106 protein-coding genes and 4 tRNA genes (2 of these 110 only partly in view) are annotated in these 114,616 nt (G+C 64.7%); 60 read left to right on the forward strand and 50 right to left on the reverse strand.

Annotation, left to right across the window (positions count from 1 at the left end):
- Positions 1-282, reverse strand: the beginning of a protein-coding gene (locus tag ACM61V_RS12910) for a queuosine precursor transporter (protein WP_137788130.1). 468 nt of this gene lie to the left of the window's left edge; 282 of the gene's 750 nt are visible here — the first part of the coding sequence; it begins with the start codon at positions 280-282; the stop codon falls past the left edge of the window.
- A gap of 59 nt (positions 283-341) precedes the next feature.
- Between ACM61V_RS12910 and ACM61V_RS12915 the strand changes: the two genes are divergently transcribed.
- Positions 342-418 (forward strand) — tRNA-Arg (locus tag ACM61V_RS12915).
- Positions 419-718: 300 nt separating this feature from the next.
- Here ACM61V_RS12915 and ACM61V_RS12920 read toward each other — a convergent pair.
- Both ACM61V_RS12920 and ACM61V_RS12925 read right to left on the reverse strand, forming a co-directional pair.
- Positions 719-1,246, reverse strand: a complete 528-nt coding sequence (locus ACM61V_RS12920; RefSeq protein ID WP_137788131.1) for a Dps family protein — start codon at positions 1,244-1,246, stop codon at positions 719-721.
- A 451-nt stretch (positions 1,247-1,697) separates the two neighbouring features.
- Positions 1,698-2,600 (reverse strand): LysR family transcriptional regulator, encoded by a 903-nt coding sequence (locus ACM61V_RS12925; RefSeq protein WP_419714050.1) that lies wholly within the window; start codon positions 2,598-2,600, stop codon positions 1,698-1,700.
- A 100-nt stretch (positions 2,601-2,700) separates the two neighbouring features.
- On the opposite strand from ACM61V_RS12925, the gene ACM61V_RS12930 reads away from it, so the two are divergent.
- The 4 genes from ACM61V_RS12930 (at position 2,701) to ACM61V_RS12945 (ending at position 6,357) form a co-directional block, all read left to right on the forward strand.
- The gene (locus ACM61V_RS12930) at positions 2,701-3,474 is read left to right on the forward strand and encodes an SDR family NAD(P)-dependent oxidoreductase (RefSeq protein WP_137788133.1); all 774 of its coding nucleotides are present in this window, start codon (positions 2,701-2,703) and stop codon (positions 3,472-3,474) included.
- Between the two features lie 147 nt (positions 3,475-3,621).
- A complete protein-coding gene (locus tag ACM61V_RS12935; protein WP_419714051.1) occupies positions 3,622-4,812 on the forward strand; it encodes an MFS transporter in 1,191 nt (396 codons plus the stop codon).
- A 3-nt stretch (positions 4,813-4,815) separates the two neighbouring features.
- Positions 4,816-5,943 carry an FAD-dependent monooxygenase gene (locus tag ACM61V_RS12940; RefSeq protein WP_137788134.1) on the forward strand — a complete coding sequence of 376 codons (1,128 nt, stop codon included), beginning with the start codon at positions 4,816-4,818 and terminating at the stop codon, positions 5,941-5,943.
- Between the two features lie 282 nt (positions 5,944-6,225).
- Entirely contained in the window at positions 6,226-6,357 is a 132-nt protein-coding gene (locus ACM61V_RS12945) for a hypothetical protein (RefSeq protein WP_419714052.1), read from the forward strand.
- Between the two features lie 13 nt (positions 6,358-6,370).
- On the opposite strand, the gene ACM61V_RS12950 is transcribed toward ACM61V_RS12945, so the two are convergent.
- From ACM61V_RS12950 to ACM61V_RS12965, 4 genes are all read right to left on the reverse strand, one after another.
- Positions 6,371-6,736 (reverse strand): response regulator transcription factor, encoded by a 366-nt coding sequence (locus tag ACM61V_RS12950; RefSeq protein WP_171007670.1) that lies wholly within the window; start codon positions 6,734-6,736, stop codon positions 6,371-6,373.
- 92 nt (positions 6,737-6,828) lie between these two features.
- The gene (locus ACM61V_RS12955; RefSeq protein WP_137788136.1) at positions 6,829-7,473 is read right to left on the reverse strand and encodes a response regulator; all 645 of its coding nucleotides are present in this window, start codon (positions 7,471-7,473) and stop codon (positions 6,829-6,831) included.
- A complete protein-coding gene (locus ACM61V_RS12960) occupies positions 7,470-8,957 on the reverse strand; it encodes a sensor histidine kinase (protein ID WP_171007671.1) in 1,488 nt (495 codons plus the stop codon). Before ACM61V_RS12960 ends, ACM61V_RS12955 begins: the two co-directional genes overlap by 4 nt.
- A gap of 130 nt (positions 8,958-9,087) precedes the next feature.
- Entirely contained in the window at positions 9,088-9,717 is a 630-nt protein-coding gene (locus ACM61V_RS12965; RefSeq protein ID WP_171007672.1) for a sensor histidine kinase, read from the reverse strand.
- A 207-nt stretch (positions 9,718-9,924) separates the two neighbouring features.
- Here ACM61V_RS12965 and ACM61V_RS12970 point away from each other — a divergent pair, with 207 nt between their 5' ends.
- On the forward strand, positions 9,925-11,598 hold the full coding sequence (locus ACM61V_RS12970) for an FAD-dependent oxidoreductase (protein WP_419714053.1): 1,674 nt from the start codon (positions 9,925-9,927) through the stop codon (positions 11,596-11,598).
- Positions 11,595-11,897, forward strand: coding sequence for a UBP-type zinc finger domain-containing protein (locus ACM61V_RS12975; protein ID WP_137788140.1), 303 nt, complete (start codon positions 11,595-11,597; stop codon positions 11,895-11,897). Before ACM61V_RS12970 ends, ACM61V_RS12975 begins: the two co-directional genes overlap by 4 nt.
- On the opposite strand, the gene ACM61V_RS12980 is transcribed toward ACM61V_RS12975, so the two are convergent.
- The 3 genes from ACM61V_RS12980 to ACM61V_RS12990 form a co-directional block, all read right to left on the reverse strand.
- The gene (locus tag ACM61V_RS12980) at positions 11,891-12,250 is read right to left on the reverse strand and encodes a hypothetical protein (RefSeq protein WP_137788141.1); all 360 of its coding nucleotides are present in this window, start codon (positions 12,248-12,250) and stop codon (positions 11,891-11,893) included. The genes ACM61V_RS12975 and ACM61V_RS12980 overlap by 7 nt on opposite strands.
- Positions 12,251-12,357: 107 nt before the next feature.
- Complete coding sequence (locus tag ACM61V_RS12985) at positions 12,358-13,194, reverse strand: alpha/beta fold hydrolase (protein ID WP_137788142.1); 837 nt, start codon at positions 13,192-13,194, stop codon at positions 12,358-12,360.
- Positions 13,195-13,443: 249 nt separating this feature from the next.
- On the reverse strand, positions 13,444-14,490 hold the full coding sequence (locus ACM61V_RS12990; RefSeq protein ID WP_137788143.1) for a cupin domain-containing protein: 1,047 nt from the start codon (positions 14,488-14,490) through the stop codon (positions 13,444-13,446).
- Between the two features lie 217 nt (positions 14,491-14,707).
- Between ACM61V_RS12990 and ACM61V_RS12995 the strand changes: the two genes are divergently transcribed.
- Entirely contained in the window at positions 14,708-15,082 is a 375-nt protein-coding gene (locus ACM61V_RS12995; RefSeq protein WP_137788144.1) for a hypothetical protein, read from the forward strand.
- Positions 15,083-15,695: 613 nt separating this feature from the next.
- Here the strand turns inward: ACM61V_RS12995 and ACM61V_RS13000 are convergent.
- A tRNA-Ala gene (locus ACM61V_RS13000) sits at positions 15,696-15,771 on the reverse strand.
- Between the two features lie 78 nt (positions 15,772-15,849).
- The gene (locus ACM61V_RS13005) at positions 15,850-16,170 is read right to left on the reverse strand and encodes an FYDLN acid domain-containing protein (protein ID WP_137788145.1); all 321 of its coding nucleotides are present in this window, start codon (positions 16,168-16,170) and stop codon (positions 15,850-15,852) included.
- A gap of 100 nt (positions 16,171-16,270) precedes the next feature.
- On the opposite strand from ACM61V_RS13005, the gene aroA reads away from it, so the two are divergent.
- From aroA to ACM61V_RS13040, 7 genes are all read left to right on the forward strand, one after another.
- Positions 16,271-17,611 (forward strand): 3-phosphoshikimate 1-carboxyvinyltransferase, encoded by a 1,341-nt coding sequence (gene aroA, locus ACM61V_RS13010; protein ID WP_137788146.1) that lies wholly within the window; start codon positions 16,271-16,273, stop codon positions 17,609-17,611.
- A 40-nt stretch (positions 17,612-17,651) separates the two neighbouring features.
- Positions 17,652-18,293 (forward strand): (d)CMP kinase, encoded by a 642-nt coding sequence (gene cmk / locus ACM61V_RS13015; protein ID WP_137788147.1) that lies wholly within the window; start codon positions 17,652-17,654, stop codon positions 18,291-18,293.
- Between the two features lie 246 nt (positions 18,294-18,539).
- Positions 18,540-20,249, forward strand: coding sequence for a 30S ribosomal protein S1 (rpsA, locus tag ACM61V_RS13020; RefSeq protein ID WP_419714054.1), 1,710 nt, complete (start codon positions 18,540-18,542; stop codon positions 20,247-20,249).
- Positions 20,250-20,407: 158 nt separating this feature from the next.
- A complete protein-coding gene (locus tag ACM61V_RS13025) occupies positions 20,408-20,689 on the forward strand; it encodes an integration host factor subunit beta (RefSeq protein ID WP_137788149.1) in 282 nt (93 codons plus the stop codon).
- 38 nt (positions 20,690-20,727) lie between these two features.
- Positions 20,728-20,811: transfer RNA gene (locus ACM61V_RS13030), tRNA-Leu, on the forward strand.
- A gap of 59 nt (positions 20,812-20,870) precedes the next feature.
- A complete protein-coding gene (locus tag ACM61V_RS13035) occupies positions 20,871-22,253 on the forward strand; it encodes an ABC transporter substrate-binding protein (RefSeq protein WP_249341715.1) in 1,383 nt (460 codons plus the stop codon).
- 6 nt (positions 22,254-22,259) lie between these two features.
- Positions 22,260-22,682, forward strand: a complete 423-nt coding sequence (locus ACM61V_RS13040) for a DUF4112 domain-containing protein (RefSeq protein WP_137788150.1) — start codon at positions 22,260-22,262, stop codon at positions 22,680-22,682.
- Positions 22,683-22,690: 8 nt separating this feature from the next.
- Here ACM61V_RS13040 and ACM61V_RS13045 read toward each other — a convergent pair whose 3' ends face one another.
- Positions 22,691-23,887 carry an exo-beta-N-acetylmuramidase NamZ domain-containing protein gene (locus ACM61V_RS13045; RefSeq protein WP_137788151.1) on the reverse strand — a complete coding sequence of 399 codons (1,197 nt, stop codon included), beginning with the start codon at positions 23,885-23,887 and terminating at the stop codon, positions 22,691-22,693.
- A complete protein-coding gene (locus ACM61V_RS13050; protein ID WP_137788152.1) occupies positions 23,884-24,408 on the reverse strand; it encodes a hypothetical protein in 525 nt (174 codons plus the stop codon). Before ACM61V_RS13050 ends, ACM61V_RS13045 begins: the two co-directional genes overlap by 4 nt.
- 54 nt (positions 24,409-24,462) lie before the next feature.
- On the opposite strand from ACM61V_RS13050, the gene rimO reads away from it, so the two are divergent.
- Both rimO and ACM61V_RS13060 read left to right on the forward strand, forming a co-directional pair.
- The gene (gene rimO / locus ACM61V_RS13055) at positions 24,463-25,812 is read left to right on the forward strand and encodes a 30S ribosomal protein S12 methylthiotransferase RimO (protein ID WP_419714055.1); all 1,350 of its coding nucleotides are present in this window, start codon (positions 24,463-24,465) and stop codon (positions 25,810-25,812) included.
- 54 nt (positions 25,813-25,866) lie between these two features.
- Positions 25,867-25,943: transfer RNA gene (locus tag ACM61V_RS13060), tRNA-Met, on the forward strand.
- A gap of 2 nt (positions 25,944-25,945) precedes the next feature.
- Here ACM61V_RS13060 and ACM61V_RS13065 read toward each other — a convergent pair.
- Positions 25,946-26,197 carry a hypothetical protein gene (locus tag ACM61V_RS13065; protein WP_137788154.1) on the reverse strand — a complete coding sequence of 84 codons (252 nt, stop codon included), beginning with the start codon at positions 26,195-26,197 and terminating at the stop codon, positions 25,946-25,948.
- A gap of 115 nt (positions 26,198-26,312) precedes the next feature.
- Here ACM61V_RS13065 and ACM61V_RS13070 point away from each other — a divergent pair, with 115 nt between their 5' ends.
- Positions 26,313-27,575 (forward strand): APC family permease, encoded by a 1,263-nt coding sequence (locus tag ACM61V_RS13070; RefSeq protein ID WP_137788155.1) that lies wholly within the window; start codon positions 26,313-26,315, stop codon positions 27,573-27,575.
- Here the strand turns inward: ACM61V_RS13070 and ACM61V_RS13075 are convergent.
- On the reverse strand, positions 27,572-28,702 hold the full coding sequence (locus ACM61V_RS13075; protein WP_419714056.1) for a helix-turn-helix transcriptional regulator: 1,131 nt from the start codon (positions 28,700-28,702) through the stop codon (positions 27,572-27,574). The two genes, ACM61V_RS13070 and ACM61V_RS13075, sit on opposite strands and share 4 nt — an antisense overlap.
- Before the next feature lie 248 nt (positions 28,703-28,950).
- On the opposite strand from ACM61V_RS13075, the gene ACM61V_RS13080 reads away from it, so the two are divergent.
- From ACM61V_RS13080 to ACM61V_RS13090, 3 genes are read left to right on the forward strand one after another with little or no spacing between them, the layout of a single operon-like run.
- Complete coding sequence (locus tag ACM61V_RS13080; protein WP_419714057.1) at positions 28,951-34,359, forward strand: choice-of-anchor D domain-containing protein; 5,409 nt, start codon at positions 28,951-28,953, stop codon at positions 34,357-34,359.
- The gene (locus ACM61V_RS13085) at positions 34,359-34,703 is read left to right on the forward strand and encodes a hypothetical protein (RefSeq protein WP_137787564.1); all 345 of its coding nucleotides are present in this window, start codon (positions 34,359-34,361) and stop codon (positions 34,701-34,703) included. The genes ACM61V_RS13080 and ACM61V_RS13085 overlap by 1 nt, the downstream gene beginning before the upstream one ends.
- Entirely contained in the window at positions 34,700-34,987 is a 288-nt protein-coding gene (locus ACM61V_RS13090; RefSeq protein WP_137787565.1) for a hypothetical protein, read from the forward strand. The genes ACM61V_RS13085 and ACM61V_RS13090 overlap by 4 nt, the downstream gene beginning before the upstream one ends.
- Positions 34,988-35,177: 190 nt before the next feature.
- On the opposite strand, the gene ACM61V_RS13095 is transcribed toward ACM61V_RS13090, so the two are convergent.
- The 4 genes from ACM61V_RS13095 to ACM61V_RS13110 form a co-directional block, all read right to left on the reverse strand.
- Positions 35,178-37,136, reverse strand: coding sequence for a flavin-containing monooxygenase (locus tag ACM61V_RS13095; protein WP_419714058.1), 1,959 nt, complete (start codon positions 37,134-37,136; stop codon positions 35,178-35,180).
- Positions 37,137-37,303: 167 nt separating this feature from the next.
- On the reverse strand, positions 37,304-38,938 hold the full coding sequence (locus ACM61V_RS13100) for an AMP-binding protein (RefSeq protein ID WP_137787567.1): 1,635 nt from the start codon (positions 38,936-38,938) through the stop codon (positions 37,304-37,306).
- A 42-nt stretch (positions 38,939-38,980) separates the two neighbouring features.
- Entirely contained in the window at positions 38,981-39,628 is a 648-nt protein-coding gene (locus tag ACM61V_RS13105) for a TetR/AcrR family transcriptional regulator (protein WP_137787568.1), read from the reverse strand.
- A complete protein-coding gene (locus ACM61V_RS13110) occupies positions 39,625-40,779 on the reverse strand; it encodes an iron-containing alcohol dehydrogenase (protein WP_249341629.1) in 1,155 nt (384 codons plus the stop codon). The genes ACM61V_RS13105 and ACM61V_RS13110 overlap by 4 nt, the downstream gene beginning before the upstream one ends.
- Positions 40,780-41,142: 363 nt before the next feature.
- Here ACM61V_RS13110 and ACM61V_RS13115 point away from each other — a divergent pair, with 363 nt between their 5' ends.
- Positions 41,143-42,291: a CaiB/BaiF CoA transferase family protein gene (locus ACM61V_RS13115; protein WP_137787570.1), complete on the forward strand. Its 1,149-nt coding sequence runs from the start codon at positions 41,143-41,145 to the stop codon at positions 42,289-42,291.
- Positions 42,292-42,312: 21 nt separating this feature from the next.
- Here ACM61V_RS13115 and ACM61V_RS13120 read toward each other — a convergent pair whose 3' ends face one another.
- From ACM61V_RS13120 to dcd, 3 genes are all read right to left on the reverse strand, one after another.
- The gene (locus tag ACM61V_RS13120; RefSeq protein ID WP_137787571.1) at positions 42,313-43,212 is read right to left on the reverse strand and encodes an MBL fold metallo-hydrolase; all 900 of its coding nucleotides are present in this window, start codon (positions 43,210-43,212) and stop codon (positions 42,313-42,315) included.
- 30 nt (positions 43,213-43,242) lie between these two features.
- Positions 43,243-45,519: a TonB-dependent receptor gene (locus ACM61V_RS13125; RefSeq protein WP_137787572.1), complete on the reverse strand. Its 2,277-nt coding sequence runs from the start codon at positions 45,517-45,519 to the stop codon at positions 43,243-43,245.
- Between the two features lie 349 nt (positions 45,520-45,868).
- A complete protein-coding gene (gene dcd, locus ACM61V_RS13130) occupies positions 45,869-46,423 on the reverse strand; it encodes a dCTP deaminase (RefSeq protein WP_137787573.1) in 555 nt (184 codons plus the stop codon).
- A 117-nt stretch (positions 46,424-46,540) separates the two neighbouring features.
- Here dcd and ACM61V_RS13135 point away from each other — a divergent pair, with 117 nt between their 5' ends.
- Positions 46,541-47,296, forward strand: coding sequence for an SDR family NAD(P)-dependent oxidoreductase (locus ACM61V_RS13135; protein WP_137787574.1), 756 nt, complete (start codon positions 46,541-46,543; stop codon positions 47,294-47,296).
- A 39-nt stretch (positions 47,297-47,335) separates the two neighbouring features.
- On the opposite strand, the gene ACM61V_RS13140 is transcribed toward ACM61V_RS13135, so the two are convergent.
- The 3 genes from ACM61V_RS13140 to ACM61V_RS13150 all read right to left on the reverse strand — a co-directional run bounded on the left by ACM61V_RS13140 (position 47,336) and on the right by ACM61V_RS13150 (position 49,895).
- On the reverse strand, positions 47,336-47,767 hold the full coding sequence (locus ACM61V_RS13140) for an acyl-CoA thioesterase (RefSeq protein ID WP_419714059.1): 432 nt from the start codon (positions 47,765-47,767) through the stop codon (positions 47,336-47,338).
- Between the two features lie 113 nt (positions 47,768-47,880).
- A complete protein-coding gene (locus ACM61V_RS13145) occupies positions 47,881-48,663 on the reverse strand; it encodes an SDR family NAD(P)-dependent oxidoreductase (protein WP_137787576.1) in 783 nt (260 codons plus the stop codon).
- Positions 48,664-48,695: 32 nt separating this feature from the next.
- The gene (locus ACM61V_RS13150; RefSeq protein ID WP_137787577.1) at positions 48,696-49,895 is read right to left on the reverse strand and encodes an acetyl-CoA C-acetyltransferase; all 1,200 of its coding nucleotides are present in this window, start codon (positions 49,893-49,895) and stop codon (positions 48,696-48,698) included.
- 80 nt (positions 49,896-49,975) lie between these two features.
- On the opposite strand from ACM61V_RS13150, the gene ACM61V_RS13155 reads away from it, so the two are divergent.
- Entirely contained in the window at positions 49,976-50,641 is a 666-nt protein-coding gene (locus tag ACM61V_RS13155; RefSeq protein ID WP_137787578.1) for a nitroreductase, read from the forward strand.
- A 107-nt stretch (positions 50,642-50,748) separates the two neighbouring features.
- On the opposite strand, the gene ACM61V_RS13160 is transcribed toward ACM61V_RS13155, so the two are convergent.
- The 4 genes from ACM61V_RS13160 to ACM61V_RS13175 form a co-directional block, all read right to left on the reverse strand.
- Positions 50,749-52,125, reverse strand: coding sequence for a DEAD/DEAH box helicase (locus ACM61V_RS13160; RefSeq protein WP_137787579.1), 1,377 nt, complete (start codon positions 52,123-52,125; stop codon positions 50,749-50,751).
- A 243-nt stretch (positions 52,126-52,368) separates the two neighbouring features.
- Positions 52,369-53,238, reverse strand: coding sequence for an NAD(+) diphosphatase (gene nudC / locus ACM61V_RS13165; RefSeq protein ID WP_137787580.1), 870 nt, complete (start codon positions 53,236-53,238; stop codon positions 52,369-52,371).
- On the reverse strand, positions 53,235-54,584 hold the full coding sequence (locus ACM61V_RS13170; protein ID WP_137787581.1) for a serine hydrolase domain-containing protein: 1,350 nt from the start codon (positions 54,582-54,584) through the stop codon (positions 53,235-53,237). The genes nudC and ACM61V_RS13170 overlap by 4 nt, the downstream gene beginning before the upstream one ends.
- The gene (locus tag ACM61V_RS13175) at positions 54,584-55,606 is read right to left on the reverse strand and encodes an A/G-specific adenine glycosylase (RefSeq protein ID WP_419714060.1); all 1,023 of its coding nucleotides are present in this window, start codon (positions 55,604-55,606) and stop codon (positions 54,584-54,586) included. The genes ACM61V_RS13170 and ACM61V_RS13175 overlap by 1 nt, the downstream gene beginning before the upstream one ends.
- A 26-nt stretch (positions 55,607-55,632) precedes the next feature.
- Between ACM61V_RS13175 and ACM61V_RS13180 the strand changes: the two genes are divergently transcribed.
- From ACM61V_RS13180 to ACM61V_RS13195, 4 genes are read left to right on the forward strand one after another with little or no spacing between them, the layout of a single operon-like run.
- A complete protein-coding gene (locus ACM61V_RS13180) occupies positions 55,633-56,142 on the forward strand; it encodes a DUF721 domain-containing protein (RefSeq protein WP_249341630.1) in 510 nt (169 codons plus the stop codon).
- Positions 56,142-56,810, forward strand: coding sequence for a DsbA family protein (locus tag ACM61V_RS13185; protein ID WP_171007627.1), 669 nt, complete (start codon positions 56,142-56,144; stop codon positions 56,808-56,810). The genes ACM61V_RS13180 and ACM61V_RS13185 overlap by 1 nt, the downstream gene beginning before the upstream one ends.
- Positions 56,811-56,833: 23 nt before the next feature.
- On the forward strand, positions 56,834-57,568 hold the full coding sequence (locus ACM61V_RS13190; RefSeq protein ID WP_137787584.1) for a thioredoxin domain-containing protein: 735 nt from the start codon (positions 56,834-56,836) through the stop codon (positions 57,566-57,568).
- 33 nt (positions 57,569-57,601) lie between these two features.
- Positions 57,602-60,997: a chromosome segregation SMC family protein gene (locus ACM61V_RS13195; protein WP_419714061.1), complete on the forward strand. Its 3,396-nt coding sequence runs from the start codon at positions 57,602-57,604 to the stop codon at positions 60,995-60,997.
- On the opposite strand, the gene ACM61V_RS13200 is transcribed toward ACM61V_RS13195, so the two are convergent.
- Positions 60,980-61,759 carry a GGDEF domain-containing protein gene (locus tag ACM61V_RS13200; RefSeq protein ID WP_137787586.1) on the reverse strand — a complete coding sequence of 260 codons (780 nt, stop codon included), beginning with the start codon at positions 61,757-61,759 and terminating at the stop codon, positions 60,980-60,982. The genes ACM61V_RS13195 and ACM61V_RS13200 overlap by 18 nt on opposite strands.
- Before the next feature lie 252 nt (positions 61,760-62,011).
- Here ACM61V_RS13200 and ACM61V_RS13205 point away from each other — a divergent pair, with 252 nt between their 5' ends.
- Complete coding sequence (locus ACM61V_RS13205) at positions 62,012-62,650, forward strand: DedA family protein (RefSeq protein ID WP_137787587.1); 639 nt, start codon at positions 62,012-62,014, stop codon at positions 62,648-62,650.
- On the opposite strand, the gene ACM61V_RS13210 is transcribed toward ACM61V_RS13205, so the two are convergent.
- From ACM61V_RS13210 to ACM61V_RS13265, 12 genes are all read right to left on the reverse strand, one after another.
- The gene (locus ACM61V_RS13210) at positions 62,641-63,324 is read right to left on the reverse strand and encodes a DJ-1/PfpI family protein (RefSeq protein WP_137787588.1); all 684 of its coding nucleotides are present in this window, start codon (positions 63,322-63,324) and stop codon (positions 62,641-62,643) included. The genes ACM61V_RS13205 and ACM61V_RS13210 overlap by 10 nt on opposite strands.
- Before the next feature lie 140 nt (positions 63,325-63,464).
- Positions 63,465-63,983: a hypothetical protein gene (locus ACM61V_RS13215; protein ID WP_249341632.1), complete on the reverse strand. Its 519-nt coding sequence runs from the start codon at positions 63,981-63,983 to the stop codon at positions 63,465-63,467.
- 20 nt (positions 63,984-64,003) lie between these two features.
- Positions 64,004-64,537: a demethoxyubiquinone hydroxylase family protein gene (locus ACM61V_RS13220; protein WP_137787589.1), complete on the reverse strand. Its 534-nt coding sequence runs from the start codon at positions 64,535-64,537 to the stop codon at positions 64,004-64,006.
- Positions 64,534-65,001, reverse strand: coding sequence for a disulfide bond formation protein B (locus ACM61V_RS13225; RefSeq protein ID WP_137787685.1), 468 nt, complete (start codon positions 64,999-65,001; stop codon positions 64,534-64,536). Before ACM61V_RS13225 ends, ACM61V_RS13220 begins: the two co-directional genes overlap by 4 nt.
- An 11-nt stretch (positions 65,002-65,012) precedes the next feature.
- On the reverse strand, positions 65,013-66,380 hold the full coding sequence (locus ACM61V_RS13230) for a S41 family peptidase (RefSeq protein ID WP_137787590.1): 1,368 nt from the start codon (positions 66,378-66,380) through the stop codon (positions 65,013-65,015).
- Positions 66,381-66,486: 106 nt separating this feature from the next.
- Entirely contained in the window at positions 66,487-67,641 is a 1,155-nt protein-coding gene (locus ACM61V_RS13235) for a murein hydrolase activator EnvC family protein (protein ID WP_137787591.1), read from the reverse strand.
- A 4-nt stretch (positions 67,642-67,645) separates the two neighbouring features.
- Positions 67,646-68,068, reverse strand: coding sequence for a 23S rRNA (pseudouridine(1915)-N(3))-methyltransferase RlmH (locus ACM61V_RS13240; RefSeq protein ID WP_137787686.1), 423 nt, complete (start codon positions 68,066-68,068; stop codon positions 67,646-67,648).
- 1 nt (position 68,069) lies between these two features.
- Positions 68,070-68,456 carry a ribosome silencing factor gene (gene rsfS, locus ACM61V_RS13245; RefSeq protein ID WP_137787592.1) on the reverse strand — a complete coding sequence of 129 codons (387 nt, stop codon included), beginning with the start codon at positions 68,454-68,456 and terminating at the stop codon, positions 68,070-68,072.
- Between the two features lie 2 nt (positions 68,457-68,458).
- Positions 68,459-69,076, reverse strand: a complete 618-nt coding sequence (locus ACM61V_RS13250; RefSeq protein WP_171007631.1) for a nicotinate-nucleotide adenylyltransferase — start codon at positions 69,074-69,076, stop codon at positions 68,459-68,461.
- 31 nt (positions 69,077-69,107) lie between these two features.
- A complete protein-coding gene (gene aqpZ / locus ACM61V_RS13255) occupies positions 69,108-69,842 on the reverse strand; it encodes an aquaporin Z (protein ID WP_137787593.1) in 735 nt (244 codons plus the stop codon).
- Positions 69,843-69,948: 106 nt separating this feature from the next.
- Positions 69,949-71,211 (reverse strand): glutamate-5-semialdehyde dehydrogenase, encoded by a 1,263-nt coding sequence (locus ACM61V_RS13260; RefSeq protein WP_137787594.1) that lies wholly within the window; start codon positions 71,209-71,211, stop codon positions 69,949-69,951.
- A gap of 38 nt (positions 71,212-71,249) precedes the next feature.
- Positions 71,250-71,528, reverse strand: coding sequence for a hypothetical protein (locus ACM61V_RS13265; RefSeq protein ID WP_137787595.1), 279 nt, complete (start codon positions 71,526-71,528; stop codon positions 71,250-71,252).
- A gap of 139 nt (positions 71,529-71,667) precedes the next feature.
- Between ACM61V_RS13265 and msrB the strand changes: the two genes are divergently transcribed.
- From msrB to rnhA, 4 genes are all read left to right on the forward strand, one after another.
- On the forward strand, positions 71,668-72,162 hold the full coding sequence (gene msrB / locus ACM61V_RS13270; RefSeq protein ID WP_137787688.1) for a peptide-methionine (R)-S-oxide reductase MsrB: 495 nt from the start codon (positions 71,668-71,670) through the stop codon (positions 72,160-72,162).
- Between the two features lie 38 nt (positions 72,163-72,200).
- A complete protein-coding gene (gene ispH, locus ACM61V_RS13275; RefSeq protein ID WP_137787596.1) occupies positions 72,201-73,151 on the forward strand; it encodes a 4-hydroxy-3-methylbut-2-enyl diphosphate reductase in 951 nt (316 codons plus the stop codon).
- A gap of 90 nt (positions 73,152-73,241) precedes the next feature.
- The gene (thrB, locus tag ACM61V_RS13280; protein ID WP_137787597.1) at positions 73,242-74,201 is read left to right on the forward strand and encodes a homoserine kinase; all 960 of its coding nucleotides are present in this window, start codon (positions 73,242-73,244) and stop codon (positions 74,199-74,201) included.
- Positions 74,198-74,653: a ribonuclease HI gene (gene rnhA / locus ACM61V_RS13285; RefSeq protein WP_137787598.1), complete on the forward strand. Its 456-nt coding sequence runs from the start codon at positions 74,198-74,200 to the stop codon at positions 74,651-74,653. Before thrB ends, rnhA begins: the two co-directional genes overlap by 4 nt.
- 105 nt (positions 74,654-74,758) lie before the next feature.
- Here rnhA and ACM61V_RS13290 read toward each other — a convergent pair whose 3' ends face one another.
- Both ACM61V_RS13290 and ACM61V_RS13295 read right to left on the reverse strand, forming a co-directional pair.
- Complete coding sequence (locus ACM61V_RS13290; protein WP_137787599.1) at positions 74,759-75,844, reverse strand: NAD(P)/FAD-dependent oxidoreductase; 1,086 nt, start codon at positions 75,842-75,844, stop codon at positions 74,759-74,761.
- Positions 75,841-76,773 carry an alpha/beta fold hydrolase gene (locus tag ACM61V_RS13295; protein ID WP_137787600.1) on the reverse strand — a complete coding sequence of 311 codons (933 nt, stop codon included), beginning with the start codon at positions 76,771-76,773 and terminating at the stop codon, positions 75,841-75,843. The genes ACM61V_RS13290 and ACM61V_RS13295 overlap by 4 nt, the downstream gene beginning before the upstream one ends.
- Before the next feature lie 48 nt (positions 76,774-76,821).
- Between ACM61V_RS13295 and ACM61V_RS13300 the strand changes: the two genes are divergently transcribed.
- The 13 genes from ACM61V_RS13300 (at position 76,822) to lptG (ending at position 90,399) form a co-directional block, all read left to right on the forward strand.
- Positions 76,822-77,295, forward strand: a complete 474-nt coding sequence (locus ACM61V_RS13300) for an A24 family peptidase (RefSeq protein WP_137787601.1) — start codon at positions 76,822-76,824, stop codon at positions 77,293-77,295.
- Between the two features lie 52 nt (positions 77,296-77,347).
- Positions 77,348-78,367 carry a Flp pilus assembly protein CpaB gene (gene cpaB, locus ACM61V_RS13305; RefSeq protein WP_137787602.1) on the forward strand — a complete coding sequence of 340 codons (1,020 nt, stop codon included), beginning with the start codon at positions 77,348-77,350 and terminating at the stop codon, positions 78,365-78,367.
- A 1-nt stretch (position 78,368) separates the two neighbouring features.
- On the forward strand, positions 78,369-80,018 hold the full coding sequence (locus tag ACM61V_RS13310) for a type II and III secretion system protein family protein (RefSeq protein WP_137787603.1): 1,650 nt from the start codon (positions 78,369-78,371) through the stop codon (positions 80,016-80,018).
- Between the two features lie 23 nt (positions 80,019-80,041).
- Positions 80,042-80,677: a CpaD family pilus assembly protein gene (locus ACM61V_RS13315; RefSeq protein WP_137787604.1), complete on the forward strand. Its 636-nt coding sequence runs from the start codon at positions 80,042-80,044 to the stop codon at positions 80,675-80,677.
- Position 80,678: 1 nt separating this feature from the next.
- A complete protein-coding gene (locus ACM61V_RS13320; protein WP_137787605.1) occupies positions 80,679-81,971 on the forward strand; it encodes a pilus assembly protein CpaE in 1,293 nt (430 codons plus the stop codon).
- 54 nt (positions 81,972-82,025) lie between these two features.
- Positions 82,026-83,000, forward strand: a complete 975-nt coding sequence (locus ACM61V_RS13325; RefSeq protein WP_137787606.1) for a type II secretion system F family protein — start codon at positions 82,026-82,028, stop codon at positions 82,998-83,000.
- A gap of 4 nt (positions 83,001-83,004) precedes the next feature.
- Entirely contained in the window at positions 83,005-84,006 is a 1,002-nt protein-coding gene (locus ACM61V_RS13330) for a type II secretion system F family protein (protein ID WP_171007628.1), read from the forward strand.
- 90 nt (positions 84,007-84,096) lie between these two features.
- Entirely contained in the window at positions 84,097-84,417 is a 321-nt protein-coding gene (locus ACM61V_RS13335; RefSeq protein ID WP_419714062.1) for a hypothetical protein, read from the forward strand.
- An 83-nt stretch (positions 84,418-84,500) separates the two neighbouring features.
- A complete protein-coding gene (locus ACM61V_RS13340; protein ID WP_137787607.1) occupies positions 84,501-84,743 on the forward strand; it encodes an acyl carrier protein in 243 nt (80 codons plus the stop codon).
- 1 nt (position 84,744) lies between these two features.
- Positions 84,745-86,004, forward strand: coding sequence for a serine palmitoyltransferase (gene spt / locus ACM61V_RS13345; RefSeq protein WP_137787608.1), 1,260 nt, complete (start codon positions 84,745-84,747; stop codon positions 86,002-86,004).
- A 52-nt stretch (positions 86,005-86,056) separates the two neighbouring features.
- Positions 86,057-88,009 carry an ATP-binding protein gene (locus tag ACM61V_RS13350; RefSeq protein ID WP_349290327.1) on the forward strand — a complete coding sequence of 651 codons (1,953 nt, stop codon included), beginning with the start codon at positions 86,057-86,059 and terminating at the stop codon, positions 88,007-88,009.
- A gap of 102 nt (positions 88,010-88,111) precedes the next feature.
- Positions 88,112-89,311, forward strand: a complete 1,200-nt coding sequence (gene lptF, locus ACM61V_RS13355) for an LPS export ABC transporter permease LptF (RefSeq protein WP_171007629.1) — start codon at positions 88,112-88,114, stop codon at positions 89,309-89,311.
- The gene (lptG, locus tag ACM61V_RS13360) at positions 89,308-90,399 is read left to right on the forward strand and encodes an LPS export ABC transporter permease LptG (RefSeq protein ID WP_137787609.1); all 1,092 of its coding nucleotides are present in this window, start codon (positions 89,308-89,310) and stop codon (positions 90,397-90,399) included. The genes lptF and lptG overlap by 4 nt, the downstream gene beginning before the upstream one ends.
- Positions 90,400-90,407: 8 nt before the next feature.
- Here lptG and ACM61V_RS13365 read toward each other — a convergent pair whose 3' ends face one another.
- Positions 90,408-91,490: a fatty acid desaturase family protein gene (locus ACM61V_RS13365; protein WP_249341634.1), complete on the reverse strand. Its 1,083-nt coding sequence runs from the start codon at positions 91,488-91,490 to the stop codon at positions 90,408-90,410.
- A 120-nt stretch (positions 91,491-91,610) separates the two neighbouring features.
- Between ACM61V_RS13365 and ACM61V_RS13370 the strand changes: the two genes are divergently transcribed.
- On the forward strand, positions 91,611-92,765 hold the full coding sequence (locus ACM61V_RS13370; RefSeq protein WP_137787611.1) for an N-acetyltransferase: 1,155 nt from the start codon (positions 91,611-91,613) through the stop codon (positions 92,763-92,765).
- A 58-nt stretch (positions 92,766-92,823) separates the two neighbouring features.
- Here ACM61V_RS13370 and ACM61V_RS13375 read toward each other — a convergent pair whose 3' ends face one another.
- A complete protein-coding gene (locus tag ACM61V_RS13375) occupies positions 92,824-93,057 on the reverse strand; it encodes a hypothetical protein (RefSeq protein ID WP_137787612.1) in 234 nt (77 codons plus the stop codon).
- Between the two features lie 275 nt (positions 93,058-93,332).
- Here ACM61V_RS13375 and ACM61V_RS13380 point away from each other — a divergent pair, with 275 nt between their 5' ends.
- The 9 genes from ACM61V_RS13380 to ACM61V_RS13420 all read left to right on the forward strand — a co-directional run bounded on the left by ACM61V_RS13380 (position 93,333) and on the right by ACM61V_RS13420 (position 106,890).
- Positions 93,333-94,406 carry a PLP-dependent cysteine synthase family protein gene (locus ACM61V_RS13380; protein ID WP_137787613.1) on the forward strand — a complete coding sequence of 358 codons (1,074 nt, stop codon included), beginning with the start codon at positions 93,333-93,335 and terminating at the stop codon, positions 94,404-94,406.
- Positions 94,407-94,638: 232 nt separating this feature from the next.
- A complete protein-coding gene (locus ACM61V_RS13385; RefSeq protein ID WP_137787614.1) occupies positions 94,639-94,974 on the forward strand; it encodes a phosphoribosyl-ATP diphosphatase in 336 nt (111 codons plus the stop codon).
- A gap of 13 nt (positions 94,975-94,987) precedes the next feature.
- On the forward strand, positions 94,988-95,380 hold the full coding sequence (locus ACM61V_RS13390; protein ID WP_137787615.1) for a histidine triad nucleotide-binding protein: 393 nt from the start codon (positions 94,988-94,990) through the stop codon (positions 95,378-95,380).
- A 96-nt stretch (positions 95,381-95,476) separates the two neighbouring features.
- The gene (locus tag ACM61V_RS13395) at positions 95,477-97,045 is read left to right on the forward strand and encodes an amino acid permease (RefSeq protein ID WP_249341635.1); all 1,569 of its coding nucleotides are present in this window, start codon (positions 95,477-95,479) and stop codon (positions 97,043-97,045) included.
- A gap of 62 nt (positions 97,046-97,107) precedes the next feature.
- A complete protein-coding gene (gene ligA / locus ACM61V_RS13400) occupies positions 97,108-99,234 on the forward strand; it encodes an NAD-dependent DNA ligase LigA (RefSeq protein ID WP_137787616.1) in 2,127 nt (708 codons plus the stop codon).
- Between the two features lie 171 nt (positions 99,235-99,405).
- Positions 99,406-102,822, forward strand: coding sequence for a carboxypeptidase regulatory-like domain-containing protein (locus tag ACM61V_RS13405; RefSeq protein WP_419714063.1), 3,417 nt, complete (start codon positions 99,406-99,408; stop codon positions 102,820-102,822).
- Positions 102,823-103,021: 199 nt separating this feature from the next.
- Entirely contained in the window at positions 103,022-104,083 is a 1,062-nt protein-coding gene (locus ACM61V_RS13410; protein ID WP_137787618.1) for a sensor histidine kinase, read from the forward strand.
- Between the two features lie 84 nt (positions 104,084-104,167).
- A complete protein-coding gene (locus ACM61V_RS13415; RefSeq protein ID WP_137787619.1) occupies positions 104,168-104,971 on the forward strand; it encodes a LytR/AlgR family response regulator transcription factor in 804 nt (267 codons plus the stop codon).
- A gap of 62 nt (positions 104,972-105,033) precedes the next feature.
- Positions 105,034-106,890, forward strand: coding sequence for an ABC-F family ATP-binding cassette domain-containing protein (locus ACM61V_RS13420; protein WP_137787620.1), 1,857 nt, complete (start codon positions 105,034-105,036; stop codon positions 106,888-106,890).
- Positions 106,891-107,022: 132 nt separating this feature from the next.
- Here ACM61V_RS13420 and ACM61V_RS13425 read toward each other — a convergent pair whose 3' ends face one another.
- Both ACM61V_RS13425 and ACM61V_RS13430 read right to left on the reverse strand, forming a co-directional pair.
- Complete coding sequence (locus tag ACM61V_RS13425) at positions 107,023-107,286, reverse strand: DUF3297 family protein (RefSeq protein WP_137787621.1); 264 nt, start codon at positions 107,284-107,286, stop codon at positions 107,023-107,025.
- Between the two features lie 99 nt (positions 107,287-107,385).
- Complete coding sequence (locus ACM61V_RS13430; RefSeq protein WP_137787622.1) at positions 107,386-107,757, reverse strand: hypothetical protein; 372 nt, start codon at positions 107,755-107,757, stop codon at positions 107,386-107,388.
- Between the two features lie 132 nt (positions 107,758-107,889).
- On the opposite strand from ACM61V_RS13430, the gene ACM61V_RS13435 reads away from it, so the two are divergent.
- Together ACM61V_RS13435 and ACM61V_RS13440 are read left to right on the forward strand one after the other, a co-directional pair.
- Positions 107,890-108,291, forward strand: a complete 402-nt coding sequence (locus ACM61V_RS13435) for an EVE domain-containing protein (protein WP_137787623.1) — start codon at positions 107,890-107,892, stop codon at positions 108,289-108,291.
- A 182-nt stretch (positions 108,292-108,473) separates the two neighbouring features.
- Entirely contained in the window at positions 108,474-110,810 is a 2,337-nt protein-coding gene (locus ACM61V_RS13440) for a TonB-dependent receptor (protein ID WP_249341637.1), read from the forward strand.
- 127 nt (positions 110,811-110,937) lie between these two features.
- On the opposite strand, the gene typA is transcribed toward ACM61V_RS13440, so the two are convergent.
- Positions 110,938-112,761 carry a translational GTPase TypA gene (gene typA, locus ACM61V_RS13445; RefSeq protein WP_137787625.1) on the reverse strand — a complete coding sequence of 608 codons (1,824 nt, stop codon included), beginning with the start codon at positions 112,759-112,761 and terminating at the stop codon, positions 110,938-110,940.
- A gap of 110 nt (positions 112,762-112,871) precedes the next feature.
- Here typA and ACM61V_RS13450 point away from each other — a divergent pair, with 110 nt between their 5' ends.
- Together ACM61V_RS13450 and ACM61V_RS13455 are read left to right on the forward strand one after the other, a co-directional pair.
- The gene (locus tag ACM61V_RS13450) at positions 112,872-113,387 is read left to right on the forward strand and encodes a hypothetical protein (protein ID WP_212742213.1); all 516 of its coding nucleotides are present in this window, start codon (positions 112,872-112,874) and stop codon (positions 113,385-113,387) included.
- A 110-nt stretch (positions 113,388-113,497) separates the two neighbouring features.
- Positions 113,498-114,616, forward strand: partial view of a toxic anion resistance protein gene (locus ACM61V_RS13455; protein ID WP_137787626.1) — the 5' portion only. 90 nt of this gene lie beyond the right edge of the window; 1,119 of the gene's 1,209 nt are visible here — the first part of the coding sequence; the start codon lies at positions 113,498-113,500; its stop codon lies off the right edge, out of view.

A 114,616-nucleotide genomic window follows, 5' to 3' on the forward strand; every position in this document is an offset into this window, starting at 1 on the left:
GAAACCGGCCCAGATGCAACGCCGCGCGCGGGCATAGCCGTAAACCTCGGTCAGCACATCGCCCAGCACATAGCTCACGGGGAAGAACAGGATGCCCGCCCCGAAGGGCCACGGCCCGATCCATGGCAGATCGATCACTGCGCGCTTGCCCGCACCGATCACGTTCGACAGCAACAGGATGGTGACGAACGCCGCCATTACGAAATCGAAATAACGGAAATGGCCGCCAGCCACCGCCTGCGCATCCACCGCTTGCAGCGGTTCGCTCTCGTCCCCATTCATGCTGGCGATGATGCAGCCTGTTTCGCGGATCCGCAATCCGCGCTAGGCGATCGCGGTGCGCGCCCGTAGCTCAGTTGGATAGAGCACGAGCCTTCTAAGCTTGGGGCCGCAGGTTCGAATCCTGCCGGGCGCGCCATTTCTGTATCCTTTGCACGCTAGGTTGCGCCTACTTTGCAGAAGGTGTGTCGATCCGTTCCTGCTGGAATCGGGAATTATCCTGCGTATATCATGACTTGAGACCGGTCGGTCACGCATCGGTTGAATCTCCACTCGTTCGCCACACGCCGTCGCTGCGCGGCCAACCGTCACGAACCTCTGGGGCCGGTGGCAACGCCAATCGGCTGACCAGCCTCCATCCCCTTTATGCTCCGCACATAACACCAACCCCCGCCGAGCCAGGCCGACGGGGGTTCGTCATCGCGCGCTATGGCGCAATTCAGAGCACGCGCGTCGGGCGGCACGCCTCGTAGAGGAACCAGCTGCGGCGCTCGGTCTCGTCGATGTAGTTCTCGAGCAGGCTCGCGGTCGCGACATCGGAATATTCGTCGCACAGCTCATGGACGCGGCGCATCTCGGCAACCAGCTGCCTGTTGTCACCCTGCAGTTCCGCAAGCATGTCCTGCGGATCAACATACTCGGCGTTGTTGTCGAGGATGCGCTGACGGCCGGCGATGTCCGAGATCGAGCGGATCGTGTTGCCGCCGATCTTGCGGGCCCGCTCGGCAAGCACGTCGGTCATCGCGAAGATCTGGTCGCCCTGGTCGTCGAGCATCAGATGGTAGTCGCGAAAGTTCGGACCACTCATGTGCCAGTGGAAGTTCTTGGTCTTGAGATAGAGCGCGAACACGTCGGCCAGCAGGCCGGCGAGCCCCGCCGAGATGTCGCGGGTGGCGTCGCTTCCAAGGTCGGTCGGGGTCGCGAGGAAATGCTCGCCGATCTTCGCCGTCTTCTCCAGGACAGTCATGGTCCGTCTCCATTCTCGAATCCGCGGATCAGCCCGCCAGGTCGAGATAGACGGGCGGACCGTAGCCAAGGATCATACGGAGGTTTGGGGCATACTTGGGTTCAGGTCCGCCGCGCATCGGCGAACTCGGCCTGCGCACGTTCCTCCGAGGCCGCCGGCCACACACCCGTCGTCAGCTCCGACAAGGATGGGTCTGACTCCGCGCTCGATCGCGCGCTTGTGGATGCCGACGTCGAAGCGGGCCGAAAGCGAGCAGACGAAACAACCGCGCTTTCCGTTCCTGATGCCTCGGATGGTCGCCGGTGCGGCCTCGCTCGTCTCTCGGCTCTTAGTGTACGAACCACCTCATCGGATGAGCGCCTGCCGGTCAGCGCACCCTAGCGCACCGGATTCGATCATGCCGAGGACACGATCCAGCTACCCCAGCGACCTAAACTTGGCCGCTTCGATTCTACCCACCCAGCTTCCTGCGTAGTCGCGGGATCACGAAGTCCAGAAACGCCGAGACCCGGCGCGGCGGCCGGGCGCCGCCCGTGTGCAGCACACCGATCTCCTCCTCGTCATGCGGGACGGCATCCGAAAGCACCTCGACCAAGCGCCCCGCTCCCACGTCATCGCGGACATGGAAATCGGCGAGACGGGCGAGCCCCACGCCGGCGAAGCACATGGATCGGACGATCTCCCCCTCGTTCGCCAGCAGCGATCCGGCAACCTTGCGATCGACGATCCGCGATCCTTCGCGCATCGGCCAGACCGGCGCCGCGCGTCGGAAGTTGAAACCCAGGCAATTGTGCCGAAGCAGGTCGTTGGCCGACATGGGCTCGCCGTGACGGGCGATGTAGTCCGGGCTGGCGACGATCAGCCGGCGGGCCGCACCGAGACGCTGGCCGACCAGACTGGAATCGACGAGGCCCCCGACGCGGAACGCGACGTCGGTGCGGTCGAGATAGAGATCGACCACCTCGTCTGTGAACGACAGGTCGAGCGTGATCTCTGGATGCGCGTCCCAGAAGACCGGCAGGATCGGCAGCAGGACCAGACGACCAAAGGCGACCGAGGCGTTCACCCGGACCGTGCCGCGCGCGGTGCTTCCGCCTGCACCGATGTCCCGCTCGACCGCGTCGAGCTCTGCCAGCAGGTTCCGCCCGCGCTCGTGCAGCTCGGTCCCCTCCAGCGTGAGCGCAAGCCTGCGGGTGGAACGCTCGAACAGGCGGACGCCGAGGCGCGTCTCCATTCGGGAAACCAGCTTGCTGATCGTGGACGGCGTCTTTCTCAGCACGCGCGCCGCCTCGGAGAAGCTCCCGCTCTCCGCAACCCGCACGAACACCTGCAGCTCGGTCGTCCTCTGATCCATGCTATCTGTGAAAACACATCACAGATGATGTGGCAATCATGTGGATTATCATTGTCCGGCCGATGGGCCATCTTCTCGTGCCTGTAACCGGGGAACGGACGTGTATCTGCAGCTGAACGGGAAGAGTGCGCTCGTCACCGGCGCCACCGCAGGCATCGGGCTCGAGATCGCGCGGAAATTGTCCGTCGAGGGTGCGGCCGTCACGATCTGTGGCCGCAACCGCGAGAAGCTCGATGCGGCCGCGGCCGATATCGGAGCAAGCGCCGTGCTCGCCGATCCCGCGACGGCCAAGGGTGCGGCCGCACTCGTCGAAACGCTCCCCGAGGTCGACATCCTCGTCAACAACCTCGGCATCTACGAGTCCAAGCAGTTCGCCGACATCACCGACGACGACTGGATGCGCTTCTACGAGGTCAACGTGCTGTCCGGCGTTCGCCTCGCCCGAGCATATTTCCCCGGCATGATCGCGCGGAACTGGGGACGCATTATCTTCATCGCCAGCGATTCCGCCCTCGTCGTGCCGCCGGACATGATCCACTACGGCATGACCAAGACGGCGCAGCTCGCGATCGCCCGCGGCCTCGCCGCCGCGACCAAGGGCACGCGCGTGACGGTCAACTCGGTCCTGCCCGGCACGACGCGTTCTGAAGGCATCACCGACTTCCTCAAGAGCGTGTCGGAGGATCCCGACGCCCCGGCCGAGGCGATCGAGCGGGAGTTCTTCGCCAAGGAGCGCCCGACGTCGCTGCTGCAGCGGATGATCGAGCCCGAGGAAATCGCATCGCTCGTCACCTACGTTGCGAGCCCGCTGTCGTCCGCCACCAACGGGGCGTCGCTGCGCGTCGATGGCGGGGTCGTGCCGACCATCGGGTGACGCGCGGACCCCTTCAGTGCTGATGGCGCAGGCACAGGCCTTGCCACCAACCTCTGTATGATCCCAATTCTCTCCGGGAAGCGCCAGATGGCTTCACGGCGACAGCATCCTTCCGGGTCTGAGCGCTGCTCGACCAGGAGGGACGACATGACGACAGCAGCGAACGGAGCCGACGCCGCGCCGCGACCGTGGCGACGCTCCGCGCTCAACTTCTCGATGGCGGCCGCTGCCGGCGTCGCCGTCGCGAACATCTACTACAACCAGCCGATGCTGGGCGTCATGGAGCGCGACCTGCCCGGTTCCGTCACCAGCCTCGTGCCAACCGCGACGCAGCTTGGTTACGCGGCCGGTCTGTTCCTGCTCGTGCCGCTGGGCGATCTTATCGAACGCAAGAAGCTCATCCTGCTACAGTTCGCAGGCCTCGCAGTGGCGCTGGCGCTCGCCGCCATCGCGCCCGGCGCGATGCTGGTGATGCTCGCCTCCCTGCTCGTCGGCGTGCTCTCAACCGTCGCGCAGCAGATAGTGCCGTTCGCGGCGCACCTGTCCACGCCGGAGCGGCGCGGCGCCACCGTCGGCACCGTCATGGCCGGCCTGCTATGCGGCATCCTGCTCAGCCGGACGCTCGCGGGCTTCGTCGCCACCCACGCCGGATGGCGCGAGATGTTCTGGCTGGGCGTTCCCCTGGCGATCGGCGCGGGTGCACTGATGGCGGCCATGCTGCCGAAGAGCGTCCCCGACTCCGACCTGCACTACGGCCAGCTGCTCCACTCGCTGGGCGGGCTCTGGTCGGAATTCGGCGCGCTTCGCAAGGCGGCGGTGACCCAGGCCCTCCTGTTCGGCGGTTTCAGCGTCTTCTGGACGATCCTGGCCCTGCGCCTGCAGGAACCGCGCTTCGGCCTGGGCGCAGACGTTGCCGGCCTGTTCGGCATCGTCGGTGCGGTCGGCGTGCTCGCCGCCCCGGTGGCCGGTCGCATCGCCGACCGACGCGGACCCCATCTCGTCATCCTGCTCGGCGCGGTCCTGACACTTGCGTCATGGGCGATCTTCGGCGCCTTCGGCTCGATCGCCGGGCTCATCGTCGGGGTCATCCTCCTCGACTTCGGCGTCCAGAGCGCGCTCGTGTCCAACCAGCACCTCGTCTACGCGCTCCGGCCCGAGGCTCGCGCCCGTCTGAACACCATCTTCATGGGCGCGATGTTCCTTGGCGGCGCCGGAGGTTCGGCCGCAGCGACCCTCGCCTGGTCCAACGGCGGATGGACCTTGGTCTCGATCCTCGGGCTGGTCCTCTCCCTCGCCGCGGTGCTCATCCAGCTCGCCGGCTTCCAGCGGAAGGCCTGAATCATGCGCATCGCGATCGCCGGCGGCTCCATGGCCGGCCTCTTCACCGCCGTCCTGCTCCGCCAGTCAGGACACGAGGTCCGCATCTTCGAACGCTCCCGAGCCGGTCTTCAGGGTCGCGGCGCCGGTCTCGTGCCCCAGCAGGAGGTGTTCGATCTGCTCGATCTGCTCGGTCGCGACGAGGTCGCCCGCCTCGGCGTGGTCGCCCGGCAGCGGATCGTGCTCGACCTGGAGGGCGACGTCATTTCCCGCGAAGACCGGCCGCAGATGCAGGTCTCGTGGGATCACCTCTTTGTGGCGGTGCGCATGCAGATCTCCGACGACGCCTACCGACTCGGGAACGGCGCGGTAGCCGTCGGTCAGGACGAAGATGCCGCATGGCTCGATCTGGAGGATGGCTCACGCGCCAACGCCGACCTCGTCATCGGCGCCGACGGCATCGGCTCGGCCGTCCGCCGCTCGCTGATGCCGGACCATCCGGGCGCCAGCTACGCGGGATATGTCGCGTGGCGCGCACTGGTGCCCGAGCGGCTTCTTCCCGCATCGGCCGCGCGCGTTCTCTCCGACCGCTTCGCCTTCTACGACACGCCGGACGCCCATGTCCTCGGCTACACCGTCGCGGGTGAAGACGGTTCGCTTGTGAAAGGCGGCCGCCGATACAACGCCGTCTGGTATCGGACGATCGACTACCTCGAGGACGTGCTGCGCGACAGGACCGGTCAGGTCCACCCCTACTCGCTCGCACCGGGCTCGCTGTCGCCCGAGGCGATCCGGGGCATTCATGCCGACGCGCGCGCGCTGCTGCCCGCGCCCTTCGCCAGCGCGTTCCTCGCCGAGCCGCAACCGTTCGTGCAGGCGATCTTCGACATGACGGTTCCGCGGATGGCGGTGGGACGCGTGGCGATCATCGGCGACGCAGCGTTCGTGGCGCGGCCGCACACCGCCATGGGTGTGGCCAAGGCTGCCGGAGACGCAATGTCGCTCGTGAGAGCGATCGACGCCGGCTGGACGCAGGACGCCCGCGCCACCTTCGAACGTGAGCGCATCGCGGCTGGCGAGGCGATCGTCGCCTATGGGCGCAGGCTGGGGGCGGAAATAGCAGCGCGCCAGCGGCGGCGCGCAAATGCGTAACGCGACGGCGGCGCAGGCCGCCGGCCGCGATCGCCTTCCCACCGCTTCTTCGGGATAAGCGCGACCCAGCTCGACGATGACGAGCGTGTCATGCTGAGTGATCGCCTAGTGCCAGCCCATCCCGCAGGACGCGAACGATCGGGACCGGGACACCGCGTCCTTCGCCGATTTTCTGGCCGGCCGGGGCGCCGCCATCCCCGGTTCGTGGGGCTTTATCATCGCCTTCTCCACCATCCTGTTCGTCTGGATGCTGCTCAACAGCGACGTGCTGGCAGGAAGCGAGTGGCAGCGCGAGCCTGGACCGACGTTCGGGTTCAAGGACGCACCTACGTCACCTGCCAGTCCAAGCGTGACCGCAAGCCGTCGCTCTCCGGCATCAACCGGCGCGGAAGCAAGGACAGCCGGCTGCGCTAGCGTAAAGAGCCGCTCAGGCCACCGCCGCCTCGACCAGATCGAGGAAGCCGTCCGGGTCGATCGGCTTTGACACGAAGGCATGAGCGCCCTTCGACATCATCTGCTCGCGTTCCGAATCGTTCGGGAAAGCGGTGATTACAATGAACGGCCCGGACCATCCCAGCCGTATCAGCTCGAGCTGAAGCGCCTTGCCGTCCATACCCTCCATGTGGAGGTCGGATATGATGCAGCAGAACTCGTCGAGCACCCCGCGGTCGATCAGGTCGCCACCGTAGGAGAACCTCTCGCTCTCGAGCCCCGCCGATCGGAGCAGGCTCGCTATGCTGCCGCTCACGCCGGGATCGTCGTCGACGATCGCTACCAGTTGGGAATCAGACAAGACGGAACTCCAAACCCGGGCCGGATGGGCCCTCTGTCCACTGTAGATGAACCCTGATGGCCAGCGTAACCATCATACGGAAATATGGGGTCTTACCCGTAACGATGTATCGACTCGTCTCGGACGCCGAGGATCTCGGCCATCCGGACCAGATCGGCCAGCGACTGCGCCTCCATCTTCCTCATCACGTTGCCGCGGTGGATCTTCACCGTGATCTCGCTGAGTTCCAGCCGGGCAGCGACCTGCTTGTTCATGAGGCCGGTGACGACGAGGCCGAAGACGTCCTTCTCACGCGGCGTGAGGCGGTCGAAGGTCGCCTTCAGCGTGAGGGCGCCCACAGCCTCGGCGCGCTGCGCCCGGTCGACCTCAAGCGCGCGACCGACCGCCTCCAGCAGCTGGTCCTCGTGGAACGGCTTCGGCAGGAAATCGATCGCGCCGGCACGCATGCCGCGCACGGTCATGGGGATGTCGCCGTGCCCGGTGATCAGGATCACCGGCGTCGAGATGCCATGCGACGCGAGCCGCTCCTGGAAATCGAGACCGCTCTCGCCGGAGAGGCGGATGTCGAGGACAAGGCAGGAGGGCACTTGGGGTGCGCCCACCACCAGGAACTCGGCAGGCGCCTCGTAGAGCCGCACATCGTAGCCCTCCGCGCGAAGGAGGCTGCCGACGGAGCCACGCACCTCCTCGTCGTCGTCGATCACGCACACGCAGTCCGCCGCACCCAAACCCGTCACGCCGCGATCCTCTCTTCGCCCCCGGCGATCGGCAGCCGGAAGGTGAAGGACGCCCCACCCCGCTCGTTACCGCTCGCGGTCAGCCTGCCGCCGTGCGTCTCGATGATCGAGCGGCATATCGACAGGCCCATTCCCATGCCCTCCTGCTTGGTCGTGAAGAACGGCCGGAACAGGCTCTCAGGCTCGGCATCTCCGAAGCCGTTCCCGCAGTCGCTGACCTCGACGACCACTTGATCGTCCCGCACACTGCCATCGATGCAGAGCTCGCGGTCGGCCGACGGCGTTCCCGCCATCGCCTGCTGCGCGTTCATCATGAGGTTGAGCAGGACCTGCTGTAGCTGCACGCGATCGCCGAGAACGGCGGGCAGGTCTGCATCCAGGCTGACGTTCATCCGCACGCCGCTGGCGATCATGTCGCGCTGAACCAGTTCGGTCGTCTCCTGAACGAGCGGCGATATCCTCACGGCTTCTCGACGCGGATCTCCCTTGCGTGCCAGATCGCGAATCCGAGCGATAACATCCGCAGCGCGCTTTCCGTTGATCGAGATGTGGTCAAGACAGTCCGCGGTCTCCGGGGCCTCCTGCGCCTCGCGCCTCAGCCACCGCTGCCCGGACTTCGCATAGGTGATGATGGCCGACAGCGGCTGGTTGACCTCGTGCGCGATGGAGGCGGCAAGCTGGCCGAGCGTCGTCACGCGGGACATGTGCGTCAGCTCCGCCTGCGCCTCGGCGAGACGCTCCAGATCGCGGTTGCGTTGGGTCATGTCGAGCGCGGTGACCAGCACACGGCTCCAGCCGGCGTGGTCGGGGGGCAGCGTCACGCGCAGCACCACGTCGATCAGGTCGCCCGAGGTGGTGCGGAACTGCATCTCCTCCTCGATCGGGGCCTCGCCGCGCAGGAGCCGCTCGAAGATCCGGGCCTGCGCGGCCTGCGCGCTTATGGTGTAGTGTTCGATGATGTTCGCGCCGACCAGTTCGGACCGGTCGACGTAGCCGAATAGACGCGCCACCTCCTGGTTGGCACTCCTGATGATCGCGGCACCGCCCGCACGCCTGACCAGGTCGAGGCTCGGGGCTTCGCCTGACTTGAGGAGCCGGTAGGCGGGCGACCAGTCGCTCTCCCAGATCGGAAAGCCGGAGGCATCGAAGATCATTCGATAGCGCTCGTCCGAATTACGGCGCTCTTCCGCCGCGGTGATCTGCCGTGCGCTGAGGGCCGCCGTCGTCGCGATCGCGACGAGGCTGACGGCGAGGCGCATCGTCGGCGAACCGATCTCGTCCATCCCGTGGCTGATGACGTAGCCGATGACGGCCATCGTGCCGCAGAGCGCGCCAACCGCGAAGACGAGCGTCCGGCGATTCTGGCGCGCCGCGACCATCACGACCACGACGTAGAGGACCGCGACCGCCCCCTGCAGCGGGCTGAGGACATCGAGCGCGAAGATGCCGAGCGCGAGCAGCAGCGCCATGGCGAGCCTCGTCATCTCCGCCCAGCCACCGGATATCGCAGCCCTTCCCATACCAGCCTCCCGCGACCGCACCATCGGGCCGCTCGGAAACAAGCTGGCTCAGGTGCGAGCCGCTCGCAACCGCTATCGGATACGGAAATCTTCGTCACGGGCGGAACGTCATCCGGAAACGCGTGCCGGGCCGGGCATCCTCGATCGTCGCCGATCCCCGGAGCTTCGTGACCGTCGCATCGATCAGGCGGCTGCCAAGGCCTGGTATGGCTTTTCCGGCAAGGCGTCCCCGTCCGCGGTCTTCGACGATGAAGAGCAGCGACCCGTCCTGTTCCTGTGAAAGCGAGACGAAGATGCCACCCCGCTCATCCGCCGAATAGGCGTGCTCGCAGGCGTTCGTGACCAGCTCGGTGGCGAGAATACCGATCGAGGTAGCTACGCCGCTCGCCACCAGTACCGGATCGGCATTGACGAGCAACGTGCGGTGTTCGGGGCAGCTGTCGGCGAGCTGCTCCCCGAGATCGTCGAGATAGGCGCCGAGATCCACCTCTCCGCACCCACCCTTGTAGAGCTGCCGGTGGACACCGCCGACCGCCGCGATGCGCTGCTGGGTGCGCTGGAGGACGGCGAGCCCTTCGGGATCCGTGACGTTCCGCGCCTCGACCGAGATAAGGGCCGCGAGCAGCTGCAGGTGGTTGGCCACCCGGTGGTTCGCCTCGTCGGCGGCGCTTGGCGCCGCGAGCGGCGGAAGGACCGCGAACGGCGGCAGCATCTCTTGAGCCATCATCATGTCTTTCTCGCCCCATCCTGAATTCGATGAAACCATTTGCGGGAAGAGGTAGGGTGCGATCCATCATACGGAGGTTTGGGGCGCCGGGCCGCCCGCACCCGAAACCTCCGTATGGGTGGTCGCGGGCGGGGCGCGCTGGGATAAGCGCACCAGGACAAGTGCTCGCCGACGCTTCTGCGGCCCGCACGAGAGGAGGACGGCGTGAGCACGATCGAGACGCGCGAGAGCCAGATGTTTCCCGTGTTGACCCAGCCGCAGATCGACAGCGCGCGCCGGTTCGCCAGCGGGCCGGAACGCCGCTTCGCGCCGGGCGAGACGCTATACGACATCGGAAGCAGCGGCGCGCCCGCGTGGCTCGTGCTCGAAGGCGCGGTCGACGTCTCCCGACGCGACGGCCTCAGCCGCGACGCGAGGATCACAACGCACGGCCGCGGCCAGTTCTCCGGCGAGGTCAACCAGCTCGCCGGACGGCCATCGATCGCGGCCGGCCGAGCGGGGCCCGACGGCTGCACCGCTCTGCCCTTCGATGCCGCGCACCTGCGCGCGCTGATGATCGGGTCCGCCGATCTGGGCGAGATCGTCATGCGCGCGCTCATCCTTCGCCGCGTCAGCCTGATCGAGGAGGGTGGCGCCGGCACGATCATCATCGGCGTTCCGAACAGCCCCGACGTCCTGCGCCTGCAGAACTTCCTCAGCCGCAGCGGCCTGCCAAACCTCGTGCTAGACGTGCGCTCCAACGAGGATGGCCGTGATCTCGTCGAGCGCACCGGCGTGCTGCCCGAGGATCTGCCCCTCGTCGTCTGCCCGAGCGGGCCGCTGCTGCGCCGGCCGAGCGACGAGGATCTGGCCGCATGCCTCGGCATCGTGCCCGACATCGATCCCGACAAGGTGTTCGACGTAGCGGTCGTCGGCGCCGGCCCTGCCGGCCTCGCCACCGCGGTCTATGCGGCATCGGAGGGTCTCTCGGTTATCGTCGTCGACGCGCGGGCGATGGGTGGCCAGGCCGGCGCCTCCGCCCGCATCGAGAACTATCTCGGCTTCCCGACCGGCATCTCCGGGCAGGCGCTCGCCGGCCGCGCGTTCAACCAGGCGCTCAAGTTCGGCGCCGAGATCGCTATCCCCGTCGCGGTCGACCGGATGGAATGCGAGGGGCCGCATCCAGTGCTGTTCTGCGCCGGCAACCGGCGCATCCAATCGCGTTCCGTGGTGATCGCCTCCGGCGCCCGTTACCGCAGGCCCGACGTGCCTCATCTGAAGGATCTTGAGGGGGCGGGCATCTCGTACTGGGTCTCCGCGATCGAGGCGAAGCTGTGTGCCGGCGAGGAGGTGGTGCTGATCGGTGGCGGCAACTCGGCCGGCCAGGCCATCGTCTTCCTCGCCCCGCAGGTGAAGCGGCTGCACCTGATGGTCCGCCGGGACCTCAGGGAGACGATGTCGCAGTATCTGATAGACCGCATCGCATCGCTGCCGAACGTCGAGATCCATGTCGGCACGGAGATCGTCGGCGTCGAGGGTGACAGGAAAGATGGCCTGTCCGCCGCGACATTCGCGGACAGCGCGACCGGCGAGCGCCGACGCTACGCGATCCGGCACCTGTTCCTGTTCATCGGCGCAGACCCCAATGCCGACTGGGCGCGCGACTGCTTCGAGACCGACAGCCGGGGCTTCGTCGTGACGGGCGGCGGCGCACTCTCACTGGAAACCAGCCTCCCCGGGGTTTTCGCCATCGGCGACGTGCGGGCGGGATCGACCAAGCGCGTCGCAGCCGCCGTCGGCGAGGGAGCGGCGGCCGTCGCGCAGATCCACGCCAAGCTGGCCGAAAGCGCGACCTCGCCGACCGCCATCATCCCCACGCCGACGAAGGAGAATGCATGATGCCATGCTCGCACATGAGGACGATCCACGAGGTGACACCGAGCGCCCGCGGTTGCGAGGAATGTCTGAAGATCGGCAGCGAGTGGCTGCATCTGCGCCTGTGTCGCGAGTGCGGTCACGTCGGCTGCTGCGACCAGTCGCCGCACCGCCACGCACGTGCCCACTTCCACGAGACGGGGCATCCGATCATCGAGGGCTACGACCCGCCGGAAGGCTGGGGCTGGTGCTACGTGGACGACATCGAGGTCGATCTGCCCGACCAGACCGAGCAGATCGGACCGATCCCGCGCTACTATTGAGCGAGCCGCCCTTCAAAGTTCGCGTCCAGCGCCGGCCATATCCTGATGGCAAGCGTCGCGAGATGCTCCCCACGCTCCTGGATGTCAGCCTCCGCCCACTGGGTACGGCGGACGAACCACTTGTTGAGTAAAAGGCCGGTGTGCTCGGCGAACTTCGACGAGCGCCGCTCCAGAGGGAGCCCGTGATTGAAGCTGACGGCGCTCGTCCTTGATGGTCGCGCCACGCGCGGGATAGGTCTTGGCGGCGGACGCCGGGTAGCCCTCGCCAGGGTCACGGTCTGTGGCACGTAGACAACTTTGTTGCCCAGACTGCAAAGATGAAATCGAAGAGAAGCATGAAGCTGGTCGATCATGCGAAGGTTTGCGCCAAACCTTGGTGGCAGCGTCCGTGCCCTCATCCAGATCTCACACGAAAAGGAGGAGGCCACAGGCCCCCTCCCCGATCAGCGATGATCCTGGATCAGCTGCGCACGAACGCGAGCAAGTCCGGGTTGATCACATCGGCGTGCGTGGTCAGCATGCCGTGCGGATAGCCTTCGTAGATCTTGAGCGTGCTGTTTTTCAGCAGCTTGGCCTGAAGGACCGAGGCGTCCTTATAAGGGACGATCTGATCGTCATCGCCCTGCAGGACGAGCGTGGGCACGCTGATCGCCTTCAGATCCTCGGTCTGGTCGGTCTCGGAGAAGGCCTTGATCCCTTCGAGATGCGCCAGCGCGCTGCCGACCATACCCTGGCGCCACCAGTTGCGTATCACGCCCTCGGACACCTTTGCGCCGTCGCGGTTGAAACCGTAGAAGGGCCCGGAGGCGACATCGAGAAAGAACTGGGCGCGGTTCGCGGCGAGTGCCGCCCGGAAACCGTCGAACACCTCGATGGGCGTGCCGTTCGGGTTGCCTTCGGTCTTGACCATCAGCGGCGGGACGGCGCTGACCAGGACGGCCTTGGCGACACGACCCTGCGGCTCGCCATACTTGGCGACGTAGCGGGCCACCTCGCCGCCACCGGTAGAATGGCCGATGTGGACCGCGTTCTTCAGGTCCAGCGCCTCGGCGACCGCGTTGGCGTCGGAGGCGTAGTGATCCATGTCGTGGCCGGTCGAGATCTGCGAGGAGCGGCCATGGCCGCGGCGGTCACTGGCGACGACGCGGTAGCCGTTGGCCACGAAGAAGATCATCTGCGCGTCCCAGTCGTCCGAAGACAGCGGCCAGCCGTGGTGGAAGACGATCGGCTGGGCGTCCTTGGGGCCCCAGTCCTTGTAGAAGATCTCCGCACCGTCCGTTGTCGTGATGTAGCCCATGTCTTCCTCCATCCATGCCGGCGGCCTGGGATGGCCCGTCGAACGAGGATGGATATCGGCGCTTCGGGATGGATTCGGTATTATACGGAGGTTGGGGGCTTACTGACCCCCGCCGCGAGGTCGGTTCGGCACCTTGTTATGGTTTCGGCAAACCTGTGGCTGGGTGCCCCTATCCTCCGCATCAGCCCCGATCCAGATCCCGACTTCCCTTTCCAGCGCGCGATCGACCGCGCGATCGGCGAGGCGCGGTCAGGATTCCCTCACCGGATCGACGTCGTTCACCCGCTCCAAGATGAGCGGATCGAGCGGCGTCACCGGCAGCGGCGGCACGCTCTCCGGCGCGATGCCGAACACTGCCGCCAGCACGTCGGTGGAGACCGACGTCGTCGACGCCCGGTAGCCGATGTCTGCGGGCATCGCCTGGTCGAAGAACACCAGGAAATGGATGTCCTCGTCCGCGATCACCTCGATATGGTGTGGATACGACTTGGGGATGAAGTAGGTGTCGCCCGGCTCCAGCTGGTAGGTGTCGACGCTGCCGTCGGGGTCGAGGATCGACATGCGCGCCCGCCCCTTGTGCACATATCCCATCTCCGCTGTCCCCGGGTGCCAGTGCGGCTCGCGCATCCCGTTCTCGGGGATGTCGATGGCATACATCGCCAGGCTGCGCAGCGCCGGCCAGAACTGCGACCGGGCAACCCGCGCCGTCCCATAGGGATGGTCGATCAGCGGCGTCGCCGCCTCGACGCCGAACTTGTGCGGATCGGGCAGCGCCGCCGAGGGCGGCACGACCGCCGGCGCCACGCGCCGCACCAGCATGGGCGAGCCCGTCTCGCGGCGCAGCACGGAAAAGTCGCTCGCGGGCAGCGTGAAGGTGTTGCCGAGCACCGCGTCGGTCATCGCGCCGAACGCGCCGTGCAGGGAGAACTCCTCCGGCTTCTCGTGGCTGAAGACGATGATCAGCTCGGCCTCGCCGTCGCCGACGTTCTCGATCGTATGGAGCGATCCAGTGGTGACGTGGAACATCTCCCCCGCCCCGATGGTGAACGAGCCGAACACGTCGCCGGTGTCGAGCAGCGACACCAGCACCTCACCCGACACACAATAGGCCAGCTCGTCGGCGTTGGCGTGCCAGTGCGGTTCGCGGACGACACCCGGCGCAAGCACCAGCCGGCGCATCGACATCCCGCGCAGCAGCGGGAAGTTTCCGGCGTCGACGCCGCGCACGGAGCCGAGATCGCCTTCGTAGCTGATGTCGGAGCGGATCAGCGAGCGGACGTGGCGTGACGTGGACATCGGACATTCCCTTCCAATCGGACGGCGCGCCGGGTCGGCCCACCTGACTGGCCCTGAAGCTGACGCGACCGATCAAAGCGCGCCATTCACACGAAGATATGCCCAACCTTCGTTTGGGTTGGCCCGCCCGCCTTCGATCCATAGCTGTTGGTTCAGCCGACGAGGCGACCGGTGCGCGGTCGCGGATCGCCGGCATGGGGATGCCGGGAGACACGCAATGCGGACCATTACGATCATGATGGTGACGGCCACGGCCGCCGCGTCGCTACTGACCGGCTGCGCTGCCTCCGCGCCGCAGGCCCGGAACGAGTGCCCGGATCCGTGGGCAGTCGCGCCGCCCTCGGTCGCGGACGCCGCCTACATGGAGGGCCTGACCGACCGCCTGGCAGGCCCCGACCGCGAGAACACGATTGTGCAGGCCATCGGCGAGGTCCACCGCCGCGCGCCGCAGGCCGGCAACGACACGATCACCAACATCCTGATCGCCGCCGACTGCCCCAACGTCGCGCGCAAGCCCGACCACAGCGAGGCGGCGGAACGCGACAGGATCGCGGGCTTCCGCGCGCAGGTTGACCAGATACTCGCGCAGTAGCACTTGGGGCGGTCCGCCATCTTCTTCCGGCAGAAGGCGGGCGAGAAGCTCCATCCCGCAAGCCAGTTCCCCACGTCTCGCCCGTCAACCGCTGAAACTCCTTCGATTTTCAGCGAGACAGCCCGGTCGCCGACGAGCGCGGTCATCATCCGCCGCCTGCACGGACACGACCGCCGGCCGGCCCTAATGGATCAGGAGATGGCCCTGCGCGGGCTTTCGGCGGAGCGTTGCGATGCGCCGGCGTCATCCGTGACGCCGAACACACCTTTGACGACATCATGGCGGGCAGCGTCGCCAAGCTGAGCAAGTTCTCGGCAAGAAGGGCGGCAAGGCCGCGTCGAGGAAGCAGGTTTCGCCGAATCTCGCCGGCCACGTACAGACGCGCGATATCCGCTGCGCCGCCCGAGCATCTTACCGGCTTGGCTGCCTCCAAGGCGCGCGGAGGTCTTCTCGCCGTCCGGGATGGCGGATTTCATGGTGAAGTCGCCCGACGGCGGTTCAATCGACTAGATCGTGATGTCGGGTGCGCGATCCGACCTCACCGAGGTCGTCACTGACGGTCTCTAATCCTGCTGATCGTGCCGAGCCTCGGGTGCCCGCTATTGGCAGGGAATGGTGGAGCCGAGGGGGATCGAACCCCTGACCTTCGCAATGCCATTGCGACGCTCTCCCAGCTGAGCTACGGCCCCATTTCCGTCCGGGAAGCGCCCCCTAGCCGGGCGCTGCGGGCTTGGCAAGCGGCTGATTTAGCCGCCTGCCGAAATCCGTCAATTCTCGTCTTCGTCGCTTGACGTTTCCACGCCAAGATCATCGTCACCGCCAAGATCGACCTCGTCGTCGGCCGAGGGTTCTTCGTCCTCGCCCGTGTCGATATCGACGTCATCGTCATCGGCCAGATCGCTATCGACCGGGCCCTTTTCAGGCTTGGCCGCCTCGAACGGAAGCGGTTGCTTCGATTTCAGAATAGGCTCCGGTTCCCAGGCATAGCCACAGCTGATGCAGGTTACGGGTTCGTCCTTGGTGAGGTCATAGAAACGCGTCGCGCATTTCGGGCACGTACGCTTCGTGCCCCATTCCGGCTTGATCATGCCGTGCAAAACCTTTCGGATGGGTGTTTCAACAGGCCATTACCTGCGAAGTGGGGCGCGCCTTGCCATAGCACAACCCGGCTGGCAAGGCCGCGCGAACATGACCCATGCAGCTTCCCAGCCCATTACCATCCTTCGCGCCCCCGCCCTGCGCGGCAGGATCCGTGTTCCCGGCGACAAATCGATCAGTCACCGCGCGCTGATGCTTTCCGCACTGGCAGTGGGTGAAAGCCGGGTCGAGGGATTGCTGGAAGGCGAAGATGTGCTCGCCACCGCCGCCGCGATGCGCGCGATGGGCGCCGACATAGCGCGCGACGAAAACGGGATCTGGCGCATCCACGGCGTCGGCGTTGGCGGGTTGCTGCAACCGCAGACGGCGCTCGACATGGGCAATTCCGGCACCTCTACCCGGCTGCTGATGGGGCTGGTCGCCAGTCATCCCATCACCGTGACCTTCATCGGCGATGCATCGCTTTCAGCCCGGCCGATGAAGCGGGTGATCGATCCGCTATCCAGAATGGGCGCGGATTTCACCGCGTCTCCGGGAGACCGTCTGCCCCTGATGCTGCGGGGCCTCTCCCCCGCCGTTCCGATCAGCTACACTCTCCCGGTCGCATCCGCGCAGGTAAAATCCGCGATCCTTCTGGCAGGTTTGAACGCGCCGGGAATCACCCGCGTAATCGAGCCGGTGGCGACCCGCGATCACAGCGAACGAATGCTCGCCGGCTTCGGCGCTCTGCTGAATGTGGAGCACGCGCCCGAGGGACGCGTCATCTCGATCACGGGCGAAGCGGAGTTGAAGCCGCAATCGATCGTTGTGCCGGGAGATCCCTCCTCGGCCGCATTCTGGCTGGTCGCAGCGTCGATCGTGCCGGGAAGTGACATCGTCGTCGAGAATGTCGGCATGAACCCGACTCGCAGCGGCATCGTTACCGCGCTCCGCCTGATGGGAGCAGATATTACCGAGGTCGATGCGCGCATCGTCGGCGGGGAGCCGGTTGCGGACCTGCGAATCCGCCACGCGCCGCTGACGGGCATCGAGGTGCCCCCCGAACTCGCGCCGTCGATGATCGACGAATATCCCGCACTTTTCGTCGCTGCCGCCTTCGCCAGCGGTCGCACCATCGCGCGGGGTGCGGACGAGTTGCGGGTGAAGGAATCCGATCGCATCGAGACGATGAGGGTCGCGCTGGAGGCGAACGGTGTCTCGCTGGTCGAGCATGAGGACGGGCTTTCCATCGACGGCAGCGGCGGTGAGCCGATTGCGGGGGGCGCTCGCGTCGCCTCGAAACTGGATCACCGCATCGCAATGAGCATGGTCGTCGCTGGACTTCACGCGCGCTCACCAATGATGATCGATGATGCGGCTCCGGTCAGGACGAGTTTCCCGACCTTTTTCGAGCTGCTCGAATCGCTCGGGGGAAATGTGACGTGGAATTGATCGGCATGCGCGAGCAGCCTGCGCGACGAGGCGGTCGCCCATGATTATAGCGGTCGATGGGCCAGCGGCATCGGGCAAAGGGACCCTCGCGCGCGCACTGGCACGACATTACCATCTGCCGCATCTCGATACCGGGCTACTCTATCGCGCGGTGGCGCTCACCGTGCTCCAGCTCGAGCTCGATCCCGGGAAAGAGGCCGATGCCGTCGCCGCCTGTGGATTCGACGACCTGACGCTGGGCGATCCAGCGCTCCGCGATGACGATATCGGCAAGCTCGCCTCCGTTGTTTCGGCGCATCCGCTGGTGCGCGCCGCGCTGCTCCAGCGCCAGAAGAGATTCGCGCACCAAGAGGGCGGCGCCGTGCTGGACGGGCGCGATATCGGCACGGTGATCGCGCCGGATGCGGATGCGAAACTGTTCGTGAAAGCAACGCCGACGATCCGCGCGCGCCGCCGTCATGCCGAGCTTCAATCGCATGGCTCAGCTGTGACGTTCGATCAGGTGCTGGCCGATATCCGCGCCCGCGATCAGCGCGACAGCACCCGCAGCGCGGCGCCACTCGTCCCCGCACCGGACGCCAGCCTGCTCGACACCAGCTTCCTGTCGATCGAAGCGGCGATCCAGAAAGCGATCTGCCTTGTGGAAGAACAACGCGCTCGCAAAGCGGCCAGAATCGCCTGAGCCTGACGGCGCTTTCGCTTGTGGATAACTGCCTGTTGCGCTAAGGCCCGCGCCGTCCGGCGGACTGGGGTTCGCGGAGGCGCGGCGCGGAGGTGACCCTCTCGTGCCCTTTTCGCATTTGCGTTTAGGCCCTCCCCGAGCCCGGTTCGATGGATGCTGCATCGGCATGGGGCCGGTGTGGCAATGAAGGCCAAGACCAGCGGATTCAACCGCTTGGCCGGAAACGACCCAAGGAAAAAGATTTTTATGGCCTCAATGGCAACCCCAACCCGCGACGATTTCGCGGCGATGCTCGATGACATGTTCGGCGGCGCCGACAGCTTCGAGGGCCGCGTGGTGCATGGCACCGTCACCGGCATCGAAAACGACATGGCGATCATCGACGTCGGCCTCAAGAGCGAGGGCCGCGTGCCGCTGCGCGAATTCGCCGCCCCCGGTCAGAAGGCCGAGCTCAAGGTGGGCGACGAGGTCGAAGTCTATGTGGACCGCGTCGAGAATATGCACGGCGAAGCGATGCTGTCGCGCGATCGCGCGCGCCGCGAAGCCGCATGGGACACGCTGGAAACGGAATTTGCGAAGACCGCGCGGGTCGAGGGTGTGATTTTCGGCCGCGTCAAGGGCGGCTTCACAGTCGACCTGAACGGCGCCGTCGCGTTCCTGCCGGGGTCGCAGGTCGATATCCGCCCGGTGCGCGACGTGACGCCGCTGATGGACATTCCGCAGCCGTTCCAGATCCTGAAGATGGACCGCAAGCGCGGCAACATCGTCGTCTCGCGCCGCGCCGTGCTTGAAGAAACCCGCGCCGAGCAGCGTTCGGGCCTGATCCAGAGCCTCGCGGAAGGCCAGATCATCGAGGGCGTGGTGAAGAATATCACCGATTACGGCGCCTTCGTCGATCTGGGCGGCATCGACGGCCTGCTGCACGTCACCGACCTCAGCTACAAGCGGGTCGCGCATCCGAGCGAGATGATCAACATCGGCGATACCGTCCGTGTGCAGATCATCCGCATCAACAAGGACACGCAGCGTATCTCGCTGGGCATGAAGCAGCTTGAGAGCGATCCGTGGGATGGCGCGGGCGCGAAATATCCGGTCGGCGCGAAGCTTTCCGGTCGCGTCACGAACATCACCGAATATGGTGCGTTCGTTGAATTGGAAGCCGGCATCGAGGGCCTGGTCCACGTCAGCGAGATGTCCTGGACCAAGAAGAACGTCCATCCTGGCAAGATCGTCTCGACCAGCCAGGAAGTCGATGTCGTCGTCCTCGAGGTCGATGAGGACAAGCGCCGCATCAGCCTCGGCCTGAAGCAGGCGCAGGCCAATCCGTGGGAGGCATTCGCTGCCGCTCACCCGATCGGCTCGACCGTCGAGGGCGAAGTCAAGAACGCGACCGAATTCGGCCTGTTCGTCGGCCTCGACAACGATGTCGACGGCATGGTCCACATGTCCGACATCGCATGGGGCGTGCCTGGCGAGGACGCGCTGGCGCTGCATCGCAAGGGCGAGATGGTCACCGCGATCGTGCTTGACATCGATCCCGAGAAGGAACGCATCTCGCTTGGCATGAAGCAGCTCGAGCGTGGCGGGCCGGTCACCGGCGCGGCGACGGCGGGCGATCGTCTGCAGAAGAACGCGATTGTCACCGTCACCATCCTCGAAGTTCGCGACGCGGGCCTTGAGGTGCAGGCGGGCGACGATGGCGCGACCGGCTTCATCAAGCGCACCGATCTTGGCCGTGACCGCGACGAGCAGCGTCCTGAGCGCTTCCAGGTCGGCCAGAAGTTTGATGCGATGGTGATCGGGTTCGATCGTTCGAAGAAGCCGACCTTCTCGGTCAAGGCCATGCAGATCGCTGAAGAGAAGCAGGCCGTGGCGCAGTATGGCTCGTCCGATTCGGGCGCGTCGCTGGGCGACATCCTTGGCGAGGCCCTGAAGGCGCGCGAAACCAAGAACTGATATCGCAGAACCGGGCAGGAAAATTTCCTGCCCGGTTCTCGATACGGCACAAAATTTCACCCGATTGTCGTTTCGATCCTATTCCGATCGGCAGTTTTCGGTATTATTGCTCTCAGCCGAGCCCGCAATTCGCGGCGCATCGTGCAAGAGGTTGCAGAATGATCCGCTCCGAACTCGTCCAGCAGCTTGCCGAGACCAATCCCGAGCTTTCATTGCGTGACGTGGAGGCGATCGTTTCCACCTTTTTCGATGAAATCGTGCGCCGGCTGGCGGAAAACGGCCGGGTCGAGCTGCGCGGTTTCGGCGCCTTTTCCACCCGTGCCCGCGATGCACGCACCGGCCGTAACCCGCGCACTGGCGAGCTGGTGGAAGTGGATGCGAAACGCGTTCCTTATTTCAAGCCGGGCAAGGAAATGCGCGCCAGGCTCAACGTCGCTTGACGTTCGGCTCCAGGTAGCCTTCACGTCGCGTGCGATGCGCGGACGTGGCGGAATCGGTAGACGCTGGAGACTTAAAATCTTCTGCCAATGGCGTGCGGGTTCGAGTCCCGCCGTCCGCACCATCGCGTGCGCCTCATTGGCGCTGCTCGCCGGTTGCGACCGACGGCCGGATATCGGCCCCGTGGTCGCGAGTATCATCGGAAACGCGCCGGAATTACGCGACGCGAGCCGCGGCGAAAGCACCGCCAGCGACAGGGTTCTTGCCGACTCGATCGCGCAAGGGTTGGTCCGCTTCGATGCGGCGGGGCAAATCGAACCCGGCGTCGCCGAGCGGTGGATCGTCACAGACGAGGGCAAGACCTACATCTTCCGCCTGCGCAACACGCAATGGTCTGACGGTCGCACAGTCACCGCCCGGGAGGTGGTGGCGATCCTGAAACGTCAGATTGCGGCGGGATCGCGCAATCCCCTGAAGCCGTATCTCACCGCGATCGAATCGATCGTGGAGATGACGCCGCAGATCATCCAGATCGAACTTTCCTACCCTCGCCCGGATCTCTTGAAGATTTTCGCCCAGCCCGAACTTGCGCTCATGCGGCCACGCGCGCCAGCCGGGACCGGGCCGTTCCGTATCGCCCGGCAAAGCCGGTATTCGATGGTGCTCACGCCAGTGCGTGATCTCGATCGTTCGCCTGATCAGGAGCAGGAGCGTACACCGGAAGACAATGTACGATTGATCGGCGAATCGGCGGCGCGCGCGATCATCCGCTATGGCGCGCGCGAATCCGATCTGGTGACCGGCGGTACGATCCGCGATTGGCCGTTACTGCAATCCGCCGGCATCGCCCCAACCAATGTCCGCCTGGATAACGCCGCCGGATTGTTCGGGCTGTCGATCGCGCGCCGCGACGGGTTTCTGGCGACGACCGAGAACCGTGCGGCTCTCGCCGCCGCGATCGATCGTGGTGCGCTTGTCGCTGCCTTCTCGGCGGACTGGGCACCAACCGAACAATTGCTTCCCGATCAGCTCGATTCGGCAGCCGTTCCGGTGATGTCGGAATGGGTCGCGCAGGATCTGGAAAGCCGGCGCAAACAGGCGCTGGCCAGCGTCGCAGCATGGCGACGCGTCAATCCGGGGCCGCTGCGGCTGCGGATCGCGCTGCCCGACGGCCCGGGCGGCACGATCCTGTGGGGCCGGATCGGCTCGGACTTGCTGGCGATCGGCATCCAGCCCGAGCGTGTAGCGGCCGATGATGGTTCGGCCGATCTCCGCCTGATCGACGCGGTGGCACCTTATGACAGCGCCAGATGGTATCTGGCGCTTGCCTGCGCGCCCTGCGGTGATGCCGCACGCCAGGCCGTGGAAGCAGCCCGCGTCGCCCCCACACTCGCGGCGCGCGGCGAGGCGCTTGCGGCGGCAGACGCGGCGGTGGCCGCTGACATACCCTTCATCCCGATCGCCCGCCCGTTGCGCTGGTCGCTCGTGTCGTTGCGGCTGCGACAATGGCAGCCGAACCCGCGCGCATGGCACCCGTTGAACCATTTGCGCCCCGTCCCCAAGTGATGCGGCATGAACCCGCGCACCGTCCGCATCGACCCCACCCTTATCGAGCGCCTGCCGCTCACCCGTGACCCATCCCATGTCCGCCAGCGGCTGGAGGCGATGGAGAAGCTGCTCGAGGGGTTATTCGTCATACCGGGCATCAACCGGCGCGTTGGGCTCGACGCAATTCTGGGGCTGGTGCCGGTGGCGGGCGATCTCGTAGCCGCCGCGCTGGGCGCGTGGATTGTGTGGGAAGCGCGCAATCTCGGCATGAGCCGCTTCCAGCTCGCGCGGATGAGCGGTCGCGTCGGCTTCGACGCCTTGCTGGGAATGGTGCCGCTGGTTGGCGACGCGGCGGACTTTTTCTACCGATCGAACACGCGCAATCTAAAGCAGATCAGGCGCCATCTGGACAAGCACCATCCCTCGACGGCCACGATCGAGGGGTAAGTTCGCGGTCAATACAGCAGGAACTCTCGTCTGGCATCCGCCCACGATCGTTCATCGGGCAAAGTAAGCGCATCAAGATCATTGGCCACGGATCCGGCATCATCTACCCAGGCACGCAATGCAGGGCCGCCATTTATGACGTCGATCGCCAATTTGCCGAACTCATACTCGTACGGAAAGTTGCGCCACAGGTCATAGTCGGGCTGCAACCGCCGGATCGCCTTGAAGCCAAGGGCTTGCAGGCGCCACGGACGGAAGGCGGCATGATCGTATCCGGTGCCTTCGGCATGGATGAATACGCCAGCGCAAAGCTGACCGACATGCTTGTGGAAGGTCGGCTGGAACCAGAAATCGCGCAAGGTGCAGCCGGCGAGCCATCCCGGCGCCAGCGCCCGCATCTCCGCGATGACGGCTCGCGCATCGATATCGGGAGCGCCGAACAGCTCCAGCGGGCGCGTGGTTCCTCTGCCCTCGCTGAGCGTGGTGCCCTCCAGCATCACCGTGCCGGCATAGGCGCGCGCCATATTGACGTTGGCGGCATTGGGGCTGGGATTGATCCACACCCGATCGGTCGGCCAGCCATAACCCGGCGCCTCACCCGGCCGCCAACCGTCCATCTCGATCACGCGATAATCGACGTCGAGGCGAAAATGATCGATGAACCAGCGCCCCATCTCGCCGAGCGTCAGGCCGTGGCGCATCGGCATCGGCCCGGCGCCGACGAAGCTTTCCCAGCCGGAGCGCAGCATTAGCCCCTCGACCGGGCGCCCCGCGGGATTGGGGCGGTCAAGCACCCACACCGACTTGCCATGCTCGGCCGCCGCCTCGAGCACGTAGAGCAAGGTGGTGACGAAGGTGTAGATGCGGCATCCGACGTCCTGAAGATCGACCAGCATCACGTCGAAGGTGCTCATGGACTGCCCGCTGGGCCGCCGGACCTCGCCATAGAGGCTGAACACCGGCATCCCATATGTCGGATCGGTGAAGTCCGGCGACTCCATCATGTTATCCTGCAGATCGCCGCGCACGCCGTGCTGCGGCCCGAACACCGCACTCACTTCCACTCCTGCTGCGATCAACGCATCCAGGCTGTGCGTCAGATCGGCGGTGACGGAGGCGGGGTGCGCGAGCAAGGCAACGCGCTTCCCCTTCAACGGCGCGCGGAGGCTCGCGTCGGCGAGCAGTCGATCGATACCGAATTTCATGGCCGCTCAGGTGCCGGGAGCCGGGCAACAAAGCAATCGTCGTGGTGAAAATCGGGCGGCCCGGGCGGATGCGCGAGCGACCAGAAGGAGCGCCGCCCGCCCGCCTCCTCGATCACCGCGGTCAGCGCCATTCTCATCGGGACGGGAGGCAAGTCGGCAAGGTCGCATCTTACCGAAATCTCGGTTCCTGCGCGTTCGACATGCGGCTCGATCGCTCGCGCCAAATCGCCAGCGCCCGCGCGATACGCCGCGAACGCATAGGCCGCCCACCGGCCGGAGGGAGAAAAATTGAACTCGACATAGCCGGTCCCGCACTCGGGCCGGAGGAACAATTCGAAGCAGGTTGTCTTCCACAGATCGTCAGCGCGTTGCGGTATGGCGACATTGGGCCAGACGATCTGCCCTCCCCCCTCGACGCGATACATCAGCTCGAGTTCGTGACTTCCGGCGACGGCAACGCTCACGCCGCGCACCGCGAGCGGGGGGAAATCCGGGTGGGGGATCAGGGTGTGAATCGGCATATCCGCTGCACCCTATGAAAAGCGTGCGCGAGTCGCTATGTGGCGCCCTTTCCTATGGCTACCAAACTCCCCTCCCCGTCCCGCGTGGGCATGGTTTCGCTCGGCTGTCCGAAGAATCTTGTCGATAGCGAACGGATCCTGACCCAGCTTCGCGCGGACGGATATCAGATGTCGCCCGACTATGCCGGGTCGGACGTGGTGCTTGTCAACACCTGCGGCTTCCTCGATTCGGCCAAAGAGGAAAGCCTCGAGGCGATCGGCGAGGCGATCGCGGAAAACGGTCGCGTCATCGTCACCGGCTGCATGGGCAAGGAAGCGGAAATGATCCGCGCGCGTTTTCCGAACGTGCTCGCGATCACCGGGGCTCACGAATATGAGCAGGTGGTGGAGGCGGTGCATGAAGCTGCACCGGCGAGCATCTCGCCTTATGTCGATCTGATTCCGGACGCCGGGCTAAAGCTCACGCCGCGCCACTACAGCTATCTGAAGATTTCGGAAGGATGCAATCACCGCTGCTCCTTCTGCATCATCCCGTCGCTCCGCGGCGATCTCGTCAGCCGCCGGCCAGATGCGATCCTGCGCGAGGCGGAGAAGCTGGTCGCGGCCGGCACCAAGGAACTTCTGGTCATCAGCCAGGATACGTCGGCCTATGGCGTGGATCTTCGCCACAAAGCATGGCCGTGGAAAGGGGCGGAGGTTCGCTCGCACATGACCGATCTCGCCCGCGAGCTTGGCCGGATAGCACCGTGGGTACGCCTGCACTACGTCTATCCCTATCCGCACGTCGACCAGGTTATCCCGCTGATGGCCGACGGGCTGGTGCTCCCGTATCTCGACATACCTTTCCAGCACGCGAGCCGCGCGGTGCTGAAGGCGATGAAGCGGCCCGCCAACGAGGCCAAGGTGCTGGAACGGATCCGCTCATGGCGCGAGATCTGCCCCGATATCGCGATCCGCTCGACGTTCGTGGTCGGCTTCCCCGGCGAGACCGAGGACGATTTCCGTTACCTGCTCGACTGGCTGGACGAGGCGCAGCTCGATCGCGTCGGTGCGTTCCGCTTCGAGCCGGTCGAGGGCGCCGCTGCCAATACGCTCCCCGATCCTGTTCCCGAAACGGTGAAGGAAGAGCGCTACGCCCGGATAATGGAAAAGACCGCCGCCATTTCCGCCGCGAAGCTACAGGCCAAGATCGGCCGAACGATGGACGTCATCATCGACGCGGTGGGCGAAGACGGCGCGACCGGGCGCTCCTATGCCGACGCGCCGGATATCGATGGCGAAGTCCATCTGCGCGACGCCGGGCATCTCGCTATCGGCGATATCGTAAGCGTTGCGATCGAGGATGCGGACGAGCACGATCTGTTCGGCGCCCCGGCCGGAGCCGAGGGGCAACTGCACGCTTGACCGCTTTGGCGGCGCTGCTAATAGGCCCCCTCGCTTCGGCGACAAGCGCCCTGGGGCGGAGTAGCTCAGCTGGTTAGAGCAGCGGAATCATAATCCGCGTGTCGGGGGTTCAAGTCCCTCCTCCGCTACCAATTCACAGTTTCGCGCCCATGGTATCAGCATCCAGGCTGCTCGCGCGCGTGTGCCCAGCGCCATCGGTCATGAAACCAGCCCTGCGATCGGCGTTGCATGACAATCCACTGATGTCCCGAATTCTTACGGACTTGACGATCGACGAGGGTCTGACACAGGCCAGTTCTCGCATATAAGTGAGCGGCTGCTCCGCCAGCGATGCCTGAAACGGGTCTCGTACTTGAGTGATGCATTGATCGTCGCGATGGTTCATCCAGACCCATTATCAGCTAGGCCGCGTCTTGGACTTTCTTAAACGCCACTCCTCACCCGCCCAAAACGAGTCCGGAGGCACCGGGGCCAGATTCGCTCTTCGCCGCGTCCTGGGGATGCCCTTTGGGCTGGCGGTGGTGCTGGGTGGCAGTATCGGATCGGGCATCCTCCGCACGCCCGGTCCGGTAGCCGCCGCCCTGCCGAATCCGCGTCTGCTGATTCTATTATGGCTATTTGGCGGCGTACTGGCGTTCATCGAGGCACTGCCACTGATCGAACTGGCGACCGCGCTGCCGCGCACAGGCGGCGCGATCGTCTATGTCGAGCGAGCGTTTGGGCATATCGCGGGTACGCTGGCCGGCTGGTGCAGCTGGCTGCAATGCGTGATCTCGCTCGCGTTCATGGCGGTCGTGTTCGCAGAATTCGCTCAGCGGCTCGGCACCCATGCGCCCGTCGGGCTGATGGCGGTCGGATTGATCGTCACCATCACCGCGCTCAACCTCTCCGACACGCGCACCAGCGGGTGGGGGCAGATGATCGGAGCGGTGGTGAAGCTTTTAGGGCTGCTCGCGCTGATCGCGCTGCTGTTTGCCGTCCCGCCAGCGCCGCAGGTTTCGCATCCGCCCGGGTCTGCACTGTCCCTTGGCGGCGCGGTGATCGCGCTTCTGCTGGTCAACAACACCTATCAGGGCTGGAGCGCGCTCGTGCCTTTTGTGGAGGAGATGCGCGATCCGACGCGAACGATGGCACGCGCGATGTTTGTCGGGCTCGCGATCATTACCGTCATCTATGTCGGGATGAACGTCGCGCTGCTGCGCGCTTTGCCGTTCGCGACGCTGGCGCATTCGACGTTGCCCGCCGGCGACGCGATGGCGCGGGTGGTAGGGCCGCTTGCGGATCGGGTGATTACCGCACTCTCCCTGATTTCGGTGGTCGCAATCGCCAACCTCACCACGATGCTGCCAGCACGCATCCTGTTGGCCATGGCACGCGCGCGATCCGCTCCGGCCGTGTTCGGGCGGATCGGAAGCAATGGTTCGCCTTACGCCGCGACATTGGCGGTGGGATTAGTCGCGGGGGTTCTGGCATCGAGCGGTGCGTATATCGCGCTTAACGCAATGTACGCGCCGCTGGCGATCCTGACGACCATCGCTGTGATGCTGGCTGCATGGCGGCTGCGCCGTACGGAGCCGACACTGCCGCGGCCGGTGCGTATGCCCGGCCATCCTGTGCCAGTGGTCGTCGCGCTGACCGTGAATATCGCGATGCTGGTCGCGTTCGTCGCGACTTCGCCGTTGGAGGCGCTGGGTTCAGTCGGACTGGTCGCACTCGGTATGCCGTTGCTCCTTTTGAGCCAACGCAAACAATCCGGGGGCTAGGCGCCGCCGGGCCGGTGACCGAGCAGCAGGCGTACGAGATCGGCCTGGCGATGCGTGCCGGTCTTTGCGAAGATCGTGCCGAGTTGCGCGCGTACGGTGTGTATCGAGACGTCGATGCGCTCTGCCACCTCGCGGATGCTCAGGCCATCGGCGATGGCCATTGCCACGCGCGCCTCGGCAGCGGTGAGACGGAAGCGATTGCGCAGATCCAGCTCCCGGGTCGGTGCTGCCTTCTCGACGACGGGATCGAATGCCGACAGCAGAACGAACGGCTCGCTCGAATGCGCGGCCATGCTCCGCGGCCCCAATGGAATCGTGCGCAACCCGATCGATACGGCGCCCGGCACCGGGCTGAGGAATATCGGCGCTCCGCTGTCTTGCGCCAGCGCGGCGGCTTGCAGCAAGCTTTGCAATCGCGCGTTCTGCGCATCATCCGGTATCGCGAGCCGGTCGTTCACCAGGCGCAGGATTCCGCTGTCGAAAAGCCGCCGTTCCGCCGCCGCCGTCATCCGTCGCACACGGAGGTCTCGATCGAGGAAAATCAACGCCTGATCGGTCGAGGCCAGCAGAATATCGAGTTGATCGAGCGCTGCCTGATCGATCTTCAGGCGACGTGCCGTCCGCAGCGCCTGCATGATGTGCGTCTGATAGCGTCGCGCCCGGGCTACCTCGCTGGACTGGAAGGCTCCGCGGGCTTCCCGCCGCGCCAGGCTCAGATTGGACACGACCGTATCGTCAAGGCCCAGCCTGATCATCATGCTGTGCTCGGCGCGGATGGGCCGGAGAAATTCGTTGAAATATGGCGTGGCGCGCAACACGTCGCGATCAAGCCATTCGCCGTCGCGCAGGATGGTCGGTTTCCAATTGGCGATATAGGCGATCGGGTCTTCCACCATATGGAGCGGATTACGGGTCGACCATTGTTCGATATACTCGTCCCATACCGCCGTATCCTGACGTATCGGCAGGCCGATGCCGCCGTGGGAAACGATATCCAGCTTCGTCATGACGGCAGAATCGGCGCCGATCTCGTCATTCAGCCGTTCGATGACCTCCACCCACAGCGTCGGGTTGAACGGCGTATCATGAATTAGATCGATAAGGCTCGATGGGTCGTGCGTGGGCATGGCGGCGCACTCGTCGAATAATGTAGCCGACCATTTACAAGAGAATGTGGCACTTGCCCATTGTATCGCGAAACAAAATTCCAGCGTCCCGTTTTGGGGCGTCATGCCGAAAATCTCGCGCCTTAGTGCAAACGGCTGATGCGCGCCAACTCTCGCCGGGCTTAACCCCTTATTAACGTTTCGATCCCGCTCGGGCTGGCGCTTCCCGTCGCCTCCCGGGCAGATCGCTGATATCGAAGGGGAAAGCGATGAGTTCGTTCACCGTCCGGCGGCTTGCACTCGCCACCACCGCACTGGCGCTGACCGGCGCACCTTATGCGCCTGCCAACGCTGCCCTGTGCACCTGGAGCGGCGGCGCGGGTGACTGGAGCAATGCCGCGAAATGGAGCTGCGGCGGCGTGCCCGGGAGCGGCGATTCGATCCACATCGACGGCCAGGGCAATCTCACCTCGGCGGTCAGCGTCACCAACACGCAGTATATCGGCAACGTCACGATCGACAGCGGCGATTCGCTCACGATCGCAAACGCAACGCTCGGCCTCTACAACAGCGCGTTCGTCAACAACGGCGCGGTGGTGATCGGATCCGGGAGCACGCTGGTCGGCTTAAGCGGCAGCACCGTATTTTCGGGCAGCGGCGCGATCACGCTGAACGACGTCGGCTCCGGCGCCTATCTGTATACGTCAAATGGCACCCAGATGACCTTTGGTGTTGGGCAGACCATAAGCGGCGCGGGCTATATCGGCCGCGATCAGGGCGTGACGATCAATAATGGCATCATCAACGCCAATGCTGCCGGTGCCTATGCATTGAATCTGGATGCGCAGGGCGGCAGCGGCGGCATCGGCGCGGGCAACGGCGTCGGCGCCAACGGCAGCAGTTCCTTCCTCAACACCGGGCTGCTCGAGGCGACCAATGGCGGCACGCTGAACTTCATTTCCGGGCTTTACGAGAACCAGGGCGCCGGGTCGATTCTCGCCAGCGGCGCCGGCTCCACCGTCGTCCTCGGCAACGACGTGCGCATCCTTGGCGGCACGATCACCGGCAGCAACGGCGGCGCGATCAATGCGCTCAGTGGCACCCAATATCTCGACAGCGTGACGCTAGGCGGCGGTACGACCTTTACGATCGCCAACGATGTCGTTCGTTTCGATAATACGCTGACCAATGGCGGCACGATAGCGATTGGCGCTTCCGCGCAATTGGTCGGTGAAAGCCCCGTGCTGACGATCGCCGGAGGAAACGTCACACTCGCCGGGAACAATTCCTATTTATACAATACCAACGGCACGAAGATGACGTTGACGAGCGGCACGGTGGTGAGTGGCGCGGGCTATGTCGGCCAGGATCAGGGCGTGATCGTCAACAACGGCACGATCAATGCCAATCTCAACGGCCAGACGCTCAATCTCGATGCCCAAGGCGGCAGCGGCGGGATCGGGATAAACAACGGCGTCGGCACGAACGGCAACAGCGCGTTCCTGAATACCGGCGTATTGGAGGCAACGGGCGGCGCGACCCTGAATTTCATCTCCGGGCTTTACGAGAATCAGGGTAATGGCGCGCTCCTCGCCAATGGCACTGGGTCGTCGATCCTGCTTTCCAATGACGTTCGCATCCTGGGCGGCACGATCACCGGCAGCGGTGGGGGCGCGGTCAATGCGCTCAGTGGCACGCAATATCTGCAGGGTGTGACCCTCGGAAGCGGGACGCCGTTTGCGATCTCGTCCGACGTGGTGCGTATCAGTGCGACCGCCGCCAACGGCGGCCTTGTCAACAACGGTACGATCACGATCAGCAACGGTGGCATTCTGGTGGGCGAAAGCGCCACCACGGCGCTCGCCGGAACCGGATCGATCATCCTTGCCGCCAGCAATGCGGGCAGCGCCTATCTGTATAACTACAACGGCACGCAGATGACGATCGGCTCCGGCCAGTCGATCCGCGGCCTCGGCTATATCGGCCAGGATCAGGGCGTGATCGTCAACAACGGCACGATCACGGCCACCGCCGGCGCAGGCGGTCTGACGCTCGACGCGCAGGGCGGCAGCGGCGGGATCGGCACGGGCAATGGCGTCGGCACCAACACCAATAGCGCGTTCCTCAACAACAATCTGATCCAGGCGACCGGTGGCGGCACGCTCTATCTGAACAATGGCCTCTACGAAAACGCCGCCGGCGGCCAGATACTGGCGGTCGGCAATGGATCGCAGATCGTTCTCAACAACGACGTTCGCATCCTGGGCGGCACGATCACCGGCAGCGGTGGGGGCGCGGTCAATGCGCTCAGCGGCACGCAATATCTGCAGGGTGTGACCCTCGGAAGCGGGACGCCGTTTGCGATCTCGTCCGACGTGGTGCGTATCAGTGCGACCGCCGCCAACGGCGGCCTTGTCAACAACGGTACGATCACGATCAGCAACGGTGGCATTCTGGTGGGCGAAAGCGCCACCACGGCGCTCGCCGGAACAGGATCGATCATCCTTGCCGCCAGCAATGCGGGCAGCGCCTATCTGTATAACTACAACGGCACGCAGATGACGATCGGCTCCGGCCAGTCGATCCGCGGCCTCGGCTATATCGGCCAGGATCAGGGCGTGATCGTCAACAACGGCACGATCACGGCCACCGCCGGCGCAGGCGGTCTGACGCTCGACGCGCAGGGCGGCAGCGGCGGGATCGGCACGGGCAATGGCGTCGGCACCAACACCAATAGCGCGTTCCTCAACAACAATCTGATCCAGGCGACCGGTGGCGGCACGCTCTATCTGAACAATGGCCTCTACGAAAACGCCGCCGGCGGCCAGATACTGGCGGTCGGCAATGGATCGCAGATCGTTCTCAACAACGACGTCCGCATCCTGGGCGGCACGCTGGGCGGCGCGGTCAGCGCGACCAGCGGCAACCAGTATCTTCAGAATGTGACGCTTGCGAACGGCACTGACCTGGCGATCAGCGGGGATGTCGTGCGGATCGATAACACGCTGACAAATAACGGAACGATCACTGTTGGCGCGGGCGCAGTATTGTTCGGCGAAACCACCACCTCGACCATCTCCGGAAACGGCGCGATCGTACTGACCGACCCTTCCTCGGCCTTCTACGACGGCAACGGTACGCAGATGACGATCGGCGCAGGCCAGTTCGTACATGGAACCGGCAGCATCGGGCTTGATCAGGGCCTCATCACCAACGCAGGCAACATACTGGCGGACGGCGCGATCACGATCGACGCGCAGGGCGGCAGCAGCGGTCTTGGTGGCGGCGGCCTGGGCACCGGCGGCAATTCGGGCTTCTACAATGCAGCCGGCGGACAAGTGCAAGCCAACAACGGCGGCGCGACGCTGACGCTCGCAGGCGGTCTTTACGAACAGGCGGCGGGCGCGTCGTTCTCGGTCGGCACCGGCAGCAACTTCGTGATGGGTAACGACAGCAACCTGGCGAACCTGCAGGCGGGCGGCGTGCTCAACAAGGGACTGTATTTCGCCTTCGCCGGCGGCACGATGAGCCTGCGCTCCAACCAGACCGGCGCGATTACGACGATCGGCACCAATACGGCGGGCACCGACACCAGCGTCACGCTCTCCGGCGCGGGATCGGTAATCTCGGTCATGCCGAGCGGGGGCGGCACGGTCACCTCGCTCGATCAGTCGCTCAACACGATCGCGGCATCCGGGGCGCTCTCTCTCTCAGATGGTCGCGCGTTCACCGCATTCAACGGCGCGTTTTCAAATGCCGGGCTGCTGCAGCTGAATAGCGGCGCCAGTTTCACCGCGCCTGCCGGCCTCGCCAACAGCGGTACAATCTCAGGCAACGGCACGATTGGCACGCCGATCACGAACTCCGGTTCGGTGATTGCCGACGGCGGCACGCTCTTTTCGAAAGCGATCACCGGCGCGACTGGGACGATCCAGAGCAACGCTGGCGGAACGCTCGATCTCTCCGGCGCCGCAAGTCCGTCGAGCGCCGGCTTCCTGACGAACAACGGGGCGCTGGCGCTCGGCAACAAAAGCATCACCGTGACCAGCGATTACACCAACGCCAATTTCGGATCGGGCAACGCCTTCAACGCGCATGCGAACGTTACCGGCAGCGGGCTGATCCTCGCCGCGAGCGCTACGCAGGATCTGTCGGGGCCGGGTCTCAACGGCTCGTTGCTCAATGTCGGCAATGTGCGCCTCGGCGGTTCAAGCTCGACCACACTGACGATCACCAACAACGGCACGCTGACCACATTGCGCGGCGCGGTGGAAAGCCCGGTGTCCAATTCGGTGAGTATCTCCAGCAACAATTTCGTGGTTGGGCCGAATGGTGGCAGCACGACCGTAACCTTGTCCTACACCGGGACAGTCGCGGGGTCGTTGGCGGGCAATACAATCACGGTCGCCAGCAATTTCGACAATGTCGCGAACCAGACGCTGTCGATTGTCGGAGCGGCGTATAACCCGGCCGCAGCCTCCCTCCTGCCGACGACGATCGATCTGGGCGCAACCCGCGTCGGCGGCACACTCGCAGGCTCGGTTACGATCGCGAATACCGCGCCGGTGGGCGCGTACAGCGAAAAGCTGGCGGTCACAGGCGCTGTGGGAGCCGGCGGCGCGAGCGGCACAGCGCCGGTCGGTCTCCTCAATCCGGGCGCAAGCGCAACATCGGCCGTATCGCTCGGCACGGCGACGTCCGGTTCGTACAGCGGGACGGTGACCTACGGGCTGGCGACCGATGGCACCGGCACGAGCGGGTTGGCGCGGGCGGCTTTGGCGAGCCAGTCAGTAACGGTAAGCGGGCGGGTCTATCAGGCGGCCAATGCCCAGCTTTCAACCACAAGCGTGGATTTCGGCACAGTTCGGCAAGGATCGGCCGCGCCGACCGCGACGGTGGCGGTCACCAACACCGCCAACGGCGCACTGACAGATCACCTGAACACCTCGATCGGCTCGCTGCCGCAAGGCGTCACCGGAACGGCGCCCGGCGCTCTTGCGGGCGGAGCTTCGGGCAATGCCTCGTTCAGCCAGAGCACGGCCATTGCCGGCCAGTATAACGGGCAGGGCACGCTCAACTTCACCTCGACCAACGCCGAGTTGACGCCCCTGGCGCTGGCATCCCAGAACATCGCGTTCACGGGGACCGTAACCGAGCTTGCGGTCGCCCAGCTTGCGAAGGGAAGCGGCGCGGGCATTTTCGCCGGCGCCGGCCAAAGCTTCACGCTCGATCTCGGCTCGATCGCGGCAGGAGCGGGTTCGCTTACGACGGGCTTTGACATCTTCAACGCCAATTCCGGCAAGTCCTACTCCGAACTGCTCAACGGCATGTTCAATCTGTCGGGCGGCACCGGCTACAGCTTCAGCGGCGGCGTCTCGGGGTTAGCCGGCGGCAATACCGACGCGAACAACTGGCTTACGTTCAACTACAGCGGCCTCGCGGCGGGCAATTACAACGATACGCTGACGTTCCTTGGTTACAGCCATTATGCAGGGCTTGCTGACTACGCACTGACGCCCATCACCGTTAACATTCATGCGACCATCATGGGTGGCGGAGGCGGTATGCCCGGCGGGGTGCCCGAGCCGACGACGTGGACGATGCTCATCCTGGGCTTCGGCGCGGTGGCAAGCGCCCTTCGCCGGCGGCGGCGGGCTGATGCGCGGGTGTCGCTCTGATGCCCGGCCTTCAAGGGGAAAAAGCGGGCACGCCGCCCACGGCCCTTGACCGTATCACAACCCTGGGCGGGGTGGCTGTACTCCTGCTCGTGATCGCCACTGTCGCGTTCGCGTCGCATAATCGCGGCCTGCAAGATACGGTCAGCGCAGGTCAGGCAACGCTCGCCAAGGCGCAGACCGCAGCCAATCTCGACAATACGCTGATCCGCATGCTTACAAGCGCGGCGGTCGAGCATGACGATGCCGATATCAAGGCGCTGCTGGCCGCCAATGGCGTCACTTATCGCCAGACAGCCGCTGCGACGGCACCGGCCGATACAAAAACGACGGAGGACGCGAAGTGAATCTGTTCGATCGCCGCATCGCGTTGCTGCTAACCCAGCTGGCGTTCGCGGTTCTGCTCGTGAACGAGCTTGTCCAGCTCTCCTCCGCCAACGACAAGCTTTCCGCCATGATCGCGCAACAGGGCAACAACGATGCCGTCGTCGCGCGCATCAATACCCAGCTTGACGGGTTGGCACGCGGCACGCAGCAACTGGCGCAGCATGGCAATCCGCAGGCCGCGAAGATCGTCGCTCAACTCGCGCAGAATGGCGTGCGGATCGATGCGAAGGCCAATGGTCGCTGAGGCTGGCGGGGGTTAGATATCTCTTGGCGAAATGTTCGGGTCAGAAAGTGCCGCGCCCAGCATTTTCAACCTCCGGCCAGCCACCGACGCCTCACGCTGGCCGACCTTGAAGAGCCAGCGTAGGCGACGTGGCTGTCAGGCGGTCGCGATCAGCATCTGCGGATTGCAATAAAGCGCGGATCAGGCCGCATCATGCCGTCCGCTCGGCTTTTTCATCGACCTGCTCACGGCCAAGCTCGAGATCGTCGCGGCTCGCCGTGCGCGTCATTCGCCAGAAGCTGTCGTTGCGCCAAGGGGTGATCGCAATCACGCGGCCGCGTGAGTTACGGTACCAGTTCTCGGTGCTCGGATGCGTCCACACAAGTTTCTCGTGTGCCGCATCAAGGCGGGCAACGTAATCATTATAGACTTCCTCGCGAACCTCGACGGAACTGGCGCCCTCCGCGATCAGCATCTCGATGATGCGCATAGCATAATGCGCCTGGCTTTCGATGTTGCGGATCATGCTGCCACCATGACCGGAGCCGACGTTGGGCCCCAGCAGGATGAAGAAGTTCGGGAAGCCCGGGACGAGTGTGCCCAAATATGCTGACGCGTTGTCGCCTTCCCAGAACTCCCGCAGCACGCGGCCCTCCCGGCCGATGACGTCGTACGAGCCAAGCACGTTGGATGCCTGAAAGCCGGTCGCGAGGATGATGACATCCGCCTCGACCTCTTCGCCCGTTCCGGCTATCAGTTTGCCGTCGCGCACTTCGGCGAGCCGATCGGGTATCAACGTGACATGCGGCTTGCGCAAGGTGCGATACCAGCCGTTGTCGAGCAGCATGCGCTTCGCGAATGGCGGATAGTCGGGCAGGACCAGCGGCAGCAGATCCTGGCGATCGCCCAGTTCTTCCTTAACGTAGCGGGTGAAATATTCGCGGTGCCCGTCATTGATCTCGTTGACCGCGCGCTTCGGCTCCGGCCATTCGGGATCGCGGAACAGCGTGCCATGAACACGATCATTGAACGTCCACGACATGCGCTGCTCGACCCAGCCGCGATAAAGCGGAAACACCTGCATCAAATAGCGGACACCTTCGGGCACCGGCTTCCTGAACTGCGGGAACGGGGCGGCCCATTGCTTGGATCGCGCGAAAATCGTCATCGCAGCCACTTCGTCGGCGATTGCGGGAACGACCTGCATCGCGGAGGCACCATTGCCGATCACGGCGACGCGCTTGCCGGCCAGCTCGATATCTTCCGGCCAGTTACTGGTATGCACAACACGGCCGGCGAAGCTGTGGATGCCCGGTATCACCGGTATCTGCGGGATATTGAGCAGCCCTACAGCGCTGATGACGATATCGGCGAGTTGCTCGCTTTTACTGCCGTCAGCCTTCGCAACCGTCACCTTCCAGAGCTTTGAGTCGACGATCCACTCAGCGCGTTCGACCTTGGCGCCAAAGGTGACATTGTCGTACAGCCCCCTCTCGCGCGCTGTATCGAGGAGATATTTTTCGATCTCCGGTTGGCCGGGGAAGTACCGCGTCCAGTCGGTGGGCCGGGAAGCAAACGTATAGGTCAGGTTCGGCGTGTCGACCCCGCATCCCGGATAGCGATTTTCCCACCAGGTGCCGCCAAAGTCGCTGTTCTTCTCGTACAGGTGATAGGCGATGCCTAGGTTGCCCAGCTCCATCGCGGCACAGATCCCCGAAATGCCGCCGCCGATGATGATCGCCCTCAATGGCTTGCCGGGTTTCGCGGGTGGTGCGGCCGGAGGATCGAGCCCGAGCGACGAGGCGACGATGTCGCCATATTCCTCGGGCACCGGCTCGCTCATGGCGACGCTCAGCATCTCGGCGAGCTGCTTGTTGGTCGGGCGCGGCAAAGCTGCGGTGCGACCGTCGATCCACGCTATTACCGCATCATAAGCCGCAACACGGATCGCGCGCTGTAAATCATCGCCAAGGCCCCCTGAATCATTATCGTCGAGGCCCCTGCCACGTCGCGGCATGAATGGGCTTTCGATCCATCGCTTGTCACCAGTCAATTGAACAAGGCACATCAAAAGCGCGGGTATGTTCGCGCGGTCGATACCATCGCGCAGCTTAGCGCGATCAACCTGATCGAGCGCGATGCCGGATGTGGTGATTTTCTGCGCCGTCATTTGCCTCCTCGCGCAGCCACGCAGCCGCTTCTTTCGAATTTGACAGGGTTAATAAACGCATGGGCCAAATAAATTCGCCCGCCCTAAAAAATATCTACCCATCGGTATTTAAAGTCAACCCATCAGTTTTCATTGGCCTGAAGGTCTCACGAAAGGCTGATGAGCAACTAGCTTGCGAAAATCTCGCGTCTCACACGTAACCCCGCTTTTTCGCGATCCCAGGTATCCGAAGTGACGGCCTCAACCCGCAAATCGGTCTTGAGCACTTTGGCGGAAGGCGTTTTGGGCAGTTCGTCCATTATACGAATGTATCGGGGAACCATGAAATAAGGCATGTTCTTCATGAGGAACGCTGCCAGTTCCTCATGAACGATCGCCCGTCCGGGAACTGGTGCTACGACGATCATCACCTCATCCTCGGAAAACTCGCTCGGCACGGCGATCGCAGCGCATTCCCGCACATCGGGATGCGCGCACACCTCTACCTCTACCTCGAACGAGGAGATGTTCTCGCCCCGCCGACGTATTGCGTCTTTCACTCGGTCTACGAAGTAGTAATAGCCGTCATCGTCACGCCGGAAGGCGTCGCCGGTGTGGAACCAGCCGTTCGCCCAGGCTTTCGCGGTCGCTTCCGGATTGCGGTTATAGCCGCTGTTCATCGCCCAGGGACGGTCGGTTCGAACCAGCATCTCGCCGATCGCGCCGACCGGCACTTCGCAGTCCTGCGCGTCCACCAGCCGCACCTCGACGCCGGGCCGAACCTTTCCGCAGGTGCCGCGCTTTGCCGGGTTCGCCTCCGACACGATCGGGGAGGAAATCTCCGTCATGTTGAAGATGGTGTAGATATCGATGCCGAAGCGCTCGGTGAACGCGGCCGCATCGTCCGTCAGCGGCACCATGAAGGCGGCGCGGACGCTGTGATTGCGATCCTCCGGCGACGGCGGGCGCTTCATCAGGAACGTCGCCATCACGCCAAGCAGGAACACCACCGTCGCCTGCGTCCGCCGCGCTATATCCCAGAACTGATCGGTGGAAAAAGATTCGATCAGCGCAACCGACGCGCCGCGCGCCAGCATGACGAACGGCGGCCCCATGCCCCCGATGTGGAAGATCGGCGCGACGCACATGTAGCGATCGTTCTCCCCCACCATCGGCCAGCTTTCCGGCCCGGCATTGGTGAACATGTGCAGATAGGAGGACAGCACGCCCTTTGACGGGCCGGTCGTGCCGGAGGTGTAAATGATCGACTGGATATCCCAGGGCTCGATCGGGCGCTCAGGCGGATCGACCGCATCGCCGGCAAGATCATCGAACCGGGTTACGGGCATGCCAAGATCCGGCACATCGGCCTGCGTGACGACAACGAGCTGCGCGATTTCCGCGCGATCGACCTCCGCCAGCCGCGGCGCCAGATCGGGGTGGACGATCATCAGGCGCGCGCCCGAATTCCTGACGACATGGGCGAGCAGATTACCGCGATAGGCGGTGTTGAACGGCACGAACACCGCGCCAAGATAATTGATCGCATAGAAGGCCAGCAGGCCATCGCGCCCGCTGGGCAGCCAGACGGCGACGAAATCACCCTGCTTCACGCCGAGCCTCTGCAGCCCGGCAGCCTTCGCGATCACGCGACGGCGAAGTTCCGCGAAGCTCCATTCCTCGCCATCCTCGAAGATGACGTGCGTCTTGTCGGGCCGCTCGACGGCCCAGCGATCGACGAGATACCGCAGCACACAGGCATTGCGGTTCGGAATGCGCGGATCGGCGAAATCGCGCGCATCGCTTGCACTGACAATCGACATTTCATCTCCCTCCCCCGTTCAGGGAAGGCCGGACGCAAGGGTTCAGAATATTCCGATCAGCCGCAGACAGGCATGTACCGCCTGATCCACCACCTCTTCGCCCGAACGCTTGCTGCCTGGCCGAAAACAATAGGTTATCCAGCTCAACAGGCCACCGATCCAGATCGACATCGCCGGCGCATCCGCGACGGAGACATAGCCGTCTCGCACGCAATCCTCGATCATCCTGCCGACGCGCAGATCGAATTCATGCCGCTGGCGCAGGATGCGTTGCGCGTCGGTCCGCTCGAGGTTCATCATCTCGCGCTGGTACACGACGAGATATTCGTGCCGCGCGACGATGATCTGCGCAGCTTCGCGCAACGAGGCGACGAGCAGATCGAGCGAATTGAGATCGGTTTCCGCGATCCGATCCAGCGCCGCCAGCGATTCCTTCACCCCCACTTCGCAGATCGCGCTCAGGATGGCGCTCTTGCCCTTGAAATAGGTGTAGAGAAACGGCTTGGTCGCGCTCAGCCGGTCGGCCAGCATCTCCAGCGTTGCCGCCTCATATCCGCGCTCGCAGAACAAGGCGCTCGCCTCTTCGAGGATGCGGGCACGTTTGAAAGCCACGACACTCGGCTTGATCTCCCGGCCGGTGGGCGGGGAAGCAGGCTGGCGCTTGGCGGCGGCGGCGGTTGAGTTGCTCATGCGGCCCTTTTCAGTATCTCCAGGATATCCGCTGGCGATCGGACGGGTCTGGGATTGGTTCTCCCCCATATATCAAGCATGGTATATTCCGCTACCTTTTGGAACTGATCCGCCTCCACGCCGACTTCCTTCAGCGAACGCGGCATGCCGAGCCCGCGAATGAAAGCGTCAAGGCTTTCCGCGGCCGTCCCGTGCGTATTGCCCAGGCAGGCGTTGATGCGGCCCTGGCGGCTGTCGTCATATTCGGCGTTCCATTCGAGCACCGACGGCGACATCACGCACGAACAATAACCATGCGGCACATTGCACGTGCCGCCCAGGATATGGCCGATCGCGTGGCTTGCCCCCATCGGCACCCCGCCGATGATCGAGATCATCGATTGCCACGCACCCACCTGGCACTTGAGCCGCCCCTCCATGTCATGCGGATCAGCCTTCGAGCGTGACAGCCCCTCCACGAGCAGCCGGAGCGCGCTATCCGCGAGGCCGTTGGCAAAATCGTTCGATTTGTCGGATGCCATCGTCTCCACGGCGTGATCGACGGAGCGAACGCCGGTCGACAACCACAGCCATTCCGGGGTGTGGACCGTCAGCGCCGGATCGAGCACGACCATCACCGGCGCCATCATGCGATGCTCGTAACCCTGCTTGTGCATGGTCACTTCGTCGGTGGACCCCGACAGAGCGTTGAATTCGCCGCCGGACAATGTGGTCGGGACGCAGATCACCCGCACATCGGGACCGACCGTGATCGGATTGATGACCTGCCCGTCCTCCGTGACATAGGTGCGAAGCGGCTCGAAATCCTCGATCGTCCGCACATCATGCCTGAGCAGCAACGCGATGATCTTGCCCGCGTCCGTTACCGAGCCGCCGCCGATCGTGACGATCAGATCGGCGCCGGCTGCGCGCGCGGCGTCGGTTGCGGCCAGCACATCCGTGCGCGGGGCGTGCGACTGGATGCCGCTGTGCGTGCCGCCATGACGCGCGCCGAGCGCCGCCTCGATCTTGGTGATCTCGCCGGTGTTGGTGCGCAGCGTTTCCGACACGAGCAGAAAGACCCGGTGCGCGCCCAGCGACTCCGCCTGCTCCACGATCGCTTCATGCGCCGGGCGGCCCATCGTCACCCGCTCGGTCGTGGTAAAAGTCATCTGACTTGCCGTCACGCTGCCCATGACATCTCCTCCATCCCATCGCCACCTTTTCGCCGGTGCCGATCCGCACTGCCACAGCGCTGATCTACCGTCCAGTATAATTGGTAACTTTTGACACGCCGCCCCGGATGCCGGCTTGACCGCCATGCTACCCGTTGGTAGGCCTGGCTGGTGTTCTTGTATGTAGCGGGAAACGAACGGGAACCGGCGATCCGCGACATGACGGGACGAGGGAATGTAACGGCGGCGGCCCCGGGCCCGTGCCGGGGGAGCGGGGACAATGAGCCGTCAAGCAAACCGACTGCGCGCGATGGCGCCTGCCCGCCTGCTGTCTCACGCCTATTCCGCCGGGGCGCCCGCATGAGCGGTCCGCTGGCCGGGGTCCGTATCGTCGAGTTCGCCGGCCTCGGCCCCACGCCCTTCGCCTGCATGATGCTGGCCGACATGGGCGCCGAGGTCCTGCGGATCGACCGGCTGGGCGTCGACAATTTCGGTGGCGGCGACGAGCGCCACAATTATCTCAACCGCAGCCGGGCGTCGATCGCGCTCGATCTGAAGGATCCGGCCGATGTGGCGCTGGTCCGCTATCTGACCGAGCGCGCGGACGTGCTGATCGAAGGCTTTCGCCCCGGCGCGATGGAGCGGCTGGGCCTGGGGCCGGACCTGCTGATGAAGGCCAGCCCGCGGCTGATCTACGCGCGGATGACCGGCTGGGGGCAGACCGGGCCGCAGGCGCACAAGGCGGGGCACGACATCAACTATCTGTCAATGACCGGCGCGCTTTACCTGATGGGGCCGTTCGACGGGCCGCCCGTTCCGCCGATCAATCTCGTCGCCAATTTCGGCGGTGGCGGGATGCTGATGGTGACGGGCGTGCTCGCCGCCCTGGTCGAACGACAGACCAGCGGGCGCGGGCAGCTGGTGGACGCAGCCATGATCGACGGCGCATCGCAACTGATTACCCAGATCTATTCATGGGAGCGGATGGAGCGGTGGCGGCCCGGACGCGGCGACAACCTGCTCGATGGAAGCGCCTATTTCTACCGCTGTTACGAATGCAGCGACGGCGAGTTCATCGCGGTCGGCGCGCTGGAGCCGCAGTTCCACGCCAATTTCCTGACCGGCCTCGGGCTGGATCCGGCCGATTTCGGCGACCATCTCGATCCGTCGAACTGGGTGGAACGGGCGGATATCGTCGCCGCCATCGTGCGCCGCCGCAGCCGCGCCGAATGGCTCGATACCTATGCCGCGCTCGATGCCTGCGTCACGCCGGTGCTGAGCCCGGCGGAGGCGACACGCGACGCGGCCAATATCGCGCGGCACGTGCATGTCGCGGTCGAGGGCGCGATACAACCCGCCCCCGCCCCGCGCTTCAGCCGCACGCCATCAGCGATAGCGTCCGCGCCGCCGCTGCCCGGCGAGCGTGGCGGCGAGCGCTTGCGCGACTGGGGCTTCGACACGGCGCTGATCGACCGGCTGCTTGACCAGAACAAGCTTCGCACCGGCTGAGCGCGTGCGCCCGCTCGCGGTTTAGAATGCCGGGGAGAGGATCGGGCGGAAGCCGCCGTCGTCGCGCACGACGCGCACGACATGATCCCCGCCGAAATGCGCCGGAATCAGCAGCGCCCCGCTGTCGGCGGCTTCATTCAGCACGCGGCGACGGGTTTCGCGTGCCTGGGTCGGATCCTCGCAGAAGATGCTGTTCCAATCCGGCTCATAGATCTGCGCCGGATGATGAACGATATCGCCGCAAAACATCGCGCGCGCCTCGCCGGACGAAACGCGCATGACCATCGACCCGGGCGTGTGGCCGGGATGCGCGCCGAGCGTGATATGCGGCGCGATTTCGAAGCCGTCCCCCGCCCATTCGGCGCGACCGGCCTGCAGAATGGGACGGACGCTATCCTCGAACATGCCGGCATTGACGATCGTGCCGATCTCGCCCGGCCCGGAACCGGCGATCAGCGGATCCCAATAATCGCGATCGCCAACGGGAAGGATATAGCGCGCATTGCGGAACGTCGGCTCCCACCGGCCATCGACCAGCCGGGTGTTCCAGCCGACGTGATCGACATGGATATGCGAACAGACGACGACATCGATATCTTCCGGCTGGAACCCGGCGCGCGCGAGATTGCCGAGAAAATCGGTCTGTAGGCCGCCGAAGATCGGCAGGTTCGGCCGGTCCTTGTCGTTTCCGGCCCCGGTATCGAACAGGATGCGCTGGGAGCCCGTGTCGAGCACCCAGCTCTGCAGAAACGCGAACAGCTTGCCTTCGTCGGGGTTGTAGAAGCCGGGCGTGAATTCCGCTTCATGCGGATCCCAGCCTTCACGGAAGAACCCGGTAAAAAGCTCCCCTGGAGGCGAAAATGTCCCGCGCCATTCCTCGATCCGGTGCACGCGGATCCGGCCGATGTTGAAGCGGTCCATCCTGCCTCCAGGCTAAATCGTCACGCGCCTTCAGAAATTGAAGCCGATCGTGGCGCCATAGGTGCGCGGCGGCATCAGCGAGCCGACGCGCGGATATGCATAGGTGGCAGCCGCGACGATGTTGTTCGCGATCACGAACTTGTCAGTGAGGTTCTTCACCCACGCGCCCACCGTGAGGCGATCGTTCGGCGCGTGCCAGGTGATGCCCGCATTCGCCATCAGATAGGCGTCCTGCTCCGCATCGCGGTTGTTGAACTCACTGAAATAGACCTTCGTCTGCCATTTGGCGTCGCCGTTGATCGTGACCTTGCTTTCACCGAACGGAATATCCCAGGCGAAGCCGCCGCCGATGGTGAACTTCGGCGCATTCGGCAGGCTCTTGCCGCTCAGATCAACGAGGCCGGGATCGGTCGGGCACGGCGCATAGGAAATCCCCGGCCGCGCCGGAAAGGCCGCGCCGTAATATGCGTTACAGAATTTGGTGAACTTCGCGTTCAGATAGGAGGCGTTGGCATTGATCGTGAAGGTTGACGTGACCTTCCCTTCAAGCTCCAGCTCGCCACCATAGTTGCGCGCCGACGCGGCGTTGATCGTCTGCACGATGCTGTTCGCGTTGACGAAGCTGACCTGCAGATCCTTGTAATCGTAATAAAATATCGCGCCGCTGAAGAGGATGCGGTTGTCGAACAGCTTCTGTTTGAATCCGCCCTCGTAGCTCCACACGGTTTCGGGGTTGATCGCCGCATCGGCACTGCCGACGTTGATGACGCCGGACTTGAAGCCCTTGGTGATGCTTGCGTAAAGCATCGTCGTGCTGGTCGGGCGATATTCGAGCAACGCCTTGGGCGTTACCGAGGACCAGCCCTTCGCCTCGTCGGTCGGAATATTGATCCCGATCGCATCGAAGCGGAAATAACCGACACCCTTGCGATGCTCGTAATTGTAGCGCGCGCCGGCGGTGAACTTGAGCACCGGGCTCACGTCGACCGTGCCTTGCAGATAGGCGCCGACGGCATCGATCTTGACCGTGCCGTCCTGACGATAGGCGCCACCGTCGAACGTATCGGCGGGCAGGCCGAACAGCACGCCGAGGTTGGTGGTCGGCACGTCCACCGTGCCATCCAGCTTCTCGTGGAAATACATCGCGCCACCGAGCAGGGTGAAGCCGTTGCCCTGATAGTTGACGGTCACTTCCTGGCTGAAAGAGCGGCTTTTCTCGGTGTAGTTGTTCTGGCCGGCAAGATTGACCTGCGACGAATCGAGATCGTCACGCTGGAAGCGATCGAACGAGCGATAGGCCGTGATCGTCTTTACCGACGCATCGCCGAGATCGAAATCGAGCGTACCCGTTGCGCCATAGCCCTTGCGGCGATTGATCGCTTCCTGATCCGAATAGATGTTGCGAAGATTGGGCTTCTGCCCGAGCGCCTGATAATATTGGATGATCGTCTCGCCGCCGATCAGCGTGTGCGGCATTGCCGTTTCCGGCACGACCGACGGGCCGAAATAGTGAAAAGCGTAATTGTTGTCATTCTCACGGAAGTGATCGACGACCACCGTCGCCTTCACGTTATCGCTTATCTTGCCGATGATCGTACCACGAAGCGAATAGGCATCACGATCATCCACATCCTTTCCGGTGAAAAGGTTCTTCCCATAGCCATCGCGCTTTTCATATTTTCCCGCGATACGCACCAGCAGCCTGTCATCGCCGGTAAGGCTTCCGCCGACTGCGCCTTCGAGAATCTTCGCGTTGTAATTGCCGTAGGTGAAACGCGCATAGCCTTGCAGTTCCTCGCGCGGGCGCGCCGTCACCATGTTGATCGCGCCGGCAGTCGCGCCGCGACCATAGAGGATCGACTGCGGCCCGCGCAGCACCTCGATCTGTTCGAGATCGAAAAAGCCGCTCAGTTGCTGTGCGGGACGCGGCAACAATGCCCCGTTCTGCAGGAATGCGACGGCGCCCTCGCCGCCGATATCGAAATTGTTGAGGCCGACGCCGCGAATGAAGGTCCGGTTGACGCCGAACTGATCGCCGATCGACACGTTGGGCACGACGACCTGGAGATCGCCGATATTCTGGATGCCGCCCGGGCCGATATCGTCCGCGCGGATCGCGGTGACGGCGGCCGCGACGCGGCTGAGCGCGGTATTCTCGCGCGTCGCGGTGACGATGACGTCGGAGGGATCGGCGGTTTCGGTGGATGCCTGAACCGCGCCGGCCGCAGCCTGCGCGTGGGCGGCGGCGGGCGCGAGAAGCAATGCGGCGAGCGAAGCGTGGCAAAGCGTCTGGACACGGATTTTCATCGGCACTCCCCCTTTATACGTACAACCGCTTCTTACCGCGGCTCTCTCTTACATACCCGCTGGTATATCCGAGCCTTGTGTAATTCAAGCTCTATATCGCGATCGCGCGTCCATATCTGGAATCGCGGGCCGGTTTTCGACGTGGAGGCGACAGGCGGCGGGCCAGATCGCGGCCTGCAAATCGTTGCGCCGGAGAATCTCGGCAATGGCGGCCGAAACCGTCATGGCGTTGACGGAACAGAACTTTTAAATACCCGCAAGTAAATAAGCCGGCGCGATCGCGATCAATACGGTGTTCGGCTCACCCGTTCGCGCCCGCCCCGGTGCAGCGGGACGCATCTGCCGCGAGCTACAATCGCGGCAGCGTGACCCCGCGCTGACCCATATATTTGCCTGCGCGATCCGCGTAGCTGATCTCGCACGGCTCGTTCCCTTGCAGGAACAGGAACTGGCAGGCGCCCTCGTTGGCGTAGATCTTCGCCGGCAGCGGCGTTGTGTTAGAGAATTCGAGCGTCACATGCCCTTCCCAGCCCGGCTCCAGCGGGGTGACGTTCACGATGATACCGCAGCGCGCGTAGGTGGACTTTCCAAGACAGATCACCAGCACATCGCGTGGGACGCGGAAATATTCGACCGTCCGCGCCAGCGCGAAGCTGTTCGGAGGAATAATGCACACATCGGTCTTGCGATCGACGAAGCTGTTCGACGCGAAATCCTTGGGATCGACCAGGGCATTGTCGACGTTGGTGAAAATCTTGAACTCGTCAGCCACCCGCGCGTCATAACCGTAAGATGACAGGCCGTAGCTGATGCAGCCGTCGCGCCGCTGCGCCTCGACGAACGGCTCGATCATCGCATCGGCGAGTGCGCGCTCGCGAATCCAGCGGTCGGACAGGACGGACATCGCATGCTTCCCCTTCGCTCCCGCTTTCGCCGCCCGGCGCGCCGGTGGCAAGTGGGTTGACGGGTTGACGGCGCTCGCCGCGCCCCGCAACGCATCGGGCAAAACAGGAGATGGGACATGTCGTTCAGGCTTGACGGGCGGGTTGCGCTGATAACGGGCGCATCATCGGGCTTCGGGGCGCATTTCGCCCGGCTATACGCGAAGGCCGGCGCCAAAGTGGTGCTCGGGGCCCGCCGCGTCGATCGGATCGAGGCGCTGGCGGCGGAGATCGGCGCGGATGCGCTGGCGGTGACACTCGATGTCGGCGATGAAGCATCGACCATCGCGGCTTACGACGCCGCCGAAGCGCGCTTCGGCACCGTCGATACGATCGTGGCCAATGCCGGCATCAGCCACGCGGGCCGCGCCACCGATGTGACGGTCGAAGGATTACGGCAGCTGCTCGACGCGAACTTTCTGGGAGCCTATCTCACCGTGCGCGAGGGCGCAAAGCGGCTGATCGCGGCCGGATCACGGGAAAAAGGCAACGGCCGCGCGATCGTGATCGGCTCGATCACCGCGCATCTCACCGGGCAGGGCGACAGCGCTTATGCCGCGTCGAAAGCCGGGGTCGCGCATCTCGGCCGCAATCTGGCGCGCGAATGGGTGCGCCAGGGCATCAACGTGAACGTGATCCAGCCAGGCTATGTCCAGACCGAGATCGCCGGAGACTGGTTTCAGACCGACGGTGGCGCGCACCAGATCGCCAGTTTCCACCGCAAACGGATGATGACGATCGAGGCGCTCGATCCGATGATGCTTTATTTCGCGTCGGATGCTTCCGCGGCGGTGACGGGCGCGGTGATCGATGTCGATGACGGCCAATCGCTTTAGCAGAAGCCCGAAATACCGCGGTGAACGCGCGGACGGTTGCTACTTCGGGGACGCCCGCAATGCTTCCAGCCGTTCACGCACCGGTGCCGGGATCGGCTCGCCAACCGGCGTGGTCATGACGATCACGGTGTCGCAGGTGGCGATCGGCAGGCCGTTCTGGAACATCGCCGCGAGCATTTCCCAGCTCCGGTTGCCGATCTTGCCGATACCCGTGGCTATCTCGACAGCATCGGGGAAGCGGCCTTCGGCGAGGTAGTTTATCTCATTACGGGCGACGACCGCGCCGAATGCGGGCGACGCCTCGCGGCCGCCGAGCGACCGATTGATGAGAACCCGCGCGGTTTCAAACAATGCGGCGAAGGCCACGTTGTTGAGATGCCCGTTGGGATCGAGATCCTGATAGCGCGTCTGGACCGCCTCGCGGATCGGATAGGCATCAGGCGACAGGCGCCATGCGTCGGGGCGAGGCATTCAGGCTGGCTTTCGCAAGAAAAATAAGGCGCCGGCGCGGGAGAGCGCCGCTCCCGCGCCGGCAGATCACGTGCGGGGGGCAGCCAGATCACCGGCGCCCCTCGCGAAGCCGATCAACGCGGCGCCATGCGGATCGCGCCGTCGAGCCGCACGTCCTCGCCGTTGAAATAGCCGTTCTCGATCATCAGCGTGGCGAGAGCGGCATATTCCGCCGGATCGCCAAGCCGCTTCGGGAACGGCACGGAAGCGGCGAGCGCGTCCTTCACGTTCTGCGGCGCGGCGGCGAGCAGCGGGGTATTGAAAATGCCGGGCAGGATCGTGTTCACCCGGATCCCCTCACCCATCAGATCACGCGCGATCGGGAGCGTCATGCCGACAACGCCGCCCTTCGACGCGGAATAGGCCGCCTGCCCCATCTGACCGTCTTCCGCCGCGACCGACGCGGTGTTGACGATCGCGCCGCGCTCGCCATCTTCCTGCGGCTCCAGCGTCAACATCCCCGCGGCCGACTTGGCAATGCAGCGGAAGGTGCCGACAAGGTTGATCTGGATGATCCAGTTGAACGCATCGAGCGGGAAATGCTTGATCGAGCCATCTTCCTTGCTGCGGCTCGCCGTCTTGATCGCATTGCCGGTGCCGGCGCAATTGACCAGGATGCGCTCCTGACCGATCGCGGCACGCGCCTTGGCGAACCCTTCGTCCACCGACGCTTCGTCAGTGACGTTGACCTTGCAGAATACCCCGCCCAGTTCGGCGGCGAGCGCTTCGCCCTTTTCTTCCTGCAAATCGAACAGCGCTACCTTCACGCCCTTGGACGCAAGCAACCGCGCGGTAGCCGCGCCAAGGCCGGAGGCGCCGCCGGTGATGACGGCGGAAACAGTATTGTCGAGCTTCATTCTACCCTCTTCTCGTAGCAGTGCGTTGTGGCTCAGGCCGCGGCCTTCGCGCCCTCGTCCCAGTCGCAATTCTCGATGATCGTGACGTTGGCGACGCCGCCGCCCTCGCACATCGTCTGCAGGCCATAGCGGCCACCGCGACGGCGCAGTTCATGCACCAGCGTGGCCATCAGCTTCGTGCCGGACGCGCCAAGCGGGTGGCCGAGCGCGATCGCGCCGCCATTGACGTTGAGCTTGTCGGCGTTGGCGCCGGTGTGGTGCAGCCATGCCATCGGCACGCTCGCGAACGCTTCGTTGACCTCGTAAAGATCGATGTCGTCGATCGACAGGCCGGCCTTCTTCAACGCCTTGTCGGTGGCGAACAGCGGCTCTTCGAGCATCACGACCGGATCGCCGGCGGTAACGGTGAGGTTCACGATCTTGGCCAGCGGCTTGAGATTATACTTTTTCAGCGCCTCGCCACTGACGATGAGCACAGCGCTGGCACCATCGCAGATCTGGCTGGAAGACGCGGCAGTCAGGACGCCGGTTTCCGACAGCTTCTTGACGGAGGCCATGCCCTCTGCCGACGCATCGTAGCGGATACCCTCGTCGGATCCGTGCTGTTCCTTGCCCTCGGGCGTCTCAACCTCGAGCGGAACGATCTCGTCCTTGAATTTGCCCGCCTGCGTCGCTGCGACCGCCTTGCGATGGCTGCCGAGCGAGAATTCGTCGAGCGCCTCCCGGGTGAAGCCGTACTTCTTGGCGATCATCTCCGCGCCGGCAAACTGGTTGAAGACGATGCCGGGATATTTTTCTTCGAGGCCCGGTGACTTGTTCTTGCCCAGCCCGGCATCGTGAAACAGTTTGTAGGTGGAGCCCATCGGCACCCGCGTCATGCTCTCCACACCCGCGGCGATCACCACGTCCTGCGTGCCGGACATCACCGCCTGCGCAGCGAACTGCATCGCCTGCTGCGACGAACCGCACTGGCGATCGATCGTAACCGCCGGAACGCTCTGCGGCAGCTTCGAGGCGAGCACCGCATTGCGGCCGACCTGCCCGGCCTGCTCGCCGCCCTGGCTGACGCAGCCCATGATGACGTCCTCCACGGCCTCGCCGGGAATACCCGATCGCTCGACCACCGCGTCCAGCACCTTGGCCGCCAGATCCACCGGGTGCCAGCCGGCGAGCTTGCCACCGCGCCGTCCCCCCGCCGTCCGCACCGCTTCGACGATATACGCCTCAGGCATCTTCCGACTCTCCATAACAGATGTTATCCCGCTGCTGCATGTGGCGCGGATTGACGCGAACGGCAAGAGCGGAGAGGCGAATGAACGTTAGTGAAGCGGTGTTGGCGCGGCGATCAGTGCGCGGTTTCCTCGACAAGCCGGTCGATCCGGCGCTGCTGAAGGAACTGGCGCTGCGCTCCGCCAGAGCGGCGACCGGGGGCAATATACAGCCGTGGCACATCGATATCGTCCACGGCGAATCGATCGCACGCCTGAAGGAGATCATGCAGGGAAAGATCGAGCGACGCGAAACCGAGACGCCCGGTTACGATATCTATCCGCGCGAAATGCCGCCGCAAACGAAGGAGCGCACGTTCCAGATCGGCGAAATGCTGTATGGCCATCTCGGCATCCCGCGAGAGGACAAGAAGGCGCGCGCGATCTGGTTTGCCCGGAATTTCCAGTTTTTTGGAGCGCCCGCCGCCTATTTCGTGACGGTGGATCGCCGCATGGGGCCGCCGCAATGGGCGGATCTTGGCATGTATCTGCAAAACCTGATGCTGCTCGCGGTGGAAGCGGGGCTCGCAACATGCGCGCAGGAATGCTGGGCGGTCTATCCCCAGACAGTTGAGGGTTTTCTGGGGACGCCATCCGAACGCATGTTGTTCTGCGGAATGGCGATCGGATACGAGGATGCGGACGAACCTGCCAATCGTGCGCGCAGCCCGCGCGCACCGGCGGCCGAGTGGCTTACGGAGCTGGCGTAACGCTTCACGCGATACGGGTTACGATCGGCGACACGATAGCCGCCGCCGATCGTTACCAGGGGCCGACGTGTCGCCGTCGGCCCATCATTCAATCGCCTTTCAGGGATTCAGGCGCCAGCCGCCGCGCCGGGGCCACGACCCCGGCCACGGTTCCGACCGCCGCCGCCGCCGCCGCCGCCGCCACGACCGCCAGTGCCCCTGCGACTGGCGTTCGAATAATCACGCGTGGCGACCGGATGATGCGAGGCCTTGGGCCGGGCCGGGCCGCGTTGCGCGCGCGGGCGATCTTCGCGCGGAGCCGGATCGGGACCGGCAACGCGCACGCGCGCCGCCTTCAGCGCCTCCGCGCGCTTCAGGAAATCCGCCGGCAAGGCGCGCATGGGCACACGCTGACGCGTGACCTTTTCGATATCGCGCAGATAGGGCCGCTCGTCATCGGCGCAGAAGGAGATGGCGATGCCGCTCGCCCCGGCGCGCGCAGTGCGGCCGATGCGGTGGACATATTGCTCCGGCACATTGGGCAGCTCAAAATTGAAAACGTGGCTGACACCCGAAATGTCGATGCCGCGCGCGGCGATATCCGTCGCGACGAGGATCGGCACCTCGCCCGACTTGAACGCGACGAGCGCGCGCTCGCGCTGCGGCTGGCTCTTGTTGCCATGGATCGCATTGGCCGCGATGCCATTGCCCGCGAGCAGCCGCACGACGCGATCGGCGCCGTGCTTGGTGCGCGTGAAGACGAGCGCGCGGTCGATATTCTCCTCCGTCAGCAGGATGGTGAGCAGCGCCTGCTTTTCCTGCTGGTTGACGAGAGTGACGTACTGATCGACGCGCTCGGCCGTTGTCGCCGCCGGCACGACCGAAACCGTCTCCGGATCATGCAGGAACTGGCCCGCCAGTTCGCGGATCGACGACGGCATGGTGGCCGAAAAGAACAACGTCTGGCGGCGGCGCGGCACCATCCGCACGATCTTGCGCAGCGCGTGGATGAAGCCCAGGTCAAGCATCTGGTCCGCTTCATCCAGGACGAGGATTTCGAGCATCGAAAGGTTGCAATAACCCTGCTCGACCAGATCGATCAGCCGGCCCGGCGTGGCGACCAGAATGTCGACCCCGCGCATCAGGTCATGCTTGTTCTTGTTGATGCTGGTGCCGCCGAACACCGTCGCGACGGAAAGATTCGAGTTGCGCGCATAGCCGCGCGCATTGTCGGCGATCTGGCTGGCAAGCTCACGCGTCGGCGCGAGAACCAGCATTCGGCAATGCGTGGGCAGCACCTTCTTCGGAACCTCGGCGAGGCGCTGGATCGACGGCAGCACGAACGCCGCGGTCTTGCCGGTGCCGGTCTGCGCGATGCCCAGAAGGTCGCGGCCGGTGAGCACGATCGGGATCGCGTCGCGCTGGATCGGCGTGGGAGTCTCATAGCCCTTGGTATCGAGCGCGCGGACGAGCGCGTCGGTCAGGCCGAGTGCGGAAAAGCTCATGAAGTGAAATACCTGCAAATAGATGCCGGGCCGCGCACCGGCATGGCGCGCAGTCAGGCGGGGAAGATTGACACCCCGCGTGACTAGGGAAGCCCGAACGAAGACCGAGGCGGAGCCGGGGCTCAAAAAAGCCCGATCACGCTGCGTTTTAAACGCCTCGATCAGAGCGGCAAATGGGGGAAAGTGCGCCGAAAGTCAAGCCGCTCCCGGCGTCCGGCGTGCGGCCGTGCCCGCATGATCCGTTCAGCCGCGTGCCCATTCGGTCAGCAACGTATGCGCGATCGCATAGGACGGCGGCGCCAGGAACGGTGCCTCCTCACCCGCCAGCGACGCGCGGACCTGGTCACGTGTGAACCAGCCCGCGGTCTCCAGCTCGTTCGTATCGATCGTCAACGCATCATGCTCCGCGTGGCCGACACAGGCGATCATGAGTTGCGAGGGGAATGGCCACGGCTGGCTCGCGATGTAATGTACCGCGCCGACACGCACGCCGGCCTCCTCGGCAATCTCGCGGCGCACCGCCTCCTCGATCGATTCGCCCGGTTCCAGAAAGCCGGCAAGCGCGGAATAGCGCCCCGCCGGCCAGCCCGGCTGCCGGCCCAGCAGCGCCCGCCCGGCATGCTCGGCGATCATGATGACGACCGGATCGACGCGGGGGAAATGCTCACTCTTGCACGCATCGCACCGCCGACCCCAGCCGGCGCGAAACATCACGGTGGAGGCGCCGCAATTGGCGCAGAAACGGTGCCGCGCATGCCAGTCCAGCACCGAGCGCGCCGCCGCGAAGGTCGCCGCCTCCCCTTCCCGAAGCTGATCCAGCATCCCGAACAGCGCGGGCGAGCGGAAGCCCGGTGCTGGCCCTGCGGCCGGATCGAACGCGGCGAAGCGGGGGCGTCCGTCGTCCAGCCCGAGCAGGACGAATTCGGCGTCCTCGGAGGCTTCGGTGAGCATCCCCCAGCCGAGCCGGCCGTCGTCGCCGATCTCCGGCTCCCAAGCGTTGAGCTTTAGCAGCCGTGCCTGCCAGTTGCCGATCGCTGCCGCGAACGCAGCCTCGTCATGGCGCATATGATCGGCGCGATCCAGCAATCCGCCCGTGAAACCGGGCGCAATCACTGACGAAACCTCGCTACATCCTTGCTCAGCGCGCCGACCACATCCTGGCGCAGCGGCCATTTCTCGGACGGGAAATATTGCACCATCACCGTGCCCCGCACCTTCTTGGCAGGATCGACCCAGGCGATCGTACCGGCGGCACCGCCCCAGCCATACGTGCCTTTCGACGGCACACCGCCAGGCCCGTCCGCAAGATAAACCGAGCCGCCCGCGCCAAAGCCCATTTTGGCGGACATATTGCCGCCGGTGCCATCGCCAAGCCCGGCGAAATAGACGCCCTCCGGCATCAGGTTCGACATCGCAAGCGCCGCCGTCTCGGCCTTCATCACGCGCACGCCATCGAGGATGCCACCATCCTGAAGCATGTGGAGGAAGCGATCATAATCACGCGCCGACGAAACAAGCCCCGCGCCGCCATAAGGGAAGCTCGGCGGGCTGAGGTAAACCGATCCGGCGGCCGGATCGAGCGGCGTACGCTTGTCGCCCACGAACAGATAGTTGGTCGAAAGCCGCCCGACGTCGCTGGCCGGCACATTCCAGTAGGTGGAATTCATTCGCAGCGGATCGAGCAGCCTGGTCTGCACGAAGCGGTCGAACGACATGCCGCTCGCCTTCTCGATCACGGCGCCCATCACATCGAGGCCGATCGAATAGCTCCATTTCGTTCCCGGCTCCGCGATCAGCGGCGCCTGCGCCACACGCTCCGCGAACTCGGCAAGCGTCTTTGGACGAGCCTTGCGCGCCTGCACCTCGATCTGCGCGTTGACCTGGCCGGGAAGGATGCCGAGCCGCTCATATTCGCGCAGCAGCGGGCCCTTGGCGGAAATGTTGTAGCTCAGCCCGGCGGTATGCGTCAGCAGTTCGCGGATCGTGATCTGGCTCTTCGCGGGCACGCTGTCGAGCGACGTGTCCGGGCTGGTCAGCACGCGCATCTTGGCGAAACCGGGGAAATATTTCGCCACCGGATCGTCGAGCTTGAGCTTGCCCTCCTCCACCAGGATCATCGCCGCCATGCCCGTGATCGGCTTGGTCATCGAATAGATACGCCACAGACTGTCAGGCCCTGCCTGCGCTGCGACAGGCTCGTCGCTGATGCGCCCGGCCGACACAAACAGGGTTGGCCGGTCGCCAAAGCCGAACGCGCCGACGATGCCCGGCATCTTGTCATCAGCGACATAGCCGTCGAACAACGCCTGCATATTGGGCAGCAGGGAATTGGCGCGTGCCGCCACGGTCGGCACCGGCGACACGGCACCGGGTGCCGGTTGCGCCTGCCGAGCGAGGCTCGCCCCGGTCGCGATCATCGCCAGCGCGCCGCCGGCGCCGATCAGGTGGATCAGCCGCATCATTCTCCCCTTATCGCCCGTGCGGCCTTGGCAAAGACGCTCGGCAATCCCGCCGAATCGATCTGAGCTATCGGCCACCATTCTCCCGATTCCAGCGATGTGTGCGCGTCCGAACGCGCCTCCGCAAGAGACAGTTCGAGCATGAAATGCGTGAAAACGTGGGAGACGGTGACGTTGCGTAACCGCCATTCGGCCGATACCGGCGCGCCTTCCAGCCCGGGGCGAACTTCGTCCCACGGCCCGGTCGGCAGCGCGCGCATGCCTCCCAGCAGTCCGCGTCCCGGGCGGCGGACGAGCAACACCTCGTCACCTCTTTCAAGCCAGAATATAGTGCCATAGCGTTGCGGGCGCGGCTTCTTGGCGGCCTTCACCGGATAGTTTTCCTGCACGCCATTTTTCAGCCCGTCACAGGCGATCGCGAGCGGGCAGAGCATGCAGCGCGGATTGCGCGGGGCACAGATCGCCGACCCGAGGTCCATCATCGCCTGGGCGAAATCACCCGCCCGTTCGTCCGGCGTGATACTCTCGGCAGCGGCGCGGACCGCCGGTTTCCCGGCCGCCATGAACAACCGCGCCACCACACGTTCGACATTGGCGTCGATCACCACCGCGCGCCGCCCGAAGGCGATCGCGGCAATCGCGGCGGCGGTGTAATCGCCAAGCCCCGGCAACGCACGCAAGGCGGACTCGCGATCAGGCAGCCGCCCGTCGTGTTCGCGCGCCAGCACCCGCGCTGCCTTCACCAGATTTCGCGCGCGGGCATAATATCCCAGCCCCGCCCAGGCGGCCATCACATCCGCCTCGTCAGCGGCGGCCAGACTGGCGATATCCGGCCAGCGCGCCACCCATGCAGCGAAGCGCGGGCCTACGGTCGCCACCGTCGTCTGCTGCAGCATCACCTCGGAAAGCCAGACGCGATAAGGGTCCGCCCGTTCGCCCGGCGCGGCGCGCCACGGCAGATCGCGGCGATGCACGTCATACCAGGTAAGCAGTCGTTCGCTGATCGAGCGCTTGGCGTCCACGCCCCGGCTATGGCATGAGCACCGGAATGAGCAAGCGCCCGCGCACCCCCCAACCAGAACCGGCGCGCCAGAACCGATCAAGACAGGTCGCCGAACTGTTGCCCGCCGTGGGCGGCGCGGCGTTCCGCAAGTTCGGCTTCGTCCAGTCCGCCGTCGTCACGCGCTGGCCGGAGATCGTCGGTGAGAAGCTCGCGCGCGTCAGCAGCCCCGAATCGATCCGCTTCCCGCAGGGGAAGAAGCAGGATGGCGTGCTGACGCTCACGGTCCGCGGCGCCCATGCCGCGATGATGAGCCATATCACGCCGGAGATCATCGAGCGGGTGAACCGCTTCTTCGGCTACGCCGCCGTCGCGCGCGTGGCGATCCGCCAGGGGGATATCGCGCCGCGAGCGCTGCCCCGTCCGCCCGTCGCGCCGCGCCCCGTTCCTGCCGAACTTGGCCAGAGCCTGCGCACGATCGGCGATCCCGAACTCAAGGCGGTGCTGGAGGCGCTCGCCGCCGGCGTCGCGGCACCAAGGCTGCCCACGATCCGATGATGAGAAGACTGTTCCCGATACTGGCGCTCGCGCTCTCCGCCCCGATCGTCGCCGCGCCGCGAGCCTGGACCAGCGTTGCCGCCCCGGCCGCGCAAGGCAGCTACGTCATCGGCAATCCGGCGGCGAGGGTGAAGCTGATCGAATATGCCAGCTACACCTGCCCGCATTGCGCGCATTTCACGCGCGATTCCGCCGCGATACTCAAGGGGAAGATGATTGCGTCCGGCTCGCTTAGCCTGGAGATCCGCAGTTCGATCCATGATCGCTATGATCTCGTCGCGGCGATGCTGGCGCGCTGTTCCGGCACCACGGTTTTTCCACGGCTGCACGAGGCGCTGTTCGCGCGGCAGGATGACTGGCTCAAGAACGCGATGGAATTCGATTCCGCCAACGGCCAGCGACTGGGGCTTTACAGCCCGGCGGCGCAATATCGCGCGATGGCGCAGGGTGCTGGGCTGGATGCGATCGCGCGCGATGCCGGGATGACGCAGGCCGCGATCGACCAGTGCCTCGCCGATCCGGCCGTGGCGCAAGCCGCGATCGAGCGGGCCACTAAATACGGCGAGAAGATCCGCGGCACCCCCGCGTTCGAGCTGAACGGCAAGTTGATCGAAGGCACCGATTGGGCGAAGCTTGAGCCAATGCTTCGCGCCGCCGGCGCCAAGTGAGTATCTTTCGGAGTGAGTAATCCATGACGTTTCGTTTCGCCGTTTCCGTCGCCGCGATCGCGCTGCTCTCCGCCTGTGGCAGCACGGGTGGCGATTCCTCCACGCCGGCCGCGCCGGTTGCCGCCGTCGCCGCGCCGGCCGGCCAGGATTGGACGCAGGTCGTCTCCAAGACACCCGACGGCGGCTATGTGATGGGCAACCCGAATGCGGCGATCAAGCTGGTCGAATATGGCTCACGCACCTGCCCAACCTGTGGCGCGTTCGGCCAGACCGGGATGAAGCCGCTCGAGGAAAAATACGTGAAGACCGGCAAGGTATCGTATGAATTCCGCGATTTCCTCGTCCACGCGCCGGATCTTGGCGTCGCTGCGCTGGGCGAATGCGTGGGCGAGGCGCCGTTCTTCCCGATCCTCGAGCAGATGTATCTCGAACAGCCCGGTTTCCTGGAGAAGCTGGAGAAGATACCGGCCGATTTCCAGGCGAAGCTCCAGGCGATGACCCCGTCACAGCAGGCCACCGCCTGGGTTGACTACCTCGGCTATGTCGATTTCGTGAAGCAGCGCGGCGTGACCGAGCAACAGGCGCGCGCCTGCCTCGCCGACGGCAAGAAGCTGGAGGCGATCGCGAAGATCACCGAAACGGCGACGCAGCAGCACAATGTGACCGGCACGCCCACCTTCATCCTCAATGGCAAGACGCTCGAGGGATCGGTCACGTGGCCGCAGATCGAGTCCGCGCTCAAGAACGCCGGGGCCTGACGGCGGCGGCATCGGCGTCGGGGGGCGCGCACGATGCAGATAAAGCGGCTGAGGCTTACCGGCTTCAAGAGCTTCGTCGACCCGGCCGATCTGCGGATCGAGCCGGGCCTGACCGGCGTCGTCGGCCCGAACGGCTGCGGGAAATCCAACCTGCTCGAGGCGCTGCGCTGGACGATGGGCGAAAACTCACCCAAATCGATGCGCGGCGCCGGCATGGAGGACGTGATCTTCGCGGGCACCGCGACGCGGCCCGCGCGCGACTTCGCCGAAGTATCGATCCTCGCCGAGCTTGATGGCGAGGAGAAGGAAGTCGTCCGCCGGATCGAGCGCGGCGCCGGCTCCGCCTATCGCATCGATGGACGCGACGTGCGCGCGAAGGACGTGGCGCTGCTATTCGCCGACGCCGCCACCGGCGCGCATTCGCCGGCACTCGTGAGCCAGGGCCGGATCAGCGCGGTGATCGCCGCCAAACCGGCCGAGCGACGTGCGATGCTTGAGGAGGCGGCGGGGATCGCCGGCCTTCACGTGCGGCGCAAGGATGCCGAGCAGAAGCTGCGCGCGACCGAAGCGAACCTCCAGCGGCTGGATGAGGTGATCGCCGATCAGGAAGCGCGCGCCGCCGCGCTTCGGCGCCAGGCACGGCAGGCGGAACGCTATCGCGCGCTGTCGGAACAAATTCGCGTTGCCGAGGCGCGGCTGATCTTCAGCCGCTGGCGCGAAGCTGCCGCCGCTGCGGATGCGGCCAAGGCCGAGGCGGCCGCGGCCGAAACGCGCGTCGCGGAAGCGGGCGAGGCGCAGCAGGCCGCAGCCGCGTACCAGGTGCAGGCGACGGATATGCTGGCCGCGGCGCGCACCGCCTCCCTCGCCGCGCGCGACCGGATGACCGAGGCGGCGCACCGACTTGCGACGCTCAACACCGAAAAGGCCGGTATCGAACGCCGCCTCGCCGAGCTTGTGGAGGCGGCGCAGCGCATCCTCGCCGATCGTGAACGCGAAGGACAACTCGCGCACGATGCCGCCGATGCCCTCGCCCGGCTGGCCCGCGAAGGCAAGGCGCTGGATGCGGAGATCGCGGCGGTCGCGGCTGACCTTCCGCTGCTGGACCAGGCGCAGGCGGAGGCGGAACGTGCGGCGCGTGATGTTGAGGTGGCGCTGGCGCAGGCGCTGGCGCAACAGGCGAGCGAGGCCGCCGAGGCGCGCGTCGTCCATGCCGCCGTCGCCGCTGCACGAGCGCGGGCCGATCGCGCCGGACGCGAGGCGCGTGCGGCAGCCGATGCGCTTTCCGCATTGGCCGATACAGCGCCGCTTGAGGCCGGACGGATCGAGGCCGAACAGGCGCTCGCCGCCGCCGCCGCCGATACGACAAGCGCGCGGACCGCTCTGGCGAGCGCGGACGATGAGGAGAATGCAGCGCTCGCCGCGCGCGACGATGCCCAGGCTCGCCGCGCCACCGCCCGCGCGGAACTGGCCGCGCTCGAAAGCGAAGCCGCGACGCTTGTCCGCGCAACGCAGCGTTCCGGGCGCGACCGGTTGCTCGATCACGTCCGCGCGGCTCCCGGCTACGAGCGCGCGCTGGCCGCCGCGCTCGGCGATGACCTGGAGATCGGACTGGATATTGCGGCGGAGGCGCATTGGTCTGGCGCCGCTTCGCTGCCCAGCGATCCCGCGGCGGGCGAGAACACTCTGGCCACCCACATCACCGCGCCTCCGCAGCTTGCACGACGGCTCACGCAGATCATCGCGCTGACCGAAGATGACGGCCGCCCGCTGGCGGTGGGGCAGCGGCTGGTGACGATTGCTGGGCGGCTGCGTCGCTGGGATGGCTTCGTGGCGCGAAGCGGCGGGGCGGCGGCGGCAGAACGGCTGGAGCGCCTGAACCGGCTCGCGACCATCGAGGCAGCGTTGCCGGAAGCGCGTCTTGCAGTTGAGCGCGCCGATTCGGTGCTCGCCATGACCGACGCGCGGATCACCGCTGCGAGGGCAGCAGCGGGCGCGGCGCGTGCCACGCTCACGCGTGCCGACGCCGCCGCGCGCGATGCCCAGCAACGCATCGATCGCGCGACCACGCAGATCGAGCGGCTTGCCGGGCAGCGCACCGACCTTAGCGCCCGCGCCACGCAGACCGCTACCGAGCGGGATGCGGCGGCGGCCGAAGTCTCCCAGGCCGAACGCGCGATCGCCAGCCTGCCCGATACCAGCGTGACGGCGAGTAAGGTCGCGGCGCTCCAGCACGACGCGGAGGGGCGCCGCGCCGCGGTCGCCTATGCCCGCGCCGAACGCTCCGCCCGCGAGCGCGCCGGGGCCACCGCGCAGGAACGGCTTGCAGCATCGCAGATGGAAGCGAAAAGCTGGAAAAGCCGCGCCGGCGACGCTGCGCGCCGCATCGCGGATATGGCGAAGCGCGAAGACGAACTGGGGCGGGACCGCGAAATTCTCGCCCCACGGCCTGCCGCGCTGATGATCGAGATCGCCGACCTTACGGCCCGACACGACGCGGCCCGTAAATCCGCCGATGCGCTGGCTTTTTCCGAACGCGAGGCGGAAGCCGCGCTCCGCCGATGCGAGGAAGCCGCGCGCGTCACGGGCGAGGCGCTCGCAACCGCACGCGAAATGCGCGCCGGGGCGCTTGCACGTGCCGAAAATCAGGAACTGCGCAGAATCGAGTTGGGCCGCCTCGCAGGAGAGCGCTTCGAATGCCCGGCGCCGGTGCTTCCGGCCAAGGCAGGCTTCGACAGCGCGACGGTCCGCTCACCGCGGGAGGAATCGAGCGCGCATGAGAAACTGACGCTTGATCGCGAGCGGATCGGGCCGGTCAATCTCGTGGCCGAGCAGGAACTGGCCGACCTGGAGGCAGGCGCGATCGGCAATGCGACCGAGCGAGACGAGCTTGGTCAGGCGGTCAATCAGCTACGCGGCTCGATCGGCACGCTCAATCGCGAGGGGCGGCAGCGCCTGCTCGCCGCATTCGAGGCGGTGGACGGTCACTTTCGGCGGCTGTTCACCACATTGTTCAATGGCGGGCAGGCCCATCTGGAACTGATCGATTCGGATGATCCGCTGGAGGCGGGGCTGGAGATCATGGCGCAACCGCCGGGCAAGCGGCTGCAATCGCTGACGCTGCTTTCCGGTGGCGAGCAGGCATTGACGGCAGTTGCGCTCATCTTCGGATTGTTTCTCACCAATCCCGCGCCGATCTGCGTCCTCGACGAGGTGGACGCGCCGCTCGACGATGCGAATATCGAACGATTCTGTGATCTGCTCGATCGGATGACGCGCGAGACACGGACGCGATATCTGATCGTCACCCACAATGCCGTCACCATGAGCCGGATGCACCGCCTGTTCGGCGTTACGATGATCGAACGCGGCGTCAGCCGGCTGGTATCGGTCGATCTTCAGGCGGCGGAGACGCTACTCGCCGCAGAATGATCGCGGGCTCGGCGTTTCGATCACGGTTGCGATGATCTCGGGCTCGAGCGTCGCCGCAGTCAGGCTGATGCGGTTACGGCCTTCCTGCTTCGCGCCGTACATCGCGAAATCCGCCTGTCGCAGGCAATCGCGGACAGCCACGGCGCGCTTCGCCTCGGCAAGCCCGATGCTTACCGTCAGCAAGATGCCCTGTGCCGCGAATTCTGCCGCCTTTTCGATGTTGCGTCTTACGCGCTCGGCGATCTGCATCGCCTTTTCGGAACTTGCGCCGGGAAGATAGATGCCGAACTCCTCCCCACCGAGCCGCCCGATGATGTCGTCGGCCCGAAGCGATCCACGCAGAACGCTTGCGACGTGCTGGAGCGCCCGATCGCCCACTTCATGGCCGAACCGATCATTGATCGCCTTGAAGTGATCGATATCGAGCAACAACATCCACCCCTCGGCATGGGCATGGTGCGCCTCGGCGTGCTCAAGGAAGGCGAAGCGATTGAGCACAGCAGTGAGCTGATCGGATTCGGCAGCATATTTCAGCAGAACCTGCGCCTCGCGCAGCTCCTTGTTAATATGGCGCAGCCGCTCACTTTGCGTTGTCAGTCGGAGAACGACGAGGAAGGACACTCCGCCCGACGTTACAATCGCGACGAACCAATTCAGCAACGGAACATTGAGCCCCTGCCAAGCGCACAGGCCGACCAGCGGGACCATCGTCACCGCGAGCGATACAGCCGCCCAGAACAGCGCTTTACGAACAGCCCCCATGATCCCCGCTTTAACTGAGTTGGGTTTGACGCGCGCTAAAAACGATCCAATCCGGATTTGGTCGCACGCCCGCGGCGATTAAAATTCCCAAATTCGCCGGCGACGATCAGCGTGTCGCCAGCATGAGGCTTCAAATCCGATTTATAATATTGATAAATGGTGTTTTTTACTTAACGGAGGATTGTAACAGTTCGTGTCGGGCGGCGCGCGACAATTGACCGCCGTCTGCCCATCGCCCATGCGCGGATCATCATGATTGAAAAGCTGTTGGCCGCGCTCGCGACCTTTGCCGTCACCGTCATCTCCGCCAGCGGCTATTGGGGAATCGCCCTGCTGATGGCCATCGAGAGCGCGTGCATTCCGCTGCCGTCAGAAATCATCATGCCGTTCGCGGGATATCTCGTTTCGACCGGACGGTTCGATCTGTACCTTGCGGCGACCGCGGGGGCGATCGGCTGCAACCTTGGCTCGATCGTCGCTTACGAAATCGGCAAGCGCGGCGGCCGCCCGCTCGCCGAGCGCTGGGGGAAATATGTGCTGATCGGGCCGGGCGAGCTCGACATGGCGGACCGCTTCTTTCAACGCTGGGGGCCGATTGCGATCCTGATCGGCCGGATGCTGCCGATCATCCGCACCTTCATCGCCTTTCCCGCCGGGGTGGCGCGGATGAAGCTGATCCCGTTCCATATCTACACGTTCATCGGCTCCTGGCCGTTCTGCTTCCTGCTGGCGTGGGTCGGCATGAAACTCGGCACCGCATGGAACAGCGACCCGCGCCTGAAGGCATTTTTCCACCAGGCGGATCTGGCGATCGGGCTGGTGATCGTCGCGGTTGGCGGCCTCTATCTCTGGCACCGCCTGCGCGGCCTCAAGAAGCGCCATCAGGGATAATTGCGCAGCGCGGCCAGCCGACGAAGTTCATCATCGCGGCCGGGCGCCAGCTTCGCCACACGTCGCTGATAGGCATCGACCAGCGCAATATCGGCATGCTCCGGCGAACCCGAATCGAACGGCGGATCCGGATCATATTCCAGGCTGAGCTGCACCATGCGCGCGTGCGCCTCGCCCCGGATCAGCGCCATCAGCCGAAATGCAAAATCGATCCCTGCCGTGACGCCGCCGCCTGTCACGCGATTGCGATCGATCACGACGCGCTCGGAAACCGGCGTGGCGCCGAACAATGGCAGCATGTGGCGCTGCCCCCAGTGACACGTCGCGCGATATCCTTCGAGCAGCCCCGCCGCCCCGAGGATCAGCGATCCCGTGCACACGCTCGTTACCCATTCCGCGTTCAGCCCAAGCTGGCGCACCCAGTCGATCGTCCGGTCGTCAGCGATCGCGGCATTCGTGCCAAACCCGCCGGGCACGCACAGTATGTCGGCCTTGGGAACATCCGCGAAGGTCGCTGTCGGCAGTATCGCGAATCCAGCATCGGTTGAGACGGGATCGCGCGTCGCTGCGACCAGATCGAGCCGCGTCCCGTCTCCCATGCGCGATAACACCTGAGCGGGGCCGGTGAGATCGAGTTGCGTCACCTGGGGGAAAAGCAGGAAGGCAATGTGCATCGGGCGCTCCTTTCGTCCTGCGACGATCGCTCAGGCGCGCGGCAGGATGATCTGTCGCGCCGCCTGGTGATGATTCACCTGTGCGCCGGCCACGCGACATCGCGCAAGTCGTGGCACAATCCGCCGGGCCGCCAGAGCGCTCAGTTCGGAAGATCGGGATTCGCTTCCTTCGCACGCGCTTTCGATTCGGCCTTGGCCTGTCGCGCGCTTTGCACGAAGCATCCGGTCGCACCGCCGACGCCAACCGCCGAGCAGCTCCCGATCCCGGCCGCGCCGACATCGGCATTGCCTTTCTCGCGCACTGCCCAGGAGGCGTTTTCCGGCGTTACCTCGAAATTCCGCAATTCCTTCGGGATGCGGAACTGCTCCTCGGCCGACCGTCGGACGCAGACGACGACCTCCGCGCCCTCCTTGTTCGTCGGGCAACGCTCATTGCCATAGAGCGTCAGCACCCCATTTATCGGCGCGTTGCGCGATACTTCGCTGGACACGGTCTGGCGGCTGGCGTGGGGAGCACCGGGCATCGCCACCTCTTTAGACGGCGGCGGAATGATGAGCGGTGGCGGCGCTTCACGGCCGGTGCTGGCCGGCGGGGCCGCCGTCTGGGCGGAAAGCGCGGCGGGGAACAGCGCCAGCGCCACGGTAACAAATCTACGCACAAGCATCCTTCTCTCCCGCGTCAGATGCGTTTCGCTGTCGCAATCGCGACGCGGCAACCCAGCCGGATCACGGCGGACAACAACGGATAGGCCGGCGCATCCTCCGCGCCGCTGGCGAGCGCGGTCTGCTTATGCTCGACCTCCTCCGCCTGGAATTCGCGGATCGCAGCCGCCAGTTCCGGCTCGTCACCGCCGAGCGTCGCCAGTTGCTCGTCATAATGTTTGTCGATCTCGGTCTCCACCGCTGCGGTGCAGGCCATCGCGGCTTCGGGTCCGATCGCCGCCGTCACCGCGCCCAGCGCGAACCCGGCGACATTCCAGAACGGCTGAAACAACGTGGGCCGAACGCCGCGTTCCGCAATCAGCCGATCGAAATAGGCGCGGTGCCGCTCTTCCTGCATCGCCATGCCGCTGATTTTCCGCGCGGCGGCGGAGCGATGGCCCATGATCGCGAGTTGCCCGGCATAGATGCGCGTGGCGCCATATTCGCCCGCCTGATCGACACGGATCATCGACTTCACGAGCTCGCGCCGATCGCCCGGTTTCCAGCTCATCGCCGCCCCCGGATCAGTGCTGCGATCACCATCGCACCGCCAAGCGAGAAGATCGCGTTGAACCCCGCGAGCGAGATGCCGAACAGCCGCCATTGCGCCGCATCGCACCGCACCACCGGCGCAGCGAGGATGCGGCGGAGCATCTCATCAGTGCTGATCCCCACGCCGCTCACGCTGGTCGAGCAGGCGGTTACCCCCTGCCACCAGTGATATTCGACCCCCGCGTGAAAAACGCCGATCATCCCAGACACGGCTATCAGCGCCGCCGCGCCCACGACGAGCGTCAGCCTGATCGAGCGCCCCGGCACGACAAACGCCAGCGCCGCCGCGACGACCGCGGCGTAATGCGGCCACCGCTGCCAATGGCACATCTCGCACGGCTGGAGGCCGCCGATCAGTTGCGAGCCCCATGCGCCTGCGAGCAACGCCAGCGGCAGCAACAGGGCGATCGCCCGCGCACGCATCTGCGAACTGTTCACTTGGCGGGTACTTCCTTGATATCCTTCACGTCTTTCTTCAAAGCGGCCGTGACGGCGGCAACCTGCGCCGGGCCGCCGAGCCGCGCCACTGCCTTGAGCGCATACCAGAGCTGGAAGTCGCCGATGCCCTCTTTCTTGAGTTGATCGGGGGTCATCGAGAAGCGCGGATCCTCCTTCGTGTCCTCCTCCAGCACCTTGTTGTCCGACTTTACCTCGTTGATGAGATGACGGCGCAGATCGGCCTCGCGGAACACCGGGCGTGCCTTGTAATCGGGATCGGAGAGCTGCGGCACGGCGATATCCGGCTCGATCCCCCCCTCCTGCACCGAACGGCCCGAGGGCGTGAAATAACGCGCGGTGGTGAGGCGGAGGGCGGTGGTCGGGCCGAGTGGTAACAGCGTCTGCACCGATCCCTTGCCGAAGGTCCGCTCGCCCATCACCAGCGCGCGATGATGATCCTGGAGCGCGCCCGCGACGATCTCGCTGGCGCTCGCCGTGCCGGAATCGGTGAGGATGATGACAGGCAGGCCATGCGCGTCATCGCCGGGCTTTGCGAAGTAACGCTGGTTCTCGCGCGGGTCGCGGCCGCGCTGCGAGACGATCTCGCCATGATCCAGGAACGCATCGGAAACCTCGATCGCCTGCGTCAGCAATCCACCGCCGTTGGAGCGCAGATCGACGACATAACCGAGCGGGCGATGCCCCAGCGCCTTGTCGATCGCCATCAGCGCCGCACGCGTATCGGCGCCTGTCGTTTCGGAGAACGTGTTGATGTCGATATAGCCGACATCACCCTTGATCTGCCATTTGACCGGTCGCTGGACGATCACCTCGCGCGCCAGCGTGACATCGAACGGCTTGTCGCGGCCGGGGCGGACGATCGTGAGCGTGATCTTCGTTCCGGGCTTGCCACGCATCTGCGCCACCGCCTCGTCCAGCGTGCCGCCGTAAAGCAGCTTGCCATCGATATGGGTGATGTAGTCGTCCGGCTTGATCCCGGCCTTGCCCGCCGGCGTATCCTCCTGCGGCGCGATCACCTTCACCGCGCCGTCCTCCATCGTGACAGACAGGCCGAGGCCGCCGTAATTGCCCTCCGTCTGGATCTTGAGATTGTCGAAATCGCGCCCGTCCACGTATGAAGAATGCGGATCGAGCGAAGCGAGCATCCCGTCGATCGCGCCGCGGATCAGCTGCTCGTCGGTCACCTTGTCGACGTAATCCGCCTTCACCCGGTTATAGACGTCGAGGAACTTGTCCATCTGCCTGTACGTGTCGGTATCGACCGCCGCCATCGCGCCGGTCGCGACCGGAACGAGCGCGATCGTGGCAACAAGAGCAGTGGCCTGGAGCAGCTTGAACTTCATCTGGACGTCCTGACGAGAAAGGCCTCGCGATCCTAGCCCCATATCGTTCACCGAGCAAAGCGCCAGCACGTCTTAACGACGGCTGAGCGACACGGCGCGATTGCGATCAGCCGATCAGTGCGGTGATATCGACCGGCTGATCGCGCCGGCGCAGCTCCACCGTCACGCGCGGCTCCTCGCCCGTGCCTGCGCGGCCGATCGACTGGCCGGCGGCGATCGCCTGCCCCCGCTTCACCGCGATCGCGCCCAGCCCGGTGACGAGCGTGCTCCAGCCGGCGCCATGATCGATGATAACGGTGCCGCCGTAAGCGCGAAACGGCCGCGCATAGATAACATGGCCGGCTGCGGGCGCAGCGAGCGTCGCGCCCGGCGCCACTGCCAGCGTCAGCCCGCGTGCGCGCACGCCATTGTCCGAAATCTCGCCAAGCCCGGTCACCAGACGGCCGATGACCGGCAACCGATAGGGCGGCGGCGCGCCAGCGGGCGCCGGATCGGTCGCCGGCGGCCCCGGCAGACGCGCGAGTTCGGCGCGCGTCTTGTTCTCATCGCCGATCGCCGCCATCCGATCGACCAGATCGCGTGCTTCCTCCCCCATCGCGATCGCGCGATCGGATGCGGCGCGCGCGCCACGATCGAATTGGGCCGCCGCGCTGTCATGGCGGTCGCGCAGCGCGGCCAGCCGCCCACGTTCGGCTACCAGATTCGCCCTGCCTTCGCGCAATTCCCGCGCCGCCGCCGCCGCAGCCGCCTCGAGCCGGCGCGATTCGGCGAGCGAGGCGCGAAGATCGGCGGTGCGCGCATCGATCACCGGCAGCGTCGTTGCGAGCGCCGCGCGCAGATGCACCATGTCCGCAATCGATCCCGGCTGCGCGACCGCGACGATCGCCGGGCGTCCCGCCAACGAAGCAAGCCCGGCGAGCAGCCGCGCGACCGGCTCCTGCCGCTGAGCCAGTTCGTCGCGCTGCTGCTGCTGGAGGCGCGCAACGATCGCTACCCGCGCCTGCGCCGCGGAGAAATCAGCCTCTGCGCGGCGGATGCGGGCGACGACGGCCTGCTCCTCCATCCGATAGCGCGCCGAAGCGTCACGCTCCGCCCCGGCCCGCCGATCGAGATCGGCGGCGTTGCCAGCGGCGACATCCGCGGCGGCACGCGCCTGTTTCAGACGTGCACGAGCGGCGGCAAGCGAATCCACCTCCGCCGGTGCCGGACCGGCGAGCAGCATTGCCGCCAGCGCGATCAGCATTGCCCCCCTGCCCCTCATCGCCTCAACCTTCGCGGTGATAGGGGTGATTTGCAAGGATCGCGGTGGCGCGAAACAATTGTTCGGCCAGCATCGCGCGCGCCAGCATGTGCGGCCAGGTGGCGCGGCCGAACGAAAGGAGCAGATCGGCGTCCGCGCGCGCGGCTTCATCGAACCCGTCCGCGGCGCCGATCATGAAACGCGCCTCGCGCACACCATCATCGCGCCAGCGCCCGATCAGTGTCGCGAAGGCGAGCGACCCCATCACCTCGCCACGCTCGTCCAGCAACACGCGGCGCGTTTGCGGCGCCGCATCCGGTATGCGCCCGCCGCTGTCGGGCAGCTCGGTCACCTTCGTCGGCCACGCGATCCGCTTGAGATAGCGATCGACCAGCTCGGACTCGGGCGAGCGGCCGATCCGGCCGCGCGCGACGATATGCAGCAGCAGCTCAGGCGTTCCCGGGCGGCGGCGCATCCCCGAACGACCACATGCGCTCCAGATTGTAGAAGGTGCGCACCTCCGGGCGGAACAGGTGGACGATCACGTCGCCCGCGTCGATCAGCACCCAGTCAGCGGTCGGCAATCCCTCGATCCGGGGCGACTGGCCGGTCTTGCCCTTGATCTTCTCGGCGAGCTTCGACGCCATCGACGCGACCTGACGGGTCGAGCGACCGGACGCGATGACCATATGATCGGCGATGGAGGATTTCCCGGCGAGCGGGATGGAGACCATATCGACCGCCTGATCGTCATCAAGGCTGTCGAGCACGAGCTTATGGAGCACCGCAACACTGTCTGCGTCGGGCGATCGATAGGCGTTGGCGGATGCGGGCAAGTTTACTCCTGGGCAAAAGGTTTGGCGCGGGCGTCTGCGAATCGACGATGCCAGGACGGGTCGGCAGCACGAAGCTGCGTCGCGGAAGTCGGGTCGGGACGGAAACGCAACAGCACCAGGGCCGGTACACTCCACTCGCTCCAGTTCCTCGCCTGGCTCACGGGCCTCTGGAAGCGCCGTAGCCAGCCCATCGCGGGAGCCGCATGGGCAGGGCCATCATACCCCGGCCGCGCGATTACCGCAATCGGAACCGTGCGCGCGATCCGCCGCCAGTCGCGCCAGCGGTGGAACTGGGCGAGATTGTCGGCCCCCATAACCCAGATGAAGCGCCGTTGCGGATAGCGCCGCACCAGCGCCGCGAGCGTATCGACGGTGTAGCGAGTGCCCAGCCGAGCCTCGATATCGGTCGGCCTGACCGGCGCGTGGCGCGCCATTTTGCGGGCGGAGGCGAGGCGTGCCGCGAGCGGCGCCATCCCCTCCGCCGGCTTCAGCGGATTGCCTGGCGAAACCAGCCACCACATCTCGTCCAGCCCCAGCGCTCGGATCGCCGCGAGGCTGATGCCGCGATGACCCTTGTGTGCCGGGTTGAACGACCCGCCGAGAAGACCGGTGCGGATCAAACGCCGCACCGCAGCCGGTCAACCCGCATCCTCAGAGCGGCTCGCCGACGATCGGCGGCGCGGGCGGCGGATCACCGGCCAGCACGCGATAGCTCAGTCCCGCCAGCACCGCGCCGGCGATCGGCGCGACCCAGAACAGCCAGAGCTGCTGCAACGCCAGCCCGCCGACGAACAGGGCGGGGCCGGTGCTGCGCGCAGGATTGACCGACGTGTTCGTCACCGGAATGCTGATGAGGTGGATCAGCGTGAGCCCCAGGCCGATCGCGATCGGCGCGAAGCCGGATGGTGCGCGCGTATCCGTCGCGCCCATGATGATCGTGAGGAAGCCGAACGTCATCACCACTTCCATGATGAGGCCGGAGTGGAGGCCATAGCCGCCGGGCGATTGATCGCCATAGCCGTTCACCGCAAGCCCGTTGGGCGCCAGCGTATAGCCGGCCTTGCCGCTGGCGATGCACCACAGCAGCGCCGCCGCCACGATCGCGCCGACAAGCTGCGCGATGATATAGGGAAGGATATCACGCGCCGGAAAACGCTTGCCGACCCATAACCCGACCGTAACCGCGGGATTGAGGTGACAACCGGAGATATGCCCGATCGAATAAGCCATCGTCAGAACGGTAAGCCCGAACGCGAGTGATACGCCTGCCAGCCCGATGCCGACGGCAGGGAACGCGGCGGCGAGCACAGCGCTGCCGCAGCCCCCGAACACCAGCCAGAAGGTTCCGAATGTTTCGGCAACGCAACGCTTGTGTAGTGGCACCATATCCCGTCCCCTTCTGGCGATAGCAAGTCCCGCGTTCTTTTATGGCTCGTATCGCATGATAGTGCCGGAACGGCCCTGCTGACAAGCGCGCTATCTACGCCGGGGCTTATCCCCGCACCTGTCCGTTGCCAAAGCCGATCCATTTGTAGGTGGTAAGCCCCTCCAGCGCGACGGGACCGCGCGCGTGCAGTCGCCCGGTGGCGATGCCGATCTCCGCGCCCAAGCCGAACTCGCCACCATCCGCGAATTGCGTGGAAGCGTTCCACAGCACGATCGCCGAATCGACCTCATTCAGAAAGCGGCGGCCGACGCTTTCGTCGGTCGCGACTATCGCATCGGTGTGATGCGATCCGTGCCGGGCGATATGCGCGAGCGCGCCATCGAGCCCATCGACCACCGCGACCGAGGCGATCGCATCGAGATATTCGGTATCCCAATCCTCGTCGTGCGCCGCCACGACGCCCGGCGCGATCGCTACCGCGCGAGCATCGCCGCGCACCTCGCAGCCCGTCGCCACCAGCGCCGCAATCAGTGCCGCCGAGCCAGGGTAACTCGCATCGATCAGGAGCGTTTCCATCGCGCCGCACACCCCGGTGCGCCGCATCTTCGCGTCCAGCACGATCCGCTCGGCCATCGCGGGATCGGCCGAGGCATGGACGAATACGTGATTGATACCGTCAAGATGCGCGAGCACCGGCACGCGAGCTTCGGCCTGCACGCGCGCGACGAGGCTCTTCCCCCCGCGCGGCACGATCAGATCGATCAGCCCGTCCGCCGCCAGCATCGCGCCGACCAGCGCGCGATCGGTTGTCTCGATGCGCTGGACGGCACCGGTCGGCACGCCAGCCGCCGCAAGGCCCGCCAGGAAAGCACGGTGGATCGCCGCGTTACTCTCCACCGCTTCCGATCCGCCACGCAGCAGCACCGCATTCCCTGACATCACGCACAGCGCCGCCGCGTCCGCCGTCACGTTCGGACGGCTTTCGTAGATGATACCGATCACACCGATCGGCACGCGGATCCGGCGCAGCACGAGACCATTGGGACGCACCGTTTCGTCGATCGCCGCGCCGACCGGATCAGCCAGCGTGGCCACCGTCGCGACACCATCAGCCATCGCGGATATGCGCGCTTCATCCAGCCGCAACCGATCGAGCAACGCGGCCGTCAATCCGTTGGCAGCGCCACGTTCGATGTCGATCGCGTTTGCCGCGAGAATATCCGAGGCGGCATCCCGCAAGGCACCGGCAGCCGCACGAAGTCCGGCACGGCGAGCGTCCGTATCAAGCTGGGCGAGGATGGCCGACGCTGCACGCGCCTCGGTAGCCATCGTGGCGATCAACGTGGCGGGCGAAGAACTGTCCTGCATGGCAGGCACGCCTAACACGCGGAAACACCGCTGCCGAGTCAGTTCGGTTTTTCGCCGGCTTCCGCCTGCCCCACGCTATTGTTTCCCGAACAGTCCCCAGCACGCCCCACGGCGGGTGGCCGCGCCCTGCCCATCGTCCAGTTGCCCTGCATGCGAACCTGCGGGTTGGGTGCGCACCAGATTTCTCCGGTGTCGTTGATGGCGGTGACCCAGATGAGGTTATGCTCCTGCCCGTAATCGATGACTGCGATGGCAAAACCAGCGCCCTTATCGATCACATGCAGCGGGATCGGCGGATCGAGTTGCTGGAACGTCATGGCGCTGAAACCCTTCCGCGCGACACTCCGTTCCGGTCAATCGCCCTATCCTCGATCAAGCGCCGCGCGGCGGGGCGATGAAATCGTCCGCAACAAGCGTTATATCCTATCTGCCGGGAACAGTGGAGATGCCCCAATGATGACGCCCGATCGACGTGAGGCGATGTTCGGTCTGTTTGCCATTGGCGCCATGGGCTCGATCGTCGCGGCGTGTCGCGCGACGTCGGCCGATGCCGCGCCGGAACGGTTCGAGGTGAATCTCACCGACGCGCAGTGGAAAGCGCGCCTCTCCCCGGCCGCCTATCAGGTGCTTCGGCGGGAAGGCACCGAGCGACCCTTCACCAGTCCGCTCAATAACGAGCATCGCCCGGGCCAATTCCTGTGCGCCGGCTGCGCGCTGCCCGCTTTCGACGCGCGGACGAAATTTGACAGCGGCACGGGGTGGCCAAGCTTCTGGGCGCCGATCGCAAATGCGGTGCGGACGCGCAACGATACCACGCTTGGCATGAGCCGGACCGAAGTTCATTGCCGGCGCTGTGGCGGGCATCTCGGCCACGTGTTCGACGACGGTCCGAAACCGACCGGCAAGCGCTATTGCATGAACGGCGTCGCACTCACCTTCCGCCCCGCTTGAGGTTGCCGATCGGCGCTCGCCCCCGTAAAGGCCGCCGCATGTCCGAAAAGCCCGTGCTCGACCTGGTGATCGCTGCCCCGCGTGGTTTCTGCGCCGGGGTGGACCGCGCGATCCGCATCGTGGAACTGGCGATCGAGAAGCACGGCGCGCCGGTCTACGTCCGGCATGAGATCGTCCATAACAAGTTCGTCGTCGACAGCCTGAAGCAGCGCGGCGCGGTCTTCGTCGAGGAGCTGACCGAGGTGCCGGACGGCGCACCCGTGGTCTTTTCCGCGCATGGCGTGCCGAAATCGGTGCCCGCCAATGCCGAGGCGCGCGGCCTGGCATATCTGGACGCCACCTGCCCGCTGGTGAGCAAGGTGCATCGTCAGGCCGAGCGGCTGGTGGAGGCCGGGCGGCACATCGTCTTCGTGGGGCACGCCGGCCATCCCGAGGTAATCGGCACGTTCGGCCAGGTGCCCGAGGGGGCGATGACGCTGGTGGAGGACGTCAAGGACGCCGAGGCGCTGTCTCCCGCCGATCCCGATAACCTGGCGTTCCTTACCCAGACGACGCTCTCGGTGGACGATACGGCGGAGATCGTCAGCACGCTCCAGCGTCGTTTCCCGTCGATACAAGGGCCGCGCGGCGAGGATATCTGCTACGCCACCTCCAACCGGCAGGCCGCCGTGAAGGCGATCGCCGCAAAATGCGATGCGATGCTGGTGATCGGCGCGCCAAATTCGTCCAATTCGATGCGGCTCGTGGAAGTGGCGCAGCGCGAAGGTGTGCGCGCCGCGCTGATCCAGCGCGCCGCCGATCTCGACTGGGCGTTTCTGGATGGCATCCGGACGCTCGGGCTGACCGCCGGCGCCTCGGCACCCGAGCTTCTCGTGCGCGAACTGGTCGATCTTCTCGCCACCCGTTTCACCGTCAACGAAAGTGAGGTGGAAACGACGCAGGAATCGATCTCGTTCAAGCTGCCGCGCGGGCTGGAAACGGCGGCCTGAGGCTGGCATTGCCGCGCTGCAGGCGTTGCGAACGAGGGGGAAGAATGACGCGCGTTTTCCACAACGGTCAGCAACGGCGCGCGCGCTGATATGGCGGTGTACACCCAGGTATCCGCCGAAGCGCTGACCGAGTTCCTCAAGCGCTATGACGTAGGCGAACTGGTTTCGGCCAAGGGGATCGCCGAGGGCGTGGAAAATTCCAATTTCCTCGTCGAAACGACCCGCGACCGATTCATCCTGACACTCTACGAAAAGCGCGTCGCGGCACACGATCTGCCGTTCTTCATCGCACTGCTCGATCACCTCGACGCCAAGGGCCTGCCCGTGCCGCCCGCGATCAAGGATCGCGCGGGGGTCGAGATCCAGGAACTGGCGGGGCGCCCGGCTTGCCTGATCCGCTTCATGCCCGGTGTCTCGCTTTCTCATCCCACCCCCGCGCAGGCGCTCGCTGCTGGCAACGCAATGGGCGAGATGCACCGTGCGGTGGCGGACTTCCCGCAAACACGGGAGAATTCGATGGGGGTGGATAGCTGGCGGCCGCTCTTCGAGCGTTGCGGGCGAAGCCTGGATCAGATCGCGCCCGGCATGCACGACGATCTCGCCGCTGCGCTGGACAAGGTGGAAGCGAGATGGCCGCGCGACGGGTTCGATCGGATCGCGATTCACGCCGATCTGTTCCCCGATAACGTGCTGATGCTGGGCGATACCGTTACCAGCCTGATCGACTTCTATTTCGCCTGCACCGACATTCGTGCCTACGATCTTGCCGTGATGCACAGCGCCTGGTGCTTCGATGCGCACGGCCGGAATTACGACGACAAGGTGGGCGATGCGCTGATCGCGGGTTACGGGCGGCACTTTCCGCTGAGCGACGTGGAACGCGCGCAGTTTCCGACGCTCGCGTCGGGCGCATGTGTCCGCTTCGCACTGTCACGCGCGTGGGACTGGCTGAACACCCCGCCCGACGCGCTGGTGATGCGCAAGGATCCGCTCGCTTACATGCGCCGCCTGCACCATTATGATCCCGCGCTGGCGGCACGCGTCGGATGAACGAGATGCCGCAGGTCGAGGCGTTCACCGATGGCGCATGCAAGGGCAATCCCGGCCCCGGCGGATGGGGCGTTGTGCTGCGCATGGGGCCGCGGGAGAAGGAATTGTCGGGCGGCGATCCGGCCACCACCAACAATCGGATGGAACTGACCGCCGCGATCGAGGCGCTCAACGCGCTCACCAAGCCCTGCCATGTCCGCCTCTTCACCGACAGCCGGTACGTCATGGACGGTCTGACCAAATGGATTCACGGCTGGCAGCGCAACGGCTGGCGCACCGCAGACAAGAAGCCGGTCAAGAATGCCGAACTGTGGCAGGCTCTGCTTGCCGCCGCCAAACGCCACCGGATCGACTGGGAATGGGTCAAGGGTCACGCCGGCCATCCCGAAAACGAGCGCGCCGACAAGCTTGCCAGTGATGCGGCGATCGCGGCGGGACGGGGCAGCCGCTAGAGCTTACCCATCCGTCACGCGACTATTCCTCTTCGTCCGTGATGCCAGGCGCGTCGTGGCTGATCGTGCGCCTGTGCCCTGTTTACACCCGTCACAGTCCAATGATCAGGCAAATCTATTCATGAACCGCGCGGGCGAATAGCGGGAGATGTCGATCCCCGCAGGCGGCGCGTCTCCCAGCAACAGCGCCGCGCCGATCTCCGCAGCGGCGGGCGCGGTCTGGATACCGAAACCGCCCTGCCCCGCGAACCAGAAGAAGCCGGGTGCATCGCTAGCGGCCCCATAGAGCGGCAACCGGTCAGGCGCGAAACTGCGCAGACCCGCCCATTTGCGCTCGACCTGAACGACGCGCCAGTCGACCGCCTGCTCCAGCCGGTCGATTGCGATCGCCACGTCCAGTTCCTCCGGCTGGACGTCGCTGGCCGGGACCGGCGTTTCATCGTGCGGGGACAGCCATAGCCGACCGCCCGCCTCCGGCTTGAAATAGAAGTCGCCACCTAGATGCGCGACATGCGGCAGGCGCATCGGCACCGGCGGATCGGTGAGAAGCTGCACGAGGGTGCGGCGATAGGGCTGGATGCCGAGCGGCGCGACGCCGGCGATCCGCGCGACATCATCCGCCCACGCCCCCGCCGCGTTCACCAACACATCGGCTTCAAAGGCGCCGCCGGCGGTTGAGATCTTCCACCGGCCCCCCTCACGGGTGGCGGCATGCAAGGCGCTGTTCAGCGCAAGTATCGTTCCCGCCTTCCGCGCGCGCGCCAGCATGTCGGCGTGCAGCCCGGCCACGTCGATATAGGCGCAGGTCGGCTCCAGCACGCCGATCGTCCAGCCCTTCCGAAGGCCCGGAATATGCGCCGCCGGATCGACCCTTACGAGTTCGACACCGGAATTATCGAAGTCTGCGATAAAGGCATCCGCGCTGGCCGCGTCCCGCGCCTGTCCGATATGCAGCGAGCCGAGCGGCTCCAGAAATCCTCCCGCCGCGAGCGCGGCACCGGACAGCGTCGTCAGCGGCTGGATGCCGGGGCCGCCATAGGTTTCCGACCAGAAGGCAGCCGATCGCCCGGTGGCATGATAGCCCGCCACCGCTTCCGCCTCCAGAATCAGAACCCGCGCGCGATCCCCGATCGCCGCGGCAAGGGAGGCACCGGCGATCCCGGCCCCGACGATCGCGATATCGTATTTCATTGCGCGTGCGAATCGAGGAAACGGTCAATCGCCGCAAGCGCCCGATCGCGGATCGGATCGGCCTCGCGCAGGATCTCGTGCGCGGATTCGGCGCCGAAGCGCATCACCTCGGCAACCGGCAGTTTCGTGGCGATACGCAACGCGGCGCGCGCATCGACCAGCGCATCGGCCTCAGCGACCAGCACCATCGTCGGCGTGGTCATGCGCGGGAGGCGCGGATCGGCCTCCAGCGCGCGCGTGCCCGCAAAGGCCTCGGCCAGCCATGCCCAGCTCGGCGGGCCAAGCTGAATCTCGGGCTTCTGCGCATACCAGAACGCCTCGTCGTCATAACGGGAGGGATCGTGGGTCAACAGTTTCTGCCGGTCGAGCCGCGCGCCGGGCCGCTCATGCCCCTTCCACGCCGCGCGCGCCGGGTTCCCGAGCCGACACATCAGCCGCGCCACCTTTTCGCCAAGCCACGGCCCGACCGGCGCGCTCAGCCCAAGCATCGGCGCGACCAGCACCGCTGCCGCCGGGCTCACCGCCCGCTCCACCAGCGCGCGAAGCACGAGATAGCCGCCCATCGAATGGCCCATGATGACACGCGGGCCGGGCACATTCCAATCTCGCCAGACGGCGGCAAGATCAGCGATCCACGGCGCGAAATCGGTCGCATGGCCGACGCGCGGATCGGGCGAAAGCCTTCCGGAGCCACCCTGCCCGCGCCAGTCGAACGACGCGACCGTCCAGCCTGCCTGGTGCCAGTGCGCGAAGGTTTCCAGATACTTCTCGAACACATCGCCGCGCCCGCCCTGAAACAGGATCGCACCGCGCGGGGCGCCATCCGCCGGCCAGTCGAACCGGCGGATCAGCCACCCATCGCCGGCAGCCCATTGCGTAATCGAGGCGCCGGCCGGAATCTCGCGGCGGATGGGCGATGCGATGGTCATCGGGCATGGTTACGGTTTGGAAAGCCATTCCGTCTAGTGCGTGTCGGCATGGTATCGACCGTTCTTCACTGGGCGCTCCCCGCGCTGCTCCTGATCCTGCTGCTTTCAGCCGGCATCCAGGACGCGCGCACGCGCGAGATCGCCAACTGGAAGAACGCGACGATCGCGTTGCTCGCGCCCTTGTGGTGGATCGCAATCGGGATCCCCGTGTGGCCGGGCATGGCGATCCAGCTGGCCATGGCGCTCGCGGTGTTCGCGCTGTTCTGCGTGGCGTTTTACTTCGGCCAGATGGGCGGCGGCGACGTAAAGCTGATCGGCGCGCTTGCGCTGTGGCTGCCGCTGACGCCGCTGTTGCAGATGCTGCTCGTGATGTCGCTCGCCGGTGGCGCGCTCACGATCATCATGCTGATCGATCACAAGATACGGAAAAGCGGAAAGATTCTTGAGGTCCCGTACGGCGTGGCGATCGTCGTCGGCGCCCTCGTGGTTCTTCGCGAACCCCTTCTTAACCAGTTTGCGTAATCATAGCCGGATAACACCCGGCCTGGCGGACGCTTGAAAGGCACGTTGAATCATGGACACTCGGAAGGTTGTATTGTTGGTGGGCGCGCTGCTCGTCGCCGCCATCACCGCATTCTTCGCGCGCACCCTGATCGCGGGAAGCTCCGCGCCTCAGGCGGCCGCTATGAACGCGCCCGCGCATATTGACGGGCCGAAAGTGCTCGTCGCGGTGCGTGCGCTGCCCATCGGCACGATCATCGATCCTGCCGCGGTAAAATTCCAGCCATGGCCGAAGGAACTGGTCGAAGGCGCCTATTTCCAGGAAGGCGCGGGCTTCGACATGAAGAGCGTCGTCGGCACCGTGGTGCGCAACGCGATCACTGCCGGTCAGCCGATCACGCAGGGCGCGCTGGTGAAGCCTGGCGATCGCGGATTTCTGGCCGCGGCGCTCGGGCCGGGTATGCGCGCAGTGACGGTGCCCGTCTCGACGCAGACGTCGGTTGCCGGCTTCATCTTTCCCGGCGACCGCATCGACCTGTTGCTGACGCAGACCGTGACCGGTGGCGGCGACGGCCCGCCGCTCAGGACATCCGAAACCATCATGCGCAACCTGCGCGTGCTGGCGACCGATCAGCGCACGACCGACGAGAAGGACGAGAAGGGCAACACCATCGTGCATACCTTCTCCACCGTCACGATCGAAGCGACACCGAAAATCGCGGAAGAGATTGCGGTCGCCCAGACGGTCGGCTCGCTATCGCTGTCGCTGCGCTCGATCGCGGACAACCAGGCCCAGCTCGACTCAGCAATCGCATCCGGCGCGGTGAAGGTGCCCGCCAATGGCGATCCGAAGGCGGAAAAGACATTTCTGGTGAAGCTCGCCAGCCAGCCGCAGAGCGGCGATGCGAGCTTCTCCGTCGGCGCGGACGTGTCGCGGTTTCAGCGTCGCACCGTGCCGGGCAAGGCAGCCGAAACCGCACCACAGGGCGCGGCTCCGGCCAATTTTCCGGGAGGGGCGCCGTCAACCGGTCCGATGGTGCGGATCGCGCGCGGCAACACTGTGACCGAAGTACCGGTCGGGGGGAAGAACTGAGATGCGTATTCGCTCCATGCCAATCGGCGCGCCGCTGGCGATCGCCCTGGCAGCCGCGGCAGTCACTGCGACCCCGGTTGCCACGCTGGCACAGTCGGCGCCGTCGACCGGCTCGTCCGTCGTGCAGCTTGCCACAAACCGCGGCCGGCTGGTGACGCTGGCACGGCCGATGAGCGATCTGTTCGTGGCCAATTCGGAAATCGCCGACGTCCAGGTTCGCTCGCCGACCCAGCTCTATATCTTCGGCAAGAAGGCCGGTGAAACGACCGTTTCGGCGACCTCGAAGGGCGGCGGTGTCGTCTATTCAGCCACGATCCGTGTCGGCAACAACTATGATTCGCTCGGCCAGATGCTCAAGCTCGCGATGCCGGAGGCCGCGATCACCGCGACGACGATGAATGGTGTCGTCCTGCTGACGGGCACGGTCGCCCAGCCGGACGACAGCGCCGAGGCCGAGCGCCTCGTCACGGCCTTCGTCGGCGAAGGCACGAAGGTTGTCAGCCGCCTGCGCACCGCCACGCCCTTGCAGGTGAACCTGCAGGTGAAATTCGCCGAGGTTAGCCGCAGCTTCATCAAGAATATCGGCTCGAACATCCTGACGCGCGATACGACGTCGGGCTTCGGCTTCGGCGTTCTGTCGGGCCGTTCGCCGGGCACGATCTCGAACTTCAACACCACCGGCCTGCCGATGATCGACGCCTCGTCGAAATTCGGGTTGCCGGCGGGTACGCTGTCGTTGCCGTTCGATCCGCGCACCGGCAATTTCGTCTATCCAAATTCCGGCAGCCAATATTCGTTCACGCAGGGAACGGAGCGCACGACGCTTGGCTTTGCGGGCAAGCTGTTCGGGCTTGACGTGCTTCAGGCGCTCGATCTGGGCGAACGGATCGGGCAGGTATCGACACTCGCCAATCCCAACCTGACGGCGCTCTCTGGCGAAACCGGCACCTTCCTGGCGGGCGGCGAGATTCCGATCCCGATCGCACAGGGCCTCGGCGCCGTTTCGATCGAATACAAGCAATATGGCGTCAGCATCGCCTATACGCCGACGGTGCTCGCCGACGGTCGCATCAGCCTGCGCGTGCGCCCAGAAGTGTCGCAGCTGTCCTCGGACACGGCGATCACCTTCAACGGCACCACGATCCCCGGCATCACGACACGCCGCGCGGAAACGACCGTGGAGCTTGGCTCCGGCCAGAGCTTCATGATCGCCGGCCTGCTCCAGAATTCGCACAACAACTCGATCGACAAGACTCCGGGCATCGGCGACCTGCCGGTGCTGGGCGCGCTGTTCCGCTCGAACGGGTTCCAGCGCAACGAAACCGAGCTCGTGATCGTCATCACGCCCTATCTCGTGAAGCCGGTCAACGCGAACGACATCGTTCTGCCGACCGACGGCTACAAGGCTCCGACCGATCTGGATCGCGTGCTGTTCGGCCAGCTTGGTGGCGGCACTAACGGCGGCCAGCGGCCCAAGCCGACGATGGAGGCCGGCCCGCCCGCGCAGCCATCCGTGGGCGTCGCCGCCCCGGTATCCCCGGTGCCTGCGCCCGAGCCCCGCCGCGACGAGGCTGATCGCAAGGCCGCGACGAAGCCGAAAGACAAGGCCGCACCGGCCGCCACGCCGGCCCCCGGCTTCTCGTTCAATTGACCCGCCAATCCGAGGACACGATCATGGTCAAGCGCACCCTGCTCCTCGCCGTTGTTCCCGCCCTCATGCTCGGCGGATGCAGCGGCACCAAGAACCGCGGGCTCGAATCCGTTCATCAGCCCGTCGTCAGTCGTACGGACTACAGCTTCGATGTCGGCGCCGGCGCCTATGGCCTCGCGCCGGGCGAGGAACAGCGCCTCGCCGGGTGGATGACGTCGCTCCGTCTCGGCTATGGCGATGAGGTTTCCATCGACGATCCGGCCGGTACGGGCCCTGCGGCGCGATCCGCAGTGGCGCGCGCCGCCGCCAGGTTCGGCCTGCTGGTGACCGATGGCGCGCCAGTCACCGGTGCGCCGATCGCGCCTGGCACGATACGCATAGTGGTCAGCCGGGCGCGGGCGCGCGTGCCCAACTGCCCCGATTTCTCGCGTACGCGCCAGCCGGAATTCGAGAGCAACACGTCGTCCAACCAGGGCTGCTCGATCAACTCGAACCTCGCCGCGATGGTTGCCAATCCCACCGATCTGGTGCGCGGCGAACCGGGCACGCAGGTCTATGACGCCGCGACCGGCACGCGCGCGATCACCGAATACCGCAAGGCCGCGCCAACCGGGAACGGCGGCACGACGCTGAAGACCGAAAAAACGGGGAACAAGTAAGATGAACGCTCCGTGGAAACCCGCCGGCGTCGCCCATCGCGAACCGTTCGTCGCCTACGTCTGCGACGACACGACCGCCGAGGCGATTCGCCCGATCGCCACCGAAATGGGCTGGGCGGCAGACAAGGTGAACAAGGGCGGCCTGCGAAATGCGGTCCAGTCCCTTTCCGTGTCCGCCAGTCCGCAGATCCTGTTCGTCGACCTCGCCGAATCGGGTGACCCGCTCAGCGATATCAATTCGCTGGCCGAGGTTTGCGAGCCGGGAACGATCGTGATCGCGTCGGGCCAGGTCAACGACGTGCGGCTGTATCGCGATCTGGTGGCGAGCGGGATTCAGGATTACCTGCTGAAGCCGCTCAGCCCCGATGCGCTGCGGGACGCCTTCACCCACGCGCAGACAATACTCAACGCGCCCAAGGCAACCGATGGCGCGGCCGATCGGCCGCATTACGCGGTTGCCGTGATCGGCACGCGCGGCGGTACTGGCGCATCCACCGTGGCGACATCGCTCGCGTGGCTGATGAGCGAGAAGGAACAGCGGACGACCGCGATGCTCGATCTCGACGTCCATTTCGGCACCGGGGCGCTCGCGCTCGATCTGGAGCCGGGCCGCGGGCTGACCGACGCAATCGAAAATCCGAGCCGCATCGACGGTCTGTTCATCGAGCGCGCCATGGTTCGCGCCTCCGACAAACTGTCCGTGCTGTCCGCAGAGGCGCCGATCAATTCGCCGATCGTCACCGATGGAAGCGCTTTCTATCAGCTGCAGGAAGAGATGCGCGCGGCGTTCGAATGCACGGTGGTCGATCTGCCGCGCAATATGCTGGTCGCGCACCCCCATCTGGTCAGCGATATGCAATGCGCGGTTATCGTCGCCGAACTGACGCTCGCGGCCGCGCGCGATACGATCCGCATCCTTTCCTGGTTGAAATCAAACGCGCCGCACATGAGCACGCTGGTGATCGCAAACCGCGTCCATGCCGGGCAGCAGCTTGAAATCTCGCGCAAGGATTTCGAAGGCTCGATCGAGCGCAAGATCGATTTTGTCGTGCCGTTCGATCAGAAGCTCGCCGCGCAGGCAGCAAAGCTCGGCAAGCCGATCGCGGAGGCGGGCAAGAGCTCCAAGACGATCGCGCCGCTCGTGGAACTCGCCCGCCAGCTTTGCCTGACCGGAGATGCCGGCGCGGCGGAGCCCGTCACCGGCAAGAAGCCCAAGGGCGGATCGCTGATCGGGCGGTTCACCGATTTTAAATCGCTTCTGCCCAAGAAACCGGCCGCAGCGAAAGCGAAGTGAGCGCGGCCGTGCGCAATCCCGCGCGGCACCTGAACACGAACGGATGAAGCCACGATGCCGTTGATGCCGATTGCCATGCTTGCGCTGGGCGCGCTGATCGTGATCGGCATGATCGCGTTCGCCTTCGCCGGGCCATCCGCAGCACGGGCCAGCGGCCGTCGGCTGTCCGCATTGCGCGAACGGCACTCCACCTCGCCGCTGATGGCGGTGGAAGCGCAGATGCGTCGCATCACCGGCAAGAATACGACCAAGGCGGATCAGGCGGCGATGCGCTTCCTGCCCAAGCCCGCCGAACTGAAAAAGCGTCTGCAGCGAACCGGCAAGTCCTGGACGGTCGGCCAATATGGCATGGCGACGCTCGGTATCTTCGCAGTCATCGTCATGCTGCTCACGTTGAAAGGGCTGCCACTGCTGCTTGCGCTGATGGTGGGCATCGGCGTGGGCGCGGGAATTCCACATCTGGTGGTGGGCTTCTTCATCAAACGCCGGCTCAACAAGTTCAATATCAAATTCCCGGATGCCATCGAGCTGCTCGTGCGCGGTCTGCGCTCCGGCCTCCCCATCACGGAGACAATGTCCGTCGTCGCGGCCGAGGTGCCGGGGCCGGTGGGCGAGGAATTCCGCATCGTTTCCGACAAGATGAAAATCGGACGCTCAATGGACGTTGCGCTTCAGGAAACCGCCGATCGAATCGGCACGCCGGAATTCCAGTTCTTCTGCATCACGATCGCGATCCAGCGCGAAACCGGCGGCAATCTGGCGGAAACGCTACAGAACCTCGCCACCGTTTTGCGCCAGCGCGGCCAGATGAAACTGAAGATCAAGGCGATGTCTTCGGAATCGAAGGCTTCCGCCTACATCATCGGTTCCCTCCCCTTCATCGTCTTCGGCCTGATCTGGATGGTAAACCAGTCTTACATGGCGAATTTCTTCATCGACCAACGGCTGATGATCGCCGGTGGCGGCGCCATGGTCTGGATGAGCATCGGCGCATTCATCATGGCCAAGATGATAAATTTCGAGATCTGACGCGATGGAACCTTCAACCAATCCGACGCTGATGGGGGTGGACGTCTATTGGGCGGCAACGATCCTGTCTGGCATCGCCGCGTTTGCGGTGCTGATCGCGATCTACGCCGCGCTCAGCGTGCGCGATCCGATGGCGCGCCGCGTCAAGGCGCTGAACGACCGTCGCGAGCAGTTGAAGGCAGGCATCACGGCCTCCACCGGGAAGCGCCGCGCGCAGCTTGTGAGGCGCAGCGACGGCGCAGATCGCATCCGATCGCTCCTGTCGACGCTGAAGGTGTTGCAGGACAGCCAGCTCAAGGACGCGCAGAGCAAGCTATTGCAGGCAGGCATCCGATCGAAGGAATGGGCGGTCGGCGTGATTTTCGGCCGGATGGTGCTGCCGATCGTGCTCGGCGGGATCATGGTATTCGTGGTCTACGGCACGAACAGTTTCGCCGAATGGTCCTCGCTAAAGCGCTACGGCCTGGTCGCGATCACCTTCATCGTGAGCTACAAGGCCCCCGATATCTTCCTCAAGAACCAGATCAGCAAGCGCTCGGCCGCGATCCGCAAGGGATTGCCCGACGCGCTCGATCTGCTCGTGATCTGCGCCGAGGCGGGGCTTACCGTGGACGCCGCCTTCCATCGCGTCGCAAAGGAATTGGGCAAGGCCTATCCCGAGCTTGGCGACGAATGCGCGCTCACGGCGATCGAACTTGGCTTCCTCACCGATCGCCGCCAGGCATTTGATAACTTCGCGAATCGGATCGCGCTCGAAGAAGTGAAGGGCATCGTCACGACGATGATCCAGACCGAAAAATACGGCACCCCCCTCGCCTCCGCGCTGCGCGTGCTTTCCGCCGAGTTCCGCAACGAGCGCATGATGCGCGCGGAGGAAAAAGCCGCGCGGCTGCCGGCGATCATGACGGTGCCGCTGATCCTGTTCATCCTGCCCGTGCTGTTCGTGGTGATCCTCGGGCCAGCGGCCTGCTCGATCAAGGACGCGTTCATCAACGGCAGGGTCTGATCCGGCGGAGCGACTTTCCGGCCGCATCGCCGCGCCGGAACGTCATTGCGGAATGATTCGTTGGGCTCTCGCAACGAAGAGGTTCCCGCCATGCTGTTCACCACGCCGACGCAATATCTCGCTCTCGCGGTCGCGCTGATCGCCGGTTGGCTGTTCGGGCTCGCCAGCCACCCCGGCGGCCGCAGGTGGCGCGACCGCTACGCCACCGAGCGCGATGCCCATGCGGCCACGCGCACCGATGCCGATCGAAAACTATCTGAAGCAAACGCCCGGATATCGGAACTGGAGCGGGAGAACCGCCGCCTCGAAAGCGTTGCTCCGCCCGCTGCGTCCACGATCGCGCCTAGCCCGCATGATGAAAATCAGCTCGGGTTGCGCCGGGATATCGACCGGATCGGTCCGAACGGCTGAACCTCGCCCCGCGGCTCCCTTTGGGTCAAGCTTCCGCCGCAATCGCTTGGCAAGGTTGATGCCAAGCGATTAAGGGCCGGGACATGAGCGACCGCGATACCATCCTCACCGCCATCAAGGCGCAGATCGAACCTTTCAACAAGAAGGGCGTCGTGGTGACCGACGCGACAACATTTCAGGGCGACCTGGAGTGGGACAGTCTCACGGTCATGGATTTTGTCGCCGCGATCGAGGACGAGTTCGACATCATCATCACGATGAACATGCAGGCCGAGATCGAAACAGTCGGCCAGCTCGCCGACACCGTTGCCAAACTGAAGGCGTAAGATGAGCGAGAGCGGCCTGCAGCCCGACGCGCCCGCGCCCGTTTCCGCGGCGCCCGCCGAACGCGATCTGTTCGACAAGTTCGCGCCGCTGATCGCTGAGCGGGAGGCACTGCTGTCCAGCGGCATGCGCGATCCTTTCGGCATCGTGATGGAGGAGGTGAAATCCCCCACCGTTGCGGTCATCAAGGGCCGCGAGACGATCCTGCTCGGCACCTACAATTATATGGGGATGACGTTCGATCCAGACGTGATCGCCGCGGGCAAGGCCGCTTTCGACAAGTTCGGCACCGGCACTAACGGCAGCCGCGCGCTGAACGGCACTTTCCACGATCATATGGAGGTGGAGCAGGCGCTGCGCGAATTCTACGGCACCACCGGAGCGATCGTTTTCTCGACCGGCTATCAGGCGAATCTCGGCGTCATCTCGGCGATCGCAGGTAAAGGCGAATACATCATCCTCGACGCGGACAGCCATGCGTCGATCTACGATGGCTGCGCGATGGGCAATGCGGATATCGTCCGCTTCCGCCATAATTCGGTCGAGGATCTCGACAAGCGCCTTGGCCGCCTGCCGAGGGAACCGGGCAAGCTTGTCGTGCTCGAGGGCGTCTATTCGATGCTCGGCGACGTCGCGCCGCTCCGCGAGATGGTTGCCGTCGCCAAGAAGCACGGCGCGATGGTGCTGGTGGACGAGGCGCATTCGATGGGCTTCTTCGGCCCCAACGGGCGCGGCGTCTATGAGGAACAGGGGCTGGAAGACCAGGTCGATTTCGTGATCGGCACCTTTTCCAAATCGGTCGGCACGGTCGGCGGCTTCTGCGTCTCGAACCATCCGAAGTTCGACATCCTGCGCTTCGTGTGCCGCCCCTATATCTTCACCGCCAGCCTGCCGCCGGCCGTGATGGCGAGCGCTGCCGTTTCGATCCGCAAGCTGATGCACGCGCACGACAAACGCGCCCGCCTGTGGGACAATACGCGCGCGCTGCACGGGGGATTGCAGCGTCTTGGTTTTCGCCTGCCGACAGACGAGCCGCAATCCGCCGTCGTCGCCGTCCTGCTGGACGATCAGGATCAGGCCGTCGCGATGTGGCACGCGCTGCTGGAAGCTGGCCTCTATGTGAACGTTGCGCGCCCGCCCGCAACGCCTGCCGGCACATATCTTCTGCGATGCTCGGTCTGCGCCGAGCATACCAGCGAGCAGATCTCGCGAGTGATCGCCATGTTCGAGGCCGCCGGCCGCGCGACGGCCGCAATCGGCTGACCATCGCGGGCGCGCTTTTCGCGCGCGTCCGGGTCTGATACCAATCCTGGTTGTGAGCGGGTTACTCGGGGGCACGATACCGGAAACCGTGGTATCGAAACTGCGCATCGTCATGCTGGCCGTGATGGGGGTGCTTGGCGTCGCCGTGCTCCTGGGGCTGATCGTGACGCTCGGCGAGGCGAATCGCCAGCGCGATCGCGCAATCCGGCTACAGTCACACAGTTACGACATCATGGTGCTGGCGCGATCGCTTGGCGGGACGATCGCGGAATCCGAGGCGTCGCTCGGCCGATTCGTCATCTCCGGCGACAAGCAGCTGGGCCGCCTTTACTACGACGAGTGGCAACTCGCCGGAAAGCAGATTGACCGGCTGACCGAACTGTCGCGTCAAAGCGATGGTCAGATTTCGCGCCTTGCGCGGCTGCGCGGCGCATATCAGCAACGCGGCAAGGAATTGTCGCTGATCGCGCTCAGCACCAATTACGGCAAGAACAACCAGGCGCTGTCGCTCTACTACGAGGCGCGGGAGTCGCCCTCGCTGGTATCCATCGACCGGCTGGTGGACGAGGTGACGCGCAGTGAGCGCGACCTGCTTGATCTGCGCACCCGAGAGACGCGCGACGCGATCGAGCGATCGACAAGGCTGGCGCGTATCCTCTCCGCGTTTGGCATCCTTATACTCATCGGCGCGATCGCACTCGGCACGCTCACGGTGCGCGTGCTGACCGAACGCGGCATCGCGCGGGCCGATGCTGACGCGGAGCGTGAACGCGCAGACAAGTTCGCCGCCGCCGTGACGGTCGCCACCGCCGAACTTCGGCAACAGGAAGCGCGATTGCGCCAGGTGCAGAAGATGGAGGCGGTGGGCCAGTTGACTGGTGGAATCGCGCACGATTTCAATAATATGCTGGCAGTCGTCATGGGCGGACTGGAGCTCGCCCAGCGCGGCCTTTCCGGCAAAGGCGCGCGCGCGGAAGTCGGTCGCCATATCGACAGCGCCATGGAGGGGGCAAGGCGCGCCGCCGCGCTGACCGGCCAGCTCCTGACCTTCGCGCGCGAAACCGCGATCAATCCGGAAGTCATCGGCGCAAGTGAATTGCTGCTCAGCATGTCCGACCTTCTCGATCGCACGCTGGGTGACGCGATCACGATCGCGATTCGGGATGAGAGCGACGGCTGGAAACTGCGGGCCGATCGTGTCCAGCTCGAGAACAGCCTCCTCAATCTCGCTGTGAACGCCCGCGACGCGATGGGTGGTCGCGGTACACTGACGATCGCGGCCGGCACCGTTTCTTTGGGCGACGGCGAGCGGGAATGCCCGGCGGGCGAGTATCTGACGATCGCCGTCAGCGATACGGGCTGCGGCATGACGCCGGAAGTCGCCGAGCGCGTGTTCGAACCGTTCTTCACGACCAAGCCGGTCGGCAAAGGCACCGGGCTCGGGCTCAGCCAGATCTTCGCGTTCGTCCGGCAGCAGCGCGGCGCGATCGCGCTCGATACCGCGCTCGGCGAAGGGACGACGATCACGCTCTACCTGCCACGCGAGGCAGCCGGCGAGGTGGCGCCGGCAACGGCGAACAAGCCGGTGGCGGACGTACTGCCCGCCTCCTCCTCGCTCGACGTGCTGGTGGTCGAAGATGATCCACGCGTACTCGCCGCCACGGTAAGCGCATTGAACGAATTGGGGCATCGGCCGATCGCGTGCGATGATCCGCTCGCGGCGCCGGAACTGCTCGCGACCCACCGGTCGATCGCGCTCATCATTTCCGACGTGCTGATGCCCACCCGAACCGGGCCGGAAATGATCGCCGCGCTGGACGACGATCATGCCCATATCCCCGTCCTGTTCGTAACCGGCTATGCCGGTGAAATCGACGGTACGGTCGCGTTCGGTGGCCATCATGTGCTGCGCAAGCCATTCACGCTGATGGCGCTGGAGCGTGCGATCGGCGCGGCGATCGCAGCCGGCCCGGCCACCGCGCACGCCGACCTGGTCACCGAATAACGCATCGATTTCGATCCGGCGGATATTTCCGGCTGACGCCCGGCATTCCCCCGCCTATACCGCCCCGATCCATACGCAGCGCCGAGTGACAATTCCCCGACCATGAAATCGATCGACCGCTACATGGCACGGCTGATCGCGCTGCCGCTGTTCTCCACGCTGGTTCTCGCGGCGATGCTGCTGGTGCTCGATCGCATGCTCCGCCTGTTCGATTTCGTCGCGACGGAGGGCGGCCCGGTTTCGGTCGTCTGGAAGATGCTGGCGAACCTGCTGCCCGAATATCTCGGGCTCGGCATCCCGATCGGGCTCATGCTGGGCATCCTGCTCGCCTTCCGCCGGCTCGCCACCTCATCCGAACTGGACGTGATGCGCGGCGTGGGGATGAGTTACGGTCGGCTGCTACGCGTGCCATATCTGTATGCGATCGGCCTCGCGCTGCTGAATCTCGCCATCGTCGGCTATGTCCAGCCGAAGGCGCGCTACGCTTATGAGCAGCTCCGCTTCGAGCTGCGTACCGGCGCGCTCGGTGCGTCGATCAAGGTCGGGGAATTTACCCATCTCGGCGACCGCCTTACGCTTCGGATCGAGCAGAGCCGCGATGACGGGCGCCAGCTTTCGGGGATATTCGTCCACACGCAGACGCCGAAGGGCGATTGGGTTGGCGTGACGGCGCAACATGGCCAGTTCCTCGCCACCGACGATCCGGATGTCATCATCCTGCGCCTCACCAACGGAACGCTGGTTCACAATCGCGCCGATTTTCGCACGCCGCGCGTGCTGAGCTTCAGCAGCCACGATCTGCCGATCAACCTGCCCAAGTTCGAGCAGTTCCGCGTCCGCAGCGGCGAAAGCCTGGAGGCGACGCTGCCCGAACTCGCACGCACCGGCCGCTCCGCCCAGTCCCCGCAGGAGCGCGACAGCAGCCGGGCGGAATTCCATTTCCGCGTGGCCGAAGTCGCTTCGATGTTCCTGCTGCCGTTGCTGGCGGTGGCGCTGGGCGTTCCGCCGAAACGCTCCACCTCGGCGCTCGGCGTCTTCCTGTCGATCGTGATGATCGTGACCTATCACAAGGTCAATCAATACGCCGCCACCGTCGGGCAGCAGGGGAGAATCGATCCGTTCATCGCCTTGTGGGTGCCGTTCCTGTGTTTCGCCGGGCTGGTGCTGTGGATGTATCGCACGATCGCCTATGTGCCCGGCGGTCAGCCGATCGGTGCGCTCGAGCGCGTGGCCGGCAAGGCCTGGAAAGCGGTGGCGCGGTACTTGCCCGGCCGCCGTCGCAAGGTGGAGGGTGCGGCATGACCTCCTTCTTCCCGTCACGCACCGTATCTCTCTACATGGGCCGGATGTTCCTGGTCCGGACCTTCGGCATCCTTGCCGGGTTGGTACTGGTGCTGCAGGCGCTCGATCTGCTTGGCGAATCGGGCAAGATCCTGGCGGTTCGCGGCAATGGCGACGCGCAGATCTGGTATTACGTTTCCCTGCGCGTTCCGCAGATCATCGCGCGCTTCCTGCCCTTCTCCGTCCTGCTCGGCACGATCCTGACGCTGATCACGATGAACCAGAACAGCGAGGTGGTGGCGCTTAAGGGCGCGGGCATGTCCGCGCATCAGGTGCTCGCGCCGCTGATCGTCGCCAGCATGGGCGTCGCGGTGGTGAGCTTTGCGTTCAACGACCGGATCGTGCCGCGCGCGACGGCGACACTCAACCGCTGGCAGAAGGTCGATTACGGCTCGATACCGGCCGAGCGTGGCGATCGATCGAACGTGTGGGTGAGATCCGGGCAGAATCTGGTCGAAGTCGATCAGATCACCGGGCGCGGCGACGCCGCGCGGCTTTCCGGGATCACGGTTTACGATCGCAGCGGCGGCGAGCTGCGTGGGATCACCACCGCGCTGCACGGCAAGCGTGTCGCCGATGGCTGGTCGATCTCGCCCGCGCAGCGCTTCGATGTCGCGAGTGGCAAGGTCACCAGGCTGGGCACGACAATTGTCGCGCGCGGCGTGACGTCGGACCAGTTGACGCTGGCTTCCGCCGATGCCGACGAGCTTTCGTTTAGCGAACTGAAGGCGGCAATCGACGATCTCGGGGCGGCCGGACGGCCCACCAAATCACTGGAGGGCTCGCTCTGGCACAAACTGTCCGGCCCGCTCTCCTCCGTGCTGATGCCGCTGCTCGGCGCTGTGGCGGCGTTCGGAATCGCACGATCCGGCAAGTTGTTCGTGCGCGCCGTCATCGGCATGGCGCTCGGCTTTGCCTATTTCGTCGCGGACAATTTCGCGCTGGCGATGGGCAATCTGGGCGCCTATCCGCCTTTTCTGGCAGCCTGGGCGCCCTTCCTGCTGTTCCTGTTCATCGGCGAAACGGTGTTGCTGCGCACCGAAGAATAAGCCTGGTTTCAGCGGCGCGGCAGCATCGTGCTCCGCGCAATCTTGCCGACCAGATACGGCAGGCTGCGATAGCTGGCATTGTGATAGCAAGACCCCGCGTCCAGCGCCGCCGTCAGGCGCCGATGCGCCTCGCCCAGCGAGTGATACGGGACACCCGGCAGCAAATGGTGAAGCGCATGATAGCGCAGGCCAACCGGCGCCCACAGCGCGGGGAGCACACCCGGCGGCGGCACGTTAACCGAATCCAGATATTGCGCGGTGACGGTCATCGCCTCGCCCTCGTTTTCCCACAGATGGGCGACGAGCGTGCGAACCTGATTAAGCACCGCCACGCCCGACGAGATCGCGAGCATGATAACAAAGGCGCGCAACGGGAGCGTGCCCGTGGCCACCAGCGCAAGTAGCGCGATCGCCCAGCATGCGCAGGCGATCTCGATCCGGTTCCACTGCGCGCGGAAATCGCCCTCGGGCATCCGGCGGCGGAACGCAGGATTGATCGCCAGCGCCGAATAACGCTCCACCACCATACGCCGCAACGGGGGGATCAGCAGCGATAGCGGCGAAAGCACGGCAAAACGGAACATCAGCGCGATCGGCGTCAGCCCGGCCACGACGATGAACGCCGGCAAGGTCCACGGCTTCATCAGCGCCAGCGGAAGATATTCCGGGTCCTCCGACGTGCCGTAACGCGTGCGAGCGTGGTGCAGGTTGTGCACCCCTTCATACATGAAGGACGGCACCAGCATCGGCACCCCGATGAACAGATTATAGGCGAAGCGAAAACCGGGGAGCACGGCGTGGCGCACATGCGTCAGTTCGTGGATGAAGCTCAACGCACGATATAGGGCAAGCACCGCGATCAGCGCCGCGGCGATCGCGATCCACGTCGAACCGCTCAGGACCGCGAGCACGAGTCCCGCATAGCCGATCGCGACAGATCCCAGGAAATCCCCCCAGTATATGCCCGCGCGCGGCGCGTTGATGTCACGCGTCAGTTCCGCGGCCGCCTTCAGCATCGCGCGGTCGTCTGCGATCGGCAAGCGCGCCGTGCTGTCGGTCGCGGCTTCGCGGTCGAGAATAATGCTGGTCATGGCGTGGCTCATTGCCCGAAGATAGTGGCGATACGGTGGCCTTTACAGGTCGGCGATCGCGCGATGATGACGGAAAGGTCACTCGCCATGATCGCTTCGGGCGATTATTGCGCTGATCTCATGGCATCAGCACTCACTATCCGCCCCGTCCTGACGAAGCGTGATCGCAAGACCTTCGTCGACTTCCCCTTCAGGCTTTACCGCGACGATCCGAATTGGGTGCCGCCGCTTAAAGGCGAAGCGCTGGGGCTGATAACGCCGGAAAAGAACGGCTGGTACAGCCATGCGATTGCGCAGCTTTTCCTCGCCGAGCAGGACGGCCGCGTGGTCGGTCGCATCTCGGCACATATCGATACGCTGGCGCTGGAGATGCCCGCCGATCGCGGTTTCGGCCCGGGCACCGGCTTCTGGGGGCTTATGGAGGCCGAGCGCGAGGAGGTGTTCACCGCGCTGATTGCCGCAGCGGAAGGCTGGCTGCGCGAGAACGGCACCACGCGGGTGATCGGGCCGGTATCGCAATCGGTGTGGGAAGAGCCGGGGCTGCTGATCGAGGGCTTCGATCATCCGCCCACGGTGATGATGGGTCATGCCAGGAAAGAATATCGCGGCTGGGTCGAGCGGGCCGGTTATCTCCCGGTGAAGCAGCTTCTCACCTACGATCTGGCGATCGACAAGGGCTTCCCCCCGATCGTCAACCGCATCGTGGCATCGGGCGAAAAGAACCCGCGCATCCGGATCCGCGAAGTGGACAAGTCACGCTTCATGGAAGAGGCGACGATCATCCTCGGCATCCTTAATGATGCGTGGTCCGACAATTGGGGGTTCGTGCCGCTCACGCAGCCTGAGATCGACGATATCGGGGTGAAGCTTAAGCCGATTGTCTTCAACGACCTGATCCGCATCGCCGAATTCGACGGGCGGCCGGTGGCGTTCATGATCACGCTCCCCGATCTCAACGAGGCGATCAAGCCGCTGAACGGTAACCTGCTGCCGTTCGGCTGGGCCAAGCTGCTGTTATGGCTCCGCAAGCCAAAAGCACATACGATGCGTGTGCCGCTGATGGGGGTGCTGAAAGAGCTTCAGTCGTCGCGCCTCGCCAGCCAGCTTGCTTTCATGATGATAGAGTTCATCCGTCGCGACGCGGTGGCCCACTATGGCGCCACACGCGGCGAGATCGGATGGGTATTGGACGATAATCAGGGCATGAACTCGATCGCAGGCGCGATCGAGAGCAAGGTCAACAAGGTATATCAAATCTACCTTCGCGAGATCTGACCGCGAAACGGGCGGTCCGCGACGATAAGGGTCGACACGGGCCGCCCAGCACGCTGGGTCACTTGGCGAGCGGATCCAGGCCCAATTTGGTCCATTCGGCGCGGGTGCGGCATACCTTCGTCGGCAGACGTGAGCCGGTGAAATTATCGACCACGCAGATCCGCTGGGTCGACGAAGGCTCCGTACCCGCGACTGGCGCGGCGGTCGCCGGCGCCGCGGTGCGGGCGGCGGCGGGTACGGCCGACGCGGCGGCGATTGCGACGGCGGCGACGATCAGGGACTTGGTATTCATAGCTTCCTCCTCCGAAATTCTGGCAGCGTTTCGTGCTGCGATCATCGGATTGCATCTGCCGTGCCAAACTTGAATATTGTTTTATATCAGTGTCTTAGTAAATTGATTACAGTTGTAATCCGCCAGATGTTGGCGCATCGTCCGAAATGGAGGTGCGTTCCGCCACGATGCGCGATCACATCGACAGCGAGAGCTTGATGACGGCGCCGATCTGCATAGACATGGCCGCCAAAGCTGCGCACTGACACGTTTTGCGAGATGCAGGATTTGCGATGATGGAAGGCGCGCCTACGATCGATCCCCACCGCGTATGGCTGTCGGAGGCGATCCGACGGATCGAGGCGGATTTCAATCGCTCGGCAGATACGCATCTGATCCGCGTCGATCTGCCGAACCATCGCGGGATCACTCTGTATCTGAAGGACGAAAGCTCGCACCCCACCGGCAGCCTGAAGCACCGGCTGGCGCGCTCGCTGTTTCTCTACGCGCTGTGCAACGAATGGATCGGGCCGGACACCTGCGTGATCGAGGCGTCATCCGGCTCGACGGCGGTGAGCGAGGCGTATTTCGCGCGGATGCTGGGGTTGCGCTTCATCGCGGTGGTGCCCGGAACCACCGCCGCGCCGAAGCTCGACGCGATCCGTTTCCAGGGCGGCGAGATCTACACCGTGGACGATCCGCGCACCGTCTATGAGGTCGCGCACCGGCTCGCGAAGGAAACGCGCGGGCATTATCTCGACCAGTTCACTTATGCCGAGCGGGCGACAGACTGGCGCGGCAACAACAATATCGCCGAGAGCATCTTTACCCAGATGGCGCGCGAGGAGCGCCCGATCCCGGAGTGGATCGTGTGCGGGGCGGGCACCGGCGGCACCTCGGCGACAATCGGGCGGTTCATCCGCTATCAGCGCCATGCCACGCGCCTGCTCGTTGCTGACCCGGTCCATTCGATATTTCACCGGCATTATGCCGATCGCAGCATTGCCCAGTTACCGGCGGGCTGCGCCTCCTGCATCGAGGGTATCGGGCGTCCGCGCGTCGAGCCGAGCTTCGTCCCGGGCGTGATCGACCGTATGGTCGCGGTCGAGGACGCACAGAGCATTGGGGCGATGCGCGCGCTGTCCGATCGGCTCGGGCGGCGTGTCGGCGGATCGACCGGCACCAATCTGTGGGCCTGCGCGCAGCTGGTCGAGGAAATGGCGGCGGCCGGAGAGCGCGGCAGCATCGTGACGCTATTGTGCGATGGCGGCGATCGATATGGCTGCACCTATTATGACGACGCATGGCTCGCCCGGCGGGGCATCGATTGGCGGAGCGCGGCCGACCGCGTCGCGGCATTATGGGCATAGCGACAGCCTCGCTGGCGTTCGGCACGAACGAAGCCGGGCCTGCCACTTTAGTCGCCGGCGATCCACACAGCGGCACCGTCCGCGAGCGGACGATGCCCGAGCTTTCGGACGTTGCGCTTTTCGTCGTCGCCGTGATCGCGATATGGCTCACGCGGCGCGCATTGCGGCGGCGAATGCAAAAACGTCCGCCACGCGGTTGACCGCGCGCGCGCCAGGCGGCACCGCTGCCGTCATGGCCGACGATACATTCGACCGCCTCGAGGCGACGATCCGCGCGCGCAAGGACGCGGCGGCGATGAAGTCCTACACCGCCAGCCTGTTTTTCCAGGGGCGCAAACGGATCGCGCAGAAGCTGGGCGAGGAAGCGGTGGAGACCGTTATCGCCGCCTGCTCTGGCGACGATGCGAAGATAATTCCCGAGGCGGCAGACCTGATTTTCCATCTGCTCGTCCTGCTTGCCGACGCCGATCTGTCGCTGGACGACGTGCGCCGCGAACTCGACCGGCGCGAAGGCCAGTCCGGTCATGACGAAAAAGCCGGCCGGCCACTTTCCTTCCGTCCCGAATAGCCAGAGGTGACACATGGCCGTCGACGCCACCCAGCCCTATGACGACCAGAACGTCTTCGCGAAGATCCTGCGCGGCGAAATCCCGTCGCGCCGCGTTTACGAGGATGAATTCGCCCTCGCCTTCCACGATATCGCACCATGGGCGCCGACACATATTCTGGTGATCCCCAAGGGTAAGTATGTTTCGTGGGACGATTTCAGCGCCAATGGATCCGATGCCGAGGTCGCCGGCTTCGCCCGCGCCGTTGGCCGGGTGGCGCGCGATCAGGGGCTCGTTGCGCCCGGATATCGCCTGCTCGCCAACACCGGGCTCGATTCGCATGCGGAGGTGCCGCATCTGCACGTCCATATCCTCGCAGGCCGGTCACTCGGCCCGATGCTGGTACGCAACGACAGCCGCGATTGATCGCGCACACGTTGAGACTTTGCGGATGCCGTATTCGCCGCTAGGCTTGACGGCTTAACATATTCGGGCCGCCGGAGAGGCGGTCGAGGGAGGAACATGGCAACTAGACCCGCAGAAGGTCTTCTCGGGCGGATGATGCTTCGCAAAACGGTGGAGCAGGTCCAGCGCGAAACACAAGCAAGCGAACTTAAACGGACGCTCAGCGCCGCAAATCTCGTTTTCCTCGGTATCGGCTGCATCATCGGCGCCGGCATCTTCGTCCGCACCGGCAATGCCGCCGCGCTCCATGCCGGCCCCGCCGTACTGATCTCATTCGTCGTCGCGGGCGTGATCTGCGGGCTTGCGGGCCTGTGCTATGCCGAACTGTCCTCGACGCTGCCGGTATCGGGCTCCGCCTACACCTATTCCTACACCACGATCGGCGAGTTCGCTGCCTGGGTGATGGGCGCGCTGCTGTTATTGGAATATGGCCTGGCCGCTTCCGTCGTCGCGGTCGGCTGGTCGGGCTATGTCGTGTCGCTGCTGCGCGATTACGGCATCGTCATTCCGGTCGAGCTTACCGGACCGAGCGGCCATGCGATCATGGCCAACGGCGCGGCCGTCCTCGGCGCCAATGGCGCACCGCTGACCTATCTGTTCAACCTGCCCGCTTTCGCTATCTGCGCGGTGCTCGGCGCCCTGCTTGTCGTTGGTGTGAGCGAGAGCGCGAAGGTCAACAACGCGATCGTGCTGGTGAAGATGACCGTCATCATCGCCTTCATTCTGATCGTCGGCTGGTTCGTTATCCAGAATTTCGGCACGTTGAAGGCGAACTGGGATCCGTTCATCCCGCCGCCGTCTGGCGAAAAGGGCGAGTTCGGCTGGGGCGGCATCATGCGCGCCGCGTCGATCGTTTTCTTCGCCTATATCGGGTTCGAAGCTGTTTCGACTGCCGGGCAGGAGGCAAAGAACCCGGCGCGCGACATGCCGATCGGCATCATCGGCAGCCTCGTCGTCTGCACCGTTATCTACATGCTCGTATCGGTCACGATGACGCTGATCGTGAATTACAAGATGCTCAACGTGCCCGATCCGGTCGCGGTCGCGGTCGATGCGCTCGGCCCGCAGTGGAGCTGGTTCGCGAAAATCATCAAGATCGGCGCGATCGTCGGCCTCACCTCCGTCGTGCTGGTGCTGATGTATGGCCAGACGCGCATCTTCTACACGATGGCGCGCGACGGGCTGTTGCCGCGTGTGTTCGCCACGGTCCATCCGCGTTTCAAGACGCCGTGGGTCAACACGATCCTCGTCGCGCTGATCGTCGCATGCGCGGCAGGCTTCTTCGACATCAATACGCTCGGCGACATGACCTCGGTCGGAACGCTGGCGGCATTCGGCATCGTCTGCCTGACGGTGATTTACCTGCGCCGCTCGCACCCCGATCTGCCGCGCGGGTTCAGGGTGCCGCTCTATCCGGTGCTGCCGGCGCTCGGGATCCTGTTCTGCTTCGGGCTGATCTTTTCGGTCGAGACGCGCGTCCTGATCTTCTTCGCCTGGTATGCGGCGGCGGCGATCGTGCTTTATTTCGTGTACGGCATGCACAATTCCCGCCTGTACAAGGGCCTTGATGAAATCGACGGCGGACAGATGGGCGAATATGTCGCGCCCGTCGGGAAGCAGCCCTAACCGGTGATCTTTCGGCCCGTTCACTCTTCGCAAGCGCGGGGTGAACGGGCTAGAGGACGGGCATGAGCGCCCTCCCCTCGAACGACCCGGATGCCGCCGCCGAGCTGGAGCGGCTGGCACGCGAAATCGCCTATCACAATCGCCGCTACCACACGGAGGACGCGCCGGAGATCGCCGACGCGGACTATGATGCGCTGGTGCAGCTTAACAACGCGATCGAGGCGGCCTTCCCGCATCTGGTCCGCGCTGATTCGCCGTCCCGCGCCGTCGGCGCCGCACCCGCCTCGCATCTCGCCAAGGTGCAGCATGCGAGGCCGATGACCAGCCTCGACAATGCCTTTGCCGACGAGGAAGTGGAGGAATTCGTCGCCCGCGTCCGCCGCTTCCTGCGGCTGCCCGAAGACGCGCCTGTCGCGCTGACTGCGGAACCGAAGATCGATGGCCTGTCCTGCTCGCTACGCTACGAAAAACGTCGGCTCACGCAGGCACTGACCCGCGGCGATGGCACTACCGGCGAAGACGTGACCGCCAATGTCGCGACCATCGGCGATATCCCCAAGATCTTGCCGGCCGATGCGCCGGATATCTTCGAAGTGCGCGGGGAGGTCTATATGGCCAAGGCCGATTTCACCGCGCTCAACGCGAGGCTCGCGGCCGAGGCGGTGGAAAGCGGCAAGGACGCGCGGCAGTTCGCAAACCCGCGCAACGCCGCCGCCGGCTCGCTGCGCCAGAAGGACGCCGCCGTCACCGCCAGCCGGCCGCTGCGATTCCTCGCGCACGGCTGGGGCGAGACGTCGGCCTTGCCCGGCGGAACGCAGTTCGACGTGATCGAGGCGATCCGCGGCTGGGGAATACCGGTCGCCGATGCCTTGGCTCGCGTGAATGATATCGCCGAGGCTCTCGCACATTATCGCGCGATCGAGGCGAGGCGCGCGGATCTCCCCTTCGACATCGACGGCGTGGTCTACAAGATCGATCGGCTCGACTGGCAGGAGCGGCTCGGTTTCGTCGCACGCGCGCCGCGCTGGGCGATCGCGCACAAGTTTCCCGCCGAACGCGCGCAGACCACGCTTGAGGCGATCGATATCCAGGTTGGCCGCACCGGCAAGCTCACGCCGGTCGCGCGGCTTACCCCGGTCACCGTTGGCGGCGTCGTCGTCTCGAATGCGACGCTGCATAACGCTGACGAGATTGCGCGGCTGGATGCGCATCCTGGTGATCGCGTTGTCGTGCAGCGCGCCGGCGATGTGATCCCGCAGATCGTCGAGAATCTCTCCCGCGCCGAAGGGCGTGCGCCGTGGCCCTTCCCCACGCATTGCCCGGAATGCGGGTCTGAAGCGGTGCGCGAGCCGGGCGAGGTAGACTGGCGCTGTTCCGGCGGCCTCGTATGCCCGGCGCAACAGGTCGAGCGGCTGAGACATTTCGCCTCGCGCCACGCGCTCGATATCGAAGGGCTGGGCATCACCAATATCGAGAGTTTCTTCGCCGACGGCCTGATCGCGCGCCCGGCGGATATCTTCCGCCTGACCGAAGGGCAGTTGCTCGCGCGCGAGCGCTGGGCGGAAGTGTCCGCGCGCAACCTGATCGCGGCGATCGACGCGAAGCGCAATCCGCCGCTCGATCGCTTGCTGTTCGCGCTCGGTATCCGCCATATCGGCGAGGTGACCGCGCGAGACCTTGCACGGCGCTGGCGAAGCTGGCCGGCGTTCCGCGCGATGGTGCAGACCGGCATCGATAAGCGGGATGCGATGCTTCAGGCGATCGGCGAGAGCGACGACAAATTGCTTCAGCGTACCGCCAGGGAACTCGCGCTGATCGCGGACACGAAGCAGGTCGGGCCGGAAGTGGCGCTCGCGTTGATCGACTTTTTCGCCGAAGCGCAGAATGATGCCGCGGTCGCGGATTTGCTCACCCAGGTGACGCCGGCGGACGTCGTCCACGAAACGCGCGCCTCGGAAGTTTCCGGCAAGACCGTCGTATTCACCGGCACGCTCGAAACGATGAGCCGCGACGAGGCGAAGGCGCAGGCCGAATCGCTCGGCGCGCGCGTCGCGGCATCGGTGTCGTCCAAGACGGATCTGGTCGTCGCCGGCCCGGGCGCCGGATCAAAGGCGAAGAAAGCCGCCGAGCTGGGCATCCGCGTCGTGGACGAGGCCGCGTGGCAGGCGATCGTCGCGGCGGCGGGATGATGCGGCGAGGTGAGTGTCGCTTTTTTGCAACGGATGGAAAAGCGAGTCGGTCATAAAACCGGAATCGACTCGCGGCTGTCATTTTAGCTTAATAATGCGGGGGCACGGGCTCGGCGGACGGTCAGGGATACCGCCGGGAACCTGAGCAGAAAGCTCAAAGGGGAAGAAAAGATGCGTAATAACCTGTTTCTGGGCGTAGCTGCGGCTGCGCTCATCATGCCGATTGCGGCGACAGCGCAGGAAACCACGTCGACGATTCGCGGCACGGTCACCGCGAATGGCGCGCCGGTGGCCGGCGCGACCGTGACGATCGTGAACGTACCGTCCGGCACGACCGCTTCGACCAACACCGACGCCGGCGGCAGCTTCAACGCGTCGGGCCTGCGCGTCGGCGGACCTTTCACGGTCACCGTGAAGGCCAGCGGCTATCCGCAGACGAGCGTGACCGACATCTTCACCGTCGTGGCTCAGGCATATGATCTGCCGATCGAGCTGGCTCCCGCCGCGGGCGCGGACTCCACCGCCGATGTCGTCGTGACCGCGTCGCGCCTGCCGAACGCACGCACCGTGAGCCAAGGCCCGGCGACCGTCCTTTCCGCCGCACAGATCGCGTCGGTGGCCTCGGTCAATCGCGACATCCGCGATCTGATGCGTCGCGATCCGTTCGCGCGCCTCGACTATTCGGATGGCAATGGCCGCGCCGTAAGCTTCGCGGGTCAGAATGCACGCTTCAACCGTTTCTCGGTCGATGGTGTTCCCGTCACCGACAACTTCGGCATCAATCCGGACGGCCTGCCCACGCGCCGTTCGCCGGTTCCGCTGGACGCAATCGGGCAGTTCCAGACCAAGGTTGCGCCCTATGACGTGCGCGAGGGCAATTTCCAGGGCGGCGCGATCAATGCGATCCTCAAATCCGGCACCAACGAATTCCACGGCACCGGCTTCTATGCCCGCTCGTCCGACGGTCTGACCGGCACCAAGACCAAGGCCGGCCCCGGCGTCCCGACCGGTGTCGTCACGCTGCCGAAGTTCAAATACGAGAATTATGGCGCCGAAATCTCCGGCCCGATCATCAAGGACAAGCTGTTCTTCATGGTCGCTGGCGAGCGCATCCGCGCTGGCACGCCGATCGCTGAGGGCACCCCTAGCAACAACGCCGGCACGGTGATCCCGAACATCACCGACGCGCAGGTGCAGCAGATCCAGCAGATCGCGCAGTCGAAATATGGATATAACACCGGCGGAATTCTGAACAATTCAAAGGATTCCGACGACCGCCTCGTCGCGAAGATCGACGCCAACCTGTCCGATCGCCAGCGCGCTTCGTTGACCTATATCTACACCAAGGACTCGATCCAGTTCGGCAATAACACGAACGTCGGGCCGGCCTCCGCCACTGCCAATCAGCCGGGTCTTGGGCTCGAATCCAACGGCTATATCGCGTCCAATCGCCTCCACACAGGCGTGTTCCAGCTGAACTCGGACTGGAGCGATGAGTTCTCGACCGAGGTTCGCGCATTCTACAAGGACTATAAGCGCGGCCAGGATCCGATCCTGGGTCGCGGCTTCGGCCAGTTCCAGGTGTGTACTGCACCGACATCCGATCGCGGAAACTTCGGCGCTGGCTCCACCAATCCCAGCAGCAGCGGAACGGGCAACGACCTGTCCACCAATTGTCAGCCGGGTTACGGAACGGTTTCGTTTGGCCCCGATATCTCGCGCCAGTCGAACCAGCTGACCAGCAAGACCTGGGGCGGTCTTGTCCAGGCACGCCTCACCAGGAACGATCATGATCTGCGCATCTTCAGCGAAGTGCAGAGCACGTCGATCTTCAATCTTTTCGTACAGCGCTCGGCGGGCGATTATTACTTTGACTCGATCGCCGATCTCCAGGCCGGCAATGCGCAGCGCCTGCGCTACACGAACGCTGTCCCCAGCCTGAACCCGGCCTATGCTGCCGCGCAGTTCAAATATCAGTCGCTCGCTTTTGGCGTGCAGGACATCTGGCGTGTCAGCGACATTTTCACGCTGTCATATGGCGCGCGTTATGATCTGTACGCCGGTGACAGCCGTCCGGCGCTCAACACCAATTTCGTGAGCCGCTTCGGCTTCCCGAACACCGCATATATCTCGGGCCGCGGCGTGTTCCAGCCGCGTATCGGCTTCGATTTCAAGCCGGCGACGGGCGTCACCGTGCGCGGCGGCGTAGGCATTTTCTCGGGCGGCTCGCCGGACGTTTATGTGTCCAACAGCTTCTCGAACACCGGTTTCCTGTCGAACAGCATCGATGTTCGACAGAACAACAACGGAACGAGCTATATCGTGCCCGGCCAGACCGGCGCGGCGGCCAACGCGACCGGCAGCGCGATCCTGACCGGTGTGAACGGAACGACAATCCCGTCGGCCGCTAACACCGTTCTGGCGGGCGGCAGCTCGTCGGCCACCGCGCCTACCAATGCGCTGGCACCGAACTTCAAGCTGCCGTCGCAGTGGCGCGCGACCTTGTCGGCGGATTACGACAGCGATCTGGGCGGGTTCCTGGGCGGTGGTTGGCACTTCGGCGCGGACCTGCTGTATTCCAAGGTTCGCGACCAGGTGTATTTCACCGACATTCGTTCGGTCCCGACCGCGCTTACCACCCCGGACGGTCGCACACGCTACGCCTCACTCACCACGTTTGCCGATACGAACCAGGATATCCTGCTGACCAATACCAGCAAGGGTCGTGGCTACATCGCGGTGGCGCGGTTCGAGAAGAACTTCGATATCGGCGTAAATATCGGGGCGAGCTACACCTACCAGAACGTCAAGGATGCGACGCCGGCGACATCCTCGACCGCAGGCTCGAACTACGGCAACGGCGCTTTCTTCGACGCAAGCGGCGCGGCCTACGGCGTTTCGAACGACGAAGTTCGTCACTTCATCAAGTATAACGTGACGTTCGATCACGCCTTCTTCGGTGATTACAAGACGGTGTTCTCGATCTTCGGCGAAACCCGCATCGGCAAGCCTTACAGCTATACGATGCAGGATATCTCCTCCGGTCGCAGCGCGATCTTCGGCAACGTCGGGACGGGCAGCCGTTACCTGCTCTATGTGCCCACCTCCACGACAGACGCGCTCGTGTCATACGATAGCGCGACCACGCAGACCTATCTCGACAATCTTATCAAAAGCACGGGGCTCGGAAAGTATCGCGGCAAGATCGCGCCGCGGAACGGCTTCAATTCGCCATGGTTCACCCGCGTCGATCTGCATCTGTCGCAGGAAGTGCCGACCGGCTTCGGCAACAGCCGCATCATGCTGTTCGCGGACATCGAGAATTTCACGAACCTGCTCAACAAGAACTGGGGCCAGGTTCGCGAATATTCGTTCCCGTACACGATCCCGGCGGTGCGGGTGCAATGCTTGCAGACTGCCGTCGCAACGGGCACAGCGCCCACTGCGGCGCAGGTGACGGGCACCACCTCGCAGGCCTGCACACAATATCGCTACAGCTCACCAAGCGTGACGCCGGATCAGCAGAATGTGATCTCCTCGCGTCCATCGCTGTACACGATCCGCATCGGCGCGCGCTTCACCTTCTAAGCGTCCTCGGTTCGTAACGCCTTCGGGGCCGTCGTTTCTTCCGGGAAACGGCGGCCCTCTTGTTTTGCACCCTGGCGGCGGGGCGTGTAAGGCTACGGCGATGGCGAGCACCCTATCCGCCCCGGGCACCACGCAAACGCCCGCGCCCGGCGCAACCGTTCCGGCCCGGTTTCCCGCAACGATCGTGCGCACCCCGACGATGTTCGCGCGCCCCTTCTTTGAGGACAAGGCGCGGGCCTTCTGGTTTCTTCAGGCGGCGGGCTGGTCGGGCTATCTGATCCTGCGCACCGTATCGAGCATCTCGAACGGTTTCACGCTGCAAGGTGTCGTCACCAACATCGTCGAGACGATCGTCGGCTATTGCATCACCCTGCTTCTCTCGACGCTCTACGGCTATTACCGCAGCTTCCCCCGCCTCGCCGGCATCATCCTTTCGCTTCTGACGCTGGGCGCGGCGACCTTCCTGTATTCGCTGCTCGACACTTTTTCGTTCAGCTTCATCAAGTTCGCCGCGCCGGGCATCGATGTTAAGCTCCTGATCGGCGCGCTGTTCCTCAATTTCACGGTGCTGGCCGGCTGGTCGGCGCTGTATTTCGGGATCAATTTTTATCTGATCGTCGAGGAACAGATCGATCAGATGCAGCATCTGGAAACCCAGGCGTCGTCGGCTCAGCTAGCGATGCTGCGTTACCAGCTCAACCCGCATTTTTTGTTCAACACGCTCAATTCGATCTCCACGCTCGTACTGCTGAAACAGACCGAGCGTGCCAACGCGATGCTCTCGCGCCTCGCTTCGTTCCTGCGCTATACGCTGGCCAACGAGCCGACAGCACATGTCACGCTTGCGCAGGAGGTCGAAACGCTGAAGCTCTATCTCGAGATCGAGAAGATGCGCTTCGAGGATCGGCTGCAGCCGAAATTCGATATCGATCCGGCCGCCGAAAAGGCTCATCTGCCCTCGCTGCTACTGCAGCCGCTGGTCGAAAATGCGATCAAATATGCAGTCACGCCGCAGGAGGAAGGCGCCGAAATTCGTATAACGGCGCGGCTCGCCGGGGATCGCGTGCAGATCACCGTATCCGATACCGGGCCGGGCTTGCAGGGAACTAAAAATCGACCAAGCCTTTCAACCGGCGTCGGCATCGCCAATATCAGAGAACGTCTGGCGCAGGCCTATGGGGCGGATCATCGTTTCGAGATCCAGGCCATGCCGCTGGGTGGGTTCGGGGTAGATATCGAGATCCCGTTCCAGCTTGAGTGAGTCAACAGGGGTGTGGAGAAATAAAGGCGTCGCGCCGAAACGAGTGAATTGGGCGCGACGGACGTTTTGGAGAATACCAGGAAAATGACCATCCGCACCATATTGGTCGACGACGAGCCCTTGGCGATCCAGGGACTGGAACTGCGACTTCAGGCGCACGATGATGTTGAGATCATCGCCAAGTGCCAGAACGGTCGCGAGGCGATCAGCGCTATCAAGACCCACAAGCCCGACCTGGTCTTTCTCGATATCCAGATGCCCGGTTTCGATGGTTTTTCCGTCGTCCAAGGTCTGATGGAGGTGGAACCGCCGCTGTTCGTGTTCGTGACCGCCTATTCGGATCACGCGCTGCGCGCGTTCGAGGCGCAGGCGGTGGATTATCTTATGAAACCGGTCGAGGAGGCGCGTCTGGCCGACACGCTCGATCGCGTGCGCCAGCGCATCGCCGAAAAGAAAGGCGCGGAGGAAAGCGAGAAGCTAAAGGAAGCTCTGGCGGAGCATGCGCCGGAAGCTGCCGCGGAAATGGCCAGCGACGATGCCGATCACGTCAATGCCAACCGTTTTGAAAAGCTTATCAACATCAAGGATCGCGGGCAGATATTCCGCGTCGATGTCGATACGATCGAACTGATCGAAGCCGCCGGGGACTATATGGTCATCAAGACCGGGGACAATTCGCTGGTGCTGCGCGAAACGATGAAGGATCTGGAAAAGCGCCTCGATCCGCGACGTTTCCAGCGCGTTCACCGCTCGACCATCGTCAACCTTGATCTGGTCAAGCAGGTGAGGCCGCACACAAACGGGGAATGCTTCCTCGTCCTCGAGTCCGGGTCTCAGGTAAAGGTTAGCCGCTCTTATCGCGACGTGGTGGCCCGCTTCGTTCATTGAGTTCTTCCTGATGTGCGCGCGCTTGCTGGCGGGATCGCACCTGCTCTGCTAGGCGCGCGCGCATGCTCACTCTCAACGCAATCACCGTCCGTCTCGGCGGGCGCGCGATCCTCGACGGCGCCAGCGCCTCGCTGCCGCCTGGGAGCCGTGTCGGTCTGATCGGCCGTAACGGCGCCGGGAAATCGACGCTGGTAAAGGCGATCGCCGGCATGCTCGATCCCGATGCCGGCTCGATAGACATGCCGCGCGGCGCGCGCGTCGGCTATATCGCGCAGGAGGCGCCCGCCGGGCAAGCGACGCCGTTCGAGGCGGTGCTGGCCGCCGACACCGAGCGCGCCGCGCTGATGGATGAGGCGGATACGGCGACTGATCCCGACCGCATCGGCGAAATCCACGAACGGTTGATTGCGATTGACGCCCATGCCGCTCCGGCCCGAGCGGCTCGCATTCTGGTAGGCCTCGGCTTCGACGAAGCAGCCCAGGGACGACCGCTTGACAGCTTCTCAGGTGGCTGGCGAATGCGCGTGGCGCTGGCTGCGTTGCTATTCTCCCAGCCTGACCTTCTTCTGCTGGACGAGCCATCGAACCATCTCGATCTGGAGGCGGTGATGTGGCTGGAGGATTTCCTCAAATCCTATCGCGCGACGATCGTTGTAGTCAGCCACGAGCGTGATTTCCTGAACAATGTCGTCGATCACATCCTGCATCTGCAGGGTGGCAAGACGACGCTCTACCCTGGCGGCTATGATGCATTCGAGCGCCAGCGGGCCGAGCGGATGGCGCAGCTTGCGGCAGCACGCGCCAATCAGGAAGTGCAGCGCGAAAAACTGCAGGATTATATCGCCCGCAATTCCGCGCGTGCCTCTACCGCCAAACAGGCGCAAAGCCGCGCCAAGATGCTGGCGAAGCTTCAGCCGATCGCGGAGGTCGCGAACGATCCCACCTTGTCGTTTGACTTCCCCGATCCCGAGCCGCTGCGACCGCCGCTCATCACGCTCGATCACGCCGCCGTCGGCTATGGCGAGACCCCGATATTGAAGCGGCTGAGCCTGCGGCTCGATCCCGATGACCGTATCGCGTTGCTCGGCCGCAACGGCAACGGCAAGACGACTCTTGCCCGCCTGATCGCGGCGCAATTGACGCCGATGGAAGGCGACATGGCCGCCTCCGCGCGGATGAAGGTGGGCTATTTCACCCAATACCAGGTGGAGGAACTGGACGCCGACGACACCCCGCTCGCGCATATGACCCGGGTGATGCGCAACGCGACACCCGCTGCCGTGCGCGCACAGCTTGGCCGGTTCGGATTCTCTGGCGACCGCGCGACGGGCAAGGTGGGCAAGATGTCGGGCGGCGAAAAGGCGCGCCTCGCGCTGGCGCTTATAACCCGCGATGCGCCACATCTGCTGATCTTGGACGAGCCCACCAACCACTTGGACGTTGATGCTCGCGAGGCGCTGGTGCAGGCGCTCGCCGGCTATAAAGGCGCCGTCCTGATCGTCAGCCACGATCGTCACATGGTGGAGCTTACTGCTGACCGGCTTGTGCTGGTCGATGGCGGCACGGCGACCGAATTCGATGGAAGCCTCGACGATTATGTATCGCTCGTGCTGGCGAAGGAGCCAAAGACGGAAAGCGCGAAAGCTAACCGGAAGGACGAGCGCCGCGCCGCAGCGGAAAAGCGCGAGGCGGCAAAAGCGCTCCGCAAGGCGGCCACGGATGCGGAGACGGAGCTGGGCAAACTTACCGCTCAGCGCTCGGCGATCGATCACGCGATGTTCGATCCCTCCGGCGCCGATGCCGCGCTGGCCAAACTGACGATGACCGAGTTGATGCGGCGACGCGCCGAGCTCACCGAACGAATTGACGCCGCCGAGGCGCGCTGGCTGGAGGCAAGCGAGGCACTCGAGGCCGCCTAGGCAGCGTTTCGACGGATCAGTTTATCGGGCGTACCCCAAGGACTTTTGCTTCCTGGTGATAACGAGCCTGTGCGCCGTTTTGCGCCGCGCCGGGATTGCCCGCTCGTCGCGCTCGCGGCACGCGTGCTCAGATCAGGCTTCGTCGCCGCCGGGTTCCGCCGGGCGCTCGAACCAGGCCTCGACCGGCCCTGAGAGCTTGATAGTCAGGGGACGGCCGTGTCGATCGACCTTCTTTCCCAGCGCGACGCGGACCCAGCCTTCGGAAATCGAATATTCCTCGACATCCTTGCGCTCTACACCCTTGAAACGGATGCCGACGCCACGTTCAAGCGCCTCCTGAAGGAAATGCGGGCTGCGGGGATCGATCGAAAGGTGGTCGGGGGGAGTATCGCTCATGGGCGGGCCGCTTAGCGGATCATTGCGCGACAACCAATGCAAAAACGGCGCGGGCCTTAACCCGCGCCGTTCCTGCGTGACCTCGTCAGACTGCGCCGATCAACGACAGACGCGTACCGGCACATCGCGACCCCAGTAAGGATCGAAGCGATAGCTGGTCCAGCAGCGCGGATAATATGGACGATAATCGTCATAATAATAGGCGCGCGGCGGCGGCGCGTAATAGCCACGATCATAATAGCCACGATCGTAATAATAGCCCGGCCGGTTATTGGAAGCGATCGCGGCTCCGATGCCCAGGCCAACGATGCCGCCGACAAGCGCCGCACCCGCTGCATTGCCGCCACCATGGTAGCGATGATAACCGCCCCAGCCGCCGCCCCAGCGCTGCGCATCCGCCGGTGCCGCAGAAACCGACGCCGTCGCGGCCAGCGCGGCGCCGAGTCCTGCCTTTTTCAGAAAGCTGTTCATCTCGAACCTCCATACTCTTTACATCGGTCCGCCTGACCAACGCACGATGGTGCGACCGTGTTGCGTTTGCTACGCGAGTCGGGCTGAATGGGGCCGGAATAAGGTATTCACCAACGGTTTAGGTGCGCGACGATGGCAAATTGGCTGCTGAAATCCGAGCCTGACAGTTACGCGTGGAACGATCTGGTTCGAGACGGGGGCACCGAATGGGATGGCGTGCGCAATAACGCCGCTGCCGCGCACCTTCGCTCGATGCAGCCGGGTGATAAGGCGCTGGTCTATCACAGCGGCAAGGATAAGGCGGCGGTCGGCATCGCGGAGGTGACGCGCGGCCCTCGCAAGGATGGAGACGAAGGCCATTGGGTGTCGGTCGCTATCAAGCCGCTCGCCCCCCTCCCCGCCCCTGTATCGCTCGCCGCCATGAAAGCTGAGCCCGCGCTCGCGGCATTGCCGATGCTTCGGCAGTCGCGGCTGTCCGTATCTCCCGTCGGGGATAAGGAATGGTCTACGATCATCGCGATGGCGGCGCGGTAATCACTCGCCCGGCGCCATCGGTTTTTCATCATTCGGACACAATACGAGCCTAGCGGCGGGCTCAACGGGCGGACACCAGCACGAGTCGGATGAGCGCGACCAAATGCCCTACCGGGAGTGGGCATGGCCACGACCCCCGTCTCCCGATCCACCCGGGAAACATAATCAAAGAGGGAACCACCGTGTCCATTCGTCACCGTTTTCGCCCCGCGCTGCTCGCGGGCGTGACCGCCGGCCTTGCCATTTTCGCCACTCCCGCGAATGCCCAGGCCGTCGATAACGTCGCCCCTGCCGCCTCGGATAGCGAGGGATTGAGCGACATCGTCGTCACGGCCGAGCGACGCAGCGAAAACCTTCAGCGCGTACCGGTCTCCGTGGCCGCCGTCAGCGGCACGGACCTGCGGACCTTTCAGTCCGCCGGCGAAGACATCCTGGCGCTCTCTGGCCGCGTACCCAGCCTTTATATCGAGACGACGACCGGCCGGATCTTCCCGCGCTTCTACATCCGCGGCCTCGGCAACGTCGATTTCTACCTCGGCGCATCGCAACCGGTATCGATCATCCAGGACGATGTGGTGCTGGAGCACGTCGTGCTGAAGTCCAACCCGGTCTACGACGTGGCGCAGGTCGAAGTGTTGCGCGGCCCGCAGGGCTCGCTGTTCGGCCGCAATACAACCGCCGGCATCATCAAGTTCGACACGAACAAGCCGACGATGGACTGGGAAGGTCGGGGCTCCGCCTCATGGGGCACGTACAACACGGTTTCGGCGGACGTGGGCCTCGGCGGGCCGATTATCGCGGACAAGCTCGCCTTCCGCGTCTCTGGCCTATGGCAGCACCGCGACAACTGGGTCAGCAACAACTACACCGGCTCCAGCGCGGACGGCACCAAGGGCGGCAAGGATGTGATGGGCGGCTTCAACGACCGCAACGCCCGCCTTCAATTGCTGTTCACCCCGTCCGACAGTTTCTCGGTCGATGTCTCGGGCCATGTCCGCGACTATGACGGCACGTCGACCCTGTTCCACCGCGCCGCGCTCAGGAAGGGCTCGAACAACGTCCAGGCCGAGCCGCGCGATGTGGTTTCCTATGACGAAGCCGCGAACAATCCGCAGGCCTACAAGACGCAGGGCGCCTCCGTTCGCGCAGCGTGGAATTTCGGCGGCGCGACGCTGACCTCGATAACCGCCTATGAGCACTCCTCGGGCTATAGCCGTGGCGATACGGACGGCGGCGCTGCCGCGAACTATCCGTTCAACGGCAACCCCAACGGCTTTGGGCAGAGTGAAGGTTATCTGCGCGGGCTGGACCAGTGGACGCAGGAATTGCGACTCGCCTCCAGTGGCAACTCGCCCTTCAAATGGCAGTTCGGCGGCTTCTACTTCGACAGTCGCGACATTACCGACTTCTACCAGCGGACCTATTTCCTTACGCCACCCGCCAACAACCCGAACAACTGGGTCCGTCTGCGCGACGTTAACACGTCATGGGCGGTGTTCGGTCAGGCCAGCTATACGATCGACAAGCTGACGCTGACCGCCGGCGCGCGTTACACAGAGGATCGCAAACGCACCGCCCTGATCAAGCCCGTGTTCGACCCGACCGGGACGGTTGACCAGTTCAAGCGGTTCAACCCGACCGCGCCGACTGATGTGCGGCTTGTCGGCAAGGAACCGAGCTGGGACATCTCGGCGCTGTACGCGATCGATCCGTCCGTTAACCTTTATGCCCGAGTGGCACGCGGTTTCCGTGGCCCGACGATCCAGGGGCGTTCGGCGGTATTCAACTCGCCGTTCACCACCGCTGATTCAGAGACGATCATGTCGTACGAAGCGGGCTTCAAATCGCAGCCAACGTCCAACCTGCGCTTCAACGCCACCGCCTTTGCCTACACCGTCAAGAATATCCAGCTGAACGGTAACGACAGCAACGGATCGGGCGTGTTGTTCAATGCCAATCATGCGAATGCCTATGGCATCGAGGCGGAGGCGGAGTGGCGGCCGATCCGCAACATCACCTTCACCCTGGGCGGCAGCGCGCTGCATTCCAAGATCAAGGATCCCAACGCCTATGCGCAGGTTTGCAGCCTCAACGGCGTAATGGTCTGCACGGTGCTCAACCCGATCGCCTTCACAAAGGGCAGCGGCACGGGCACGACCTATTTCGCCTCGATCAACGGCAACCCGCTCCCCAATGCCCCGACGTTCAATATCGACGGCGCGGTGCGGTATGACATCCCGCTCGGCAATGGCGGCAACTTCTTCGTGGGAGCCGACGCCAACGTACAAGGCTACACGAATTTCGTGCTTTACCGGACGAGGGAATTCTATTCGAACGGCAATCTCGAACTCGGTCTGAAGGCTGGCTTCACCACGCCGGACAAGAAGTATGAGATCGCCGCGTTCGCGCGCAACGTCACCAACGAGCAAAACCTCAAGGGTGTTATCGAAAATTATATGGCCGCGGTATTCAACGAGCCGCGCGTCATCGGCGTCTCGGTATCAGGCAAGTTCAACTGATCGTCAGCCGGGGCGGATCGCCGAGCGACCCGCCCCGGTTTGATTGGCCCGGCAAAACGAAAAGGGCGGGATGGCATCAGCCAACCCGCCCTTTTTCTAATCCGCTGTTCCGGCCGAAGCCGAACCGTCAGGCCGCCTGTTTGGCACGCGACGCACGCTTGCGCTCGTGCGGATCGAGGTGCCGCTTGCGCAGGCGGATCGACTTGGGCGTCACCTCCACCATCTCGTCATCGTCGATATAGGCGATGGCCTGTTCGAGCGTCATCTTCTTCGGCGGGGTCAGGCGGATCGCATCGTCCTTGCCGCCGCTAGCGCGGAAGTTGGTGAGCTGCTTCGCCTTCATGGGATTGACCTCGAGGTCATCCGTCTTGGCGTTCTCGCCGATGATCATGCCTTCATAAAGCGCCTCGCCATGGCCGACGAAGAGAATGCCGCGCTCCTCAAGCGGGCCGAGGGCATAGGAATTGGCCTCACCGGCGCCGTTCGAGATAAGCACGCCGTTCTTGCGGCCCTCGATCTTCCCCCTGTGCGGACCATATTTCTCAAACAGCCGGTTCATGATGCCTGTTCCACGCGTGTCCGACAGGAACTCGCCGTGATAGCCGATCATCCCGCGCGACGGGGCGGAGAAGGTGATACGGGTCTTGCCACCACCCGACGGGCGCATGTCGGTCATCTCGGCTTTGCGCAGGTTCATTTTCTCGACGACCGTGCCCGAATATTCGTCGTCCACGTCGATGATGACGATCTCGTACGGCTCGGTCTTGTTGCCGGCCTCATCCTCGCTGAACAGCACCCGCGGGCGGCTGATGCCGAGCTCGAAGCCTTCGCGTCGCATCGTCTCGATCAGCACGCCAAGCTGAAGCTCCCCGCGCCCGGCGACTTCGTAGCTGTCGCGGTCGGCGGCCTCGGTCACCTTGATCGCGACGTTCGACTCCGCTTCACGAAACAGGCGATCACGGATCATCCGCGACGTCACCTTGCTGCCCTCGCGCCCCGCCATCGGCGAATCGTTCACCGCGAAGCGCATTGACAGGGTCGGCGGATCGATCGGCTGCGCATGGAGCGGTTCGGATACGCTGGTATCGGCGATCGTATTGGAAACGGTTGCAACAGTCAGGCCGGCCATCGAGATAATGTCGCCAGCCCTCGCCTCGTCAACCGGCACGCGATCAAGACCGCGGAACGACATGATCTTGGATGCACGACCCGTTTCAACGATCTTGCCATCGTTATCGAGCGCATGGATCGGCTGATTGAGCTTCACCGTGCCCGAATTCACCCTGCCGGTAAGGATCCGACCGAGGAAATTGTCGCGATCGAGCAACGTCACCAGGAACGTGAAAGGTGCGTTCTCGTCAAGGTTGGGCGGTGGGACGTGGCTGACGATGGTCTCGAACATCGGGGTCAGCGTGCCTTCACGGGCATGCATGTCAGTGGAGGCGTAGCCGTTGCGGCCCGAGGCATAGAGCACGGGAAAATCAAGCTGCTCGTCGGTCGCGTCCAGCGTCACGAACAGATCGAAGACTTCGTCGAGCACTTCCTGGATGCGCGCGTCGCTGCGGTCGACCTTGTTGACCACAACGATCGGGCGGAGACCAAGCGCCAGCGCCTTGCCGGTTACGAACTTCGTCTGCGGCATCGCCCCCTCGGCCGAATCGACCAGCAGGATCACGCCATCGACCATCGACAGGATGCGCTCCACCTCGCCGCCGAAATCGGCGTGTCCGGGCGTATCAACGATGTTGATACGGATCCCCTCCCAGTCGATCGAGGTGGGCTTCGCAAGGATCGTGATGCCACGTTCCTTTTCCAGATCGTTCGAATCCATCGCGCGCTCCTCGACGCGCTGATTGTCTCGAAACGTGCCAGACTGGCGGAAAAGCTGGTCCACAAGGGTGGTTTTGCCATGATCGACGTGCGCGATGATGGCGATATTGCGCAGATTCATCGTAATTCCTGGAATGGCCGCAAAGCACGCGGCGTTGTGCGCGCCGATAGCGCATCTGCTGCATTGCGGCTAGACCCAGCGCGAATGACTGTTTCATGGAGAGCCCGAAGATGCCAAGCTCGCTTCTGCCGTTACTCTTGGTGCTCGCGCAAGGCGCGCCGGTTGCGGTGAACAACTCCGTCGCCTGCCCCGGTCCCGCTGCTCCGCCCGCGGGCATGTCGGGATGGTCGCGCACCATCCAGATCGCCAGCGTACTGCGCCCGCGCGACACGACGAAGGCGCTGATCCCGACAGGATCGCGCGCGCTGACCGGGCTGTTTCCCGTGGCGCAGGTCAATTACGCCGTCCCGCCGGCCAAGCTCCCCCAAGGAGGCGCCAACGGCGGATTGCTAGGATTTTTCGCCACGAAGGCCGGGCGCTATCGCGTCGCGCTGGGCGGATCTGCCTGGGTGGATGTGGTCCGGGACGGCAAATCGCTGCCATCCGTGGCGCACAGCCACGGCCCCGCATGCAGCGGCATCCGCAAGATGGTGGATTTCGATCTGAAGCCGGGGCGCTACCTGCTTCAGATCGCCGGGAGCGACGCGGCTGCGTTGGACGTGATGATATCGCCTGTCCCGAAATAATTTCAGTGCTTCGTCGTTATCGTTGAACCGATCCACAAGCGTGTTACATATGCAATACAGTTGAATGCGGTGCGCAGGCAGGCCATGCTCTTGCACCGCTGGAGGAAAAGATGGCGACGACACCCGAGACGACCAACGCAGAGCCTGCGCTGAAGCTGACGCCGCCCGATCCCGTACCGACGGTCGCGACCGCGCAGGCGGCCGGCCTCGTCCCGGTCGATGACGGCACCAAATCGAAGCTCGAGGAGCGGGTCGATCATTTCGTCGATCAACTGGTGGCGCAGGATGCGAACTCGCCCGAATTCGGCAAGCGTGTCGATGCTATTACCGCAATGGGAGCAAAGGAGATCCGCGACGCGGCCGGCCAGTCAAACCGGTTTCTCGATCGCCCTGTGCGCGCAATGGATCAAGAAACCGGCGTGGGCAAGGATCTCGCGCAGCTTCGCCGCGTAGTCGAGGATCTCGATCCAGGCCGAAAAGGCAATCTTACCGCGCCGCAGAAGCTGTTCGGGATCATCCCGTTCGGCAATAAGATGCGGAATTATTTTGATACCTACAAATCGAGCCAGACGCACATATCCTCGATCCTGCGCAGCCTCGCCTCCGGCAAGGACGAGCTATTGATGGACAATGCCGCGATCGATACCGAGCGAGCGAACCTGTGGTCGGCGATGGGCCGGCTGGAGCAGATGATCCACCTATCGAAGCTGATGGACAGCAGGCTCGAAGACAAGGCCAACCAGCTCGACGCTACCGACCCGGCCAAGGCGAAGGCGATTCGCGAAACCGCCTTGTTTTACGCCCGCCAGCGCACGCAGGATCTGCTAACGCAGATGGCGGTGACAGTGCAGGGATATCTCGCGCTCGATCTGGTCAAGAAGAACAACGTCGAGCTTATCAAGGGCGTCGATCGCGCGTCCACAACCACCGTATCGGCACTGCGCACGGCCGTCACCGTCGCGCAGGCGATGACCAATCAGAAACTGGTGCTGGATCAGATCACCCAGCTCAATACCACCACCGCGAACATCATCGACTCTACCGGCAAGCTGCTGCGTTCGAACACCGCGCGCATCCACGAGCAGGCGGCATCCTCCGCGATCCCGCTCGAAACCCTCCAGCGAGCGTTTCAGAACATCTATGACACGATGGACGCGATCGACACGTTCAAGATGAAGGCGCTCGATTCGATGAAAACGACCGTCGACACGCTCGGCCGCGAGGTCGAG

Source organism: Sphingomonas sp. TX0543, assembly GCF_048565505.1.
Classification (GTDB): Bacteria; Pseudomonadota; Alphaproteobacteria; order Sphingomonadales; family Sphingomonadaceae; genus Sphingomonas.

Coding starts and splice junctions, on each gene's coding strand:
- ACM61V_RS12990 (WP_137788143.1), bottom strand. CDS start 14,490: ATGTCCACGTCACGCCACGTCCGCTCGCTGATCCGCTCCGACATCAGC.
- aqpZ (WP_137787593.1), bottom strand. CDS start 69,842: ATGGTGCCACTACACAAGCGTTGCGTTGCCGAAACATTCGGAACCTTC.
- ACM61V_RS13150 (WP_137787577.1), bottom strand. CDS start 49,895: ATGCCTGAGGCGTATATCGTCGAAGCGGTGCGGACGGCGGGGGGACGG.
- ACM61V_RS13085 (WP_137787564.1), top strand. CDS start 34,359: ATGCCCGGCCTTCAAGGGGAAAAAGCGGGCACGCCGCCCACGGCCCTT.
- cmk (WP_137788147.1), top strand. CDS start 17,652: ATGATTATAGCGGTCGATGGGCCAGCGGCATCGGGCAAAGGGACCCTC.
- ACM61V_RS13180 (WP_249341630.1), top strand. CDS start 55,633: ATGAGCAAGCGCCCGCGCACCCCCCAACCAGAACCGGCGCGCCAGAAC.
- rpsA (WP_419714054.1), top strand. CDS start 18,540: ATGGCCTCAATGGCAACCCCAACCCGCGACGATTTCGCGGCGATGCTC.
- ACM61V_RS13290 (WP_137787599.1), bottom strand. CDS start 75,844: ATGAAATACGATATCGCGATCGTCGGGGCCGGGATCGCCGGTGCCTCC.
- ACM61V_RS13375 (WP_137787612.1), bottom strand. CDS start 93,057: ATGAATACCAAGTCCCTGATCGTCGCCGCCGTCGCAATCGCCGCCGCG.
- ACM61V_RS13365 (WP_249341634.1), bottom strand. CDS start 91,490: ATGACCAGCATTATTCTCGACCGCGAAGCCGCGACCGACAGCACGGCG.
- ACM61V_RS13410 (WP_137787618.1), top strand. CDS start 103,022: ATGTTCGCGCGCCCCTTCTTTGAGGACAAGGCGCGGGCCTTCTGGTTT.
- lptF (WP_171007629.1), top strand. CDS start 88,112: ATGAAATCGATCGACCGCTACATGGCACGGCTGATCGCGCTGCCGCTG.
- ACM61V_RS13420 (WP_137787620.1), top strand. CDS start 105,034: ATGCTCACTCTCAACGCAATCACCGTCCGTCTCGGCGGGCGCGCGATC.
- ACM61V_RS13140 (WP_419714059.1), bottom strand. CDS start 47,767: ATGCCTCGCCCCGACGCATGGCGCCTGTCGCCTGATGCCTATCCGATC.
- ACM61V_RS13385 (WP_137787614.1), top strand. CDS start 94,639: ATGGCCGACGATACATTCGACCGCCTCGAGGCGACGATCCGCGCGCGC.
- msrB (WP_137787688.1), top strand. CDS start 71,668: ATGACGCCCGATCGACGTGAGGCGATGTTCGGTCTGTTTGCCATTGGC.
- ACM61V_RS13160 (WP_137787579.1), bottom strand. CDS start 52,125: ATGAGCTTTTCCGCACTCGGCCTGACCGACGCGCTCGTCCGCGCGCTC.
- ACM61V_RS12985 (WP_137788142.1), bottom strand. CDS start 13,194: ATGGGCTACATCACGACAACGGACGGTGCGGAGATCTTCTACAAGGAC.
- ACM61V_RS13050 (WP_137788152.1), bottom strand. CDS start 24,408: ATGCCGATTCACACCCTGATCCCCCACCCGGATTTCCCCCCGCTCGCG.
- ACM61V_RS13260 (WP_137787594.1), bottom strand. CDS start 71,211: ATGCAGGACAGTTCTTCGCCCGCCACGTTGATCGCCACGATGGCTACC.
- ACM61V_RS13045 (WP_137788151.1), bottom strand. CDS start 23,887: ATGAAATTCGGTATCGATCGACTGCTCGCCGACGCGAGCCTCCGCGCG.
- ACM61V_RS13155 (WP_137787578.1), top strand. CDS start 49,976: ATGAACGTTAGTGAAGCGGTGTTGGCGCGGCGATCAGTGCGCGGTTTC.
- ACM61V_RS13340 (WP_137787607.1), top strand. CDS start 84,501: ATGAGCGACCGCGATACCATCCTCACCGCCATCAAGGCGCAGATCGAA.
- ACM61V_RS13310 (WP_137787603.1), top strand. CDS start 78,369: ATGCGTATTCGCTCCATGCCAATCGGCGCGCCGCTGGCGATCGCCCTG.
- ACM61V_RS12965 (WP_171007672.1), bottom strand. CDS start 9,717: ATGGCTCAAGAGATGCTGCCGCCGTTCGCGGTCCTTCCGCCGCTCGCG.
- spt (WP_137787608.1), top strand. CDS start 84,745: ATGAGCGAGAGCGGCCTGCAGCCCGACGCGCCCGCGCCCGTTTCCGCG.
- rnhA (WP_137787598.1), top strand. CDS start 74,198: ATGAACGAGATGCCGCAGGTCGAGGCGTTCACCGATGGCGCATGCAAG.
- ACM61V_RS13105 (WP_137787568.1), bottom strand. CDS start 39,628: ATGAGCAACTCAACCGCCGCCGCCGCCAAGCGCCAGCCTGCTTCCCCG.
- ACM61V_RS13395 (WP_249341635.1), top strand. CDS start 95,477: ATGGCAACTAGACCCGCAGAAGGTCTTCTCGGGCGGATGATGCTTCGC.
- ACM61V_RS13065 (WP_137788154.1), bottom strand. CDS start 26,197: ATGAACCATCGCGACGATCAATGCATCACTCAAGTACGAGACCCGTTT.
- ACM61V_RS12960 (WP_171007671.1), bottom strand. CDS start 8,957: ATGACGAGGCTCGCCATGGCGCTGCTGCTCGCGCTCGGCATCTTCGCG.
- ACM61V_RS13115 (WP_137787570.1), top strand. CDS start 41,143: ATGAGCGGTCCGCTGGCCGGGGTCCGTATCGTCGAGTTCGCCGGCCTC.
- ACM61V_RS13185 (WP_171007627.1), top strand. CDS start 56,142: ATGAGAAGACTGTTCCCGATACTGGCGCTCGCGCTCTCCGCCCCGATC.
- ACM61V_RS13135 (WP_137787574.1), top strand. CDS start 46,541: ATGTCGTTCAGGCTTGACGGGCGGGTTGCGCTGATAACGGGCGCATCA.
- ACM61V_RS13430 (WP_137787622.1), bottom strand. CDS start 107,757: ATGAACAGCTTTCTGAAAAAGGCAGGACTCGGCGCCGCGCTGGCCGCG.
- ACM61V_RS13220 (WP_137787589.1), bottom strand. CDS start 64,537: ATGAGCTGGAAACCGGGCGATCGGCGCGAGCTCGTGAAGTCGATGATC.
- cpaB (WP_137787602.1), top strand. CDS start 77,348: ATGGACACTCGGAAGGTTGTATTGTTGGTGGGCGCGCTGCTCGTCGCC.
- ACM61V_RS13325 (WP_137787606.1), top strand. CDS start 82,026: ATGCCGTTGATGCCGATTGCCATGCTTGCGCTGGGCGCGCTGATCGTG.
- ACM61V_RS13070 (WP_137788155.1), top strand. CDS start 26,313: ATGCCCTTTGGGCTGGCGGTGGTGCTGGGTGGCAGTATCGGATCGGGC.
- ACM61V_RS13450 (WP_212742213.1), top strand. CDS start 112,872: ATGCCAAGCTCGCTTCTGCCGTTACTCTTGGTGCTCGCGCAAGGCGCG.
- ACM61V_RS13145 (WP_137787576.1), bottom strand. CDS start 48,663: ATGAAGCTCGACAATACTGTTTCCGCCGTCATCACCGGCGGCGCCTCC.
- ACM61V_RS13205 (WP_137787587.1), top strand. CDS start 62,012: ATGATTGAAAAGCTGTTGGCCGCGCTCGCGACCTTTGCCGTCACCGTC.
- ACM61V_RS13390 (WP_137787615.1), top strand. CDS start 94,988: ATGGCCGTCGACGCCACCCAGCCCTATGACGACCAGAACGTCTTCGCG.
- ACM61V_RS13200 (WP_137787586.1), bottom strand. CDS start 61,759: ATGGGGGCTGTTCGTAAAGCGCTGTTCTGGGCGGCTGTATCGCTCGCG.
- aroA (WP_137788146.1), top strand. CDS start 16,271: ATGACCCATGCAGCTTCCCAGCCCATTACCATCCTTCGCGCCCCCGCC.
- dcd (WP_137787573.1), bottom strand. CDS start 46,423: ATGTCCGTCCTGTCCGACCGCTGGATTCGCGAGCGCGCACTCGCCGAT.
- ACM61V_RS13315 (WP_137787604.1), top strand. CDS start 80,042: ATGGTCAAGCGCACCCTGCTCCTCGCCGTTGTTCCCGCCCTCATGCTC.
- ACM61V_RS13235 (WP_137787591.1), bottom strand. CDS start 67,641: ATGAGGGGCAGGGGGGCAATGCTGATCGCGCTGGCGGCAATGCTGCTC.
- ACM61V_RS13195 (WP_419714061.1), top strand. CDS start 57,602: ATGCAGATAAAGCGGCTGAGGCTTACCGGCTTCAAGAGCTTCGTCGAC.
- ACM61V_RS13100 (WP_137787567.1), bottom strand. CDS start 38,938: ATGTCGATTGTCAGTGCAAGCGATGCGCGCGATTTCGCCGATCCGCGC.
- ACM61V_RS13170 (WP_137787581.1), bottom strand. CDS start 54,584: ATGCGGCTGATCCACCTGATCGGCGCCGGCGGCGCGCTGGCGATGATC.
- lptG (WP_137787609.1), top strand. CDS start 89,308: ATGACCTCCTTCTTCCCGTCACGCACCGTATCTCTCTACATGGGCCGG.
- ACM61V_RS12995 (WP_137788144.1), top strand. CDS start 14,708: ATGCGGACCATTACGATCATGATGGTGACGGCCACGGCCGCCGCGTCG.
- ACM61V_RS13300 (WP_137787601.1), top strand. CDS start 76,822: ATGGTATCGACCGTTCTTCACTGGGCGCTCCCCGCGCTGCTCCTGATC.
- ACM61V_RS13415 (WP_137787619.1), top strand. CDS start 104,168: ATGACCATCCGCACCATATTGGTCGACGACGAGCCCTTGGCGATCCAG.
- ACM61V_RS13320 (WP_137787605.1), top strand. CDS start 80,679: ATGAACGCTCCGTGGAAACCCGCCGGCGTCGCCCATCGCGAACCGTTC.
- ACM61V_RS13225 (WP_137787685.1), bottom strand. CDS start 65,001: ATGCGTGCGCGGGCGATCGCCCTGTTGCTGCCGCTGGCGTTGCTCGCA.
- ligA (WP_137787616.1), top strand. CDS start 97,108: ATGAGCGCCCTCCCCTCGAACGACCCGGATGCCGCCGCCGAGCTGGAG.
- ACM61V_RS13230 (WP_137787590.1), bottom strand. CDS start 66,380: ATGAAGTTCAAGCTGCTCCAGGCCACTGCTCTTGTTGCCACGATCGCG.
- ACM61V_RS13110 (WP_249341629.1), bottom strand. CDS start 40,779: ATGACTTTTACCACGACCGAGCGGGTGACGATGGGCCGCCCGGCGCAT.
- ACM61V_RS13330 (WP_171007628.1), top strand. CDS start 83,005: ATGGAACCTTCAACCAATCCGACGCTGATGGGGGTGGACGTCTATTGG.
- ACM61V_RS13210 (WP_137787588.1), bottom strand. CDS start 63,324: ATGCACATTGCCTTCCTGCTTTTCCCCCAGGTGACGCAACTCGATCTC.
- ACM61V_RS13335 (WP_419714062.1), top strand. CDS start 84,097: ATGCTGTTCACCACGCCGACGCAATATCTCGCTCTCGCGGTCGCGCTG.
- rimO (WP_419714055.1), top strand. CDS start 24,463: ATGGCTACCAAACTCCCCTCCCCGTCCCGCGTGGGCATGGTTTCGCTC.
- ispH (WP_137787596.1), top strand. CDS start 72,201: ATGTCCGAAAAGCCCGTGCTCGACCTGGTGATCGCTGCCCCGCGTGGT.
- thrB (WP_137787597.1), top strand. CDS start 73,242: ATGGCGGTGTACACCCAGGTATCCGCCGAAGCGCTGACCGAGTTCCTC.
- ACM61V_RS13380 (WP_137787613.1), top strand. CDS start 93,333: ATGGAAGGCGCGCCTACGATCGATCCCCACCGCGTATGGCTGTCGGAG.
- ACM61V_RS13075 (WP_419714056.1), bottom strand. CDS start 28,702: ATGCCCACGCACGACCCATCGAGCCTTATCGATCTAATTCATGATACG.
- ACM61V_RS12980 (WP_137788141.1), bottom strand. CDS start 12,250: ATGATCGACCAGCTTCATGCTTCTCTTCGATTTCATCTTTGCAGTCTG.
- ACM61V_RS12925 (WP_419714050.1), bottom strand. CDS start 2,600: ATGGATCAGAGGACGACCGAGCTGCAGGTGTTCGTGCGGGTTGCGGAG.
- ACM61V_RS13040 (WP_137788150.1), top strand. CDS start 22,260: ATGAACCCGCGCACCGTCCGCATCGACCCCACCCTTATCGAGCGCCTG.
- ACM61V_RS13370 (WP_137787611.1), top strand. CDS start 91,611: ATGGCATCAGCACTCACTATCCGCCCCGTCCTGACGAAGCGTGATCGC.
- ACM61V_RS13435 (WP_137787623.1), top strand. CDS start 107,890: ATGGCAAATTGGCTGCTGAAATCCGAGCCTGACAGTTACGCGTGGAAC.
- ACM61V_RS13025 (WP_137788149.1), top strand. CDS start 20,408: ATGATCCGCTCCGAACTCGTCCAGCAGCTTGCCGAGACCAATCCCGAG.
- ACM61V_RS13190 (WP_137787584.1), top strand. CDS start 56,834: ATGACGTTTCGTTTCGCCGTTTCCGTCGCCGCGATCGCGCTGCTCTCC.
- ACM61V_RS12935 (WP_419714051.1), top strand. CDS start 3,622: ATGACGACAGCAGCGAACGGAGCCGACGCCGCGCCGCGACCGTGGCGA.
- ACM61V_RS13125 (WP_137787572.1), bottom strand. CDS start 45,519: ATGAAAATCCGTGTCCAGACGCTTTGCCACGCTTCGCTCGCCGCATTG.
- ACM61V_RS13005 (WP_137788145.1), bottom strand. CDS start 16,170: ATGATCAAGCCGGAATGGGGCACGAAGCGTACGTGCCCGAAATGCGCG.
- ACM61V_RS13405 (WP_419714063.1), top strand. CDS start 99,406: ATGCGTAATAACCTGTTTCTGGGCGTAGCTGCGGCTGCGCTCATCATG.
- typA (WP_137787625.1), bottom strand. CDS start 112,761: ATGAATCTGCGCAATATCGCCATCATCGCGCACGTCGATCATGGCAAA.
- ACM61V_RS13425 (WP_137787621.1), bottom strand. CDS start 107,286: ATGAGCGATACTCCCCCCGACCACCTTTCGATCGATCCCCGCAGCCCG.
- ACM61V_RS12940 (WP_137788134.1), top strand. CDS start 4,816: ATGCGCATCGCGATCGCCGGCGGCTCCATGGCCGGCCTCTTCACCGCC.
- ACM61V_RS13120 (WP_137787571.1), bottom strand. CDS start 43,212: ATGGACCGCTTCAACATCGGCCGGATCCGCGTGCACCGGATCGAGGAA.
- ACM61V_RS13080 (WP_419714057.1), top strand. CDS start 28,951: ATGAGTTCGTTCACCGTCCGGCGGCTTGCACTCGCCACCACCGCACTG.
- ACM61V_RS13095 (WP_419714058.1), bottom strand. CDS start 37,136: ATGACGGCGCAGAAAATCACCACATCCGGCATCGCGCTCGATCAGGTT.
- ACM61V_RS13265 (WP_137787595.1), bottom strand. CDS start 71,528: ATGACGTTCCAGCAACTCGATCCGCCGATCCCGCTGCATGTGATCGAT.
- ACM61V_RS12920 (WP_137788131.1), bottom strand. CDS start 1,246: ATGACTGTCCTGGAGAAGACGGCGAAGATCGGCGAGCATTTCCTCGCG.
- ACM61V_RS13295 (WP_137787600.1), bottom strand. CDS start 76,773: ATGACCATCGCATCGCCCATCCGCCGCGAGATTCCGGCCGGCGCCTCG.
- ACM61V_RS12975 (WP_137788140.1), top strand. CDS start 11,595: ATGATGCCATGCTCGCACATGAGGACGATCCACGAGGTGACACCGAGC.